The sequence below is a fragment of the Mesorhizobium sp. W067 genome (genome assembly GCF_054719525.1).
In genome coordinates, this window is the sequence record NZ_JBTTII010000001.1 from 3836519 (window position 1) to 3949689 (window position 113171).

109 protein-coding genes (2 of these 109 running past the window's edge) are annotated in these 113171 nt (G+C 63.4%); 51 read left to right on the plus strand and 58 right to left on the minus strand.

Features of this window, described 5'->3' with window-relative positions; genetic code table 11:
• On the plus strand, positions 1 to 633 hold the 3' portion of the coding sequence (gene lhpI, locus ACYG97_RS18685) for a bifunctional Delta(1)-pyrroline-2-carboxylate/Delta(1)-piperideine-2-carboxylate reductase (protein WP_023691966.1). It extends 333 nt beyond the left edge of the window; 633 of the gene's 966 nt are visible here — the last part of the coding sequence; the start codon falls outside the window, past its left edge; the stop codon is at positions 631 to 633.
• Here the strand turns inward: lhpI and ACYG97_RS18690 are convergent.
• From ACYG97_RS18690 to ACYG97_RS18705, 4 genes are all read right to left on the minus strand, one after another.
• On the minus strand, positions 623 to 1045 hold the full coding sequence (locus ACYG97_RS18690) for a VOC family protein (RefSeq protein ID WP_023714120.1): 423 nt from the start codon (positions 1043 to 1045) through the stop codon (positions 623 to 625). The genes lhpI and ACYG97_RS18690 overlap by 11 nt on opposite strands.
• A 1-nt stretch (position 1046) precedes the next feature.
• Positions 1047 to 1598, minus strand: a complete 552-nt coding sequence (locus ACYG97_RS18695; protein ID WP_023733588.1) for an EVE domain-containing protein — start codon at positions 1596 to 1598, stop codon at positions 1047 to 1049.
• A complete protein-coding gene (locus ACYG97_RS18700; RefSeq protein WP_023683064.1) occupies positions 1595 to 2005 on the minus strand; it encodes a VOC family protein in 411 nt (136 codons plus the stop codon). Before ACYG97_RS18700 ends, ACYG97_RS18695 begins: the two co-directional genes overlap by 4 nt.
• Before the next feature lie 91 nt (positions 2006 to 2096).
• Positions 2097 to 2795 carry a helix-turn-helix transcriptional regulator gene (locus ACYG97_RS18705; RefSeq protein WP_023683063.1) on the minus strand — a complete coding sequence of 233 codons (699 nt, stop codon included), beginning with the start codon at positions 2793 to 2795 and terminating at the stop codon, positions 2097 to 2099.
• A gap of 127 nt (positions 2796 to 2922) precedes the next feature.
• Between ACYG97_RS18705 and ACYG97_RS18710 the strand changes: the two genes are divergently transcribed.
• From ACYG97_RS18710 to olsB, 6 genes are all read left to right on the plus strand, one after another.
• The gene (locus tag ACYG97_RS18710) at positions 2923 to 4005 is read left to right on the plus strand and encodes a class I SAM-dependent rRNA methyltransferase (protein ID WP_023733589.1); all 1083 of its coding nucleotides are present in this window, start codon (positions 2923 to 2925) and stop codon (positions 4003 to 4005) included.
• Positions 4006 to 4039: 34 nt separating this feature from the next.
• Positions 4040 to 4897, plus strand: coding sequence for a TrmH family RNA methyltransferase (locus ACYG97_RS18715; RefSeq protein WP_023733590.1), 858 nt, complete (start codon positions 4040 to 4042; stop codon positions 4895 to 4897).
• A complete protein-coding gene (gene lspA / locus ACYG97_RS18720; RefSeq protein ID WP_023669760.1) occupies positions 4894 to 5382 on the plus strand; it encodes a signal peptidase II in 489 nt (162 codons plus the stop codon). Before ACYG97_RS18715 ends, lspA begins: the two co-directional genes overlap by 4 nt.
• A gap of 105 nt (positions 5383 to 5487) precedes the next feature.
• Positions 5488 to 6477 (plus strand): acrylyl-CoA reductase (NADPH), encoded by a 990-nt coding sequence (acuI, locus tag ACYG97_RS18725; RefSeq protein ID WP_023686577.1) that lies wholly within the window; start codon positions 5488 to 5490, stop codon positions 6475 to 6477.
• Between the two features lie 142 nt (positions 6478 to 6619).
• Positions 6620 to 8908 (plus strand): response regulator, encoded by a 2289-nt coding sequence (locus tag ACYG97_RS18730; protein WP_023733591.1) that lies wholly within the window; start codon positions 6620 to 6622, stop codon positions 8906 to 8908.
• Between the two features lie 174 nt (positions 8909 to 9082).
• On the plus strand, positions 9083 to 9958 hold the full coding sequence (gene olsB / locus ACYG97_RS18735; protein ID WP_023683057.1) for a l-ornithine N(alpha)-acyltransferase: 876 nt from the start codon (positions 9083 to 9085) through the stop codon (positions 9956 to 9958).
• A gap of 107 nt (positions 9959 to 10065) precedes the next feature.
• Here the strand turns inward: olsB and ACYG97_RS18740 are convergent, their stop codons facing one another.
• Positions 10066 to 10698 carry a trimeric intracellular cation channel family protein gene (locus ACYG97_RS18740; protein ID WP_023683056.1) on the minus strand — a complete coding sequence of 211 codons (633 nt, stop codon included), beginning with the start codon at positions 10696 to 10698 and terminating at the stop codon, positions 10066 to 10068.
• Positions 10699 to 10810: 112 nt separating this feature from the next.
• Complete coding sequence (grpE, locus tag ACYG97_RS18745) at positions 10811 to 11440, minus strand: nucleotide exchange factor GrpE (protein ID WP_023691975.1); 630 nt, start codon at positions 11438 to 11440, stop codon at positions 10811 to 10813.
• Positions 11441 to 11699: 259 nt separating this feature from the next.
• Between grpE and ACYG97_RS18750 the strand changes: the two genes are divergently transcribed.
• A complete protein-coding gene (locus ACYG97_RS18750; protein WP_023669766.1) occupies positions 11700 to 11900 on the plus strand; it encodes a hypothetical protein in 201 nt (66 codons plus the stop codon).
• Between the two features lie 84 nt (positions 11901 to 11984).
• Positions 11985 to 13007: a fatty acid desaturase gene (locus ACYG97_RS18755; RefSeq protein ID WP_023669767.1), complete on the plus strand. Its 1023-nt coding sequence runs from the start codon at positions 11985 to 11987 to the stop codon at positions 13005 to 13007.
• A gap of 319 nt (positions 13008 to 13326) precedes the next feature.
• On the opposite strand, the gene ACYG97_RS18760 is transcribed toward ACYG97_RS18755, so the two are convergent.
• The 5 genes from ACYG97_RS18760 to cysG all read right to left on the minus strand — a co-directional run bounded on the left by ACYG97_RS18760 (position 13327) and on the right by cysG (position 18168).
• On the minus strand, positions 13327 to 13860 hold the full coding sequence (locus ACYG97_RS18760; RefSeq protein WP_023726456.1) for a DUF934 domain-containing protein: 534 nt from the start codon (positions 13858 to 13860) through the stop codon (positions 13327 to 13329).
• A 121-nt stretch (positions 13861 to 13981) separates the two neighbouring features.
• Complete coding sequence (locus ACYG97_RS18765; protein WP_023700114.1) at positions 13982 to 14746, minus strand: phosphoadenylyl-sulfate reductase; 765 nt, start codon at positions 14744 to 14746, stop codon at positions 13982 to 13984.
• Positions 14721 to 16391 (minus strand): nitrite/sulfite reductase, encoded by a 1671-nt coding sequence (locus ACYG97_RS18770; protein WP_023726455.1) that lies wholly within the window; start codon positions 16389 to 16391, stop codon positions 14721 to 14723. The genes ACYG97_RS18765 and ACYG97_RS18770 overlap by 26 nt, the downstream gene beginning before the upstream one ends.
• 35 nt (positions 16392 to 16426) lie before the next feature.
• Positions 16427 to 16720 carry a DUF2849 domain-containing protein gene (locus tag ACYG97_RS18775; protein ID WP_023691980.1) on the minus strand — a complete coding sequence of 98 codons (294 nt, stop codon included), beginning with the start codon at positions 16718 to 16720 and terminating at the stop codon, positions 16427 to 16429.
• Positions 16717 to 18168 carry a siroheme synthase CysG gene (gene cysG, locus ACYG97_RS18780; RefSeq protein WP_023726454.1) on the minus strand — a complete coding sequence of 484 codons (1452 nt, stop codon included), beginning with the start codon at positions 18166 to 18168 and terminating at the stop codon, positions 16717 to 16719. Before cysG ends, ACYG97_RS18775 begins: the two co-directional genes overlap by 4 nt.
• Here cysG and ACYG97_RS18785 point away from each other — a divergent pair.
• The 3 genes from ACYG97_RS18785 (at position 18167) to ACYG97_RS18795 (ending at position 21012) form a co-directional block, all read left to right on the plus strand.
• A complete protein-coding gene (locus tag ACYG97_RS18785) occupies positions 18167 to 18421 on the plus strand; it encodes a hypothetical protein (protein WP_156933432.1) in 255 nt (84 codons plus the stop codon). The genes cysG and ACYG97_RS18785 overlap by 2 nt on opposite strands.
• A gap of 165 nt (positions 18422 to 18586) precedes the next feature.
• Positions 18587 to 19036 (plus strand): baeRF12 domain-containing protein, encoded by a 450-nt coding sequence (locus tag ACYG97_RS18790; protein WP_023669773.1) that lies wholly within the window; start codon positions 18587 to 18589, stop codon positions 19034 to 19036.
• 185 nt (positions 19037 to 19221) lie between these two features.
• Positions 19222 to 21012 carry a cation:proton antiporter domain-containing protein gene (locus ACYG97_RS18795; protein WP_023733592.1) on the plus strand — a complete coding sequence of 597 codons (1791 nt, stop codon included), beginning with the start codon at positions 19222 to 19224 and terminating at the stop codon, positions 21010 to 21012.
• 22 nt (positions 21013 to 21034) lie between these two features.
• On the opposite strand, the gene ACYG97_RS18800 is transcribed toward ACYG97_RS18795, so the two are convergent.
• Positions 21035 to 21844 carry an AraC family transcriptional regulator gene (locus ACYG97_RS18800; RefSeq protein ID WP_023733593.1) on the minus strand — a complete coding sequence of 270 codons (810 nt, stop codon included), beginning with the start codon at positions 21842 to 21844 and terminating at the stop codon, positions 21035 to 21037.
• A gap of 111 nt (positions 21845 to 21955) precedes the next feature.
• On the opposite strand from ACYG97_RS18800, the gene ACYG97_RS18805 reads away from it, so the two are divergent.
• Positions 21956 to 22876 (plus strand): zinc-binding dehydrogenase, encoded by a 921-nt coding sequence (locus tag ACYG97_RS18805; protein ID WP_023733594.1) that lies wholly within the window; start codon positions 21956 to 21958, stop codon positions 22874 to 22876.
• Positions 22877 to 22891: 15 nt separating this feature from the next.
• On the opposite strand, the gene ACYG97_RS18810 is transcribed toward ACYG97_RS18805, so the two are convergent.
• From ACYG97_RS18810 to ACYG97_RS18850, 9 genes are all read right to left on the minus strand, one after another.
• Positions 22892 to 23644, minus strand: coding sequence for an SDR family NAD(P)-dependent oxidoreductase (locus ACYG97_RS18810; protein WP_023733595.1), 753 nt, complete (start codon positions 23642 to 23644; stop codon positions 22892 to 22894).
• A 130-nt stretch (positions 23645 to 23774) separates the two neighbouring features.
• Positions 23775 to 26051, minus strand: a complete 2277-nt coding sequence (locus ACYG97_RS18815; protein ID WP_023733596.1) for a transglycosylase domain-containing protein — start codon at positions 26049 to 26051, stop codon at positions 23775 to 23777.
• 183 nt (positions 26052 to 26234) lie between these two features.
• Positions 26235 to 26645, minus strand: coding sequence for a type II toxin-antitoxin system HicB family antitoxin (locus ACYG97_RS18820; protein WP_023733597.1), 411 nt, complete (start codon positions 26643 to 26645; stop codon positions 26235 to 26237).
• Positions 26646 to 26681: 36 nt separating this feature from the next.
• Entirely contained in the window at positions 26682 to 26864 is a 183-nt protein-coding gene (locus ACYG97_RS18825; RefSeq protein ID WP_023733598.1) for a hypothetical protein, read from the minus strand.
• Between the two features lie 141 nt (positions 26865 to 27005).
• Positions 27006 to 27152 (minus strand): hypothetical protein, encoded by a 147-nt coding sequence (locus ACYG97_RS18830; protein WP_023686592.1) that lies wholly within the window; start codon positions 27150 to 27152, stop codon positions 27006 to 27008.
• Between the two features lie 77 nt (positions 27153 to 27229).
• On the minus strand, positions 27230 to 27484 hold the full coding sequence (locus ACYG97_RS18835; protein ID WP_023733599.1) for a GlsB/YeaQ/YmgE family stress response membrane protein: 255 nt from the start codon (positions 27482 to 27484) through the stop codon (positions 27230 to 27232).
• Positions 27485 to 27589: 105 nt separating this feature from the next.
• Positions 27590 to 27796: a hypothetical protein gene (locus ACYG97_RS18840; RefSeq protein WP_023683046.1), complete on the minus strand. Its 207-nt coding sequence runs from the start codon at positions 27794 to 27796 to the stop codon at positions 27590 to 27592.
• Positions 27797 to 27876: 80 nt separating this feature from the next.
• The gene (locus tag ACYG97_RS18845; RefSeq protein WP_031262143.1) at positions 27877 to 28497 is read right to left on the minus strand and encodes a ribonuclease D; all 621 of its coding nucleotides are present in this window, start codon (positions 28495 to 28497) and stop codon (positions 27877 to 27879) included.
• A 77-nt stretch (positions 28498 to 28574) separates the two neighbouring features.
• On the minus strand, positions 28575 to 29960 hold the full coding sequence (locus tag ACYG97_RS18850) for a M20/M25/M40 family metallo-hydrolase (RefSeq protein WP_023733601.1): 1386 nt from the start codon (positions 29958 to 29960) through the stop codon (positions 28575 to 28577).
• A 444-nt stretch (positions 29961 to 30404) separates the two neighbouring features.
• Here ACYG97_RS18850 and polA point away from each other — a divergent pair, with 444 nt between their 5' ends.
• A complete protein-coding gene (gene polA / locus ACYG97_RS18855; protein WP_023733602.1) occupies positions 30405 to 33332 on the plus strand; it encodes a DNA polymerase I in 2928 nt (975 codons plus the stop codon).
• Between the two features lie 7 nt (positions 33333 to 33339).
• Complete coding sequence (locus ACYG97_RS18860; protein WP_023691986.1) at positions 33340 to 33828, plus strand: macro domain-containing protein; 489 nt, start codon at positions 33340 to 33342, stop codon at positions 33826 to 33828.
• Positions 33829 to 33836: 8 nt separating this feature from the next.
• Here ACYG97_RS18860 and ACYG97_RS18865 read toward each other — a convergent pair whose 3' ends face one another.
• A complete protein-coding gene (locus ACYG97_RS18865) occupies positions 33837 to 34241 on the minus strand; it encodes a Fur family transcriptional regulator (protein WP_023669789.1) in 405 nt (134 codons plus the stop codon).
• Positions 34242 to 34536: 295 nt separating this feature from the next.
• Between ACYG97_RS18865 and ACYG97_RS18870 the strand changes: the two genes are divergently transcribed.
• The 5 genes from ACYG97_RS18870 to amrB all read left to right on the plus strand — a co-directional run bounded on the left by ACYG97_RS18870 (position 34537) and on the right by amrB (position 42852).
• The gene (locus ACYG97_RS18870; RefSeq protein WP_023733603.1) at positions 34537 to 36756 is read left to right on the plus strand and encodes a caspase family protein; all 2220 of its coding nucleotides are present in this window, start codon (positions 34537 to 34539) and stop codon (positions 36754 to 36756) included.
• 89 nt (positions 36757 to 36845) lie between these two features.
• On the plus strand, positions 36846 to 37238 hold the full coding sequence (locus ACYG97_RS18875; RefSeq protein ID WP_027049727.1) for a hypothetical protein: 393 nt from the start codon (positions 36846 to 36848) through the stop codon (positions 37236 to 37238).
• Complete coding sequence (locus ACYG97_RS18880) at positions 37235 to 37948, plus strand: DUF4760 domain-containing protein (RefSeq protein ID WP_023733604.1); 714 nt, start codon at positions 37235 to 37237, stop codon at positions 37946 to 37948. The genes ACYG97_RS18875 and ACYG97_RS18880 overlap by 4 nt, the downstream gene beginning before the upstream one ends.
• Before the next feature lie 57 nt (positions 37949 to 38005).
• Positions 38006 to 40984 carry a caspase family protein gene (locus ACYG97_RS18885; protein ID WP_050590374.1) on the plus strand — a complete coding sequence of 993 codons (2979 nt, stop codon included), beginning with the start codon at positions 38006 to 38008 and terminating at the stop codon, positions 40982 to 40984.
• Positions 40985 to 41133: 149 nt separating this feature from the next.
• Positions 41134 to 42852: an AmmeMemoRadiSam system protein B gene (gene amrB / locus ACYG97_RS18890; RefSeq protein WP_023733606.1), complete on the plus strand. Its 1719-nt coding sequence runs from the start codon at positions 41134 to 41136 to the stop codon at positions 42850 to 42852.
• Between the two features lie 29 nt (positions 42853 to 42881).
• Here amrB and ACYG97_RS18895 read toward each other — a convergent pair whose 3' ends face one another.
• A complete protein-coding gene (locus tag ACYG97_RS18895; protein WP_245260787.1) occupies positions 42882 to 44684 on the minus strand; it encodes an MORN repeat-containing protein in 1803 nt (600 codons plus the stop codon).
• Positions 44685 to 44872: 188 nt separating this feature from the next.
• A complete protein-coding gene (locus ACYG97_RS18900; RefSeq protein ID WP_023733608.1) occupies positions 44873 to 45952 on the minus strand; it encodes a trypsin-like serine peptidase in 1080 nt (359 codons plus the stop codon).
• A 402-nt stretch (positions 45953 to 46354) separates the two neighbouring features.
• On the opposite strand from ACYG97_RS18900, the gene ACYG97_RS18905 reads away from it, so the two are divergent.
• Positions 46355 to 47446, plus strand: a complete 1092-nt coding sequence (locus ACYG97_RS18905; RefSeq protein WP_023733609.1) for a S1 family serine peptidase — start codon at positions 46355 to 46357, stop codon at positions 47444 to 47446.
• A gap of 80 nt (positions 47447 to 47526) precedes the next feature.
• Here the strand turns inward: ACYG97_RS18905 and mgrA are convergent, their stop codons facing one another.
• From mgrA to ACYG97_RS18940, 7 genes are all read right to left on the minus strand, one after another.
• Positions 47527 to 48573 (minus strand): L-glyceraldehyde 3-phosphate reductase, encoded by a 1047-nt coding sequence (mgrA, locus tag ACYG97_RS18910; protein ID WP_023683033.1) that lies wholly within the window; start codon positions 48571 to 48573, stop codon positions 47527 to 47529.
• Positions 48574 to 48630: 57 nt separating this feature from the next.
• Positions 48631 to 49773: a Gfo/Idh/MocA family protein gene (locus tag ACYG97_RS18915; RefSeq protein ID WP_023714132.1), complete on the minus strand. Its 1143-nt coding sequence runs from the start codon at positions 49771 to 49773 to the stop codon at positions 48631 to 48633.
• 11 nt (positions 49774 to 49784) lie between these two features.
• Complete coding sequence (locus tag ACYG97_RS18920; protein ID WP_023714133.1) at positions 49785 to 50531, minus strand: sugar phosphate isomerase/epimerase family protein; 747 nt, start codon at positions 50529 to 50531, stop codon at positions 49785 to 49787.
• Positions 50532 to 50648: 117 nt separating this feature from the next.
• Positions 50649 to 51749, minus strand: a complete 1101-nt coding sequence (locus tag ACYG97_RS18925) for an ABC transporter ATP-binding protein (RefSeq protein ID WP_023728557.1) — start codon at positions 51747 to 51749, stop codon at positions 50649 to 50651.
• A gap of 5 nt (positions 51750 to 51754) precedes the next feature.
• Positions 51755 to 52690 carry a carbohydrate ABC transporter permease gene (locus tag ACYG97_RS18930; RefSeq protein ID WP_023733610.1) on the minus strand — a complete coding sequence of 312 codons (936 nt, stop codon included), beginning with the start codon at positions 52688 to 52690 and terminating at the stop codon, positions 51755 to 51757.
• Positions 52683 to 53576 (minus strand): carbohydrate ABC transporter permease, encoded by an 894-nt coding sequence (locus ACYG97_RS18935; RefSeq protein WP_023733611.1) that lies wholly within the window; start codon positions 53574 to 53576, stop codon positions 52683 to 52685. Before ACYG97_RS18935 ends, ACYG97_RS18930 begins: the two co-directional genes overlap by 8 nt.
• Positions 53577 to 53657: 81 nt before the next feature.
• A complete protein-coding gene (locus tag ACYG97_RS18940; protein ID WP_023733612.1) occupies positions 53658 to 54896 on the minus strand; it encodes an ABC transporter substrate-binding protein in 1239 nt (412 codons plus the stop codon).
• A 392-nt stretch (positions 54897 to 55288) separates the two neighbouring features.
• Between ACYG97_RS18940 and ACYG97_RS18945 the strand changes: the two genes are divergently transcribed.
• On the plus strand, positions 55289 to 56332 hold the full coding sequence (locus ACYG97_RS18945; RefSeq protein WP_023733613.1) for a LacI family transcriptional regulator: 1044 nt from the start codon (positions 55289 to 55291) through the stop codon (positions 56330 to 56332).
• Between the two features lie 33 nt (positions 56333 to 56365).
• On the opposite strand, the gene gndA is transcribed toward ACYG97_RS18945, so the two are convergent.
• Positions 56366 to 57793 (minus strand): NADP-dependent phosphogluconate dehydrogenase, encoded by a 1428-nt coding sequence (gene gndA / locus ACYG97_RS18950; protein ID WP_023733614.1) that lies wholly within the window; start codon positions 57791 to 57793, stop codon positions 56366 to 56368.
• A gap of 206 nt (positions 57794 to 57999) precedes the next feature.
• Between gndA and ACYG97_RS18955 the strand changes: the two genes are divergently transcribed.
• A complete protein-coding gene (locus tag ACYG97_RS18955) occupies positions 58000 to 58437 on the plus strand; it encodes a VOC family protein (RefSeq protein WP_023733615.1) in 438 nt (145 codons plus the stop codon).
• A 25-nt stretch (positions 58438 to 58462) separates the two neighbouring features.
• Here ACYG97_RS18955 and ACYG97_RS18960 read toward each other — a convergent pair whose 3' ends face one another.
• From ACYG97_RS18960 to ACYG97_RS18980, 5 genes are all read right to left on the minus strand, one after another.
• Positions 58463 to 60088, minus strand: a complete 1626-nt coding sequence (locus ACYG97_RS18960; protein WP_023733616.1) for a copper resistance CopC/CopD family protein — start codon at positions 60086 to 60088, stop codon at positions 58463 to 58465.
• A gap of 53 nt (positions 60089 to 60141) precedes the next feature.
• Positions 60142 to 60660 (minus strand): YcnI family copper-binding membrane protein, encoded by a 519-nt coding sequence (locus ACYG97_RS18965; RefSeq protein WP_023700138.1) that lies wholly within the window; start codon positions 60658 to 60660, stop codon positions 60142 to 60144.
• A 40-nt stretch (positions 60661 to 60700) separates the two neighbouring features.
• Entirely contained in the window at positions 60701 to 61240 is a 540-nt protein-coding gene (locus ACYG97_RS18970; protein WP_023733617.1) for a copper chaperone PCu(A)C, read from the minus strand.
• A 105-nt stretch (positions 61241 to 61345) separates the two neighbouring features.
• Positions 61346 to 61702 carry a DUF2946 family protein gene (locus tag ACYG97_RS18975; protein WP_023733618.1) on the minus strand — a complete coding sequence of 119 codons (357 nt, stop codon included), beginning with the start codon at positions 61700 to 61702 and terminating at the stop codon, positions 61346 to 61348.
• 210 nt (positions 61703 to 61912) lie between these two features.
• A complete protein-coding gene (locus ACYG97_RS18980; RefSeq protein WP_023700141.1) occupies positions 61913 to 62815 on the minus strand; it encodes a GntR family transcriptional regulator in 903 nt (300 codons plus the stop codon).
• Between the two features lie 257 nt (positions 62816 to 63072).
• Here ACYG97_RS18980 and ACYG97_RS18985 point away from each other — a divergent pair, with 257 nt between their 5' ends.
• From ACYG97_RS18985 to ACYG97_RS19015, 7 genes are all read left to right on the plus strand, one after another.
• Complete coding sequence (locus tag ACYG97_RS18985; protein WP_023728563.1) at positions 63073 to 64578, plus strand: UxaA family hydrolase; 1506 nt, start codon at positions 63073 to 63075, stop codon at positions 64576 to 64578.
• Positions 64579 to 64630: 52 nt separating this feature from the next.
• Entirely contained in the window at positions 64631 to 65629 is a 999-nt protein-coding gene (locus ACYG97_RS18990) for an aldo/keto reductase (RefSeq protein WP_023733619.1), read from the plus strand.
• Between the two features lie 73 nt (positions 65630 to 65702).
• Entirely contained in the window at positions 65703 to 65918 is a 216-nt protein-coding gene (locus ACYG97_RS18995; RefSeq protein ID WP_023733620.1) for a hypothetical protein, read from the plus strand.
• A gap of 12 nt (positions 65919 to 65930) precedes the next feature.
• The gene (locus ACYG97_RS19000) at positions 65931 to 66923 is read left to right on the plus strand and encodes an ABC transporter substrate-binding protein (protein ID WP_023728566.1); all 993 of its coding nucleotides are present in this window, start codon (positions 65931 to 65933) and stop codon (positions 66921 to 66923) included.
• Between the two features lie 147 nt (positions 66924 to 67070).
• Entirely contained in the window at positions 67071 to 68594 is a 1524-nt protein-coding gene (locus ACYG97_RS19005; protein WP_023700145.1) for a sugar ABC transporter ATP-binding protein, read from the plus strand.
• A 23-nt stretch (positions 68595 to 68617) separates the two neighbouring features.
• Complete coding sequence (locus tag ACYG97_RS19010; RefSeq protein ID WP_023692012.1) at positions 68618 to 69583, plus strand: ABC transporter permease; 966 nt, start codon at positions 68618 to 68620, stop codon at positions 69581 to 69583.
• 70 nt (positions 69584 to 69653) lie between these two features.
• A complete protein-coding gene (locus tag ACYG97_RS19015; protein ID WP_023733621.1) occupies positions 69654 to 70670 on the plus strand; it encodes a zinc-binding alcohol dehydrogenase family protein in 1017 nt (338 codons plus the stop codon).
• Between the two features lie 288 nt (positions 70671 to 70958).
• Here the strand turns inward: ACYG97_RS19015 and ACYG97_RS19020 are convergent, their stop codons facing one another.
• The 3 genes from ACYG97_RS19020 to ACYG97_RS19030 all read right to left on the minus strand — a co-directional run bounded on the left by ACYG97_RS19020 (position 70959) and on the right by ACYG97_RS19030 (position 74195).
• The gene (locus ACYG97_RS19020; RefSeq protein ID WP_023733622.1) at positions 70959 to 71810 is read right to left on the minus strand and encodes a sugar phosphate isomerase/epimerase family protein; all 852 of its coding nucleotides are present in this window, start codon (positions 71808 to 71810) and stop codon (positions 70959 to 70961) included.
• Between the two features lie 123 nt (positions 71811 to 71933).
• On the minus strand, positions 71934 to 73121 hold the full coding sequence (locus tag ACYG97_RS19025; RefSeq protein ID WP_023733623.1) for a Gfo/Idh/MocA family protein: 1188 nt from the start codon (positions 73119 to 73121) through the stop codon (positions 71934 to 71936).
• Between the two features lie 18 nt (positions 73122 to 73139).
• Positions 73140 to 74195, minus strand: coding sequence for a sugar phosphate isomerase/epimerase family protein (locus tag ACYG97_RS19030; RefSeq protein ID WP_023733624.1), 1056 nt, complete (start codon positions 74193 to 74195; stop codon positions 73140 to 73142).
• A gap of 399 nt (positions 74196 to 74594) precedes the next feature.
• On the opposite strand from ACYG97_RS19030, the gene ACYG97_RS19035 reads away from it, so the two are divergent.
• The 5 genes from ACYG97_RS19035 to ACYG97_RS19055 all read left to right on the plus strand — a co-directional run bounded on the left by ACYG97_RS19035 (position 74595) and on the right by ACYG97_RS19055 (position 78828).
• Entirely contained in the window at positions 74595 to 75482 is an 888-nt protein-coding gene (locus tag ACYG97_RS19035; protein ID WP_023669836.1) for a sugar phosphate isomerase/epimerase family protein, read from the plus strand.
• A gap of 9 nt (positions 75483 to 75491) precedes the next feature.
• Complete coding sequence (locus tag ACYG97_RS19040; RefSeq protein WP_023733625.1) at positions 75492 to 76661, plus strand: mandelate racemase/muconate lactonizing enzyme family protein; 1170 nt, start codon at positions 75492 to 75494, stop codon at positions 76659 to 76661.
• 2 nt (positions 76662 to 76663) lie between these two features.
• Positions 76664 to 77380, plus strand: coding sequence for a FadR/GntR family transcriptional regulator (locus tag ACYG97_RS19045; RefSeq protein ID WP_023683008.1), 717 nt, complete (start codon positions 76664 to 76666; stop codon positions 77378 to 77380).
• A gap of 86 nt (positions 77381 to 77466) precedes the next feature.
• Positions 77467 to 78447, plus strand: a complete 981-nt coding sequence (locus tag ACYG97_RS19050; protein ID WP_023733626.1) for an NAD(P)-dependent oxidoreductase — start codon at positions 77467 to 77469, stop codon at positions 78445 to 78447.
• A gap of 3 nt (positions 78448 to 78450) precedes the next feature.
• A complete protein-coding gene (locus ACYG97_RS19055; RefSeq protein WP_023712296.1) occupies positions 78451 to 78828 on the plus strand; it encodes a hypothetical protein in 378 nt (125 codons plus the stop codon).
• A 22-nt stretch (positions 78829 to 78850) separates the two neighbouring features.
• Here ACYG97_RS19055 and ACYG97_RS19060 read toward each other — a convergent pair whose 3' ends face one another.
• Positions 78851 to 80146: an amidase gene (locus tag ACYG97_RS19060; RefSeq protein WP_023733627.1), complete on the minus strand. Its 1296-nt coding sequence runs from the start codon at positions 80144 to 80146 to the stop codon at positions 78851 to 78853.
• Between the two features lie 116 nt (positions 80147 to 80262).
• Here ACYG97_RS19060 and ACYG97_RS19065 point away from each other — a divergent pair, with 116 nt between their 5' ends.
• Entirely contained in the window at positions 80263 to 80610 is a 348-nt protein-coding gene (locus ACYG97_RS19065; RefSeq protein ID WP_023669842.1) for a GFA family protein, read from the plus strand.
• Positions 80611 to 80827: 217 nt separating this feature from the next.
• On the plus strand, positions 80828 to 81238 hold the full coding sequence (locus tag ACYG97_RS19070; protein ID WP_031262146.1) for a DUF4437 domain-containing protein: 411 nt from the start codon (positions 80828 to 80830) through the stop codon (positions 81236 to 81238).
• A 27-nt stretch (positions 81239 to 81265) separates the two neighbouring features.
• Here ACYG97_RS19070 and ACYG97_RS19075 read toward each other — a convergent pair whose 3' ends face one another.
• The 8 genes from ACYG97_RS19075 to ACYG97_RS19110 form a co-directional block, all read right to left on the minus strand.
• Positions 81266 to 82084: an ABC transporter ATP-binding protein gene (locus tag ACYG97_RS19075; protein WP_084023725.1), complete on the minus strand. Its 819-nt coding sequence runs from the start codon at positions 82082 to 82084 to the stop codon at positions 81266 to 81268.
• Positions 82085 to 82137: 53 nt separating this feature from the next.
• Positions 82138 to 82578 (minus strand): hypothetical protein, encoded by a 441-nt coding sequence (locus tag ACYG97_RS19080; RefSeq protein WP_023728570.1) that lies wholly within the window; start codon positions 82576 to 82578, stop codon positions 82138 to 82140.
• Positions 82575 to 83663: an ABC transporter ATP-binding protein gene (locus ACYG97_RS19085; RefSeq protein ID WP_023733630.1), complete on the minus strand. Its 1089-nt coding sequence runs from the start codon at positions 83661 to 83663 to the stop codon at positions 82575 to 82577. Before ACYG97_RS19085 ends, ACYG97_RS19080 begins: the two co-directional genes overlap by 4 nt.
• Position 83664: 1 nt before the next feature.
• On the minus strand, positions 83665 to 84603 hold the full coding sequence (locus tag ACYG97_RS19090; RefSeq protein WP_023728572.1) for a carbohydrate ABC transporter permease: 939 nt from the start codon (positions 84601 to 84603) through the stop codon (positions 83665 to 83667).
• A 3-nt stretch (positions 84604 to 84606) separates the two neighbouring features.
• Complete coding sequence (locus ACYG97_RS19095; protein ID WP_023835039.1) at positions 84607 to 85668, minus strand: carbohydrate ABC transporter permease; 1062 nt, start codon at positions 85666 to 85668, stop codon at positions 84607 to 84609.
• Between the two features lie 80 nt (positions 85669 to 85748).
• Entirely contained in the window at positions 85749 to 87182 is a 1434-nt protein-coding gene (locus ACYG97_RS19100; RefSeq protein WP_023728574.1) for an ABC transporter substrate-binding protein, read from the minus strand.
• A gap of 46 nt (positions 87183 to 87228) precedes the next feature.
• Positions 87229 to 88341, minus strand: a complete 1113-nt coding sequence (locus ACYG97_RS19105) for an ABC transporter ATP-binding protein (RefSeq protein WP_031237758.1) — start codon at positions 88339 to 88341, stop codon at positions 87229 to 87231.
• Positions 88342 to 88643: 302 nt separating this feature from the next.
• The gene (locus ACYG97_RS19110) at positions 88644 to 89327 is read right to left on the minus strand and encodes a TetR/AcrR family transcriptional regulator (protein WP_023704248.1); all 684 of its coding nucleotides are present in this window, start codon (positions 89325 to 89327) and stop codon (positions 88644 to 88646) included.
• A gap of 111 nt (positions 89328 to 89438) precedes the next feature.
• Here ACYG97_RS19110 and ACYG97_RS19115 point away from each other — a divergent pair, with 111 nt between their 5' ends.
• From ACYG97_RS19115 to ACYG97_RS19125, 3 genes are read left to right on the plus strand one after another with little or no spacing between them, the layout of a single operon-like run.
• On the plus strand, positions 89439 to 90632 hold the full coding sequence (locus ACYG97_RS19115) for a Tm-1-like ATP-binding domain-containing protein (protein WP_023728576.1): 1194 nt from the start codon (positions 89439 to 89441) through the stop codon (positions 90630 to 90632).
• 13 nt (positions 90633 to 90645) lie between these two features.
• Positions 90646 to 91500, plus strand: coding sequence for a phosphoenolpyruvate hydrolase family protein (locus ACYG97_RS19120; protein WP_023733631.1), 855 nt, complete (start codon positions 90646 to 90648; stop codon positions 91498 to 91500).
• Between the two features lie 4 nt (positions 91501 to 91504).
• Positions 91505 to 91921: a cupin domain-containing protein gene (locus ACYG97_RS19125; protein ID WP_023669853.1), complete on the plus strand. Its 417-nt coding sequence runs from the start codon at positions 91505 to 91507 to the stop codon at positions 91919 to 91921.
• Positions 91922 to 92092: 171 nt separating this feature from the next.
• On the opposite strand, the gene ACYG97_RS19130 is transcribed toward ACYG97_RS19125, so the two are convergent.
• Positions 92093 to 93283, minus strand: a complete 1191-nt coding sequence (locus ACYG97_RS19130; protein WP_023733632.1) for a M24 family metallopeptidase — start codon at positions 93281 to 93283, stop codon at positions 92093 to 92095.
• Positions 93284 to 93646: 363 nt separating this feature from the next.
• Here ACYG97_RS19130 and ACYG97_RS19135 point away from each other — a divergent pair, with 363 nt between their 5' ends.
• From ACYG97_RS19135 to ACYG97_RS19160, 6 genes are all read left to right on the plus strand, one after another.
• Positions 93647 to 95251, plus strand: coding sequence for an ABC transporter substrate-binding protein (locus tag ACYG97_RS19135; RefSeq protein ID WP_023733633.1), 1605 nt, complete (start codon positions 93647 to 93649; stop codon positions 95249 to 95251).
• A gap of 249 nt (positions 95252 to 95500) precedes the next feature.
• Complete coding sequence (locus tag ACYG97_RS19140) at positions 95501 to 96487, plus strand: ABC transporter permease (RefSeq protein ID WP_023733634.1); 987 nt, start codon at positions 95501 to 95503, stop codon at positions 96485 to 96487.
• Positions 96484 to 97314, plus strand: coding sequence for an ABC transporter permease (locus tag ACYG97_RS19145; RefSeq protein WP_023712286.1), 831 nt, complete (start codon positions 96484 to 96486; stop codon positions 97312 to 97314). Before ACYG97_RS19140 ends, ACYG97_RS19145 begins: the two co-directional genes overlap by 4 nt.
• Positions 97311 to 98312 (plus strand): ABC transporter ATP-binding protein, encoded by a 1002-nt coding sequence (locus ACYG97_RS19150; protein WP_023733635.1) that lies wholly within the window; start codon positions 97311 to 97313, stop codon positions 98310 to 98312. The genes ACYG97_RS19145 and ACYG97_RS19150 overlap by 4 nt, the downstream gene beginning before the upstream one ends.
• A complete protein-coding gene (locus ACYG97_RS19155) occupies positions 98309 to 99094 on the plus strand; it encodes an ATP-binding cassette domain-containing protein (RefSeq protein ID WP_023733636.1) in 786 nt (261 codons plus the stop codon). Before ACYG97_RS19150 ends, ACYG97_RS19155 begins: the two co-directional genes overlap by 4 nt.
• Positions 99091 to 99600 (plus strand): L-2-amino-thiazoline-4-carboxylic acid hydrolase, encoded by a 510-nt coding sequence (locus ACYG97_RS19160; protein ID WP_023712283.1) that lies wholly within the window; start codon positions 99091 to 99093, stop codon positions 99598 to 99600. Before ACYG97_RS19155 ends, ACYG97_RS19160 begins: the two co-directional genes overlap by 4 nt.
• 10 nt (positions 99601 to 99610) lie before the next feature.
• On the opposite strand, the gene ACYG97_RS19165 is transcribed toward ACYG97_RS19160, so the two are convergent.
• Genes ACYG97_RS19165 through ACYG97_RS19185 form a run of 5 tightly spaced genes read right to left on the minus strand, consistent with a single transcriptional unit; the run spans position 99611 to position 104648 of the window.
• Positions 99611 to 100393, minus strand: a complete 783-nt coding sequence (locus ACYG97_RS19165; protein WP_023712282.1) for a DeoR/GlpR family DNA-binding transcription regulator — start codon at positions 100391 to 100393, stop codon at positions 99611 to 99613.
• A 2-nt stretch (positions 100394 to 100395) separates the two neighbouring features.
• Complete coding sequence (locus tag ACYG97_RS19170; RefSeq protein ID WP_031262149.1) at positions 100396 to 101202, minus strand: HAD-IIB family hydrolase; 807 nt, start codon at positions 101200 to 101202, stop codon at positions 100396 to 100398.
• A 4-nt stretch (positions 101203 to 101206) separates the two neighbouring features.
• A complete protein-coding gene (locus ACYG97_RS19175; protein ID WP_084023726.1) occupies positions 101207 to 102499 on the minus strand; it encodes an iron-containing alcohol dehydrogenase in 1293 nt (430 codons plus the stop codon).
• 14 nt (positions 102500 to 102513) lie between these two features.
• Positions 102514 to 103971 (minus strand): xylulokinase, encoded by a 1458-nt coding sequence (locus ACYG97_RS19180; protein ID WP_023733638.1) that lies wholly within the window; start codon positions 103969 to 103971, stop codon positions 102514 to 102516.
• On the minus strand, positions 103971 to 104648 hold the full coding sequence (locus ACYG97_RS19185) for a beta/alpha barrel domain-containing protein (protein WP_023733639.1): 678 nt from the start codon (positions 104646 to 104648) through the stop codon (positions 103971 to 103973). Before ACYG97_RS19185 ends, ACYG97_RS19180 begins: the two co-directional genes overlap by 1 nt.
• 237 nt (positions 104649 to 104885) lie before the next feature.
• Between ACYG97_RS19185 and ACYG97_RS19190 the strand changes: the two genes are divergently transcribed.
• From ACYG97_RS19190 to ACYG97_RS19210, 5 genes are all read left to right on the plus strand, one after another.
• Positions 104886 to 106199, plus strand: a complete 1314-nt coding sequence (locus tag ACYG97_RS19190; protein ID WP_023733640.1) for an ABC transporter substrate-binding protein — start codon at positions 104886 to 104888, stop codon at positions 106197 to 106199.
• Positions 106200 to 106266: 67 nt separating this feature from the next.
• Positions 106267 to 107196 carry a carbohydrate ABC transporter permease gene (locus ACYG97_RS19195; protein ID WP_156937182.1) on the plus strand — a complete coding sequence of 310 codons (930 nt, stop codon included), beginning with the start codon at positions 106267 to 106269 and terminating at the stop codon, positions 107194 to 107196.
• An 11-nt stretch (positions 107197 to 107207) separates the two neighbouring features.
• Complete coding sequence (locus tag ACYG97_RS19200) at positions 107208 to 108041, plus strand: carbohydrate ABC transporter permease (RefSeq protein ID WP_023733642.1); 834 nt, start codon at positions 107208 to 107210, stop codon at positions 108039 to 108041.
• Between the two features lie 12 nt (positions 108042 to 108053).
• Complete coding sequence (locus ACYG97_RS19205; protein WP_023733643.1) at positions 108054 to 109109, plus strand: ABC transporter ATP-binding protein; 1056 nt, start codon at positions 108054 to 108056, stop codon at positions 109107 to 109109.
• Positions 109106 to 109270 (plus strand): hypothetical protein, encoded by a 165-nt coding sequence (locus tag ACYG97_RS19210; protein ID WP_023726413.1) that lies wholly within the window; start codon positions 109106 to 109108, stop codon positions 109268 to 109270. Before ACYG97_RS19205 ends, ACYG97_RS19210 begins: the two co-directional genes overlap by 4 nt.
• A 23-nt stretch (positions 109271 to 109293) precedes the next feature.
• Here ACYG97_RS19210 and ggt read toward each other — a convergent pair whose 3' ends face one another.
• The 3 genes in view from ggt to ACYG97_RS19225 are tightly spaced (at most 41 nt apart) and all read right to left on the minus strand, a layout consistent with a single transcriptional unit that may run on beyond the window.
• Positions 109294 to 110880, minus strand: a complete 1587-nt coding sequence (gene ggt, locus ACYG97_RS19215) for a gamma-glutamyltransferase (protein ID WP_023733644.1) — start codon at positions 110878 to 110880, stop codon at positions 109294 to 109296.
• Positions 110881 to 110921: 41 nt separating this feature from the next.
• Entirely contained in the window at positions 110922 to 112223 is a 1302-nt protein-coding gene (locus ACYG97_RS19220; protein ID WP_031199555.1) for an NAD(P)/FAD-dependent oxidoreductase, read from the minus strand.
• A gap of 2 nt (positions 112224 to 112225) precedes the next feature.
• Positions 112226 to 113171 carry the 3' portion of a glutamine synthetase family protein gene (locus ACYG97_RS19225; RefSeq protein ID WP_023733645.1) on the minus strand. It continues 437 nt past the right edge of the window, so 946 of the gene's 1383 nt are visible here — the last part of the coding sequence; its start codon lies off the right edge, out of view; its stop codon occupies positions 112226 to 112228.

Below are 113171 nucleotides of genomic sequence, written 5' to 3' on the forward strand. Positions count from 1 at the left end.
CTGACACAGTGGCGCACCGCTTGCGCCTCGGCGCTGGCCGTCTCCTATCTCGCCCGCGAGGACGCATCGCAGCTTCTGGTGGTCGGCGCCGGCGCGCTGTCGCCGTTCCTCGCCAAGGCGCACTCCGCGGTGCGGCCGATCAAGACCATCCGCATTTGGAACCGCACGCCCGCCAATGCCGAAAAGGTCGCGGCTGATTTGCGCGCGGACGGTTTCAACGCCGAGGCCGCAAGCGATCTCGACGCCGAACTCGCCGAGGCCGACATCGTCTCATCGGCGACGATCACGACGACGCCGCTGGTCAAGGGTGCGCTGCTCAAGCCGGGCGCGCATGTCGATCTGGTCGGCGGCTTCACGCCGACCATGCGCGAGAGCGACGACGACGCGATCGCGCGCGCCCGCGTCTATGTCGACACCCGCGCCGGCGCCACCAAGGAAGCCGGCGACATCGTCCAGCCGCTCGCCTCCGGCGTGCTGAAGCCGGAAGCCATCGTCGCCGATCTGCATGAGCTGGCGCGCGGGGAAAAACAGGGCCGGCAGAGCCCCACTGAGGTCACGCTGTTCAAGTCGGTCGGCGCCGCGCTTGAGGACCTTGCCGCCGGCATTGCCGTCTACAACGCGCTCAAGCAGTAGCGTCTGCGCCGGTTCTGCGATCGAACTTCCTGATCGCTTCCGCGCTGACCGGGGTGAAGAAGTTCACCAGATTGCCATCGGGATCGCGCAGCAGCAGCGACCGGTTACCCCATGGCATCGTCGTCGGCGTCTGTACGAAATCGCCGATAATTTTCGCCAGCCTGCTGTACTCAGCATCAACATCGGCGACGCGAAACTCGATGATCGCTGAGCGATTGGCGGCCGGCTGCGCCACATCAGTTCCGAACAGGGCCAGCGTGCGGGTGCTGCCGATCGCCAGTGTGCAGGACGGCGTTGCCAGTTCGGCGAAATCGTCTGTGAACCAGGTTGCGGTAAGCCCGGTGATCGTGTCGTAGAATGCCACCAAGGGCTTGATCTGATCGGTAATGATGCGGATCGAGACGAAGTCCATCTTATTCTCCTGGGGCAAGCGCGACGCTATCTGAAGACAATCGCTTGTCGCACAAGGCTGCTGACAACTTGGTGTCAGCAGCCTTGTCACGGTGCCTTGCCGATCCGGCGGCTGGATGCTTCCAGCCTGCCTTCATGGCAGCGCCCATCGCCTCGGCGATCAGCGCGAAATCATGCGCCGTAATTTCGAACAGGCCAAAGCGCAGTTGATAACCCCAGTTCGATTTGCCCGCGGTGAAGTCGAGCTGCTCGAGCAGCGGCTTGATCGGCGCCTCCTCGGCCTTGGCCCATTCGACATCCCTGCGGAACGGCGTGAAGCCACCGCCCATGTCGCCCTGATAAGGCTCGCCTTCGCGCACGGTGCCGACTGCCGTGAAGGCCTGCAGGCCGTCCTTCTCGCGCAGAATTGTGGTCGGCGAGTAGTAGATGATGCCGTCGCCGGGCTTGATGCGGCGCAAAGGTGCCGCCTTGCCGTGGTTGACCTGCATGAAGCCGGCCTCGCGGCCGCGCCGGACATGTTCGGCGGAAGCGACCGCGATCCAGTGCGCACTCATTTCTGTTCTCCATTGGCCTGTTCCCCATTGGCCTGTTCTCCGTCGTTCAGCCAGTAGACGCGCAGCCGGTGCTTGTCGGGATCGAGCGCAACGAAGGTGCGGCCGAAGTCCATGTCGGTCGGCGTCTGCAGAACGGTCAAGCCGCGTCCTGCCCAGTCCGTGTAGGCGGCGTCCACCGCATCAGGCCGGTCCAACGCGAAGACGAGCTCCGCACCGCCGCCCGCGGCCGCGGCCGACGGCTCCACCGTGTGGCGCGACCACAGGCCGAGCTTGAAGCCATTGTCGAGCACGAACAGCACGAAGGTCGGCGACGTCTCCACCGGCTGGCGTCCCAGCAGCGCACCGTAGAAGGCGCCGCTCCGCTCCGGACTGTCGACATAAAGGATGACGAAATTGGGGGTGTTCATGTCTGCTCTCCAGGGTTTCGATTGGAGGAGCATAGGTGACCCCACTGTCAGATTCTGGCAGCAGCGTCTTGTGGGCGCGTGGAAAGGAGCATTAAGCGCCAGGCTGGCGCTTCGGTGCGTCCAGCGTCGCGCGCCATTCCTTCAGCAGCGCCTGCCGACGACGCGGATAGCGGATATACGTGGTGTTGAGCCCCGACATCCGGTCGGCGCGAAAATGTCTGAAATCCTGCCGCGTCTCGCACCAGGCCACCACCACCCGCACCTTGTCGAAAAAGCCGAGCGCGAATGGCCAGATCAAGCGCTCGGAGGCGGCGCCGCCGGCGTCGCGGTAAAGAAAGCCGAGTTTTCTCTCGTTGCGGATCGCCTGGCGCACCAGGCCAAGGTCGATGCTTTCGACAGCATCGCCGTGCGGCCCGACCAAAAGCGCGGTCGCATCGAGGTCCTCGCGCAGATCATCCGGCAGCACAGCGGCGATCTTGGCCAGCGCGTCGGTGGCGGCGGCCGACAGCCGCTTGTCCGGTTGTCTGGCAACCCAACGCGATCCCAGAACGATGGCCTCGATCTCCTCGTCGGTGAACATCAGCGGCGGCAGCATGAAGCCGGGTTTCAGCACATAGCCCAGCCCAGCCTCGCCCTCGATCGGCGCGCCTTGCCCCTGCAGCGTGGCAATGTCGCGGTAGAGCGTTCGGATCGAAACGTCCATCTCGCCGGCAAGCGTGCGACCGCTCACCGGCCGGCGATGCCGGCGCAGGATCTGGATCAAGTCGAGCAGGCGTTCGGAACGGGACATGATTCCAGATTTGCCTGTTTCCTCAGCGAGGTCCACCACCTCAGACATTCGCACGCTGGACCATTTTGTTTGCGCAGCCGGTGACCCTATGTCAAAAGCGGCCTGCCGCCTCCGGAGACGCTCCTGCTTGAAGTCTTTTCGCGACAAACGCCGCGACAACCGTCCGCCCGCAAAGGGCAGGACCGAACACGCGCGGCCGCAGCCGGGCACCGTACCAGTCCGACCCGAAGCCAGACAGCCACGCCACGAAACAAAACCGGACGACCGGTCTGATCCGAAGCCCGCCCCCCGTATCCTGGCGCGTCGCGAAGGCGTCCTGCCCACTGAGCGCCTGCCGGTGATCCTCGAAGTTGCGCCAAATCAGGATTATGCACTGCTCGACAGCGGCGCCGGCGAAAAGCTCGAACAATACGGCCCCTACCGCATCGTGCGGCCCGAGGGACAGGCGATCTGGCAAAAGGCCTTGCCCGCCAGGGACTGGGACCGAGCCGACGCCATCTTCACCGGCGATACCGACGAAGAAGGCATCGGCCGCTGGCGTTTTCCGAAGGTGCCGCTGGGCGAGACCTGGCCGATGAGGCATGACGGCATCGACTATCTCGGCCGCTTCACCTCGTTTCGCCATGTCGGCGTCTTCCCCGAGCAGGCTTCGCACTGGGACCATATGGCCAGCCAGATCGTGGCGGCCAAGCGCCCGGTCAAGGTGCTGAACCTGTTCGGCTATACCGGGCTCGCGTCTCTGGTGGCCGCCCGTGCCGGCGCCGAGGTCACCCATGTCGATGCCTCCAAGAAGGCGGTCGGCTGGGCGCGCGAAAACCAGGAAATGGCCGGTCTCGGCAGCAAGCCGATCCGCTGGATCGTCGACGATGCTGTGAAATTCGCCGAGCGCGAAGAGCGCCGCGGCAGCCGCTACGACATCATCCTGTTCGACCCGCCCGCCTATGGCCGCGGCCCCAAGGGCGAGGTCTGGCAATTGTTCGAGGACCTGCCCGGCCTGACCGATCTTTGCCGCGCGATCCTGACGCCGAAACCGCTCACCGTGGTGCTGACCGCCTATTCCATCCGCGCCTCCTTCTTCGCCATCCATGCCTTGATGCGCGACACCTTTGCCGGCATGGGCGGCACGGTTGAATCAGGCGAACTGATCATCCGCGAGCAGTCCGCCGGGCGGGCGCTGTCGACATCGCTGTTTTCGCGCTGGGTGGCCTGAATGCCCCGGAGACCTGAATGCCCGGGAGTCCCGAATGAATGAGCGGCACATCGGCGCGCCCGGGCAGGTCAAGGAAGTCACCAGCCTTGCCAATCCGCTGATCAAGGACATCAAGGCGCTCGCCCAGAAGAAATTCCGCGACCAGCAGAACGCCTTCATGGCCGAAGGGCTGAAGCTGGTCATCGACGCCCTCGACCTCGGCTGGTCGATCAGGACGCTGGTTTTCGCCAAGGCCGGACGCGGCAATGCGGCGGTCGAAAAGGTGGCGGCGCGCACGGTTGCCGCCGGCGGCACCGTGCTCGAAGTGTCCGAAAAAGTGCTTGTCGCCATCACCCGCCGTGACAATCCGCAAATGGTGGTCGGCGTCTTCCGGCAAAAACTGCTGCCGCTAAGAGACATCCGCGCTCACGACGGCGACGTCTGGGTGGCGCTCGACCGGGTGCGCGATCCCGGCAATCTCGGCACCGTCATCCGCACCGTCGATGCCGTCGGCGCCAAGGGCGTCATCCTGGTCGGCGAGACTACCGATCCTTTTTCTGTCGAGACCGTGCGCGCCACCATGGGCTCGATCTTCGCCGTGCCGGTGACCAAGGCGACGCCGGAAGCATTTCTGGCTTGGCGAAACAGCTTCTCGGGCCTGGTGGTCGGCACCCATCTGAAGGGTGCGGTCGACTACCGCTCGGTCGATTTCTCACGAGGACCGGTGCTCTTGATGATGGGCAATGAGCAGCAGGGCCTGCCCGACAATCTGGCGGAAAGCTGCGACCGGCTGCTGCGGATTCCGCAGGCCGGCCGCGCCGATTCACTCAATTTGGCGGTCGCCACCGGAATCATGCTGTTCGAGATCCGGCGCGGCGCGCTGAAACTTGCCCCCGAGGACGCCACATCGTGAAATCATGGTCTCCCTATGCGCTGCTGGTGGTGGTGGCAATCGCGCTCGACCAGTGGATAAAGCATCTGATCGAGACCGGCCTCGTCTTCCAGGAAAAGCTCGACCTGGTGCCATTCCTGGCGCTGTTTCGCACCTACAATACCGGCATCGCCTTCTCGATGTTCTCGTCCTTCGGCGACACCGGCCTGGTCGTCATCGCGGTCGTGGTCGTTGCCTTCGTGCTTTATCTGGCGACGCGCACGCCCTCCGGCCATGTGCTGGCCCGCATCGGCTTTGCCCTGATCATCGGCGGCGCGATCGGCAATCTGATCGACCGCGCCGTCTACGGCCACGTCATCGACTATATATTGTTCCACACGCCGGTATGGTCCTTCGCCGTCTTCAACCTTGCCGATGCCTTCATTTCGGTCGGCGCGGCGCTGGTCGTCTTCGACGAGTTCATCGGCTGGCGGCGCGAGGCCAAGCCGCAAGGCCCAGAAGCCTGACGGCCCGACTCTTTTGACCAATTGACCTCGCCGGACGGTCGCCGCACAGTTCGGCCAGAGCCAGCCAATGCCGACCGCCAGCCTTTGCGAAGCCGAGGAGAAGAGATGCCTGAAACCTTCAAAGCCATCCTCGTTTCGCGCGACGCCGAAAAGAAGCAATCGGTCGAGATCGTCGATTTCGGCGAAGCCGATCTGATGGAAGGCGACGTAACTGTCGCGGTCGAGGCGACGACGGTCAACTACAAGGACGGGCTGGCCATCACTGGGAAAGCGCCAGTGATCCGCCGCTGGCCGCTGGTGCCGGGCATTGATTTCGCCGGAACCGTCCTCTCCTCATCGCATGCCGACTGGCGCAAGGGCGACAAGGTCATCCTCAATGGCTGGGGCGTCGGCGAGACGCATTTCGGCGCCTATGCCGGGCGCGCGCGCGTCAACGGCGACTGGCTGGTGCCGTTGCCCGACGGCATCAGCGCGCACGATGCGATGGCGGTCGGCACCGCCGGCTATACGGCCATGCTCAGCGTCATGGCGCTGGAGCGGCACGGCATCCTGCCGGATCGCGGCCCGGTGGTAGTGACGGGTGCGGCCGGCGGCGTTGGGTCGGTCGCGGTCTCGATCCTGTCCAGCCTTGGCTATCACGTCATCGCCTCGACCGGCCGCAACGCCGAAAGCTCCTATCTGATCGACCTCGGTGCCGCCGAAGTGATTTCGCGCGAGGAACTCTCCCAGCCGGCCAAGCCGCTGGCCAAGGAGCGCTGGGCCGGCGGCATCGATGCCGTCGGCAGCCACACGCTGGCCAATGTGCTGTCGATGACCGCCTATGGCGGCGCGGTCGCCGCCTGCGGCCTGGCGGGTGGCATGGATCTGCCGTCGAGCGTCGCCCCGTTCATCCTGCGCGGCGTCTCGCTGCTCGGCATCGATTCAGTGATGGCGCCAAAGGCTGTGCGGCTGGAAGCCTGGCGCCGCATCGGCAGCGATCTTGATCTCAAGAAGCTCCCCGGCCTGTCGACGACCATCGGCTTCGACGGCATCATCACCGCCGCCCATGACATCGTCGAGGGCAAGATCAGGGGCCGCGTGGTTGTCGATATGTGAGGCTCCCGAAGCATGATCCCGAAAGGGAATCAGGTTTCGGAAAAGATCAGGCGATGCGGAAAACCGCCAAAAATGCATGACCGCTAAAATTCGAACGATCCGCCGCGCTTTTCCATAATCTCTATCTGGCAAGGAGTTCCGCATGATCGCGGAGTCCGCCAGGAAAGAGAAGAGCCGCGCCGAAAGCATCGACGGGCCGAACCCGGCGACGCCCAAGCGGCAGCATGTTGCCGCGCCGCCGCTGGCGCCGGATTTGCAGCGCGCCACGCACGAGGGCCTGCTGTTCCTGACGGTCGTCGCCAGCGTCGTGCTGGCGGGCCTGTCTCACCTCACCGGCGCGCCGATCTTCATCACCCTCGGTCTGCTGGCGACCGGCCTTGCCGGCGTCGCCATGCACCTGCGCAACCGCCGCACCGTCCACCGCGCGACGGCCTTGCTCGACGAAACCGCCGCCCGCAGCCGCGCCGAGATCGAGACGCTGGCCGACCGCATGTGGGAGATGCAGGAGAGCGAGGAGCGTTTTCGCGGGCTGATCGATGCGCTCGGCGATCTCGTCGTCCACCGCGACCGCGACGGCCACATCGTCTATGCCAACATGGTTTTCGCCGGCCTTGTCGGAACCGATCAGCGCGACCTTGCCGGCAGGACTCTGGCCGACCTCGGCATCGATGTCGGTATCGTTCCCGACGCCGCCTTTTCGGATCACGAATGCCTGAGTTCCACCGACGTCTCCATCCGCACGCCGAACGGTCCGCGCTGGTTCTCGTGGATCGAACTGTCGGTGCGCGACAAGGATAGCGGCGCCGTCTCGCACCGGGCGATTGCCCGTGACATCACCGCCCGCAAGCGCGCCGAATCCTCGTTGATCACCGCGCGCGAGCGCGCCGAATATGCCAGCCAGGCCAAGTCGCGCTTCCTCGCCACCGTCAGCCATGAGATCCGCACGCCGATGAACGGCATCATGGGCATGGCCAAGCTTCTGGCTGACACCAATCTGTCGCCCGAGCAGCGCACCTATGTCGGCGCTGTCTCGACCTCGGCCAGCGCCCTTTTGGCGCTCATCGAGGATTTGCTCGACTATTCCAAGATAGAGGCCGGCCGTTTCGACCCGGAGCCGCAGCCGACATCGCTGCGCGAAATCGCCGACAACATCATCGAACTGATGGCGGCGAAAGCCTTCGCCAAGAACATCGGCCTCGGCTGTCATGTCGAGCCCGACGTGCCACAGATGATCATGGCCGATCCGGGAAGAGTCAGGCAGGTGCTGCTCAACCTGATCGGCAATGCGATCAAGTTCACCGACACCGGCGGCGTGCTGGTTTCGGTTGCACGGGCCCGCACCGAGACCAGCGACCGCATCTGCTTCACCGTCGCCGACACCGGCCCTGGCCTGCGCGAAGAGGATATGGAGCGCATCTTCGAGGAGTTCGAACAGTCCGACGGCACCTCGACCCGCACCCATGGGGGCGCCGGCCTCGGTCTGGCCATATCGAGGCGCCTGGTCGCCGCCATGGGCGGTGCCATTTCGGTGTCGAGCCGGCTTGGCGAGGGATCGGAATTCGTCTTCGAGATCCCGGCCGCAGGAGCAACCGAAGCACCGCAGAACCGGCAGAACATCCTGGCCGGCCGGCGCGCCGTGATCGTGTCGAAGAACGCCGTCGAGGCGGACGCCATCGCCCGCACCATCCGCGCCCATGGCGGCGCCGTCGACGTCGCCGCAACCGCTTCCCAGGCGACGCCCTTCGCCGAACATTGCGATGTGCTGTTGATCGACGCGGCCCTGGAGGACGGCGACGGCAGACTGCTCAAGCGCCTGCGCCAGAGTGGCTTTGCCGATTGCGAGGCGATCACGCTGATCGCGCCGACCGACCGCGGCATGCTTGGCGAATTCCGCACCAGCGGCTACGCCACCTTCTTGGCGAGGCCGGTGCGCGGCGAAACCCTGCTGCGCGTGCTGCTGACCAGTCATGCCCCTGCCTTGCCGCCGCCCAAGCCGGAAAAGACCGGCGCGTCCTCGCTTCGTGCCCATGGCGGGCGCCAGCAAGGTTTGTCCGTGCTGATCGCCGAAGACAACGACATCAACGCCATGCTTGCCCGCGCCACGCTTTTGAAGGCGGGACATCGCGTGAAAGTGGTCGGCAATGGCAAGGCCGCGGTCGAGGCGGTGACCGAAGCCGGGCTGAAAAATCGCTTCGATGTGGTGCTGATGGATTTGCACATGCCGGTGATGGACGGGCTGGACGCGATCGCCGCCATCCGCCGCCACGAAGAGGAAATGGCTGTGCCGCCGGTGCCAATCATGGTGCTTTCGGCCGACAGCCAGGAAAAGACCCGCCACGCCGTGCTCGCCCATGGCGCCAGCGGCTTCGTCACCAAGCCGCTCGATCCCGACGCGCTGGTCCATGCCGTCGAGGGCCAGGTGGCCGCCTGAAGCGACGCTGGATAAATCCTCGCGTCACGTAGGTAGCCGAATGAGGGTTTTCGCCAGCCGACGAAGTATTGCCCGTCGCGCCGTATCACGGTACTGTCACAATCCTGTTGCACCTACACCGTATCCCCGTGCCAAGAGGGATGGCTCGAAGGAGAATCACTCGTGCATACAGTTATGCCGGAATGTGACACTCGGCCCAGCGCAGGCGGCGCTTTGCTCGCCGCGCGGAACGCCGATGCCGTCGCAACAGGCGCACCGCTGGGCCGTATCGGCAATCTCGAAGTGCGGCTTGCCCGCAATGAGGCCGAGATCGCCGCCGCGCAGGAAGTGCGCTACCGGGTGTTTTATGACGAGCTTGGCGCCAGGAAGGACCTGTTCCAGGCGCAGGACCGGCGCGACGCCGACCGCTTCGACCCGCTGTGCGACCATCTCCTCGTGCTGGACACTTCGATCTCCGGCCCCGAGCATCGCCGCATCGTCGGCACTTACCGCCTGCTGCGGCAAGAGATTGCCGCGACCGCCGGCGGCTTCTATTCCGAAGGCGAGTTCGAACTGACCAAGCTGATCGCCCGCCATCCCGGCCAGCGCTTCCTTGAGCTCGGCCGCTCCTGCGTGCTGCCGGAATACCGCTCGAAGCGCACCATCGAGGCGCTGTGGCAAGGCATCTGGGCCTACATCAACCACTATGAGATCGGCGTGATGACCGGTTGTGCCTCGTTCCCTGGCACGGTGCCGGCTGCGCATGCCGAGGCGCTCACCTACCTTGCCCATCACTGCCGGACCAACTCCGCCTGGGATGTGCGGGCGGTCTCCGGCCGCTATTGCTCGATGGATCTGATGCCGATCGAGGCAGTCAACGCCAAGGCGGCGATCGCGGCCATGCCGCCGCTGGTCAAGGGCTATCTGCGCGTCGGCGCCCGCATCGGCGACGGCTGCGTCATCGACCGTGAGTTCTCCACCGTCGATGTGTTCGTGGTGATGCCGGTCAAGGAAATCGGCGCCCGCTACGTCAACTATTATGGCGGGGAAGCGCAGCGCTTTGCGGCGTGAGGCAGTAGGCAGTAGGCAGTAGGCAGTAGTGAAGGCTGCCGCGAATTGCTGACTACCGACTATTCTCTATTCCCTATTCCCTATTCCCTATTCCCTATTCCCTCTCCCTACGGAATATCCTCCGGTCGCCGTCCCGGGCGGCTCTTGTAGGACGGAAAGGTCCAGCCGAATTTCAGCGCGCCGCCGCGCACCAGGAAAGCCGCGACGAAGCCGGCAATATCCGAGGCGAGCGGCGGCAGGCCGGCAAGATCGCCAAGTGTGTAGAGGCCGGCGCCCGCGAGTGCGGCGGTGACGTAGATTTCGGGCCTGAGCAGCACCGATGGCTCGCCGGCCAGCAGATCGCGCAGGATGCCGCCAAATGTGGCGGTCAACACGCCCATAACAACGGAGACGACCGGCGAGCCGGTGATGGCCAGCCCCTTGGCCGCGCCCATTACGGAAAAGGCCGCCAATCCGATGGCGTCGAGCCAGAGCAGCCATTTCCAGCGGGATTCGACGCGGTGGGCGATGAAGAAGACCAGCACCGCAACCGCCGCGCAAACCAGCACATAGCCGGAGTTGGCGACCCAAAAGACGGGCAGGTTGAGGATGACGTCGCGAAGCGTGCCGCCGCCAATGCCGGTGACGCTGGCCAGAAACAGGAAGCCGATAATGTCGAGCTGCTTGCGCGAAGCCGCCAACGCCCCGGTCGCGGCAAAGACGGCGACGCCGGCATAGTCGAGGAGGTCGATGGGTGTCAGGGACATGAGGTAGTAGGGATTGGGAATTAGGGAAAGTATGAATAACACGAAGCCGCGCGATTGATACGCCTGCCCCTATTCCCTATTCCCTATTCCCTACTGCCTACCCTACTCACGCATCCTTCTCGGCCTGCTCGTTCACCGGCCCCGGCTCGACCGGCGCTTCGGTGGCCGCGATCTTGGGGCCGCCCTTGGCGACCCCGACCATGGCCGGCCGCAGCACGCGCTCGCCGATCGAATAGCCCGGCTGCACGACCTGGACGACGGTGTTGGCCGGCACATCGGGATTGGGCACTTCGAACATCGCCTGGTGGAAATTCGGGTCGAACTTCTCACCTTCCGGTTCGAGCTTCTTCACCCCATGCCGTTCCAGCGTCGACAGCATGGCGCGCTCGGTGATCTCGACGCCGTCGATCAGCGCCTTGAAGCCGGCATCTCCGGCCGCTTTCGCCTCGGCGGGGATAGCATCGAGCGCGCGGCGCAGATTGTCCGACACCGACAGCATGTCGCGGGCGAAATTGGCCACCGCATAGGCGCGCGCATCATGCACGTCGCGGGCGGTGCGGCGGCGCAGATTCTCCATCTCGGCTGCGACGCGCAGCGCGCGGTCCTTCAGCTCCTCGTTTTCCTTCAGCAGCCGCACCAGCGCTTCATAGTCGCCGTCGATGCCGCCTTGCGTGCGCTCGGCCTCGGCCGTTTCGATATCCTCGGGCGCGCGTTCGTCTTTTGTCTGGTCGCTCATCGCCATTTCCCGTCATTCGAATGGTTTGGATTTGCGCCCGATATCGAGGTTTGGCGGCCAAAAATCAAGGGGCAAGCCCAGGAGGACGCCCCACAGCAGGCAATGTTGCGGGCTGCCCGTCGGACTTGGTGCGGGGCGCAAGGACGTTCAAAATTAATTCAAACTTTACCGTAACGGCAGCCTTTGCTTGCCAATACCCCGCTATGGGGAACCATTCAAAGCTTGGAGGAGTTTTGAAACCGACACAGGATTTGAGACAATGGACCGCAATACTGGCAACAGAAGCGAAGAGCTCGCCGCCGACATCAGGCGCCAGTTCGGCACCGAGGCGACGACGCGCTTCTTGCGCACCTTGCCGGCCTTCCGCACCGAGGCCGACATTCCCGCCCGTTTCCGGGATCTGCTCGACCGGCTGGACGGCATAGAAGCCAGCATGGCCGGCGGCCAACGCCGTCAATAGCGATGCTATCGCGCGACAATTACGCGCAGTAATTTTGCGTGAGCTTTTCCTTGCGGCAGCGGGACGCCCCGCCTATGCTTCCTGATGAACATGATTTCCCCCGAGACGGCCGCCAACAGCAAGCGCGCCTGGTTGAAGATCCTGGCGCGCTACAAGAAGCCCGACCGGCGACGCAGCACTCTTGAACTCGCCATCACCCTTATTCCTTTCGTTACGCTGTGGGCGCTGTCTTCGGCAGCCTATTCCTATGGCCACTGGTGGGGCTTGATCCTGATCCTTCCCGCCGCCGGTTTTCTGGTGCGGATCTTCATGATCCAGCACGATTGCGGCCACGGCTCCTTCTTCGCCAACCGCACTGCCGACGACTGGATCGGCCGCGCGCTCGGCGTGCTGACGCTGACCCCTTACGATTGCTGGCGGCGCGCGCACGCCACCCATCACGCCAGCGCCGGCAATCTTGACGAGCGCGGCATGGGCGATATCAGGACGTTGACGGTTGCTGAATACCGGCAGCTGTCTTGGCGGGGACGCCTTGCCTATCGTCTCTACCGCCATCCCCTGGTGATGTTCGGCCTTGGCCCGATCTGGCTGTTCATCTTCGAGCAGAGGCTGCCGGTCGGCATGATGCGCGGCGGCCTGACGCCCTGGGTGTCGTCGATGACCACCAATCTCGGCATCGCGGTCGCGGCAGCGCTGCTTATCTGGCTGGTCGGCCCCGGCGCTTTCCTGATCGTCCATTTGCCGATCGTGATCCTGGCCGGATCGGCCGGAATCTGGCTGTTCTACGTCCAGCACCAGTTCGAGGAGACGGAATGGGCGAAGGACGAAGAGTGGGAATTCCAGCGTGCCGCCCTGCACGGCTCGTCCTATTATGATTTGCCGCCGGTGCTGAACTGGTTCACCGGCAATATCGGCGTCCATCACGTGCACCATCTCTCGGCCAAGGTGCCGGGCTACCGGCTGCAGGAAGTGCTGCGCGACTATCCCGAACTGCGCGGCATCGGCCGCGTCACGCTCCTCGACAGCCTGCGCTGCGTCAAGCTTGCGTTGTGGGACGAGAACCGCCGCAAGCTGGTCTCGTTTCGCGAAGCGCGGGCCTTGGCCTAAAAGCAATTCCAGCAAAGTGTGAGGCGGTTTTCCGGGCTTTCGCTTGGGAATTCCGTAAGACAAAGAAAAAAACCGCCGCACCGAAGGCGCGGCGGCATCTCCCAAAAACCGGCTCAGGCAGCCTTGCGCTCCTCGCGCATCCAGACCTTGCAGCCCTGATCATGTCAGGCGCCTTTTCGGCGATCATGATGGACGGTGCATTGGTGTTGCCGCCGATGAGCGCCGATTCCTCCCTCGCGCCCGGCGGATATTTCCGTCCGGACAGCCAGGAGAAGGCCCGATCACAGTCTTTGTAAAGACAGGCGGAATTACCGTCGCGTCAGCTGTTGCGAACGCGCCGCCAGGAGTATTTCGGCCCCTTCGGCTCCGACGCTTCGGTCGGCTGATAGTAAAGGCCCAGCCCGCCTGTGCGGCCTTCTTCGAGGCGCTTCAGCAGAACCGGGTTGGAGATTTCGAACTCGTCGAAGCCGAGGCGCAGCATATGCGGCAGCTGGTCGACGAGCACCTGGCCAGTGGCGCGGACCGCGCCCTCGAAATGGTAGCGGCTGCGCAGCAATTCGCCCTTGGAAAACGAGCGGCCATCGCTGAAGGCCGGGAAGGCCAGCGCCACCAGCGACAGCTGGTCGAGCAGATCCACAATCTTTTCCAGCTGGTCGCCGGGCTGCAGCGCGACGCCAAGCCGCTCCTTGGCCGAGCGCCGCACTTCGGCATCGAGGCCGAGAAATGCCTGCAACGGCAGGATGAAGCGGCCATTGCCCGTCAGCGCGTCTGCGCTTTCGGCATGGCTCCACTCGTCTTCGCGAAAACCCGTCGGGGTCCAGAGGCGGGTCTCCGCTGTGGTCTGTTCAGTCATCGAAAATTCCTAAAGCCCCAAAAAATCGAAAGTCCGCGAAAGCCGGTCCACACGAAACCGGCGGCCTCCGGGTGGAAGCCGCCGTTTGCACAGGCCGTTCTCACCTGAATATCAGTATATCCTATAGCGATGCGTCGGTCAGCGACACTTCCAGTCCCGACAGATGGATGCCGCACTCGGTCTTGGCATGACCGGCCCAGCGGCCGCTGCGCGCATCCTCTCCCGGCTGCACCGGCTGCGTGCACGGGAAACAGCCGATCGACAGATAGCCGTACGCAACCAGCGGATTTTCGCGCAGCGCATGCGCGCGCATGTAGTCGGCCTGGTCGGATGTCGTCCAGTGCGCCAGCGGATTGATGCGTACGCGCGGGCCGACCGCCTCGAACACCGGCAGCGCGGCTCGCGTCGCCGCCTGGAAGCGCTTCCGGCCGGTCAGCCAGGCCCGGAAGGGGGCGACGCCGCGCGCCAGCGGCTCGACCTTGCGCACGTCGCAGCAGGCATCGGTATTGCTCTGGTGCAGATTGCCGGTCGGATCGACCCGCTCGAGCGCCGCGTCTTCGGGCTTGATCACCCTGATGTTGGTCAGCCCGAAATCGGCGACCAGCGCATCGCGATAGCCCAGCGTCTCTTCGAAATGCTTGCCGGTGTCCAGGAAGATGACCGGCAGCGTGCGGTCGACCTTGGCGATCATATGCAGCAGGACGGCGGAATCCGCGCCGAAGGACGACACGGCGGCGATCTCGTCATGAAACAATTCGCTCGCCGCGCGTTCGATGATGTCGAGCGGGCTCAGATGTCCATACAGCGCGTCGAAGCCCGCCGCTTTGGCGGCGATGCTGTCGTCGACGTCGACGATGCGGTCAAGCGGCCTTGGTTTCGCCAGCATAGAGCGCCTCCTTGAACGGCGCGGGACCGACACGGCGGTAGGCGTCGATAAAACGTTCACTGGGACCGAGCCGAAGGCCGAGATAGGTGTCGACGATCTGCTCGATGGCGTCCGTGATCTCTTCCGAAGAGAAGCCGCGGCCGATGATTTCGCCAACCGAGGTGTTCTCGTCGGCCGATCCGCCAAGCGTCACCTGGTACAGTTCGGAGCCTTTCTTCTCGACGCCGAGGATACCGATATGGCCGACATGGTGATGGCCGCAGGCATTGATGCAGCCGGAAATCTTGAGCTTCAATTCGCCGATCTCGCGCTGCCGCTCGAGCGAGGCGAAGCGAAGCGAAATCTCCTGCGCGATCGGGATCGAGCGCGCCGTCGCCAGCGCGCAATAGTCGAGGCCAGGGCACGCGATAATATCGCTGATCAGGTTGGAATTGGCCGTCGCGAGGCCAATGTCGACCAAAGCGTCGTAGACCGCTTTCAAATCGGCGCGCGCCACATGCGGCAGGATCAGGTTCTGCTCATGGCTGACGCGCAATTCGTCGAAAGCGTATTTCTCGGCGATGTCGGCGACCGCTTCCATCTGGCTGTCGGTGGCATCGCCCGGCACTTCGCCGATACCTTTCAGCGAAATCGTCACCGCGGCATAGTCGGGATGGCGATGCGTCACGACATTCTGGTCGAGCCAATCCGAGAAGCTTTTGGAATCGAGCCGCGCCAGCTTGATCGCCGCGTCGCCTTCCGGCCGGGCGGTCAGTGCCGGCGGCGCGAAATAGGCGTCGATGGCACGGATGTCGGCTTCCGGCAGCTTCAGCTCGGCGTCCTTCAGCTCCTGCCATTCGGCCTCGACCTGGCGGGTGATTTCCTCGACGCCGGTCTCGTGGACGAGGATCTTGATGCGCGCCTTGTACTTGTTGTCGCGGCGGCCATAGAGGTTGTACACGCGCAGGATCGCGGTGCAGTAGGACAGCAGGTCGGCTTCCGGCAGGAAGTCGCGGATCTTGCGCGCCACCATCGGCGTGCGGCCCTGGCCGCCACCGACATAGACGGCAAAGCCGAGCTCGCCGGCGGCGTCCTTCTTCAGATGCAGACCGATATCATGCGTCTGGATGGCGGCGCGGTCGCGCTCGGCCCCGGTCACCGCGATCTTGAACTTGCGCGGCAGGAACGAGAATTCCGGATGCACAGACGACCATTGCCGCAGGATCTCGGCATAGGGGCGCGGATCAGCGACCTCGTCGGCGGCGGCGCCGGCAAAATGATCGGCGGTGACGTTGCGGATGCAATTGCCGCTGGTCTGGATGGCATGCATCTCGACGCTGGCGAGATCGGCCAGGATCGCCGGAATGTCGGACAGCGCCGGCCAGTTGAACTGGATGTTCTGGCGCGTGGTGAAGTGGCCGTAGCCCTTGTCGTATTTGCGCGCGATGTGGCCGAGCATGCGCAGTTGCGCGCTGTTCAGCGTGCCATAGGGCACCGCGATGCGCAGCATGTAGGCGTGCAGCTGCAGGTAGACGCCGTTCATCAGCCGCAGCGGCCGGAACTGATCCTCGGTGATCTCGCCGGACAGCCGGCGTTCGACCTGGTCGCTGAACTCGGCGACGCGGGCCTGGACAAAATCGTGGTCGAACTCATCGTAGCGGTACATGTTTCGTCTTTCAGGGCGCGTCCGCCCGTATTTTGTTACGCTGCCCGCGCAGCCTGCTTGCCCAGATCTTCCCGGATGGTCGGGCCGGCGGCGCGGATCTTTTCGCGCAGCCGCACCGGCACGACGATGCCATTGACGACTTCAGCGTCGATCAGATTGACGTCGACAACCTGATTGTTGGCGTTGGCCTTGGCGCCGATTGCTTCCAGCCTGTCCTCTGCCGCTTGGTCATGGGCAAGGTCGGCATGGTCGACCGTCTCGGCCCAGCCGCCGTCGGCGTACCAGACGGCGATGCCGTCGGAGAGGCGGTTTGCGGTCAGTATCTTCATGGCTCGACCTCTGCGCCGGCCGCGTTGGCGGCGCCCTCATAGTTATGTGCCGCGAGCGGCTCGGAACGTTCAAAGTTGGCGCCGGCAACCGCGTCGCCGATGATGGTCATCACCGGACCGGCCAGATCGGCGCGCGCTTCCAGCGACGGCAAATCGGCCAGCGTGCCGTGGAAACGGCGGCGGTTCTGCAAGCTGGCATTCTCGACCACGGCAACCGCCGTGTCCGGCGACAGGCCGGCCTCGATCAGCCGCCCGGCGACTTCGGCGGCGACCGAGCGGCCCATATAGACGGCGACGGTGGCGCCGGAAATGGCGAGCTTGGCCCAATCCGGCAGCGAATTGCCCTTCAGATCATGGCCGGTGGTGAACACCATCGACGAGGAGACGCCGCGCAGCGTCAGCGGCAGCTCGAAGTCGGCGGCGGCGGCAAAGGCGGCGGTGACGCCGGGGACGACATCATAGGCGATGCCGGCATCGCGCAGTGCGGCCATCTCCTCGCCGGCGCGGCCGAACACCAGCGGGTCGCCCGACTTCAGCCGCACGACGCGCTTGCCCTGCCTGCCAAGCTCGACCAGCAGCGCATTGATCTCGGCCTGGCTCTTGGTGTGGCATCCCTTGCGTTTTCCGACCGGCAGCCGCTCGGCGTCGCGGCGGCCCATGGCGACGATCGCCTCCGGCACCAACGCGTCATAGACGATGACGTCGGCTTCCATCAAAAGCCGATGCGCGCGCAGCGTCAGAAGATCCTCAGCACCTGGCCCGGCGCCGACCAGGGCGATATGGCCCGAAGCCGGAGCCTTCGACAGCAACAGATCGGCGGCGGCGTCATGCGCCTGCGAAAGCTCGCCGGCTTCGACGGCGCGCGCCGGTGCACCCTGGAAAAAACTGCTCCAGAACTGGCGGCGGGCGTTGCCTTTCGGCAGCAGCTTTTCGGCGGCACCCCGGAACGAGGCGGCAAGCGCTGCCAGCGGCCCGAGCGACGGCGACAGCATGCGGTCGATGCGGCTGCGCAGCATCTGCGCCAGCACCGGACCCGCGCCTTCCGTGCCGATGGCGATGGCGACCGGGGCGCGGTTGACCAGCGCCGGGGTGAAGAAATCGCACAGCTCCGGCCGGTCGACGGCATTGACCGGAATGCCAAGGCGGCGCGCATCGTCGGCGACGCGGCGGTCGAGCCTCTCGTCGCCGCTGGCGGCAAACACCAAGACCGAGCCTTCGAGATGCGCGGCGTCGTAGGGGGCGTCGATACGGATGGCGCCGGTCGCGGCGATGAAGCTCAGCAATTCGGCATCGGCAACATCGGCGATGATGCGAAGCACAGCACTTGACTGATCGAGCAGCCGCGCCTTGGCCAATGCTTCGCCTCCGCCGCCGACGATGGCCACGGCTTCGCCTTCGACCCGCATGAAGACCGGGAACGCGGTGAGCTTGGGATTGGTGTGCGGCATGACGAACAGATTCCGGAACAATTCGGCAGTTTTAGGCGCGGACGCGAAAAAGCTGAAGGAACCCACTCGCGCATCCCCTGACGGGAGGCAATCGGTTTTCCGCAAGCCAAAGGGCCAAGAGAAAAATATTCCACATCCGCATATCAGGCGGATTCAAGCTGCTGCCGCAGGCTTTGTTCTGCGGCTCTTTTATCCGGGAGCCGGCCAAGCTGCAAAATTATTTTTTCTAAATTCTACCAATCTAGTAGATTAAAGCCGTCACCTCGGACATTGCTCCGATAGACGATAGATCGGGCTTGATATGGCTGCGTGCGATCTCGGCGAACGAAGTGGAACGTTCCCGCTTCGCCACGCGTTCTGCCCCTGCCGTAACAGACAATCGTCGGCTGGATTTGAACCTTCAAACAGGAGCCCGCAAATGAGCAAGATCAACCTGAAACATGGCCTTTTGGTCATGGTGGCCGATGGCGAAAAAGCGCTGTTCCTGAAGAACGAGGGCGACAATCTCTATCCGAACCTGCAGCTCTTCCAGGAGATGAAACAGGACAATCCGGCGACGCGCGAGCAAGGCAGCGACAGTCCCGGCCGCTACAATGACGGCCCCTCCGTGCATCGCAGCGCGGTTGAGGAAACCGACTGGCACCGGCAGGGCAAGGAACGCTTTGCCGAAGAGATCGCAGACCGGCTCTACAAGCTCGCCCATCACGGCATCTTCGACGACATCGTGCTGGTCGCGCCACCGCTGGTGCTCGGCACCATGCGCAAGAAACTGCACAAGGAAGTCACCGACAAGGTGCAGGCGGAGATCCCAAAGACCCTGACCAACCGCCCGCTGATCGATATCGAGGCCATGCTGCAGGCGGCGTGACGCATCGATCGTTCGGTATTGGCGCGCGCAGCGGTTTTGCTGCGCGCGCCTTTCGTTTTCGGTGCCTCTGGCCACCAATTTACGTCTTGCGGGTTGCGTCGCCCGCACCCCCTCCACCATATTGAAAAAGGCGGCGGCTTCGGGCGGCGCACACCCGACATTTCCCGAAAGGCGCTCCATAGACAATGCCGCATGACACGCCCCTTATCGCCACCATCGTCGCCGGTCTGGGGCTGGCATTCATCTTCGGGGCGCTCGCCAACCGTTTTCGCATCCCGCCGCTGGTCGGCTACCTCGTCGCCGGCGTACTGGTCGGACCGAACACGCCGGGTTTCGTCGCCGATGCCGGTCTTGCCAATGAGTTGGCCGAAATCGGCGTCATCCTGCTCATGTTCGGCGTCGGCCTGCATTTCTCGCTGAAGGATCTTCTCTCCGTCCGCGCCATCGCCGTACCCGGCGCCATCGTCCAGATCGGCTTTGCCACCGCGCTGGGCGCCGGCCTTGCCTGGATGCTCGGCTGGTCGATGGGCGCAGGGCTCGTCTTCGGTCTGGCGCTTTCCGTCGCGTCCACAGTGGTGCTGTTGCGCGCGTTGCAGGAGCGACGGCTGATCGAGACCGAGCGCGGCCGCATCGCCGTCGGCTGGCTGATCGTCGAGGACCTCGCCATGGTGCTGGCGCTGGTGCTTTTGCCGGCGTTGGCCGGCGTGCTCGGCGGCCAGCCGCAGGTCGATGACCATGCGAGCCTTTTGTCGCTGCCGGCCAGCTACGGCATCTGGGGCGTCGTCGGCCTCACGCTCGCCAAGGTCGCCGCCTTCGTCATCGTCATGCTGGTGGTCGGCCGCCGGGTCATTCCGTGGATCCTGCATTACGTCGCCCATACCGGCTCGCGCGAACTGTTCCGGCTGGCGGTGCTGGCGATCGCGCTCGGCGTCGCATTCGGCGCCGCCAAACTGTTCGGCGTCTCGCTGGCGCTCGGTGCCTTCTTCGCCGGCATGATCATGAGCGAATCCGAGCTCAGCCACCGCGCGGCGGAGGAATCACTGCCGCTGCGCGACGCCTTCTCGGTGCTGTTCTTCGTCTCGGTCGGCATGCTGTTCGATCCGTTCAGCCTGATGAGCAATGGCTGGCCGATCCTGGCGACGCTGGCCATCATCGTCATCGGCAAGTCGCTGGCCGCCTTCGTTATCGTCATCGCCTTCCGCTATCCGCTGGGAACCGCCTTGATGATCTCGGCCAGCCTCGCGCAGATCGGCGAATTCTCCTTCATCCTGGCCGAGCTCGGCGTCGGGCTGAAGCTGTTGCCCGAACAGGGACGCGACCTGATCCTGGCAGGCGCCATCCTGTCGATCCTGGTCAATCCGCTGATGTTCCTCGCCCTCGACTGGATGAAGCCATGGCTGGACGCGCGCGCCGCCAAGGCAGCACCACCGGAAGAGGCCAAGCCGGTCGGCCCGGCGACGCAGCCCGGACAAGTGGCCTCGGTGGCCGCCGCGGCAAAAGAGAATGGCCCACCGCCACGCACAACGCTTTCGGGCCACACCATCCTGATCGGCTACGGCCGCGTCGGCAGCCTGGTCGGCGCGGCGCTGAAACAGGCATCGCTGCCCTTCCTGGTCATCGAGGACGCCGACAAGACGCTGGCGAGGCTCAGAGACGACGGCGTCGAAATCGTCTCCGGCAATGCGGCCAATGGGGGCGTGTTTGCCGCCGCCAATCCGCAGGGGGCCAAACGCTTGATCCTTGCCATCCCCAACGCGTTCGAGGCCGGGCAGATCGTGCTCAGGGCACGCGCCGCGAATCCCGGCATCAACGTCATAGCGAGGGCCCATTCCGATGCCGAGGTCGAGCATCTCAAAGGCCTCGGCGCCGACACCGTCATCATGGGCGAACGCGAGATCGCCCGCGGCATCGTGCAAGAAGTGCTGGAGCAAAAGCCGATGCCGCGTCCCGAAGCCATTGAGCCCTCCCCGGCCTGAGGCTTGCCCACAGGCGCGTTGATCACGCCACGAAGGCGGAGCCGCCATTATGCGCGACGCTGGCGAGATACTTTGCCGGCGGCTTGCCGAGCGCTTTCTTGAACATGGTGATGAAGGCGGTGACGGAGGCGTAGCCGAGATCGCCCGAAACCTGCTGCACGCTGGCACCCGAGGCCAGCTCCCGTATGGCCACGATCAGGTGCAATTGCTGGCGCCAGCGGCCGAAGCTCAGGCCGGTCTCCTTCACAATGAGACGGGCGAGGCTGCTTTCTGAGAGCGCGACGCGGTTGGCCCACTCGGCAAGCGTGCTGCGGTCGGCGGGGTCCTGCGCCAATGCTTCGGCGATCCGCCGTAAGCGCGGCTCGGCGGAGATCGGCAGATGCAGTTGCTGGACAGGCATGCGCGGCAGTTCGGAGAGCAGCATCCCAGTCAAAAGCGCGTCCTTCCCGTCGTCTTCCTCCATGCGGTCGGCCAGCTCGATGATCAATTCGCGCAGCAGCGGCGAGATCGACAGCGTGCAGCACCGGTCCGGCAGATCGGCGGCTCCCGGCTCGATATAGACGAAGAAAATCCGCGCATTGGCGGTCGCGATATTGCTGTGTCCCATGCCGCCGGGAATCCACACCCCGCAATGTGGCGGCACCATCCACAGGCCGCTCGGGACGCGGCATGTGACGCCACCGCCGAGCGCGAAGACGAGTTGGCCCTTGCGGTGCCAATGGGTCGCCACTTCCGCTTTGGTTTCGGTGACATCGACGCGAACCGCAATTGCAGGAGCGATCACATCATCGACGTCGAAATTGACCCAGGGGTAGCGGAGAGGCTGTCTCATGATTGACGGCTTTTAGCGACTATTCGCCATGATAGCTAAATTCTTTGATCCGGGAAGTCGATAGGCTCTGGTTCTTGGCTGGCATTTCACAAACCGGCAGGAAGGCTTCCCATGCGCGCCCTGGTCATCTCTCCCGACAGCCCCGCCGGACTGACGTTTGCCGAGGCCAACGAACCTCAACCCCTCGCCAACGAAGCGCTTGTCTGCGTCCACGCAACCTCGTTGAACCGCGGCGAACTGCGCCTGCTCACCATACGCCCAAAAGGCTGGATACCCGGCCAGGACATCGCAGGGATTGTCGAACGGGCGGCAGCCGATGGCTCCGGGCCTGCCGTCGGCGCCCGGGTTGTGGCTTTGGTCGACGAGGCCGGCTGGGCGCAACGGGTCGCCGTTCCGACCGACCGCTTCGCCGTCATCCCGGATGAGGTCAGCTTCGTTTCCGCCGCCACGCTTCCCGTGGCGGGCACGACGGCCCTAAGGGTCTTGCGCCATGGCGGCGACCTCGCGGGACAGCAGGTCCTGATCACCGGCGCGAGCGGTGCGGTCGGCCGTTTCCAGATCCAGCTCGCCCGCGAGCAAGGCGCCGCGGTGACCGCAATCGCCGCTGCCCGGCATGCCGAGGATCTGCGCAGCCTTGGTGCCAAACAGGTTGTCGAGTCGATCGAACTGGCTGAAGGACCATTCTCGCTGATCACCGAGTCGGTCGGCGGCCAAAGCCTAGCACTCGCTATCGAGCGCGTCGCGCCGGGCGGTACCATCGTCATGTTCGGTTCGAGCAGCGGCGAACTCACACCGGTTGGCTTCAGGCAGTTCGTTCCCGGCCACGAGGGTGCGAGGCTTCAGACCTTCGCCTACTACACATCCGGTCCAGCCATTGGCGTGGACATCGCCTCGCTGCTCGCTCTGGTCGCGGCTGGCCGGCTGGAAACCCGCGTGTCCATGACCGTGCCGTGGACAGACATCGCCCAGGCTCTGGACGCCCTGCGACAGCGCAGCTTCAGCGGCAAGGCTGTTCTCACCATCGCCGAATGAGCAGTCTGTCAGTGCTCAGACGTGCTGGCCGCCATTGATGTGGATTTCCGAGCCCGTCACATAGGACGCCTGCTGCGAGCACAGGAAGAAGATGATGTCGGCGACCTCAGCCGTGGCGCCGAGGCGCCTGAGAGGGATCGTCTCGACGATCTTGTCGGTGCCCGGCGACAGGATCGCGGTGTCGATCTCGCCCGGCGCGATCGCATTGACGCGGATGCCGTGCGGGCCGAAATCATGCGCCATCTCGCGCGTCAGCGAACCGAGCGCCGCCTTCGATGTCGCATATGCGGTACCGGCGAAGGGATGCACGCGGGTGCCGGCGATCGAGGTGACGTTGACGATCGAGCCCTTCGCCGCCGCCAATTCCTTGAACAGGCCCCGCGCGAGCATGATCGGCGCGAAGAAATTGACCTGGAACACATCGCGCCAGACATGCATCGGCGTGTCGATCGAATCCATGCGGCTGTTGCCGTCCTTGAGCTTTGGCGAAATGCCGGCATTGTTGACCAGAGCGTGCAATTGCCCGCCATGCGCTTCCAGCCGGTGACGGATCTCCGAGACGGCGATGCCGACATCCTCCTGGTCGGCGAGATCGACCTTGATGTGGTCCTCTGGGCCGGCTGGCCACGGGCAATCCTCGGCAAAAGCCTGGCGCGAACAGGTGATGACCCGCCAGCCCTCACGGGAAAAGCGCTTGACCGTGGCATGGCCGATGCCGCGGCTGGCTCCGGTCAGCACGATGGTTTTTCTGGTGTCGGTCTCAGCCATGTCTGTCACTCCGGCCGGAGATGTAGCCGAATGCCGCGGAGGTGGCGAGAGGCCGAATTGTCACCGCAGCTCTCATATGAGGAACGGATTGCCAGCTAGCCATTGGTTTGAAGCCAGAATGACGAGCCGCTCAGCCGCCGCCGAGAATATCCAGGATTGAGGTTTTCCGCTTCTTGGCCGGGCCGCCGACGCTGCCCGGCGGTACCGGGTGCTTGATCGAGGCCGTGGTGCCGCCGTCGCCCGGCATGTCGAAACCGTCGGCATCGACGGTTTCGGCCGGACGGCGGACCGGTGCTTGTGCGGGTACAGCAGCAGGTGCCGGCGCGGCAGCAGGCTCAGAACGGCTGACGGCCACGGCAGGCAACGGCGCCGCCTGATTGTTATCGACTGACGGAATATCGTCGGGCACGATGGTGTCGGGCGGCGTCGACTTCCAGGTGCCGGGCAGCGGCCGGACCGGCACACCTTCATGCGCGGCCACCATGAACTCGTGCCAGGCCTGTGCCGGCAGCGCGCCACCGGTGACCTTCTTCATCGGCGTGCCGTCATCATTGCCGAACCACACGCCGGTGGTGAGGTTTGCGGTGTAGCCGACGAACCAGGCGTCGCGCGAATTCTGGCTGGTTCCGGTCTTGCCGGCCGACGGCCAGGCGAAGGCCGCCTTCCTGGCCGTGCCGATCTCGACCGTGCCGGTCATCATCGAGTTCATCATGCCGACAATGTTCTGCTTGACGACGCGCGGCGCGCTGCCGCCATTGTCGTCATAGAGCACCTTGCCTTCGGTCGTGGTGATGCGGCGGATGAAATGGATGTCGGGCTTGTAGCCGCCATTGGCGAACGGCACATAGGCCGATGTCAGCTCCAGCGGCGTCACTTCCGAAGTGCCGAGCGCGATCGAGGTGTTGGCGATCAGATCGGATTGGATGCCCATGCGGTGCGCCGCCTCGACCACCGCGTCGGGGCCGACCTCCATGGTCAGCTGCGCCGCGACGGAATTCAGCGACTTCGCCAAAGCGGTCGCCAACGTCACCTTGCCGAAATACTTGCCGCCGTAATTGTCCGGTGTCCACTTGCCGATCTTGATCGGTGCGTCGTTGCGCACGCTGTCGGGCGTGCGGCCGGCTTCCAGCGCGGCCATATAGACGAACGGCTTGAACGCCGAGCCCGGCTGGCGGCGTGCTTCGGAGGCGCGGTCGAACTGGCTGGTCGAATAGTCGTAGCCGCCGACCATGGCGCGCACGGCGCCGGAATTGTCGATCGAGACCAGCGCGCCTTGGCTGACATTGAGCTTCTTGCCGCTCTCGTCGATCAGCCGGCGGATCGACTGTTCGGCGAGCTTCTGCAGGTTGAGGTCGACGGTGGTGTCGACGACGATGTCGCTGCGCACGTCACCAATCAAATCGGGCAATTCTTCCATGATGGTGTCGGCGACATAGTTTTCCGAGCCGGTCCAATAGGATGGCGCGCGCGTTGCCGGCGCGCTCATCGCCGAGGCCAGTTCCTTGGCGCTGATCTTGCCTTCGTCGCGCATGGCGGCCAGCACCAGTTGCGAGCGCTCCTCCGCCGCCTTCGGATCCCGCGCCGGCGACAGTCGCGACGGCGCCTTCAAGAGGCCGGCGAGAAGGGCCGCCTCCGACAGAGTGACATCGCGCGCGCTCTTGCCGAAATAGCGACGCGAGGCCGCCTCGACGCCATAGGCGCCGGAGCCGAAATAAACCCGGTTGAGGTACATTTCGAGGATCTGGTCCTTGGTATGCTTGTGCTCCAGCCAGAGCGACAGCAGCACTTCCTGCACCTTGCGCTCCAGCGTGCGGTCGGGCTTCAGGAACAGGTTCTTGGCCAGCTGCTGGGTCAGCGTCGAGCCGCCCTGCGAGAAACGCCGGCCCAGAACGTTGGTCACCATGGCGCGCGATAGGCCGATCGGGTCGATGCCGAAATGCGAATAAAAGCGGCGATCCTCGATGGCGATGACGGCTTCCGGAATGTAGGGCGACATTTCGTGCAGGCCGACCGCCTCCCCGCCGCTCATGCCGCGGTTGGCAAGCAGTTGCCCGTCGACCGAGACGATCTTGATGTTGGGCGCGCGGTCGGGGATCGACCAGGTGGTGGCCGCCGGCATCTTGGCGCCGTAATAGACGACAATGCCGGCCACGGCGATGCCGCCCCAGATGCAGAGCACGAAGCACCAGTAGAACATCCGCGCCATCACGCCGAACAGCCCGCGCCGGGGTTTGCCGCGCTTGCCGCGTGACGATGATTTTGCCTTGGAGGTTTTGCGCGCCGAAGATGATTTGCGATTGGCCGGCACGACCCGATCCTCCTCGTTCACCGAAAAACCGGCCGCGGATTTCGCCTTTGGCGATCCCTCGAAGCTGGGTTCGATGCGACTGTCTCTGCGGTTCGCCATGCGTTGCGCTGTCTTCCCGGTGTCAATGGCGCTCGGGTTGGAGGGTAGATGCGGCGGTTTAAGGGCGCGTTAAAGCAGGGTTTATGCACCCTTCTGAAATTCCTCAAGAATTTCTAAAATCCGCTGCCGCTGGCTAACAGGCGTCGGCAACGCGGTACTTTGGCGGGTGCCCGAGATCACTGTTCAAACAGTTTGACGGATCTTGTCTCGCAACGCGGCGGCGACAAAGGCCGATCGGGTGACCCCCAACCGATTGGCTGTTTCGTCAGCCTCGGCGAGCAAACCGGCATCCAACGAGATATTGGCCCGGGCCGGACGGCCGGCATCTCGGATCAAGGGCACGGACATCAAGATAGCGCCAGCGGCGAGCGCTGCTCGAACCTCAGCATCTTCTAAAAGCGCCTCGACTTTGCGAGGAGTGGGGATTTTACGGCCGTCCGCGATTTCTTCAGCCACCCATTCGGCCAACGCAGCCATAGCGTCTTTTATAGCCTCGTCCCGGCTTTCCGACTGCGCGACGCAGCCAGGAGCATCGGGAAACGAGACGCCGACAAAGCCGTCGGCAGCATCCACGAGTGCGACATAGCGAGACATATCAAAGAACTTTCCTTATTCCGATTTTGCAAGCCGTTAGGCCCAACCTGCCGCCTGGGCGATAGACCGAGCTACCAACGGCGTCAGAGTCCTGTGGCGAGGAACCATGATCGTCGGCATTCCGTCCTTTTTGTACTTGTCATGCTTCGTGCCGCCGACGTTCTTCCAGCCTTCCCTCTCGAGCCGGCCCTTGACTTTGGCGGTGTTGGTTTCGTTCATTTCTCGGCTCAACTATGTGCAAATCTTTGCACATAGTGGAAACGGAAGTCAATCTCGTGTGCAAATATTTGCACAAGGCAACTCCCAAATCGCCATAAAATGCTTGGGCGACAAATCAGCGCCGTCTGCAGGCCGACATCATCAATTCTGCTGGATCGAAATGCCCTTGTCGTCGATCTTCAGTTCGACGCCCTTGGGCTTGGTCTGTTCGTGATAGACATATGCACCGAGCGCGATGACCACGACAACGAGCGCGCCGACAAGGAGATAGAGAGTGTTCTGTTTCACGGCGCGCTCCTTTGGCAGCAATTCCAGGAAAGCACAGGCTTTCTTCTGAGGAATTGCGTTGAATGAAACTTAGAGCGTCAAGCTCGCTTCAGAACCTTGACCAGCACCAGCAGGATGACGGCGCCGATCGTGGCGTTGATGATGGCAGCCAGAATGCCGCCGCCGATAGAGAAACCGAGCCTTGGAAATAGCCAGCCGGCGATCAGGGCGCCGATAATGCCGACGATGATGTTGCCGATGAGGCCGAAGCCGAAGCCCGAGACGATGAGGCCGGCGAGCCAGCCGGCAATGGCGCCGATTATGATGAAGATGAGAAGGCTTTCGATGCCCATGACGCGTTCCTCCAGGAAGAGAGGCTACGGAGCGGAAGGCCCCGAATCGGCCTCGATATCAACGACTTCAGGCTATGCGAAAGCAGTTGCACCCGCCAGCGGCGCTCATTGATCGTCGTCATCGTCGCTGGAGACTGGCCGCCAGCTGGTCGGGTCGACCTTTTTCTGGGTATCGCTGTCGGTGTAGACCCACCAGGCGCCGTCGCGATATTGCCCGACGGATTCGCTGACGACGCCGGCGCCGTCCTTCCACAGAACAGTGACCTTGGATCCATCCGTCGGGGCGGTCGCTATCGGTTTGCGGTCTGCCACGTCATCCCCCTCATTGAGTCGACAGAACGCCACGACGCGTGTCTGGTTGCAAGGCTGCCGGAAGCGTTATCCGAAGGCCATCAGCTGTGGGCAAAAATATCCTCTTCGTCCCAACCCATCAAATCGAGCTTGGCACGCGTCGGCAGGAAGCGGAAGCAGGCGTCGGCTTCCTTGGTGCGCCCGTCCCGCGCCAGGCGTCCAGCCAGCACCTCGCGCAGACGGTGCAGATAGAGAACGTCGGAAGCGGCATATTCGAGCTGTTCGGGCGACAGGGTCTCGGCCGCCCAGTCCGACGATTGCTGCGCCTTCGACAGGCCGACGCCAAGCAGTTCGAAGCAGATGTCCTTCAAGCCGTGCCGGTCGGTATAGGTGCGGGTCAGCCGCGAGGCGATCTTGGTGCAGAACACCGGCTCCGGCATGACGCCGAAGGCGTTGTAGAGCACGGCGAGGTCGAAACGGCCGTAGTGGAACAGTTTCGATATGCCGCGGTTGCGGAGCAGGCTGACGAGGTTCGGCGCTTTCTTCTGGCCGGGCGCGATCTGGATCACGTCGGCCGAGCCATTGCCGGGCGAGATCTGCACCACGCACAGCCGGTCGCGGTGCGGGTTCAACCCCAGCGTCTCGGTATCGATGGCCACCGCGTCGACATTGTAGTGGGCGAGGTCGGGCAGATCGTTCTTGTGGAAGCGGATGTCGGGCATGGTTTTCTCCGGATCGCGGCGTAACTCGTCCTCGCCGCGATCCGCTGAAAAATCAACAAGAAAACTTCCCAGCCTCCTCAGCGCGTCAGCGCATCGAGAATGCGCGCCCAGGAGCGCTGGCCCTTGTGGAAGGAGGTCAGCTCGTATTTCTCGTTGGGCGAGTGGATGCGGTCGTCGTCGAGGCCGAACCCGACCAGCAGCGATTCCATGCCGAGATAGGTCTGGAAGTCGCCGACCACCGGTATCGAGCCGCCGCTGCCCGTCGTCACCGCTGGCTTCGGCCATTCATCCGACAGCGCAGTCTTGGCCTTGGCCAGGAATGGCGAGTCGTAGGAAAGCTGAATTGCCGGCCCGCCGCCATGCGGGTGGAATTCGACCGAACAGTCCCCGGGAATGCGCGCCTTGACGAATTTCCGGAAAGCCGCGCGGATCTTCTCGGGGTCCTGCTTGTGGACGAGGCGGAAGGAGATTTTGGACGACGCTTCCGCCGCGATCACCGTCTTGAACCCCTTGCCGGTATAGCCGCCGATGATGCCGTTGAACTCGGCCGTCGGCCGCGCCCAGGTCAGTTCCATCACCGAGCGGCCTTTTTCGCCCGACGGGATCGACAGGCCGATCGGTCCGAGGAAGATCTCGGCTGTCTCGCCCAATGTCTCCCAGGATTTCAGGATCTGCGACGGCGTCTCCTCGACCCCGTCATAGAAGCCGGGAATGGTGATGTGGCCGTTCTCGTCATGGATGTCGGCGAGGATTTTCGCCAGGATGCGGATCGGGTTGGCGGCGGCGCCGCCATAGAGGCCCGAATGCAGGTCGCGATCGGCGGCCTTGACGGTGACCTCCTCGCCGACCATTCCGCGCAGCGAAACGCAGATCGACGGCGTCTCGCGGTCCCACATGCCGGTGTCGCAGACCAGCGCGAAATCGGCCTTCAGCTCATCGGCATTGGCCTCGAGGAACGGCTTCAGCGACGGCGAACCGGACTCCTCCTCGCCCTCGAACAGGATGGTGATGCGGCAGGGCAGATTGCCATGCACCTGCTTCCAGGCGCGGCAGGCCTCGACGAAGGTCATCAGCTGCCCCTTGTCGTCGGCCGAGCCGCGGCCGGTGATTACCTTGTGACCGGGCTCGATCTCATTGACCGCCGGCGCAAACGGGTCGTTCTCCCAAAGCTCGATCGGATCGACCGGCTGCACGTCGTAATGGCCGTAAAACAGCACATGCGGCGAACCGGCGGGGCCTTCATGGTGCGCAACCACCATCGGGTGTCCCGGCGTGTCGCGCACCGAAGCGTCGAAGCCGATCAGCTTGAGGTCCGCCACCAGCCATTCGGCGGCCTTGCGGCAGTCGGCGGCATAGTCTGAATCAGTGGAGATCGACTTGATGCGGAGCAGGCCGAACAGGCGCTCCAGGCTCTGGTCGAGATTTTTGTCGAGACGGTCGAGGACGGAGGAAATGGTGGACATTACTGCGGGCCTTTCTTTTCGGTGCCGGGACCGTAAAGGCAGCGCATCAAAACGAAAAGCCCGCGATCGTTGGACCACGGACCGTAAACACCTGTCAGAAGGCAAAAAAGAACCGCCGTGGTGGAGGGGAACCACGGCGGTCTTTTACTCGAAACGATGCGGCAGCCCGGAGAGGGGGGATAGGCTGCCGCAATTGTCCGGGATAGGCGGGGGACGGGCCTTGCTCCGGACTCGGCGAAAACTGCCGATAACCTTTATTTGTGTCTCGGATCGTGGCGTTTCAAGGGCACAAAAATTACACTTTTGTAACATAGCCGTGAGCGCCGAGGCAAACAGCAGCAGGACCTATCGGCAGGCAGGCTCTGTCAGCATGTCGCCGCAACACCTGTTGGAAGCCCGCCTTTGCCATGGACCGCGCCGTCCTGCCGCGCTATCCCTGCCGGCATGAAAAAAGGCGACCATCTCTTCCTTATCGACGGCTCCGGCTACATCTTTCGCGCCTATCATGCGCTGCCGCCGCTGACCCGCAAATCCGATGGGCTGCCGGTCGGCGCGGTCTCCGGCTTCTGCAACATGTTGTGGAAGCTGATGCAGGACGCCCGCAACACCGATGTAGGCATCGTGCCGACGCATTTAGCGGTCATTTTCGATTATTCGTCGAAAACCTTCCGCAATGATCTTTACCCGGAATACAAGGCCAACCGCAACGCACCGCCCGAAGACCTGATCCCGCAATTCGGTCTGATCCGCCAGGCAACCGTGGCCTTCAACCTGCCTTGCATCGAGATCGAAGGCTACGAGGCCGACGACCTCATCGCCACTTATGCCAGGCTGGCGTGCGAGGCCGGCGGCGACACCACTATCATCTCCTCTGACAAGGATCTGATGCAGCTGGTCGGACCCACGGTCGGCATGTACGACCCGATGAAGGACCGCCAGATCGGCATCCCCGAAGTCATCGAGAAATGGGGCGTGCCGCCGGAAAAGATGATAGACCTGCAGGCGCTGACCGGCGACTCCGTCGACAATGTGCCGGGCGTACCCGGCATCGGGCCGAAAACGGCGGCGCAGCTTCTGGAACAGTTCGGCGACCTTGACGGGCTGCTCGCCCGGGCCAGCGAGATCAAGCAGGACAAGAGGCGCGAATCCATCATCGCCAATGCCGACAAGGCGCGCATATCGCGCCAGCTGGTGACGCTGAAGAACGACGTGCCGGTGACAGACGGGCTCGACGATTTCGTGCTGCATGCGCCGGATGGGCCGAAGCTGATCGGCTTTCTCAAAACCATGGAATTCACCTCGCTGACCCGGCGCGTTGCTGAAGCGACCAGCACCGAAGCCGGCGATGTGCAGGCTGTCGCCGTCACCGTCGAGCGCGCCGACACCGCGCACGGCCCCGATGTCGGTTCCGGCATAGCGGCGCCTGCGGCAACACAGGATGAAGCCAAAACCGAAACCGCCAGGGCCGGCGACGCCCCTTCGCTGCTTGCCGCACTTCGCCTGGAAACGGCCGCTGCGGCCAAAATCGATCCCGCCGCCTATGTCGCCATCCGCGACACGGCGACGCTCAAGACCTGGCTGGCCCAAGCCAAGGAGACCGGAACCGTCGCCTTCGACACCGAAACCACGTCTTCCGATCCGATGCTGGCCGACCTCATCGGTTTCTCCCTCGCGATCGGCCCCGGCCGCGCCGCCTATGTGCCGCTCGCCCACAAGAGCGGCGCCGGCGACCTGCTCGGCGGCGGCACGCTGGAGAACCAGATTCCGGTCCGCGAGGCGCTGGCGCTGCTGAAGCCGTTGCTGGAAGACAAATCGGTGCTCAAAATCGCCCAGGACGCCAAATACGACATCGTCGTCATGAGCCGCCACGGCATCGATATCGCACCCTTCGACGACACGATGTTGATTTCCTATGTGCTCGACGCCGGCACCGGCCACCACACTTTGTCCTCGCTTGCCGACAAATGGCTCGGCCATGCCACGACGCCGCTCAAGGATCTCGCCGGTTCCGGCAGAAGCTCGGTCGGGTTCGAGCAGGTCGACATCGACCGGGCGACCGCCTACGCCGCCGGCCATGCCGACGTAGCGTTGCGGCTATGGCAGGTGCTGAAGCCGCGACTTGCCGCCAAGGGCCTGGTTTCGGTCTATGAGCGGCTGGAACGGCCGCTGGTGCCGGTGCTGGCGCGGATGGAACAGCGCGGCATCTCAGTCGACCGCCAGATCCTGTCGCGGCTCTCCGGCGAGCTGGCGCAAGGCGCCGCACGGTTGGAAGAGGAAATCTACGGCCTTGTCGGCGAGCGCATCAACATCGGGTCGCCAAAGCAACTCGGCGACATCCTGTTCGGCCGCATGGGCCTGCCCGGCGGCTCCAAGACCAAGACCGGGCAATGGTCGACCTCCGCGCAGCTTCTGGAAGACCTCGCCGCCGAAGGCCACGAACTGCCGCGCAAGATCGTCGACTGGCGTCAGCTGACCAAGCTGAAATCGACCTACACCGACGCGCTGCCCGGCTTCATCCATCCCGACACCAGGCGCGTGCACACATCGTATGCGCTGGCCGCAACGACGACGGGCCGGCTGTCCTCCTCCGATCCCAATCTGCAGAACATCCCGGTGCGCACCGCGGAGGGACGCAAGATCAGGACGGCCTTCATCGCCGACAAGGGCCAGAAACTGGTCTCGGCCGACTACAGCCAGATCGAACTGCGCGTGCTTGCCCACGTCGCCGAGATCCCGCAGTTGAAGCAGGCCTTCGCCGATGGCGCCGACATCCACGCCATCACCGCCTCGGAAATGTTCAACGTGCCGGTCGAAGGCATGCCTTCCGAAGTGCGCCGCCGCGCCAAGGCAATCAATTTCGGCATCATCTACGGCATCTCGGCCTTTGGGCTGGCCAACCAGCTGTCGATCCCGCGCGAGGAGGCCGGCGCCTACATCAAGAAATACTTCGAGCGTTTCCCCGGCATCCGCGACTATATCGAGGCAACAAAAGCCTATGCCCGCGAGCATGGCTTCGTCGAAACCATCTTCGGCCGCCGCATCCACTATCCTGAGATCCGGTCGTCAAACCCGTCGATCCGTGCCTTCAACGAGCGCGCCTCGATCAACGCCAGGCTGCAAGGCACCGCTGCCGATATCATCCGCCGCGCCATGGTGCATATGGACGAGGCGCTGGAAAAGGCCGGCCTGTCCGCCCGCATGCTCTTGCAGGTGCATGACGAATTGATCTTCGAGACGGTTGAAGCGGAAGTCGAGGCGACGATCCCCGTGGTGCGCAGGGTGATGGAGAACGCGCCGATGCCGGCCATCTCGATGTCGGTGCCGCTGCATGTCGATGCCCGCGCAGCGAACAACTGGGACGAGGCGCATTGAAGGTGCGATGATTGTCTTTGTCACCGGAGACCTGCTGGCCGCCCAGGAAAGCTATATCGCTCAAGGCGTGGCAGAGGGCAATCAAGAGGGCCTTGGCACCGGACTTGCGCTGAAGATTTCGAAAAAGTGGCCGAATGTGCAGGCTGCCTTCAAGAAATATGCTCGGACCGGCAGGTTTATTGGCGGTCATATCTGGACATTGGAGCCAGACGGCAATCAGCCGGGCTTCATTTATCTGGCAACCCAGCCAGATATGTATCACGCCACGCTTCCCTATTTACGGAAAGCAGTTCGCGGGCTTGTGAAATGGGCCGACAAAAACCGGGTAGAATCCATCGCCTTGCCAAAAATCGGGTCTGGCCTTGGCAAATTATCTTGGCTCGACGAGGTGAAACCCCTGCTTATGGAGCAGCTAACACCTGGGCCTACGCGGTACGTCGTCTATGAGACATTCTTGAACGAATTCGAGAATAGCGCACCGCCTCGGCTCAAGTAGGAAGCAAGCTAAGCCGCCTCAGCCAGGCACTTGGCACACGTCCCTCGAAACTCGATCACCGCCTTCTTGGCGGCAAACCCGGTCGAGCGCACCCATTCGTCCAGCCGATGGTCGACGTCATGGTCGGACATCTCCATCACCTGCCCGCATGTGTCGCAGATAGCGAAGGCTGTCATCGAATGCGTATGGTCGTGCGGTTCGGCGCAGGCGACGAAGGAGTTGAGGCTTTCCAACCGGTGCACGAAGCCTGACTTCACCAGGCTGTCGAGCGCCCGGTAAACCTGTAGCGGCGCGCGGAAACCGCGCTCGCGCAGCTGGTCGAGAAGCGTATAGGCGCTGAGCGGTCCGCTGGCGGCCTCGAGCTTTTCGAGCACGCTCAGCTGATTCTTCGTCAGCACATCCCTTGCCGCCATGATCCCGTTTTCCGATCGTTTAGAGCATGATGCCGAAAAGTGTGGAGCGGTTCTCGGACGACATCATGTTCTACCTGTTTGATCCAGCGCCGCTCGCAAATCATTTCTGCCATGCGACGGTCTCAATTCCCTTGAGATAGCGATGAAGCAGGCTTTTTGCCACTGTTTCCGTTATCGCCATCGACACCATGACCACCACCGCCGATTGACGGCACCGACCACATTCAAAATACTGACAAAATTCGCGACGAAAGGTGCCGCACTTGCAAATTCGATCGGGCTTGGGGAAGCAATTATGATCAAACTGACACGACGGACGCTGCTCGTCGGCACGTCGGCGCTTGTGGTTGCCGGTACGGTTTCGTTCCGTGCCCTCGCCGCCTCGCGCACCTATCACGCGCTGCTGGTTGCCTGCACCGACTATCCGAACCTGCCGCAGAAGAACTGGCTGATCGGGCCGAAGAACGATGCCGGCCTGGTGCACGACTATCTCCTGAAGAACACGCCCGATCCGGTGAAGTTCTCGGCCGAGAACGTGATCCTGCTCGCCAAGGACGTCGAAGGCGCCAACGGCCCGCCGACGCATGCGGCGATCAAGGCCGCTCTTGCCGACCTCGCCGGCAAGGTGCAACGCGACGATTTCGTCTATCTGCATCTGTCGGGCCACGGCGCCCAGCAGCCGCAAGCCAAGGCCGGTGACGAGACCGACGGCCTCGACGAGATTTTCCTGCCGTCCGATATCGACAAATGGATCAACCGCGAAGAGGGCGTGCCGAACGCGCTGGTCGACAACGAGGTCGGCGCCGCACTCGACGCCATCCGCGACAAAGGCGCCTTTGTCTGGGTGGTGTTCGACTGCTGCCATTCCGGCACCGCGACGCGCGCCGCGGAAGTCGATGACGAACTGGAGCGCAAGGTCGAGTTCGCCGACCTCGTCGGCGGCGACGACGCGGCGAGAGCAGCCGCGGTGAAGGCCTATGACGACATCTCGGCAAGCGCATCGCGCGGTTTCGACGAGAATGGCGGCCGCAAGCCGGCCTTCAACCTGACGCCGACCGGCGCAGAGCCGATCGCCAGGGGCAAGCTGGTCGCCTTCTATGCCGCGCAAACGGTCGAGACGACGCCGGAAATGCCGCTGCCCAAGGGCACGCCCGACGCGCCGCGCTTCGGCCTGTTCACCTTCACGATCCTGTCGAAATTGGCCGAGAACCCCAACGTCACCTATCGCCAGCTCGGCCAGGCCGTGCTGCAGCAATATTCGGCCGACGGCCGCACAAGGCCGACGCCCCTGTTCGAGGGCGAACTGGACGCCCGCGTGTTCGGCACCGACAAGACCGACGCCGTCATGCAATGGCCGATTGCCGTCAAGGACGGCGATGCCGCGATCGGCGCCGGGCTGCTGCAGGGTCTGACCCCCGGCAGCAAGCTCGCCATTTTGCCTTCGGCGCTGTCGAAGCTCTCCGACGCCGTCGGCTATCTCGAAGTGAAATCGGCAAAAAACCTCGAAAGCCAGCTCGCACCCGTCGAATTCGACGGCAAGCCGGCGCTTGCGCCGACGGCGGTGCCCGCCGGCGCCTATGCGCGCGTTGCCGAACTCGCAGTCGACTACAAGCTGCTGGTGGCAAAGCCGGCGCCGACCGCAGGGCTCGAAAAAGAAACCGAGCTGGTCAATTCGGTTCTGGACGAATTGGTGGCGAAGCCGAAGTCCGGCTTTCACATCGCGCTGGTCGAGCCCGGCAAGAGCGCCGATCTGCGGCTTGCGGTGCTGCGCGAAAAATCCATGGACGGCGCTGCCGCCAACGCCAGCGACGAACCGGCGCTGTGGTTCCTGCCGGCGTCCGGCGACATCAGCTTGAAGGACGGCAGCAAGCCGCCGCGCATCGTCATCCATCAGGATGGCCGCGACAAGCTTGCGGAAAACACAGCCAAGAACCTGACCACGATCTTCCGCGCCACCGGCCTGTCGCGGCTCGCCGCGGCGTCCGACTACCGGCCGGACGAGGTCAGCGTCCAGTTCCTGATCAAGCGCCAGGACAGCGATGTGCTGGAGCCGATCGAATCCTCGACGGTGCCGCGCGTTTCGCCGGGCGATCAGGTACACATTGCGGCCAAGAACGAGTCCGACGAGTTCGTCGACATCAACGTGCTCTACATCGGCAGCGACTATTCGATCACCCATATCGTCGCCGAGCGGCTGGCGCCGATCAACGAGCAGGCCGATCAGGGCCTGAAGGAAGGGCTGCTCGCCTTCACCGACACCAGCTTCGGCATGGAGCGCATGATTGCCGTGCTGACCGAGGCGCCGCCGCAGAGCGAGAAAGAGGATCTGAGCTTTCTTGCCCAGGAAGGCGTGCGCGCCGTGACGCGTGCCGCATCGGGAACGCCTGGTTTTTCCGACATGCTGGCCGACATCGGCATGGCGCCGGCGACGCGCTCGGTGATGCGGCTTGCCGACAAGAGCGGTCCCAAAGGCGCGGTGATGATCTTCCCGATGGAGACGGTGCCCCGCGCCTGACCTGACATCGCTTCGCCGGCTCTTGCCGGCGTGATATAGGAACATTCCCGGCTCGCGACACTTCTATGCGCCGCGGCTGGATGCAACAGATGAGGACATCAGTGACTATCCCCGTGCTCTCCTGGCGTGCAGCGACGGTCGGCCTTGCCGGCAGCCTGTTGCTGGTTGCCAGCGCCTCGGCGGACGAGAATTGCGGCCTGTGCGCCAAGCAGATCGTCACCAATTCCGAGCTCGCCACCTGCTTTCTCGACCAGTACGACCAGATCGCCAAGACCGGCAACACGGCCGTTGTCGTCGATCTCTCCAGCTGCGCCTCGCGCGGCGTGGTCGAGCCCTTGCCGTCACCCAGCAAGGCGGCTGCCGAACCGGACGTGCAGTTCATGATTTCGCGCACGCAGCTCGATTGCCTGAAAAAGAAGCTAGAGACACCCGGCATCGTGCTCGATCCCACCGCCATCATCCAACTGGACAGCTGCGGATGAAAAAGCCGGGGGGCACTGCAACGCAGAAATCGCCGGTCACATCGGCGCCTCCGCCGGCCAAGAAGCCGGCGACCTTGCCCGAAACCACCGAAGGCTTTCCGTGGCCGAGCAGTCACGAGATCAAGAAGGAAGCCAACCCGTTCACCGACCGCGACTGGCGCATGCTGATCTATGCCTGGTCGGGTCTCGCCGTGCGCCTGGCGATCGTCTTCACCCTGGCCTTCTCGGTCTTCCAGTTTCTCGCAAACCAGGAACAGAAGCGCGTCGAGCAGACGATGTCGCTGGTCGAGCTTTGGGAAAGCAAGGATTTTCAGCAGGCGCAGCGCGCGCTCAAGGAGCGCCTGTCGTCGCTCAACGCCAAATACGACAATCTGCTCAGCGCCACGCCGTCGCCGACCGAGGAACAGGTCTTCCGGCAACGCATTGGCATCGAGGCGATGACTGCCGGCGGCGGCACCATGCCGATCGCCGATTTCAACGACAATTTTGATCGCATCGTCTATTTCCTCAATCGTCTCTCCATCTGCGTTGAGGGCAAGCTCTGTTCGCGCGATGTCGCCGATGCCTATTTCCGCGACTATGCGGTGTCGTTCTGGAGCTATTTTGCCGGCTACATCGAAAAAGAACGCAAGGCCGGTTCCGCCAATTATGCCCAGGCGATCGAGAATTATGTGCGTCACGGGTCGCCGCCGTCCGCCGACTCCAAATAGCGGCGCAACAAGGTGCCGGTCAGCTCCCATGCCCTGCGTGCTTTCCGGTGGCTGGTCATGCTCGGTCTTCTGGCGCTGGCGTCGGTCGCCCGTGCCGAGGACCTCGATTTCCATCTCGATCTCAACACCGGCGGCCACAGCGCCAGGGTCACCGACCTTGCCTTCACGCCGGACGGCGAGGAACTGGTCTCCGCATCTGACGACAAGACCATCCGCATCTGGGACTGGCAGAGCGGGGTGACGCTCCGCACCATCCGCGGCTATCTTGGCAATGGCAATGACGGCAAGGTCTTTGCGATTGCCGTGTCGCCGGATGGCGAGACGATCGCCGCCGGCGGTTATTTCGGCGCCGGCATCGGCGACGAGCCCCCTTATGGCGATGTCAGGCTGTTCGATTTCACCACCGGCAAGATCAAAACCGTGCTCAAGGCCGCTGACTATGCCATCTATGATGTCGCCTTTTCACCCGACGGAAACACGCTCGCCGCCGGCGGTGGCGATGGTTTCGTCTACCTCTGGCGGGCGGACGACAAATCCGCGTCGGGCTGGACGCTGGCGGAAAAACTCGATGCCGATTCCTGGCGTGTGGAAAAGCTCGCCTTCGCCGCTGCGGGAACCCGGCTGGCGGCAGCGACCACCGACAATGGCATAAGGCTCTGGGATGTGGCCAAGGCTGAGGAAATCGCCTTGCCGGCCGAGGCCGAACCGCTGCGGGATGTCGGCGTCGCCGCACTCGCCGTGTCATTGGATGGCAGCCTGTTTGCCACTGGCAGCAAGGACGGTGACGTCCAGCTCTGGCGGGCCAGCGACGGCAAATTCGTCCGCGCCATGCCGAAGCAGGATTTCCAGATCGGCGCTCTGAGCTTCGCGACGGGTTCGGGGCTTGTGGCGTCATGCAGCTATCGCTGCGCCGACAAGCATCGCTCGGTGGTCTGGAATACCGACAGCGGCGAGCAACTGCTCGACTATAACGGCCATGACGGCACGGTCTTTGCTGGCGCCGGCAATGCCGACGGCTCGCTGGTGGCGACAGCCGGCGGCACCCGCAACGCCATCCAGGTCTGGAACCCCATGACCGGCGAGCGCAATGCGCTGCTGCAAGGGGTCGGCGAACCGGTGACGGCGATCGGGATCGATGCGGCGAGCAGCTCCATCGCTTGGGGCAACACCAACCCCTGCCCTGAACGCGTGTCCTGTCCCGAGCTGCAGGGCACGCTGGACAAGGTGCTGGCGCTACCGACGGCCGAGCGGTTCTTCGAGGACCCGGTGGCGTTTGCGGAACAGGGCGCCTATGCCCGCGCGGCACTCGCAGAGGGTGAGTGGTCGCTCCGTGCTGCCCCCGGCGGCAAGGACGGCCTGGAGAATGCCGTGCTCGAAATCGCGAGCGGCGGAAAGGTGATGCACAGCATCGAGAATTCCGCCACCAATGGCTTCGTCCATTCGGCTTACACGCTGATCGGCAATGGGCTTGGCCTGATCACCAGCGGCAGCGACGGCACGCTGTTGGAATACAAAACCGCGACCGCCGAGGTATCGGGTGAATTCACCGGCCACACCGGCGAGATCAACGCCATGGTTGCCGCCGAGAAGGAAGGGCTGTTGGTCACCGGCAGCGCTGACCAGACCGTGCGGCTGTGGAATTTGAAGACACACAAACTGATCGTGTCGATGTTCTTCGCCGGCTCCGAATGGATCGCCTGGATGCCGCAGGGCTACTATTATTCCTCCGCCGATGGCGACAAGTTGATCGGCTGGCACGTCAATCAGGGCCGCGACCACGAAGGGCGTTTCATCAGCGCCGGCCAGCTGAAGAAATATCTCTGGAGCCCGGAAATGGTGCGCCGGGCCATCATCCTGCGCAGCGCCGAACAGGCGGTCCAGGAAATGCGCCCCGGCGTCGACCGCCAGCTGGAAAAGCTGCTCGAGCGCAAACCGCCGGAATTCGGCATCAAGCTTGCCGCCGACCAGAGCAACGTCCGCGAGGGCTATGTCGCCGTCGAGATTTCGGGCGCGCAGGAAGCCGGCGCCGATGTCGCCGGATTTTCGATCCTGTCGAACAGCCGCAATGTCGGCAATGTCACGGCGCGCTCGGCCGATGGCGGCAAGAGCACCATCGTCGAAGTGCCGGTCGAGAATGGCGAAAATACCATTCGCATCACCGGCACCAACGAGTTCGGCTATCTGACCGAGCGCAGTGTCACAGCACTTGGCAGGAAAACCGAAAAGCCCGCCAACAAGGGCAAGCTCTACGTCGCCGTGATCGGCGTCGACAAATATCCTTTCCTCACCGATGCATGCGCCGGCCACGCCTGCGATCTGCGCTATCCCGTCGATGACGCCACCGAATTCCTCAAGGTGATCTCGCAGAAATCCGCGCCCTTGTTTTCGGCGATGGAGACGCTGGTTCTGGTCAACCGCGAAGCGCTGGATGAGGCGCCCGATTCCGGCAAGGACGTGTTCAAGGTCGCCAGCGCCGACACCATCCTGGAACCGGATTCCGACACCATCGACGACCAGCTCGCCGACTTCCTCGACAAACCCGGCGAGAACGACACCACCATCATTTTCGTCGCCGGTCACGGCATCAACATCGACGAAGACTATTATTTCATCCCCACGGACGGCCGCAAACAGGATCCCGACCGCTGGAAGCGCTCCTCGCTGGTCGACTGGGGCGACATCCAGAAATCGGTTGAGCGGGCCAAGGGCATGCGCTTCATGCTGCTCGACACCTGCCACGCCGCCAACGCCTTCAACCCGCGCCTGGAAAAAGACGCGCAGGACGCACGCATCGTCGTCTTCTCGGCCACCGCTGCCAACAACACCGCCGCCGAACTGCCCGAGCTCGGCCATGGCGTCTTCACCTATTCGATCCTCGAAGGCCTGCGCGGCCGGGCCAAGACCTCCGACGGCGGCGTGACGCTGTTCGGCCTCGCCGACTACATTTCGCGCGAAGTGCTGCGGCTGACCGCGTCCAAGCAGAAGCCGTTCTACTATGTCGGCGGCGTGGAGAACATTGTGCTGGCTGAGCCGTGAGAGGTCGGCACCCAGGCACCCACCTCTGGCCTGCCGGCCATCTCCCCCGCAAGGGGGGAGATCAGTCTCTTCATTGCTGGAGATCTATTTTCAAGGTTGATGATTGGCGAAAGTCGAGGCGACATCCAATCTCCCCCCTTGCGGGGGAGATGTCCGGCAGGACAGCGGGGGGTGCCTGGGCACGGACCAGCATTCTGGTCTTTGCCACCGCCTTGCTTATCCTCTCAGTGCTTCAAGCGTCTGCCGCCCCCATCACCTGCCCGCCCGGCGACACAAACTTCCCGTCCTTCTACTCCGACCCCACACTCTTCACCGACGCCATCGCCGCCGTCGCCAGAATCGAGCCGTCCAACCAACGCCTCACCGGCATCACAGTCCCCCACCACCTGCTCGTCGCAGATCTCGTCGCACTCGGTTTCCACGCCGCGTCCGGCTTCCGCTACAAGCGCATCGTCATCCTGTCGCCGGACCATTTCCACGAGACGCAGAAACTCTTCGCCACGACGCCGCGCGGTTTTGAAACAGTGCTCGGTCCAGTCCAGGCCGACACGGAAGCCGTGCACCTTCTGGAAGCGAACCGCGACATGGTCGAAGACTCCTGCCTGTTCGCCAGGGAGCATGGCGTGCAGGCGATGCTGCCTTTCCTGCATCACTATTTCCCCGAAGCTGAAATCGTGCCGGTGGCGATGTCGGTCAAAGCCAAGCGAGCCGACTGGGACCGGCTGGCGCAGGCGCTGAAAGCGATCGTCGACAAGGACACGCTGATCGTCGAATCCACCGATTTCTCCCACTATCTGCCGCAGCACGAAGCCAGGCGTTTCGACCAGCAGACGCTGAACATGCTCGCCGCCGGGTCGCTCGACGGCATCGCGGCGCTGCGCCAGCCGGATCACGCCGATTCGGTCGGTGCGCTCTATATCCAGACCAGGCTGCAGCGCGAACTGTTCGGTGCTGCGCCGCTGGTCGTCGCCAACGAGAACTCGCAGGCGCATTCAAGCGACTATGTCGAGCGCACCACCAGCTATGTCGTGGCGCTGTTCGGCGCCTTCGGCCCCGGCTTCAACAATCCTGCCCGTCCCGACGACAAGCTCTACTATTTCGCGGGCGACGTGAATTTCGCCCGCGCCATGAAGAAGATCCTGGTCCGCGACGGTGTTGCCGAGAAGATCGTCGAAAGCGTGCTGGCCCTGACCCGCTCGCGGCCGCTGATCGTCAATCTCGAAGGCGTGATCCTGCCCAACGTCCCTGAGGCGATCGACGACATGACGCTGGCCATGCCCGCAGACCTCGCCATCGACATGCTCAAGAAATTGCATGTCGCCGCTGTCAGCCTCGCCAACAATCACGCCTACGACCTCGGCCCGTCAGGCTATGCCGAGACGCTGGCCGCACACGATGCGGCCGGCATCGCCCATTTCGGGCAGGGCGAGACGCTGGCGCTTGCCGATCTCGACCTGGTCGGGCTGACCGACATCGATACCAACGGCTCCAGGAACACCGACCTTCTGACGCCTGCTTTGCTCGACCGGCTGCTGCACGACAATGCCGAGCGGCCGGTGATTGCCTTCGTCCATTGGGGCCGCGAGTACAAGACGGAGCCGTCGCCGCGCGAGGAGATGCTTGCCGACCAGATGCGGCTGCGCGGCGTCACGGCAATCGTCGGCGGTCATCCACATGTATCGAGCGAGGCGATCCTGCCGCTCGGCGGCGGCGATGTTGCGGAGATCTATTCGCTCGGCAATTTCCTGTTCGACCAGAAAGCCGAACGATCGTCCGGGTCGATGCTAGAACTCAGGGTGTTCAGCCAAGGCACGATCTTTGCCCGGCTGATCCCGCTGCCCAATTTTTTCGAGATGGGCTCGAAATGACGCGATTCCCGAAAGGACGTGACAGGACCTCAACAGCCTTGCAGATCTTCCGGCAGATAGCAGACCGCCGGCTTGGTGCTGGTTTCGAACAGCGACTGCTTCGGCCTGAAATAGAAGAACGTGGCCGGCTTGCTCTCGCGTGTGCTGCCATCGGCGAAATGGGCGGCGATGCTGAAGCGATGGATCGACGACATTGACGACCACATTTTCAGCCGTGCCGTGTAGGCGCTGAGATTCTTGTTGCCGCGCACCGGCATGGGGATGCTGTAATCGGTCTTGCCGATCGGAAATTCGATGTTCTGGTAGCGCAGCGCTTCGGGCGACGCGCCGCCGCCATCGCCGCATTCGGCGAGCGATTCTGGGACCTCGATGCTGACCAGCGAGACGATGACGCGAAACGGCTCGCTCTGCTGGTAGACAGCGCCCTGATCGTCCGCCCAGGAATAATCGAGCTTGCCAATCCCGGTCACGCTCATTTTCTCGACGCTGCCGCTGATGTAATCGGCAACGTCGCCGAACTTGACCTTGTTGGCCACCTGGGCGCGGCAGACATCCAGGCTGTCCCTTGACGGGCAGGTGAAGCGCTCGGTCTCGAGCGTGGTTGTGTCGACGCCGGCTTCAGTCAGCACGTCCTTGATCGAGACGTCGACGCCATCGCCGAAAGTGCCGATGTCCTTCGTGAACATGCGGCTCGGCTCGCCGGTCGCGTTGTCCTCCTCGTCGGTCCTGGTGAACTGGATCGACATCTTCATGTCTTTCACGTCGCCCCAGCCATTGTTGACGATCGAGAAGTCGGGGCGGAAGCCGACGCAGCCATAGTGCTCGCTGATCGACAGCATCGGCTTGCGGTAGGCCTCGCTCGCGGCCACCTTCATTTCCAGGCTGTCGATCTTGACCCTCGACCGGTCGGTGGTCTTGAGGTCGACTTCGGCGAAGGCCGGCGCCGTCTCCCAGTCCATGCCTTCATAGACATTGCCGGTACGAATCTCTCCGGTGCCGTTCCAGGCATCGTTGTACTGGTCCGACACCGGATAGATCGCGATGTCTTCGTCGCGCACCAGATGCTGGTACTGCATGTCGGCCTGCTGCGTCATGCGCTGGTCGACGGCAATGCCGATCTCGACCTTGTCGGCGGAACCGCCGCCGGTCTGCGCCTTGAGCAACCCGCCCACTCTGGCATCGGCCAGCACGTCGGGGCGCGCACCGCCGATCTCCTTGCCCATCGCCCATTGCGACCAGTAGACGGTGCCGCCGGACAGCCGGGTGCGGCCCTTGCCGTCCTTCAGCCCATCGGCAAAAGAGCCGACGAATATCTCGCCTGTCTTCGTCTCCAGCCTGCCCTCGCCATTCGGCACACCGGCCCTGAATTGCCCTTCATAGCGATTGCCGTCGGCATCGACATGGATCGCATGGCCGTAGAGCTGGCCGGCGACCCAACGGCCGTCGAGAATCTCGCCTGAACGCAGCTCCAGCCGGCCTTGTCCTTCGGGGCGGCCATTCCTGATCTCGCCGAAATAGCTGGAATAGATCGTCTTGGGGTCATAGCTCGCCGAGCCGCGTACGCGCCAGACCAGCCTGCCCTTGCCGTTGACGGTGCCGTCGGCTGCGACGGTGCGGTCCGGCGACACGCCGGCTGCCGGCTCCCAGGTGAAATCAAGACCCAATTCCGGGTGGGAATCCCAGACCCGTACATTCTTGCGCAGCACCGAACGTGTTTCGCTTTTATAGAGGATTTGCACCCGCTCGGCCCAGGCGCCATCGGGTGTGGCACCGCCTTGATCGGCCATAGCGGAAAAGCATGTCAGTGCGGCCAGCATGGATGCAGCCGCCATCGCTTTGACTCCGAAGATCATTCTTGCCCGCGCCATCTTACCCAACCCCTTGGATCGCCTAGCGTAAGCACCGCTGTAACACAGTGCAAGAGAGGTGTTCCGATACAAAAAAACCGGCGGCAGGAACGTCCCGCCGCCGGTTTGCTAATGCTGTTTCTCGCCGCTGTTTGCCGGCGAAAGATCGGGCCTTATTTGTACAGGCTGTTGATCCACGCCACGTTGGCAGCGTTCAGGCGCACCGCTGTGTTGGCGTTGGGGCTTTCGGCCACGTTCACGCCGGTGACGACGCGCTGCTTGGCGCCATTGTCATAGGCGTAGACCGAGCTGCCGCTCGACCCCGGATAGGTGTCGCAGTCGTACTGGAAATACTCCGCGCCGATGTTTTCGGCTTTCACTTCGCAGGTCGCCTTCCACATCGTACCCATCGGCTTGTCGCCGGGGTAGCCAACGATGTTGGCGGTGAAATCGCCGAGGTTCTCATAGTTGGCATAACCCAGCCAGCCGAGATTGGTGCCGACATCCTGCTTCAGCGTAATGATGCCGAGGTCCCACGGAATGACCGAGCCGTAGTAACCCTGATAATTGTCGATGAAGCCCTGCAGGATATAGACGCTCTCGTAGCTGAAAGCGCCAAACGGTGCATCGTCGGCGGTGTTGCCGTTGAGCGACGGCACGAAGATGACGTCGTCGAGCCAAGCCTTGTCTTCATTGCTGTAGAGGCAATGCGCGGCGGTGAGCACCGTGCGCGGACCGATCAGGGTTCCCGAGCAGCTGCCATAACCGCTCTTGGCTTTGCCTTCGATATACCCGATCGCGGTGAACGGGTAGGTCTTGGTGTTCTTGATCTGCTCGCGATCGTCGGCCCCGAACACCTGGCGGCCGGCTTCGTCGCCGCCCGTCAATCCGGTCTTGTCGGCGTTCGGTGTGTTGGCGGGCGCGTTCAATTCCTTGATGACAAGGTCCTTCAGCGTCTCGCCTGCATCGATCTTGATGTCCTTGCCATCGGCGGAACGTCCGACGATGCCATAGGATTTGACCGCCGTGCCCTCGTCGGTCAGCGGCGCTGCCCGGCTGGCTTCATCTTCGGTCAGTTTCGGCGGCGCGATCGGCTTTGCACGGCCGGGCTGGTAGTCGCCCGTTCCGAGATCGCGCATGCTTTCGCCATTGCCGGCATTCGCTGAGCCGGGATCGGCGGCGAAGGCAGGCATCGTCCACAGTGCGGTGGATAGCAGTGCGGACGCAATGATAGTGCTTGTCAGTTTCGTCATGGTGAGACTCTCCCAAAAGTCAGCAAGGAGTGGAGCAAAATACAGAAATATTGTCGAGATCGTGGTGGAGTTAAAAAATTAGTTTGGTTACCCGCCCGTATCGGATCATCGGTCCGGGCGGCCTCGTTAAAGCCCTCCGCCAAACGCACCCGCGTCGATATACTGCCTAAAATAATCCAACATTGGCAATGACAAATCGCTTCCACGTAGCCCGTGGGGGGCTATAGGGTTTGGGTGGGCTCTGCCCGATGGGGCACGATTAGCAAAAGTCGTATTTCGGTTTTATGACCGCGCGGATGTCGTTCGTTCTGGCAGAAGGCGATCGAGGTACCGGTACCGCTTCTGTTGGTTATGCGTCATGGCGGCATGGCTCGGCATTTTTCATCTCAGGAGGGTTTCAAGGTGAACATTATCCATCGGTTCAGGCCGCTTGCCGCTGCATCGCTGCTGGGCATCGCGGCCGCTTTCCCCGCCGTCAACGCGCTCTATGCAGCCGACGACGCCGCCAGGCCGGAAGCGGCGGTCTCGCCGATGCAGCGCGTCGCCGAATCCCGGGACAAGGCCAAGGCCGAGAATCCCGACGGGGCCGACCGCGTCTATGGCGGCAAGGAAGCCGACAAAGGGGCCTATCCGTTCCAGGTGGCGCTGCTGACCAGCGCCCGGCTGGACCCCAGCCCGGCCTCGCAGCCGAACGCGCAATTCTGCGGCGGCAGCCTGATTGCTCCGCAATGGGTGCTGACGGCGGCGCACTGCCTCAACGACAAGGGCCGGCCGATTTCGCCCGACACGGTGACCGTGCTGACCGGCGCCACCGATCTTACCGAAGGCAAGCGCTACAAGGTGGTCGAGGTTATCGTCAACGAGGGCTACAGCGAACAGACGCTGGACAATGATCTCGGCCTGCTCCGGCTGGCGGAGCCCGCCGACGCGCCGGTCATCAAGATCACCAATGAGCCGACGCCAGACAGCGGCAAGACCACGGTCATCGGCTGGGGCAAGATGCAGGACGGCACCTTCCCGACCGCGCTGATGGTGGCCGATCTCGATCTCGAGCCGAGCGCTGCCTGCAACAGCGGCATCAAGTCGATCTATGCGCATGACCTGAAGGCGGCACTTGGAGATCTCTCCCACCGGATGCGTTATTCGGAAAAGGGCATCGATGCCGCCGCCAATGCGATCGCCGCCGATATGTCGGATCCGCTGACCAAGAACATGATCTGCGCCGGCACCGACAGCGGCGAACGCGACGCCTGCAACGGCGACAGCGGCGGTCCGCTGTTCATGACCGGCGCCAGCGGTCCGGTCCAGGTCGGCGTCGTCTCCTGGGGCGAAGGTCCGTCCGACGGCACCGCCGCTTGCGGCCACAAGAATGCCTATGGCATCTACACGCGATTGGCCAACTATACCGGTTGGATCGAAGCCAAGATGAAGACCCCGGCTCCGGCAGCCGCGGCGGCCCCCAAGGCCGGTCTCGGCACGGCCAAGAAGCCCTGAACGAGCCCGAAGCTTGATTAACGCAAAACGGCGGGATCTTTCCCGCCGTTTTGATTCATGTCCGGTGCCGGCTGTTCCGCTTACTTCCGTGGCGGTCCCTTGCGCTCGGCCGACGCCGCCCACAGATTGATGTCGGACTCGCGTGCGTAAGTGTCGATTTCGGCGAGCTCGGCATCGCTGAACTCGAGCACCTTGAGCGCGCCGACGCAGTCCTCGACCTGTTCGGGCCGGCTGGCGCCGATCAGCGCCGAGGTCACCCGGCCCTTGCGCAGCACCCAGGCTAGCGCCATCTGCGCCAGCGTCTGGCCACGCTTGCCGGCGATCGCGTTCAGCGCCTGGATGTTGGCGATGGTCTTTTCGTTGATGAAGGCGGGCCGCAGCGACTTCCCTTGGCTGGCGCGGCTACCCTCGGGGATGCCGCCGAGATATTTGTCGGTCAGCATGCCTTGCGCCAGCGGCGAGAACACGATCGATCCGACACCGAGCCCTTCCAGCGTATCGAGCAGTCCGTCCTCTTCGACCCAGCGGTTGAGCATCGAATAGCTCGGCTGATGGATGATGCAGGGCGTACCGAGCTGCTTCAATATGTCGGCCGCCTCGCGCGTGCGCTGCGAATTGTAGGACGAGATGCCGGCATAGAGCGCCTTGCCGGAACGCACCGCATGGTCGAGCGCGCCCATCGTTTCCTCAAGCGGCGTATCCGGATCGAAGCGGTGCGAATAGAAGATGTCGACATAGTCGAGCCCCATCCGCTTCAGGCTCTGGTCGAGGCTCGCCAGCACATATTTGCGGCTGCCCCATTCGCCGTAAGGCCCTGCCCACATCTCATAGCCGGCCTTGGTCGAGATGATCAGCTCGTCGCGATAGCTGGCGAAGTCGGTGCGCAATATCTCGCCGAAGGCGATCTCGGCCGAGCCCGGCGGCGGACCGTAATTGTTGGCGAGATCGAAATGGGTGATGCCGAGATCGAAGGCCTTGCGCGCGATCGCCTGCTTGGTCTTGTGCGGCGTGTCGTTGCCGAAATTGTGCCACAGGCCGAGCGAGATCGCCGGCAGTTTCAGGCCGGATCGCCCACATCTGTTGTAGAGCATTTTCTCATAGCGGTGTTCAGCCGGCTGCCAGCGCATGGGTACAGATCCTGGATTGTATGGGTGTCGGCGCGAGCGCGCCGACACCCTTCTACCTCATTTCTGCTTCGCCAACAGTTCTTTTGCGTCCTTGACGCCGAGTGCAGCCGGCCGCTCGCAGCTGGTCTGCATGGCGACGAACTTGCCGGTCTCGCCCGACCGCAACAGGCCGGTCATGACGTCGACGGCATGCAGCGCCAGTTCCATCGAGCAACGATGCGGCCGGCCCTCGGCGATCGCCAGCGCCATGTCGGCAAGGCCTGCGGTGCGGTAGTTGGCCATCATGCCCTGGCCGTGCATTTCGTTGGGCACGCCGAACGGATGCTGCCATTTCGGCAGTTTCTTCACCGGTTTTGCCGCCTTGGTTATGCGCACGTCGCCACCGAAGAAATTCGGATCCGGCACGAACACCGTGCCCGTCTCGCCATAGAGTTCCATCGGCGCGTGACCATGCGCCCAGACGTCCCAGCTGGTGTTGAGCGTGATCACGGCGCCGTTCTCGAACTCCAGCAGGCCGTGGATCGTCGTCGGCGTGTTGACCGGGATTTTTTCGCCCGCGCGCGGTTTCGACGAGATCGTGCGTTCCTTGGCAGGCGTCGTCGCGAAGGCCGCCACCTGCTTCACCGGCCCGATCAGCTGGATCAGGTTGGTGATGTAGTAAGGCCCGATGTCGAGCACCGGCCCGGCGCCCGGCTGGAAGAAGAAATCGGGATTGGGGTGCCAGTGCTCCATGCCGTGGCCCATCACATGACAGGTGCCGCTGGTGATCTTGCCGAGCGCGCCGGTGTCGATGAGGTTGCGCACCAGCTGGTGCGCCCCGCCCAGGAACGTGTCCGGAGCCGAACCGATGCGCAGCCCTTTCTTCTCGGCCCGGCCCTTGAGGTCGAGCCCTTCCTTGACCGACAGCACGAACGGCTTTTCCGAATAGACGTGCTTGCCGGCATCGAGGATCTGCTTCGACACCCCGTAGTGCACCGCCGGGATGGTGAGGTTGACGATGATGTCGATCTCGTCATCCTTGAGCAGTTCTTCGACGGTCTCGGCGCGCAGCTTGAACTCCTTCGCCCGTGCCTTGGCCGCGTCCATGTTGATGTCGGCGCAGGCGCGCATCTCGATGCCGCGAAACAGCGGCGCCAGCGAGAAATACGCTTTCGAGATGTTGCCGCAGCCGATGACGCCGATACCCAGTTTCTTTGCCATGATGATTGTTCCTAGTAAGCCTTGACGGATGCGAGCGAGCGGCTGGCGAAGCGCTCGATGTCGTTGGGGTTGTCCTGTTCCATGACGTAATATTTGGCCGCGCTCTTCGCCCGAAGTGTCTTGATCAGGCCGGCCCAGTCGATGGTGCCGTGGCCGACATCCGCCCAGCCGTCCTCGTCAAGGCCTTCGCCTGACTTGGCCATGTCCTTGACATGGACGGCGCTGATGCGCTTGCCGTGCTTTTCGATCCACGGCAGCGGATCAACGCCGCCGCGGACTACCCAGGCGACGTCCATCTCCCAGCCGATGTCGGGCGCAGCCGACAGGATGTGATCCTGCGGCACCGAGCCGTCGGCGAGTGTCTTGAACTCGAAATCATGGTTGTGCCAGGCAAAGCCGTAGCCGGCTTTTTTTGCGGTCTCGCCGACCTTGGCCAGACGCTCGCCAAAGCCGCGCCAGCCGGCAGCGTCGGCCGGCCGCTGCTCGGCCAGCAGATAGGGACAGATGACGAGCGTGATGCCGAGTGCGTCGGCTGTTTTGCGTACGCCGTCGAAATCATTCTCCAGCGCATCGATCGAGAAATGTCCGGTCGGCATCGCAAGCCCGTTCTTGTCGAGTTCGGCGCGGAACGCCTTGGGGTCGTCATAGACGCCGCCGAAACCTTCGACTTCCTTGTAGCCGAGCTTACCAAGCATTTTCAGGATGCCGTCCCACGGCTGGAAATTGCGGGCGCTGTAGAGTTGGAATGACCAGTTCATCGTCTCTGTCCGTTTCTTGGGTGGTTAAGGCTTGGGGATGTTTCGGGGGATCGTTTTCGCGAGATCGTTTTAGGGGGATCGTTCTTGGGAGGATGGTTTGCGGATGATTCTAGAGGGTCACAGGCGATTGCCGGTCGCAGCGTCGAACAGCGAGGCGCGCGCCGGATCGAAACCGAACTGGATCGGATCGCCGCTGCGCAGCGTCCGTTCCGCCTCGACGCGGAAGGAGAGGTTGCGGCCGGCAAGCTTCGTCCACACCAGCGTGTCGGAACCCATCGGCTCCACGATCTCGACCGAACCGCCGGCGGAAAACGGCATCGACTTCGCCGCGTCACCGAAAGCGATATGTTCAGGCCGGATGCCCAGCACGCAAGCGCCGGCCGGGCGCTCCGTGCCGTCAAAGGTATAGCGATCGAGCGGCACCGAAACACCGTCGGTCCTGAACACTGGAGCAGCACTGGCCTCCAGCTCCCCTTCGAGGAAATTCATCGCCGGCGAGCCGAGGAAGCCGGCGACAAACCGGTTGACCGGCCGGTTATAGATCGTCTGCGGCGCGTCAAGCTGCTGGATGACGCCGCCGCGCATGACCGCGATACGGTCGGCCAGCGTCATCGCCTCGATCTGGTCGTGGGTGACGTAGATCATGGTGTTCTGCAGCTTGCGATGCAGAAGCTTGATTTCGACGCGCAGTTCCGAGCGCAGCTTGGCGTCGAGATTGGATAGTGGCTCGTCGAACAGGAAGACGTCGACGTCGCGCACCAGCGCCCGCCCGATCGCCACGCGCTGGCGTTGGCCGCCGGACAAGGCCGCGGGCTTGCGCTGCAAAAGCGGCTCGATCTGCAGGATCTCGGCGGCGCGGGCGATGCGCTTGGCGATCTCGTCCCTGGGCACGCCGGCAACGCGCAGGCCGAACGACAGGTTCTTCTCCACCGTCATTTGCGGATAAAGCGCATAGGACTGGAACACCATGCCGATGCCGCGATCCTTGGGCTCTTCCCAGGTGACGTTCTTGCCCTTGATGAAGATGCGGCCTTCGGAAATATCGAGCAGCCCGGCGATGCAGTTGAGCAAGGTCGACTTGCCGCAGCCCGAGGGACCGAGCAGCACGATGAACTCGCCCTCTGCGACCTCGAGATTGAGGGTCTGCAGCACCGATACAGAGCCGAAGTTCAGGGACAGGTCCTGGATCGAAACGCTGGTGCCGTTGGCTGCCGTCATCGCCATCACCCTTTCACCGCACCGGCGGCGATGCCGCGCACGAAAAGCTTGCCGGAAATGAAGTAGACGATGAGTGGCACAAGGCCGGTCAGGATGGTGGCGGCCATGTTGACGTTGTACTCCTTCACGCCTTGCACCGAATTGACGATGTTGTTGAGCTGCACCGTCATCGGATAGGTGTCGGGGCGGGTGTAGACGACGCCGAACAGGAAGTCGTTCCAGATGCCGGTCACCTGCAGGATGATGGCGACGACGAAGATCGGCAGCGACATCGGCGCCATGATCCGCAGGAAGATGCCCCAGAAGCCGGCGCCGTCGACCCGTGCCGCCCTGAACAGCTCTTCCGGCATCGAGGCAAAATAGTTGCGGAACAAAAGCGTGAGGATCGGCATGCCGAAGATGGAATGGACGATCACCAGGCCGCTGAGGCTGCCGTAGAGGCCGATCTCGCGCAGGATGATGACGATCGGATAGATCATCACCTGATAGGGGATGAAGGCGCCGACGATCAGGATGACGAAGAATGTGTCGGCGCCCTTGAAGCGCCAGTTGGCGAGCGCATAGCCGTTCACCGAGGCGATCGCGATCGACAGCAGCACCGACGGCACGGTGATGCGCACCGAATTCCAGAAGCCGCGCGAAAGCCCGTCGCAATTGAGGCCGGTGCAGGCGGTCGCCCACGCCTTCACCCACGGTTCGAACGTGATTTCGAGCGGCGGCGAGAAGATATTGCCCATCCGTATCTCGGGCATGCCCTTGAGCGAGGTTACGACCATCACGTAGAGCGGCAGCAGATAGTAGACCGCCACCACGAGCAGCGTGCCATAGAGGAAGATATTGCGGCGCGAGAAGACATGCCGCGGCTTCGGCCCGCGCGGCCCGGAGGCTTCGCGCTCGGCGGCACCCGCGCTGGCGGGCAAAGGGACGGCCGGGTCAGCCACGCTTCCTGCCTCCAAATTCAAGGTAGGCCCACGGCACGACGACGATCACCACCGAGAGCAGCATCATGGTCGAGGCGGCAAAGCCCTGGCCAAGATTCTGTGCGAAGAACATGTAGTCATAGACATATTTGGCCGGCACTTCGGAGGCGATTCCGGGGCCGCCGCTGGTCTGGGCGACAACGAGGTCGTAGACCTTGACGATGCCCGACGCGATGATGACCAGCGTGGTGATGAAAACCGGCCGCATCATCGGGATGACGATGAACAGATAGGTCTTCCACATCGGGATCCCGTCTACCCGCGCTGCCTTCCAGATGTCCTCGTCGATGCCGCGCAGGCCGGCCAGCATCAGGCACATGATGAGCCCGGTGCCTTGCCACAGCGCCGCAATCGAAATGCCGTAGATGACGATGTTGGAATTGTAGAGCGGGTCGAAGTTGAAGCTCGTCCAGCCGAGGTCCCGCACCACATGCTGGATGCCGAAATCCGGATTGAGCAGCCACTGCCAGACCAGGCCGGTGACGATGAAGGAAAGCGCGAACGGATAGAGGAAGATGGTGCGGAACGTGTCCTCGAAACGGATCTTCTGGTCGAGAAGCGCTGCAAGCAGGAAGCCGATGACCAGTGAGAACACGAGCGAGATCGCGCCGTAGATCAAAAGGTTCTCGATCGAGATCAGCCAGCGCGGCGTCGCCCACAGCCGGTAATACTGGTCGAGCCCGGCGAAATTCAGCCGTGGCAGCAGCTTCGAATTGGTAAAGGAATAGAACACCGTCCAGACGGTGCCGCCGACGAAAACCACCGACGCGGTGAGGATCATCGGGATCGAGGCGACCTTCGCATTGATGTTGCGGAACAGCGGGTTGGGGCGTTCGCTCTTGCTCATCTCGTCAGCCGGCTGGGTAAGGGCGGTGCGATCCCGGCCCTGCTTTCGCAAGGCCGGGAGCGAGGTGTATTGCCTCCAACGTCAGTCTGCCGAAGCGATGAGGTCGGCGAAGCGCTTCTGCGCGTCTTCGATGGTCAGGTCCGGCTTGGCGAAGAATTCGGCGAAGAGATCTTCCTTCTGCTTCTGGGTATCCTGCGAAAGCAGTTGGTCCGTCCACGGGATGACGGCGCCCTTGGCGAGGATCGCCAGACCCTTCTTCATGCAGTCGTTCGCCGCATTGAGATCGACGTCACCGCGCACCGGCAGCGAGCCCTTCTTGAGATTGAAGGCGACCTGAGTCTTAGGGTCGAGCAGCGTCTCTGCCAACACCTCCTGCGCCTTGGACTTGTCGGCATCCTTGAGCAGCGGGAAATAGAAGGCGTCGCCGCCGGTGGCGATAACTTCGTTCAGACCGAGGCCCGGCAGGCAGGCATAGTCCTTGCCGGCGACCTTGCCGGCAACCTGGAACTCGCCTTGCGCCCAGTCACCCATGATCTGGCCGCCGGCCTTGCCGGTGATGACCAGATTGGTCGCCTGGTTCCAGTCCTGCACATTGGTGTTCTTCGCCATCTTGCGGGCATCGTCGGCGGCCTTGAAGACCTTGGCGATCTCGGGCCCAGCGGCGAACTTGGCGTCCTTGTCCTTGTAGACCTTGAGGAATGCATCGGTGCCGCCGACCGCCGCCAGCAGCACATCGAAGGCGCCGGAAGATTGCCAGGCCTGTCCGCCGACAGCGAGCGGGATGATGCCCGCCTTTTCCAGGGCGGGCGCTGCCGCCACGAATTCATTCCAGTCCTTCGGCAGCGGCACGCCGGCCTTCTCGAAGGCTTCGTTCGACAGCCACAACCACTGCCAGGAGTGGATATTGACCGGCACGCAGTAGATCTTGCCGTCTATGGTGCAACTGTCGAGCAGGCTCTTCGGCCGCACGATTTCCGTCCACTTGCCCTTGGTGGCGACCTCGGTGAGGTCGCGCATCAGGCCGGCCTGCACCAGTTCTTCGGCCTGCCGGCCGTGATTGAACTGGGTGGCGCCCATCGGATCGCCGCCGGTGATGCGGCTGATCATGATCGGCCGTGCCGTGCCGCCGGATCCGGCAATGGCGCCGTCGACCCAGTGATTGCCGGTCGCGTCAAAAGCCTTCGCGAATTCCGCAACCGCCGCCGCCTCGCCGCCGGACGTCCACCAATGGGTCACTTCCAGGTCGGTGGCGGCCGCCGGTCCGGCAAGCTGAAGCGCGGCCGTCGCGGCAAGGGCAGCGGTCAAAAGTCTATAGCGCATTTCGGTTCCTCCCAGAATCTGAAACGTTACAGATTTTCGATACGGCAATTATGCGGTGCGTGCAACCCCTGAGATAAACGCGCTCGAATGTTTTTTCGAGGCGCGAACAAATTCGTTGCGTGCAAACCGGCAAACTCCGCGCAAAACCGGGTGCTGCGCTGCAAAATCATGCTGCAGCGCCAGAAAACCGTCTCGAACCTGATTCTCGCGCAACGTTTATGGCCGCCAAAACCCTGCCAAAACCATGGCTTGAGAGACCGACTCGCTGCGATGTTGGAAATCTGTAACGTTTCAGTATATTGAGGCCTGACGGCGAAGAACCGTGCCACATCGTCATCGAAGCGATTGTCGGCTGGTCCGGCGGCTGCTATGCGCCTGACGGGGCGGGACGAATGGACAGGGACCAGACGGACAAGGACGACGAGGCGTCGGTGCATGAGCGGCCGACGCTGAAGACGCTTGCCTTCATGACCGGGCTCGGCGTCACCACCGTCTCGCGCGCGCTCAAGGATGCACCCGAGATCGGCGCCGAGACCAGGCGGCGGGTTCAACTCGTCGCCAGGCAGATCGGCTACCGGCCGAACCGCGCCGGCGTGCGCCTGCGGACTGGCAAGACCAATGTTATCAGCCTCGTGCTCAATACCGAGCGCGAGATCATGAGCTTTGTCTCGGACATCATCTACGGCGTCTCGGAGGTCATTGCCGACACACCCTATCACCTGATCGTCACGCCCTACTCGCGCTCGCAGGATCCGCTGGACCCGGTAAAGTATCTGGTCGAGTCCGGCTCGGCCGATGGCGTCATCATCTCACGCACGCAGCCCAACGATCCGCGCGCCCGCTACATGCTGGAGCGTGGCATACCCTTTGCCACGCATGGCCGCACCGATATGGGGCTTGTCCACCCCTATCACGACTTCGACAATTACGCCTTCGCCGCCGAAGCGGTGCGCCATCTGGCCAGCGTCGGCCGGCGCCGGCTGGCGCTGGTAGCGCCGCCGGTCGGGCTCACCTATTACGACCACACGGTCAATGGCTTTGCCGACGCACTGAGCGAGGTCGACGCCAGCGAAGTGCCGTTCAACGCCGTTTCGATCGACCAGTCGATCGATCAGATCAGGACGCGGACCGCGCAGTTGATGCGCCGCGACGTCAGGCCGGACGGTTTCGTCAGCAGCGCCGCCGCAGCAACGCTGGCCATCGTCGCCGGCATCGAGGATGCCGGCCTGAAACTCGGCCGCGACGTCGATGTCGTGTCCAAGCAATCGTCGGAACTGCTGCATCTGTTCCGCCGGGAGTTGCTGATCGTCAACGAAGACTTCCGCCTCGCCGGCACCGAGCTTGCCCGCGCCGTGCTGGGCTGGATAGGCGGCGCGGCACCTGGCTCTTTGCAGACTGTGGTCAAGCCAGGCGACGTCGTCGCGTATCAGGGCTGACTGGCACGACCGGAGAGGCCGCCTCACCTGACCCTAGGCGGCAGCGCCGCTGCCCCATGGGCCATGGAAAGCCCCCTGCTCGCCGATGCGCTCGAAACCATGCGCGCCGAAGAAATCGCGCTGCGCCTGGATCAGGTTCGAGGTGCCGCGGCCCTGGCGGTAGCTGTCGAAATAGGCAAGCGCCGACGCCAGCGCCGGCACGGGCGAACCGGCCTCCGACGCTCTTGCGACGATGCGCCGGAGCGACGGATGCGCCTCCTGCATCATGGTGGTGAAAGCCGGCGCCATCAAAAGGTTGGTGGACGCGCCGCCCGAGCCGAAGGCTTCCGCCATGGTGTCGAGCATCTGCGAGCGGATGATACAGCCGGCACGCCAGATCTTGGCGATGGTCGGCATCGGCAAGTTCCAGTTGAACTCCTTCGAGGCGGCGCTCATCACCGCGAAACCTTGTGCATAGGCGGCGATCTTGCCGGCGAGCAGCGCCAGCTCCAGGTCTTTCAGAAGTGCCGCCTTGTCGCCGGAGATCTTGGTGACGCCGATATTGCCATAGGCTTTTTCGGCCGCCTGCCGCTCATCCTTGATCGAGGACAGCACGCGGGCCGCCACCGCCGCCTCGATGGCCGTCGCCGGAATGCCGAGCTGCTGCGCCTCGATGACAGACCATTTGCCGGTGCCCTTCTGGCCGGCACGGTCGAGGATGATGTCGACCACCGGCTTGCCGGTCTTTGCATCGTCGGCGGCCAGCACCTTGGCGGTGATCTCGATCAGATACGAATCGAGCCGGCCCTTGTTCCAGTCCTCGAAGACCTTGCCGATCTCCTTCGGCCCCATGCCGAGACCGTCACGCAGGATGCCGTAGATCTCGGCGATCATCTGCATGTCGGCATATTCGATGCCGTTGTGGATGGTTTTCACGAAATGCCCGGCGCCGTCTGTGCCAAGCCAGGCAGCGCACGGTTCATCCTTGAACTTGGCCGAGATCGCGGTCAGCACGCGTTCGACGCGCTTCCAGGAGTCTTCGGTGCCGCCGACCATGATCGACGGTCCATGGCGCGCGCCTTCCTCGCCGCCGGATACGCCCATGCCGATGAAGGTGAGACCTGAGCCCGACAGTTCCGAAAAGCGCCGCATCGTATCGCGGAAATTGGCGTTGCCGGCATCGATGACGATATCGTTGTCAGACAACACGCCGCGCAGCGCTTCGATCTGTTCGTCGACCGGCTTGCCGGCCAGCACCATGATGATGACCGGGCGTGGCGGCTTGATCGCAGCTGCCAGTTCCTCCAGGCTGTAGCAGGGCACCACCATGTCCCTGAGCGAACCGGCGCCTTCGAGGAAGGCATCGGTGCGCGCCTTGGTGCGGTTGAAGACGGCGATGCGGTGCCCGTGCTCGGCAATGTTGAGCGCGAGGTTGGAGCCCATTGTGCCAAGGCCGATCAGGCCTATTTCGGCTTTTTCCATCGTTTCTTCCCTGCTTTCGGATTTTGTTGAGGCCGCGTTTTTCGGGATGCCCACTTTTCGGCGAGATGATTGACGGGCCTTTCGCGCCACGTCAACCGCCTCGCCGAATTGTGTTGCGTCTGCGTTGTGTCAGACCGAGTCAGGAAGGGTCAGTTGGTGACCAGGCGACGCCTTGCCGATCGAACATATGGCGATAGGTTGGACATATGGCAGTCAAACGGATGGACAATGTCGGAATCGTCGTCGAGGACCTCGACGAGACGGTTGCTTTCTTTCGCGAGCTCGGCCTCGAACTGGAAGGGCGGGCGACGATCGAAGGCGAGTGGGCCGGACGTGTCACCGGGCTCGGCGATCAGCACGTCGAGATTGCCATGATGCGCACACCGGACGGTCATAGCCGGCTCGAGCTCTCCCGCTTCCTCACGCCGCCTGTCGTTGCCGATCACCGCAACGCCCCGGTCAATGCCTTGGGCTACCTGCGCGTCATGTTTACCGTGGACGACATCGACGACACGCTTGAAAGGCTCCGCAAGCGTGGCGCGCAGCTGGTCGGTGAAGTCGTCCGTTACGAGGACGTGTATCGGCTCTGCTACATCCGCGGGCCGGAAGGGCATCTCATCGGGTTAGCCCAGGAACTCGGCTGAGCGTCCTTCGCGGGCGGGCTGAATATCACTCGGCGCGGATATCGATCGGCGCTTCGATCTTTATCACTTCGAAATCCGAAACCAGAATATCGAGCCGCGCCGTCCAGCGGCCTGGAATCGGAATGACGAGATTATCGACCCGCCAGGTGCCGTCGCCTGGCTTGGTCGCCGGACGCTTGATCGGCTCGATGCCCGAATCGGGCTTGGACAGCACCAGCGTCACTTCCTTGGCGTCGAGCGGGCCGAAATCGCCATCCATGATGACGATGGAGGCGGTGACCTCCCCGGTATGGCCGGGCGTGATGTCGATGTCGGCCATCGCCTTCATAGTGTGGATATGGGTCGACGTCGGTTGTGCCGCGGCGATTGCCAGCGCCCGTGGCGGCGGCGTGAAGCGCCAGCCGGCGGCAACGCCGAAGATCAGGAGCACGATCAGCATTTCGACTGAGATCGAGCGGCTAAGCCGTCGCCGCACTTCCGTCGCTCCGGCCTCGGCCAAGGCGGTGAGCCGCCATCGATTGACCGCCGCCAGCGTGAACAGAAACACCAGCAGCGCCAGCTTGATCAGCAGCAGCCGGCCATAGGCGGTGTTGACCAGTGCCGCCGGTGTCTGCACCTGGATGATGGCGAGCACCACACCGGCGGCGGCAAGCACTACCACCACGGGCATGATCGCGCGCGAAAACCGCCGCAGGAACGCCCCGGCTTCCACCGATTGGCTGCTCAACGCCAGGCCGAGCGGCAGCAATGCTCCAGCCCAGAAAGCGATGCCGGCGCCATGCAGGAACACCATAGGCCGCGTCAGCCATTGCGGTTCGGCTGCACTGGCATGGCCGCTGGCGGCAAGGGCTGCACCCACACCGGCCAGCCCGGCGAGCGCCAACGGCCTGGCGCCAGCACGCGATCCGACCAACGACAGCAGGCCAAGCCCGAGCGCCGCCAGCGAAATCAGCACCGTCCAGCCGAAGCTGGTGCCAAGCGCCGTCCGCCAGACCACCGGTTGCGCCAGCCGGGCGAGTGGCGCGCCCAGCGCGTCCAGCCCCTGGAACCCGAGCGACAGGGGTGCTGCGACCAGCCCGCACAGGATGGCGGCAATGACGAAGCGCTGGCCTGAGCGCTGGCCTTGCGCCAGCCATGTCAGCGCGAAGGCGCCGCCAATGCCGAGGAAAAGCCCCATGTAGAGAAGAACCTTGCCGGTCCAGATCGCTGACCGCAAATCTATATCGACAGCTTCCCCCACCGCCGGCGCCGCACTTGGCGCGCCAACGGAAAACAGCACCGAGCCGCCGACCGGATGGCCATCGGCGGAAATCACCCGCCAGCTCAAGACATGGGTGCCCGGCCCGAGCTTTTGTGGATTGTCGATCTCAACCGTTTGGTCGCTCAACCGAAACGAGGTCAAAGCGACAGGCGTACCGTCGGGCCGCACCAAGGTCAGCACCAGCGGCGACACAGGCTCGCTGAAGGTCAGCGAAAATTGCGTCGGCGCTCGCTCCAGAACCGCGCCGTCGGCAGGCTCGGCCTTGATCAGCGCCGCATGGGCAAAGGCCTGGTTTGGCGTGGCAAGGACGGCAAGCAGCAGGATCGCGGCCAGCAGGCCGAAGCACCTGCCGGCTGTCCGTTCTATCCGCTGAAAACAGGCCACGTTCATGCCATCCACCAAAACAGCGGCGCGCCGCTTCGAAGCAGCGCGCCGCCAATGCATCATTTCTTCGGCAGCAGGTTGAGGCCGGGCGCCGGATCTTCCAGCGCATCCTCATCCTGACCAGCCGCCGGAATCTCTATCCAACGCGTGGTGGCGCCATCGCATTCCTGCACCACCGGAAAATAGAGTTTTTGCCCGGCCGGCAGATCGGCGGCCAACGTGCCGCGGAAGACGAACTCGTCATAAAATTCATCCGGCAGGCTGCCGCCGCTCCAGTCGACTTCCTTGACGCCCGAGGTCACCGCCTCGCCATAGAGCTGGTAGGATTTCTCGTACTTGCCTTTCTTGACCTGCAGCGTCCAGCCGGGCTTGGGCATCGGCTTCACCCCGATCACCCCTTCCGGGATCTGCACGCGCACGGCAATCGTCGCCTTGCCTTCGCAGCCATGCGGCACGCGCAGCACGGCCTTGTAGGTCGAACCGACCGCAACCTCCTGTGTTTCGAGCGTGATATGGGCGAAGGCGGCACTTGTCCCCAGGACGAGGAATGCAGCGGCCGGCAAATGATGCTTGTTCATGATGGGTCCCTCTCGAAAAAAATTGATTGGCAATAATTGGTCAGTCGTTGTCTTCCAGGGGTGGCGCGCTGCCTATGGCTTGCACGGCAAACTCGACGGTCACGGTTCCGGCCCTCTCGAAAGTCAGCGTAGCGGCAAACATCTGGCCTTCTTTAGGGGGCTGCTTCAGATCCATGAACATCACGTGATAGGCGCCGGGACCCAGCGTGACCTTGCCGCCCGCCGGGATATCCAGGCCACCACTGACCGGGCGCATGGTCATGACGCCATCCTTCACCCCCATTTCATGCAGTTCGGCCTTGCCCGAAATGTCGGAGGAAATCGATAGCAGCCGGTCTGGCGCGCTGCCCTTGTTGACGATGGTGAAATAGCCGCCGGCAACCTTGGCGCCGGCTGGCGTGGCACGGGACCAGGGATGCTCGATCTCGATGTCACCGGCCTTGAACTCATGCGCAAGGACGGAATGGGCGCCGACGAACAACAGTGCAAAGGCAAAGAGGGCGCTGCCGAGACGATGCTCGATAGTGGTGAAGATAGGGGTGCTGCGGCGCAACGCGCCGGCATGACGAAAACGGGACATGGGTAGGCTCCATGAATATGAGGTCGCGCCTTTGTCCGGCTGCGAACGAGTTTATCATTGGATGATTATCGCCCGCGCGGGTTACGCCAAGCGAGCGGCGGTTTTTCAGCCCGCAAGCGGCGGGGCGCGCGGATTGGCCGGAGAGCGCTCACGCGTAACGTCGGGATGCCTGACTGCCGGCGGAAGAAACGCGACTGTTTCAAAAGACAGGCTCACCGGCGCCACGCCGACGCCTGCTGGCGGCGCATAGGCGACGGAGGCCATGCTGCAGCCGAGCATGCAGCATGCCGGCATGTGCCGCTGGTGCGGATCGCCGCCGGGAAGCTGGACCGCCCCCTTATGTGTACAGATGACGTTGCCGAAAACGTCGAGTTGCGAGGCATCCGGCGCAATGCCGAAAGCAAACACGCCGAGCGTCGACTGGAGCAGCAGCACACAGGCCGCGACAAAGGCGGCCATCATGCTCCATCTCTTACGCCGGAAGTCCAAAGACCTGCCTCTTCACGCAGCAACGCTTGGATATCTAGCACGCGGCATGTCGGCGGAAAATCGCCAAATCATCGCTGCGGCAACGCGGCGCGTTCGATCCATGTCGCACAAAAGTGCGCAGCGGTTTGGGATAACGCATGAGGCAGAGATCTTGTGCGCATAACGTCCCTTCGGACGTCGCGCTCAGGAAGCCGGGCGGCCGCCGATTTCCGGGATCGACGTCAACAGCGTGTGGCGTGCCGACTTCAGATGCTTGCGGCAGGCGGCGTCGACCTTGCCGAGATCGCGCGATTTCAGCGCCGCGATGTAGGCGAGATGCTCGCCAACCGCGACTTCGTTGCGCTCGCGCTCCTGCGCCTTGTTCCACTGGTAGTGGTAGTGAAAGATCATGGCGATGACGTCGTAGAAATCGACGATGAAGCGGTTGTGCGACGCCCGGTGGATCAGCCGGTGGAAGCGCTCGTCTAGCTCCGAGAATTCGTTGAAGCGGATGGCGATTTCGCTGGCCAGAAGCCGGTGCTCGTCTTCCAGCCGGTCGAGATCCGCCCAGACCGGACTATCCCCAGGCAAGGCGGCAAAGGCCGCCGCCGAGCGTATCTCGAACATTTCGCGGATTTCAGTGAGTTCGAGCGCAAAGGCACGGGTAAATCCTTTCAGCACCCAGTGGCTGTTGCGCCGCTTCTCGATCAGGCCGAAGCGGGAGAAGCGGATCAGGAACTCGCGCACGCTGGTGGTGCCGACGCCGATCTCGCGCGCCAGTTCGAGCTCGTTGATCTGCATGCCGGCCTCTGCACCGCCGGCCAGCAACCTGCGCATAAACGACCGCTCGATGATCTGGGCCAGTGTGTCTGTCTCCTCCTCGGGGAAGAAATCATCCGGCTTCGGCGTCCTGAGCACTGTCTTGCTGCGTTTGTTCCACGCGATCAGCCCGGTCTCTTCCATGCGCGCCAGAATGGTGCGCACGGTGGTACGGCTGACGCCAAGCAAAGTGCCCAGCTCCGGCTCCGACGGCAGGCTCTGCGTCTCATCGAGCAGCCGCAGACCCCTATTGTAAGCGTCCTTGTAGACGTTGTTGCTCTTCGACATCCCTGCCCCGTTGCGCGCCGGCGCTTGCTGTGGCTGGCTTGAAGCGCGATATCACATATGTCCTGGCGCTCACCCGGCAAAGCAAAACGCTCTGCGTGTCAGACGCCGCTCCCCACAAGCCAAGCGTCCATCGGACGCATGGTCTCCTCCTGAAAAAACAATTGACGCACAAATGTTTTTTCACGATAAAAGACATTATATGTAAACAGACGCGTGTCAATCCGCGCATCCCCAGGAACAGACCCAGGAAACTGCCCGTGAACGCCTCGAACAGCATTCTTCTGTCCCCCGCCGACAATGTCGCGGTCGCCAATGGCCGCATCGAGATCGGCACCCCTCTGCCCGGCGGCGCCGTCGCCACGGCCTTGATCGAGCCCGGCCACAAGGTGGCGATCAAGCCTATCGCCGCCGGCGAGGCGGTGGTCAAGTATGCCCAGGCCATCGGCCGCGCCACCCAGGACATCGCGCCCGGCGACCACGTCCATTCGCACAATCTGGTCTTCGAGTCCGGCCGTCTGCCGGTCGTGCCGCCGAGCGAAGCGGAGCATGCCACCGAAGCTGACCGCGCCCGGACATTCATGGGCTATCGTCGCGCCGATGGCCGTGCCGGCACGCGCAACTTCATCGGCATCATCGCCAGCGTCAATTGCTCGGCCACCGTCTGCCACGCCATTGCCGACGAGGCCAACCGCGTGCTGTTGCCGAAATATCCGGGGATCGACGGCTTCGTCCCGATCGTCCATGGCCAGGGCTGCGGCATGAGCGGCACCGGCGACGGCATGATGGTGCTACACCGCACGCTCGCCGGTTACACCCGCCATCCGAATTTCGGCGGCGCGTTGATGGTCGGCCTCGGCTGCGAGGTCAACCAGCTCACCCTTTACGGCCAGAAGGGTGCGGCGGCGGGAAAACGCCATTTCAACATCCAGGACGCCGGCGGTTCGCGCAAATCGGTCGCAAAGGCGATGGGCGTGCTCGCCGAAATCGCCGAGGAAGTCGGCCAGTATCAGCGCGAGCCGATCCCGGTCTCGGAGATCGTGGTCGGCCTGCAATGCGGCGGTTCCGACGGTATGTCGGGCATCACCGCCAATCCCGCGCTGGGAGCAGCGGTCGACATCCTGGCCGGCGTCGGCGGCATCGGCATCCTGTCGGAGACGACGGAGATCTATGGCGCCGAACATCTGCTCGCCTATCGCGCGGCAACGCCGGAGATCGCCAAGAAGCTCGACGGTTTCGTCAAATGGTGGGAGGACCATGTCGCCAAGCACGGCGCCTCGATCGACAACAACCCCTCGCCCGGCAACAAGCGCGGTGGCCTGACCACCATCCTGGAAAAGTCGCTGGGCGCCGTGGCCAAAGGCGGCCAGACTCCGCTCAACGGCGTCTTCGGTTATGCGGAAAAGGTCACCGGCAGTGGCCTGGTGTTCATGGACACGCCCGGTTACGACCCGGTCTCGGCGACCGGTCAGGTGGCGGGCGGCGCCAACATCATCGTCTTCACCACCGGCCGCGGCTCCTGCTTCGGCTGCCGGCCCACGCCGTCGATCAAGGTCGCCACCAACTCGACCATGTACCACCAGATGGAAGAGGACATGGACGTCAATTGCGGCGTCATCGCTTCGGGTGAGAAGACCATCGCCGGCATGGGCCGGGAACTCTTCGAACTCATCGTCGAGACGGCATCGGGCCGCAAGACCAAGAGCGAGGCGTTCGGCTACGGCGACAACGAGTTCGTGCCGTGGCACCTCGGCGCGACGCTCTAACCACCGACGAAAAAAGCGGGCTGCAAAGACGGCTCACAAGGGGAGGCTGTGGATGGACAAACGCCGCATCGGCACGACTGCGCTCGAGGTCACTGAGATAAGCTTCGGCGGGGCGGCGATCGGCGGGCTCTACCGGGCCTGTCCGCGCGAAGCGGCGATGGAGACGCTGCAGACAGCCTGGGATGCCGGCCTGCGCTATTTCGACACCGCGCCCTTCTATGGCTTCGGCCTGTCGGAGCGGCGGACCGGCGACTTCCTGCGCTACAAGCCGCGGGATTCCTATGTGCTGTCGACCAAGGTCGGCCGCCTGTTCCGCCCGGTGCCGGAAGACCAGGTTCCCGATCATTCCTATGTCGACCCGCTGCCTTTCGCGCTCGACTACGACTACTCCTATGACGGCATCATGCGCTCGGTCGAGTTCTCCTATGCGCGGCTCGGGCTGAACCGGATAGACATCCTGTTTGTGCACGACATCGGCACCTACACACATGGCGTCGAGAAGACGAAGCTGCACTTTCGCCAGCTGATGGACGGCGGCTTGAAGGCGCTGGACGAGCTTAAAACGTCGGGTGTAATTTCCGCCTATGGGCTCGGCGTCAACGAGGTGCAGATCTGCCTCGACGTGCTGCGCGAAGCACCGCTCGACTGCATCCTGCTGGCCAGCCGCTATTCGCTGCTCGACCGCTCGGCTGAAGCCGAGTTGCTGCCGCTGTGTCGTGAGCGACAGACTTCGCTGATCATCGGCGGCGTCTTCAACTCCGGCATCCTGGCGACCGGACCGGTGCACGGTGCGCATTTCGACTATCTGCCGGCGACGCAGGACATACTCGAGCGTGTCGGCGCGATGGAGAAAATCGCTGATGAGGGCGGATATCCGCTGGCGGCGGCTGCATTGCAGTTTCCGCTGCAGGAGCCTTTCGTGGCCAGCGTGCTGACCGGAACGGCCAAGCCTGCCAACCTGACGCGCAACCTCGACCTGTTCGACGTCCAGGTGCCGCAAGCGGAATTCGCCCGCTACGCTCCCTACACCATCGTGCAGGAGCTCGGCTGACGAAACGCCACGATCACGGTTCTCAAGAAGGAATAAATATTCCATATTGACTCAACGGTGGAATTAATATTCCATGATGATCAAGGAGGATCGGGAGCGTCTGGACGTGGCACTGAGGATCGGCAGGGAGGTTTCCCCGCCAAGCCATGCGCAGGCCGATATGAAACACCGCTTGCGTCGGCCGGACCGATGCACTATCAAAAAGCGGCAACTGTTTTTTATTGATAAAGTTCTGTTTGGGCAGCGCCTATCCAAATGGAGCTTCCGTAACCTTCACCGGGCGATCTAGGGAGGATTCCTAATGAAATTCGTGACCAGCATTCTCAACCGCCGTTCCCTGGTGGCACTTGCTGCCGCCTCGATGCTTGCAGGCACGCTGCACACGGCGCCGGCTTCGGCGGCGGACGTGACCATTCCGATCATCGTCAAGGACACCACGTCCTTCTACTGGCAGATCGTCCTGGCCGGCGCCCGCAAGGCCGGCAAGGATCTCGGCGTCAACGTACCCGAACTCGGCGCCCAGGCTGAAACCGACGTCAACGGCCAGGTTTCGATCCTCGAGAATGCCGTCGCCGGCAACCCGGCCGCGATCGTCATCGCGCCGACCGAATTCAAGGCGCTCGGCAAGCCGATCGATGAAGCGGCCAGCAAGGTCAAGGTCATCGGCATCGACTCCGGCGCCGACTCCAAGGCGTTCACCTCGTTCCTGACCACCGACAATGTGCAGGGCGGACGCGTAGCCGCTGACGGTCTTGCAGCAGCCATCGGCGAAGCCAATGGCGGCAAGATCGAGGGCGACGTCGCCCTGATCACCAACGCGCCGGGCGCCGGTTCGCTGGAGCAGCGCAAGCAGGGCTTCACCGAGCAGCTGGCCGCGAAATATCCGGGGCTGAAGCTCGTCGCCGACAAATATGCCGACGGCCAGGCAACGACCGGTCTCAACATCGCCACCGACCTGATCACCGCCAACCCGAACCTCAAGGGCATCTTCGCGTCCAACCTGATCATGGCGCAGGGCGTCGGTCAGGCAGTCGCCGAGAACAACCTTGGCGGCAAGCTGGCGCTGGTCGGCTTCGACAGCGACGAGAAGCTGATCAAGTTCCTCAATGACGGCGTCATTTCCGCGCTCGTCGTCCAGGATCCGTACCGGATGGGCTATGACGGCATCAAGACCGCGCTCGCCGCCTCGAAGGGCGAGAAGGTCGAGGCCAATGTCGACACAGGCGCCAACCTGGTGACCAAGGCAAACATGAAAGACCCCAAGATCGACGCCCTGCTCAACCCGAAGCTCTGAGCCCGTCGACCAAAAATCCTTTCCGGGGCCTCGCGCCCCGGAAACACCGGATACAAGCTTGAATATCCACCGGCTTGAATCACCTCGACGATGCGGCTTGACTGCATTGCGACGTGCCAATCGTAAGGCCAATCTGGGAGGATTGTCATGACGCCCATGGCGCAGGAACTGCACCCGGCCCCAACGCTAGCGCCCGGCAGGACGATCCTCGAACTGCACGGGCTGGAAAAGCGCTATCCCGGCACGCATGCGCTGAAGCCCGTTCACCTTGCCTTCAAGGCAGGTGAGATCCACGCCATCGTCGGCGAGAACGGCGCCGGCAAATCCACCTTGATCAAGCTTCTGACCGGCGTCATGCCGCGCACCTCCGGCGATGTCATCTGGGAGGGCAAGCCGGCAGCGCTGGCAACCCCGCACGAGGCAATGGCGCTGGGCATCAACGCCGTGCATCAGGAGGTCGTGCTCTGTCGCCATCTCACCGTCGCCGCCAACATGTTCCTCGGCGAGGAGAATTCGCGCTTCGGCATCCTGCAGCAGCGCGCCATGGTCAAGGAAGCGCAGAAGATCATCGACGGTCTCGGCTTCGACCTGCCGGCGCATGTCATGCTGGGTGACCTCACCATCGGCCAGCAGCAGCTGATCGCCGCCGCCCGCGCCACCGTGCGCGGCACCAAATTCCTGATCTTCGACGAGCCGACCGCCTATCTCACCCGCAAGGAAGCCGACCAGCTGTTCACGCTGATCCGCAGGCTCAAGGGCGAAGGCGTCACCATCATCTACATCAGCCATCGCATGGAAGAGGTGTTCGAACTCGCCGATCGCGTCTCGGTGCTGCGCGACGGCACGCTGGTCGGCACCCGCAACATTGCCGAGACCAATGACGCCGAGCTGGTCAAGATGATGATCAACCGCTCGATCGAGCAAGTCTACCATAAGGAGCATTTCACCCCCGGTGCCGTGATCGTTGAAGCGAAAAACCTGTCGGGCAAGGGTTTCGAAGACGTCTCGATGACGGTGCGCGCCGGCGAGATCGTCGGGCTCTATGGCCTGATCGGCGCCGGGCGGAGCGAGTTCGTCACCACGCTCTATGGCCGCCACAAGAAGTCGGCCGGACAGGTCCTTTGGCAAGGCAAGCCGGTCCACATCAATTCCGAGCACGACGCGATCAAGCTCGGCATGGCGCTGGCGCCGGAAAGCCGCCGCGACCAGGGCCTGTGCCTGAACCTGCCGGTCGGCCTCAACCTCAACCTGCCGATCTACAAGCGCATCTCCAACAACCTGCTGATTTCGAACACGAAGGAAAAGGCTGAAGCCGATCGCCAGATCGCCGGCCTCCGCATCAAGACGCCGACACGCGGCGCACTGGCCTCCAGCCTGTCCGGCGGCAACCAGCAGAAGATCGTCATCGGCAAATGGCTGGCGCACGGCGCCAAGCTGTTCATCTTCGATGAGCCGACCGTCGGCGTCGATGTCGGCACCAAGGCCGAGATCTACCGCCTGTTCGGGGAACTGTTGTCCAAGGGCGCCGGCATCATCCTGATCTCGTCCTATCTGCCCGAGGTTTATGAACTCGCCGATACGCTGCACGTGTTCCGGCGCGGCAAACTGGTCGCCAGCCATGGCTTTCGCGCCGCCAGCCACGAAGACGTGCTGACACAGGCGATCGGCTGACAAAACAAGAAACGGGAGGAACCATGAGCATCGAAACCATCGCGATCGAAAAACCGAAACGGAACTACAACGTCCTGTTTGGGCTGACGCTTCTGGCGTTGCTGGTTCTGCTCTGGATCGTGCTGTCGGTGGCGACGCCGAGCTTCGCCTCCTCCAACAACATCGCCAATCTTTTGCGGCAGGGCTCGATGATCGCCATCATGGCGGTCGGCCAGACCTTCGTCATCATCACCGGCGGCATCGACCTCTCGGTCGGCGCCGTGGTCGGCTTCGCCACCGTCATTGTCGCCATGATGATCAATGCCGGCTTCCCGATCTGGGTCGCCATTCTGGTGACGCTGCTGGTCGGCGTTGCCATCGGCCTGTTCCATGGCTTCGGCATCGTCAAGATGGGCCTGCCGCCCTTCATCATCACGCTGGCGACGCTGACCTCGTTGCGCGGCATCGGCCTGTTGATGACCAACGGCAACTCGATCAACATCAACAGCGACAGCTTCACCGCGTTCTCGCGCAGTTCCTTTGTCGGCATCCCCAATCTGTTCTGGATGGTGATCCTGGTCGGCATCCCGGCCTACATCTTCCTGCACCACAGCCGCTGGGGCCGCTATCTCTTCTCTGTGGGATCCAATGCCGAGGCCTCGCGCCTCTCGGGCGTCAATGTCCAGCGCACCATCTACATGGCCTACACGCTGTCGGGCCTATGCGCGGCCTTCGTCGGCGTGCTGCTGGCGGCGCGCATCGGCATCGGCAACCCGACCCAGGCCGAAGGTTGGGAGTTGCAGGCGATCGCCTCATCGGTGATCGGCGGCACTTCGCTATTCGGCGCCGTCGGCTCGGTGCATGGCCCGCTGCTCGGCGCCTTCATCCTGGCCACCATCAACAACGGTGCCAATCTGCTCAACGTCAACTCGTTCTGGCAGCGCATCATCACCGGCGCGTTGATCATCATCATCGTCTATTTCGACGGGCTGCGCCGTCGCGGCAAGTAATCCTCCCTGACCTTCCGTGTCGGTCCGCTCAACAACGGACCGGCGCCTTTTTGAACACTGGAATTGCCGAATGAAAGCTGTTGTCTGCCGCTCGCCCGGCGAGCTTGTCCTGGAAGACCGGCCGGCGCCAGGAGCGCCGCCTGCCGGCTGGGCGCTGGTCGCCGTCAGCCATGTCGGCATCTGCGGCACCGACTACCACATCTTCGAAGGCAAGCACCCGTTCCTTGCCTATCCCCGCATCATGGGCCATGAAGTGTCGGGCACCGTCGTCGAGACCGGCGAAGATGTCGACCTTGCCGTGGGCGAGCCCGTCATCATCAATCCCTATCTCGCTTGCGGAAAATGCATCGCCTGCCGGCACGGCAAGCCGAATTGCTGCGTCAGGATCGAAGTGCTTGGCGTACATCGCGACGGCGCCATGGCCGAGCAGATCCTGGTGCCGGCACGGAATCTTTATCCGGCAAACGGCTTATCGCTGGCCGATGCGGCGGCCGTGGAATTCCTCGCCATCGGCGCGCATGCCGTGCGGCGTGCCCGCGCCGAACCAGGCGCCCGCACGTTGGTCATCGGCGCCGGGCCGATCGGCCTTGGCGCAGCGCTGTTTGCCCGCATCGCCGGGCTCGATGTCAGCCTGCTCGACATGAGCACGGAGCGGCTGGATTTTGCAAAAGGCGAACTCGGCTTCGCCACGCTCGACGGTTCACAAAAAGCGGCAGCCGAACTGGTGCGCGAGGCAACCGGCGGCGAAGGGTTCGACGTCGTCTTCGACGCCACCGGCAACACCGCCTCGGTGCAGTCGGCCTTCGCCCATGTCGCGCATGGCGGCACGCTCGTGCTGGTCAGCGTCGTCAAGGATGACATCGTCTTTTCCGATCCGGAATTCCACAAGCGCGAAATGACATTGATCGGCAGCCGCAACGCGCTGAAAGTCGATTTCGACCACGTCGCCGCCTCGATACGCAACGGCGCCGTGCCTCTGGCAAAACTCGTCACCCACCGCACCACGCTGGCCGGCACGCCGGACGATCTCGCCCGCTGGGCGCATGAGAAATCGGGGTTGATCAAGGCTGTGATCGAGGTGGGGTAAGACATCCGAAAAAATCTGGTAGAGCGAAAGTGCCGAGTTAAGGCAGATCGCATACTGCGGCGATTTGCGAAAAGGCCCGTCGCTTCCTCATCCATGGGCGGAGCAAGGAGCGAAGCGACGCGGCGCAGACCCGAGGATTCATTCGGTGACGTCTGCGCTAGAATCCAGCGGTGCAAAAAGAGGCGTCCATTCGCATCTCCTACCTGCACCGCTGCGGCGCGCGACAGTCGCGGCATGGGTCCTCGAGTCTCCGCGTCCGCTGCGCCCGTGGATGAGGGAAGTGAGCGGCTAAGCCGCCCGCTTCCACCCATCCCTGATATGCCTGTATCCCTCGCGATAAACTGCCTCCGGCGTCTCGGAAAAATCCCGCCACACCTTGGTCGCCGCCGCCAGATCCTTCAGCGACCTGCCAAACGCCTCGATCGTCAGCCAGTCGTCATAGCCGCTCTTGCGGATGGCCGCGAAAGTCTCTTTCCACGGAATGTTCCCGCGTCCCGGCACGCCGCGATCGTTCTCCGAAATGTGGATGTGCACGACATTCCTGCGGTGCTTCGTATAGGCGCCGATCGGGTCGGCTTCCTCGATATTGGCGTGGAAGGTGTCGTACATCGCCTTGATGTGCGGCCGGTCGATGGCATCGACGTGCTCGGACAGATCGGCCATCGTGTTCAGCAGATAGCACTCGAAACGGTTGAGCGCCTCCAACCCGATGGTAACGTTCCGCTTGCCGGCATGATCGCCAATGGCGCGCTGCGACGCGATCGAGCGCTTCTTTTCCGCAGCGGTCGGCCCGCTGCCGGAGAAGGCGCCGAGCGTCGAATGCAGCGGCCCGCTCAGCGTACTCGCGCCGAGCGCCTGGGCGCAATCGATCGCCCATTTCATGTAGTCGATGCCGGCCTTGCGGGTCGCGGCATCCGGCGAGATCAGACTCATCGCCGGGTCGCCCATCGCCGTGACAGCCGTGCGCTCCAACCCGATGCGGTCGAGCAGATCGCCAAGCTTCTTGTAGTCCTCTGGCGCGCCTGAGAAGATCGGTATCTCGACGCCGTCGAAGCCGGTCGCCTTGATGTCGCGCAGCAACGCCTCATGTTTCTTAGACACGGAAGTCGTCCACAAAAACATGCACATGCCGATTTTCATCGACAGCCCCTCCCCATTTGACGGCGCGCTGGTTTCTTTCGCACCTCGCACCATGCGCCCTCATTCGGCCGCTTCGCGGCCACCTTCTCCCCGAAGGGAGAAGAGACTTGGCGCCGGCGCTCCCTAAAGTTTCGTCCACGTCCCGTTCTTCTTCGATGACTTCACGCAGGCCTCGATGAACGCCATACCTTCGACGCCGTCCTGGATGGTCGGGAACACCACGTCCTTGCCCGGCTTGCCGCCCTTCTTGCGTGCCGCGCGGATCGCCCGCGCCGCCTCCTGGTAGATGTTGGCGAAGCCTTCGAGATAGCCTTCCGGATGGCCAGACGGAACGCGGCTGACGCGTCCCGCAACCGGCAGCGCGCCGGCGCCGTTGCGGGTGAGCAACTGCTTGGGCTGGCCGAACGGCGTGTACCAGAGATAGTTCGGATCGGCCTGCACCCATTCCAGCCCGCCCTTCGAGCCGTAGATGCGCAGCTTCAGCCCGTTCTCGTGGCCCGGCGCCACCTGGCTCGCCCAAATCATGCCCTTGGCCGGATGCACCTTGCCGACCGGCTTGAAGCGCAGCATGACATTGACATTGTCATCGAGCAGCCTACCCGGGACGAAAGCGTCGAGATCGGCCGACAGGGAATCGAGCTCCAGCCCGGAGACGAAGCGCGCCAGATTGTAGGCGTGCGTGCCGATGTCGCCGAGCGCGCCGCCCGCGCCCGCCTGCTTGGGGTCAGAGCGCCACGCCGCCTGCTTCTGGCCGGTGGCGGCAAGATCTTCGGTCAGCCAGTCCTGCGGGTACTCGGACTGCACGATGCGGATGTCGCCAAGCTGGCCCTTGGCCACCATCTCGCGCGCCTGCCGGATCATCGGATAGGCAGTGTAATTGTGCGTCAGCACGAACACCTTGCCGGTCTTTTCAACCACGGCCGCGAGCTTCTTGGCCTCGGCCAAAGTCGTCGCCAGCGGCTTGTCGCAGATGACGTGGATGCCGGCCTCGAGAAACGCTTTGGCCGCCGGCACGTGCACATTGTTGGGGGTGACGATCGCCACCGCCTCGATGCCGTCCGGGCGCGTGGCCTCGGCCTTGGCCATCTCGGCATAGGAGGCGTAGCTGCGCGCCGGGTCGAGACCGAGTTCGGCGGCGGAAGCCTTGGCGCGCTCGGGATTGGCCGACAGGGCGCCGGCCACCAGCACGAAGTCATTGTCCATGCGCGCCGCGATCCGGTGCACCGCGCCGATGAAGGCGCCTTGGCCGCCGCCGACCATGCCATAGCGGATCGGGCCGCCTCCCGCTTCCGACTTCGATGCGCCGACCATGTCTTTCTCCTGCTTGTCTCAAATACCCATCATGGCGCGCAGCATCTTCTTGTCGGTGGTGCCGCCGGCGAAATCATCAAAGGCCTTTTCCGTCACCCGGATAATGTGGTGCTGGATGAAGGGCGCGCCTTCGGCCGCGCCGTCCTCCGGATGCTTGAGGCAACACTCCCACTCGAGCACCGCCCAGGAATCGTAGCCATACTGGGTAAGCTTGGAGAAGATGCCGCCGAAATCGACCTGCCCGTCGCCAAGCGAGCGGAAGCGGCCGGCGCGATTAGTCCAGCTCTGGTAGCCGGAATAGACGCCTTGCCGCCCCGTCGGATTGAACTCGGCATCCTTGGCATGGAAGGCCTTGATCCGCTCGTGATAGATGTCGATGAATTCGAGATAGTCGAGCTGCTGCAAAAGGAAATGCGACGGGTCGTAGTTGATGTTGCAGCGCTTGTGGCCGCCAACCGCATCGAGGAACATTTCGAAGGTGGCGCCGTCGAAGATGTCCTCGCCGGGATGGATCTCATAGCCGACGTCGACGCCGTTCTCGTCATAGACATCGAGGATCGGCTTCCAGCGCTTGCCGAGTTCGGCAAAGGCCTCCTCGATCAGCCCGGCCGGCCGCTGTGGCCAGGGATAGAGATACGGGAAGGCCAGAGCGCCGGAAAACGTCACCGAGGTTTTCAGGCCAAGATTCTTCGAGGCCTTGGCGCCGAACTCCATCTGTTCGACCGCCCATTTCTGCCTGGCCTTGGGGTTGTTGTGCACCGCAGGCGGTGCAAAGCCGTCGAACTGGGCATCATAGGCCGGGTGCACCGCCACCAGCTGCCCTTGAAGATGCGTCGACAGTTCGGTGATCTCGACGCCGGCATCCGCGCAGATGCCTTTCACCTCGTCGCAATAGGTCTTGGAAGATGCCGCCTTCTTGAGGTCGAACAGGCGTGCATCCCAGGTCGGGATCTGCACGCCCTTGTAACCGAGACCGGCCGCCCATTTGGTGATCGAGGCCAGCGAATTGAACGGCGCGGTATCCCCCGCGAACTGCGCCAGAAACAGCCCCGGACCCTTCATTGTCGACGGCATCGGCATCCTCCCAATTCATTTTTCCAAGGACCAAGCATAGCGTCTGATGAAAGCAGGGCCAGCCTCTTTGGTCTCTCGTGATGTGCATTCTCGTATCGGCATTCTGGTATTACCAAATACCGAAAATGGGTCAAGCCATTTGACTCACGCGCAAAGCTGCCAGGGCATTCCATTTTTGGCGATATATACCAGCATAATCAATACGGTACACAGATGTCGATATCGCATGGCGGCGGTTCTTGCCGCGCGACAAAAATTGCTGTAGACCTCCATTAGGGCCCAATTGGTCGAACCAGTTGCGCAAAAACGCTGGAGCGCCTTGGGGAGGAAACACGCGACGCGCCTTGTGGGGCGCGTCGCAGGCGAACTGGCACAGACGAATTCTGGGAAGGATAGACCATGCATCTTTCGACGCACAACTGGATGCGCGCGGAACCGTTGGAGGTGACGCTGAAGCGCATCAAGAAATTCGGCTACGAGTCGATCGAGATTTCCGGCGAGCCCGAGCAATACAAGACCAAGGAGACCCGCGCGCTGCTGAAAGAATACGGCATCCGCTGCTGGGGGTCGGTGACGCTGATGCTGGGCGAACGCAACCTTGCCGCCAGGGACCAGGGCCAGCGCGAACGCTCGGTGCAGTACGTCAAGGACGTGCTGACCATGGTCAGCGAACTTGATGGCGAGATCATAACGCTGGTGCCCGCGACCGTCGGCAAAGTGGTACCGGACGGCACCGAGGAAGAGGAATGGAAGTGGGTGGTCGACGCCACCCGCGAATGCTTCACCCATGCCAAGAAGGTCGGCGTCAAGATCGCGGTCGAGCCGCTCAACCGCTTCGAGACCTATTTGTTCAACCGCGGCGCGCAGGCGTTGGCCCTGGCCGATGCGGTGAGCCCCGAATGCGGCGTCTGCCTCGACGCCTATCACATCCATATGGAAGAATTTAACGTCCATGACGCGATCCGTCAGGTCGGCAAACGGTTGTTCGACTTCCACGTCGCCGACAACAACCGCTTTGCCGCCGGCCTTGGCCAGATCGATTGGCCACGGATCGTGCAGACGCTGAAGGAAGTCGGCTATGACGGCGCGCTGACCAACGAATTCGTCGCGCCCGTCGACCGCACACCCGCCGCGCCCTATCCCGACATGGTCGACCGGAATCCGGTCGACATTTCTCCCGAACAGCTGAAGTTCATCCAGGATCACGGCTCCAGCGTGCTGACGGAGAAATTCTACACCGACCAGATGCGCATCACGGCCGAAACGCTGCTGCCGCTGATCAAGTAGCCGATCGGGATGCGCATCAAAACGGTCCAGGCGTGGTGGGTCCGCGTGCCGATTGAGGCCGCGAAGCAGCATCGCAGCGACTTTGGCCAGGTGACGACGTTCGACGCCGCCATCCTGCGCATTGAGACTGACGACGGGCTGATCGGTTGGGGCGAGGGCAAGAACGCCGCCGGCAGCGCCGGCAGCTATGGTGCGCTGGTCTACATGCTGAATCACGAGGTCGGGCAGCAGCTGATCGGCCGCGACCCCGCCGACATCGGCATGATCTGGGAGATGCTCTACAACGGCGTGCGCCATGACAGTGCCGCGCGCGCCGGCCATGCCATGCCGCAACTGGCGCGGCGCGGCATGAGCATTGCGGCAATCAGCGCCGTCGATATCGCGCTCTGGGATATTCTGGGCAAGTCGTTGGGACAGCCGGTGTGGCGGCTCATCGGCGGCCGCAAGCTCGACCGCATGCCGGCCTACGCCTCCGGCGGCTGGGCTGCCGCCGACGCTATCGGCGAGCAGCTCAAATCCTACATCGCCAAAGGCGGCTTCAAGGCGCTGAAGATGCGCGTCGGCGCCATGGACGGCGCCCCGCACATTTCCGCCGCCCGCGTCCGCGCCGCACGGCAGGCGCTCGGTCCTGACGTCGAGTTGATGGTCGACGCGCACGGCACCTATACGGTGGCCGAGGCCAAGCGCTTCATCAGCCTGGCCAGCGATCTCGACCTCGCCTGGTTCGAGGAGCCTGTTATCGCCGACGACAAGGCTGGTATGGCCGAGGTGCGCGCCTCGGGCTCGATCCCGATCGCCACCGGCGAAAGCGAAGCGACGCGCTACGCCTTCCGCGATCTCGCGGTGCTGAAATCCGCCGACATCTTCCAGCCGGATCCGGCCTTTTGCGGCGGTATCAGCGAGGCGATGAAGATCGGCACCATCGCCAGTGCCTTCAATCTGCGCTTTGCCCCGCATCTGTGGGCCGGCGCGCCATGCTTTTTCGCCGGCCTGCATGTTTGTGCGGCCTCGCCTGCCAGTTTTACCGTTGAATATTCGCTCGGCGCCAACCCCATGATCCACGATCTTATCGAAGAGACTGTCGAAGCAAGGGACGGTATGATAGCGATCCCTGAAAAGCCGGGTCTGGGATTCACCATTTCGGAGCGGTTCCTGGAGGCGCACGCGCAACGCGGTTGACGATGAAAGAAAAGAACCTTCTCGCCGAACTCGCCGCCTATCTGTTCGCCCATTCGGACAAGGAGAGCGGCCGCACGCCCTCGGAGCGCGAGCTGGCGGAGCATTTCGGTGTCAGCCGCGGCCAGATCCGCGAGGCGCTGGCCATTCTGGAGGCCATGCGCATCGTCGAGCGCCGCGCCAAATCCGGCATCTATGTCGACACCAGGCAGGCCAGTGTAGAAGCCTTGGCTCTTTTCGCCCGCGCGGGCCTGCCGCTCGATCCGGTGCAGATCTACGAGACCGTCGAACTGCGCAAGATCCACGAGATCAAGGCCGCCGAACTTGCCTGTTCGCGTGCCACCGAAGAGAATTTCGAACGCCTGCGGGAGATCCTGAAAGCCTCGGAGGAGTGCATCGCCGCCGGCGAAGGCCTCGCCAAGGAAGACCGCGAATTCCACCTCGAAATCGTGCGGGCGACCAAGAACGGCGTCTTCCACAATATCTGCAGCGTCTATTACCTGATGGGCGAGCAGCGGCTGCCGATCTACTTCAACGATCCCGAGCGCTCAGTGCGCTCGCATGCCGAGCATATCCAGATCTACGAGGCGCTGCTGCGTCGCGACGGCAATCTCGCCCAGGCGCTGATGAGCGCCCACCTGCAAGGCGCGGAAAGCTACTGGAAGGGGATCATCGAGGGCCGCGAGGCGCAAGCGCAAAGCCTGGCATTTGAGAAAGCCTAGAGCAATTCCAGGAAAAGTGTGAAACGGTTTTCCCGGGAAAGCGCGCAGCGCTTTCCCTTGGGAATTGCGACAAACACGAGAGCCCCATGCCCAGAATCCTGTCGACGCACACGCTGCATCCGCGTGCCTCCGCAATGCTGGCGGGCGCCGGTGAACTCGTCGTGGCCTCAGCGCTCGATGCGGCAACGCTGACCGCCGAGGCGAAGCATGCCGACGTCATCATCGTTCGCGCACCGCTGCCGCCGTCGCTGTTCGAAAACGCCACGAAACTCAGAGCCGCGGTCCGCCACGGCGCCGGGCTCGACATGGTGCCGATGGAGGCCGCGGCCGCGGCCGGCGTGCTGGTCGCCAACGTGCCGGCGGTCAATGCGCGTTCGGTCGCTGAATATGTGATGTTCGCGGCCCTTGCCCTGCTTCGGCGCTTCCGTTCGGTCGACCGCGACTTGCGCGCCAAGGGCTGGAATGCCGGCCGCGACCACGCCAGCCATGCCAGCGAGCTTGCCGGCAAGACCATCGGCATCATCGGCTTCGGCGCCATCGGTCAGGCAGTCGCCCATATCGCCGCGCACGGCTTTGGCCTCGACGTCGTGGCGACGACCCGCAGCATGCAGCCGGCACCCGACAGGATCGGCTTCCTGTCGATCGATGCGCTGGTCGAACAGAGCGACATCATCGTGCTCTGCTGCCCGCTGACGGAAGAGACGCGCGGCTTGATCAGCCGCGAACGCATTGCCCGCATGAAGCCCGATACGCTTTTGATCAACATTTCGCGCGGACCGGTGATCGATGACGAGGCGCTGATCGAGGCCTTGCGCCAAGACCGGATCGGCGGCGCCGCACTCGACGTCTTTGCCACGCAGCCGCTGCCGGCAAACCATCCCTATTTCGGTTTCGACAATGTTATCGTCACCCCGCATATGGCGGGGATTACCGAGCAATCGATGATGCGCATGGGCGTGGGCGCGGCCGGCGAGACCTTGCTGGTGCTGGCCAACCGGCTGCCTGTCAATCTGCGCAATCCCGACGTGGTCGAGCATTACCGCAGACGGTTCCCGGCGGACGCGTGAACCATGTCCGGTTTTCGCTTCGCATCTCTGGTTCTGGCAGTGTCGTCGATCGTGGCCTTACCTTCGCTCGCGGCGGCACAAAGCAGCGATTATGTCTATTGCAGCAATGGGATCGTCTGCATGATGGCGCCCTGCCCGTCAGGCAATGCGCTGGATCTGACCACCGGCAATGTCGTTAAAGGCGTGGAGCTCAACACTACGGAATTGCCGCCGCTGGACAGATCGGCACCTGACCTCTCCGACAAGCTTTATGCTGGAAAACTCGTCGTCGGAGGATCGATCCAGCATCGCGGCCAGCCGAACGATCCGCCGATGCTGGTCGTTACCAAAATCGAACGCTCCTCCAAGAAAAGCGAGCGCAAGCGCTGCGCGGCACGTTGACTGCCGACCTACGGCTCGCTGCCTATCGGAGCAGCCGCTCGATTTCAGCCGCGATGCGCAGCAGATGGTGGTCATGGCCATTGCGCGCCACCAGCATCAGCCCGGCCGGCAGCGTCATGCCGGGCATCGGTAGCGAGATCGCGCAGAGGTCGAACTGGTTGGCGACCTGGGTGTTGCGCAGCAGCAGACCTTCAGTGCGTTCACGCAGAGCCGTATCCTCGGCCATCGAAACGATAGTCGGCGCTGTCACCGGCGTGGTCGGCAGAGCCAGCACATCGACCGAACCCAACCGCTCGTCCATGGCTATGCACAGTGCCGCGCGACGACGCATTGCCCTGATATAAACCGGCGTCGGTATGGCCGCCGCCCGCGACAGCGGCCCGCTGACATGGGGATCGACCGGCACCGATGCGCCCGTCGCCAGCCAGTCGGCATGGATTTCAGAACCTTCCATGGCCGCGATCGAGCCGCGTTTGGTGGCCAGGCGCAGATCGGCAATGAGGTCGTCGATCGAAATGTCCGTGAGCCACGCGCCTGCCTGCTCGATCCCGGCAAGGCTGCGATCGAACGCGGCGGCAATCTCCGTTTCCGTGTCTTCGAAAAGCAGGCCGCGCGGAATGCCGACACGAAGCCCGGCAAGCGCTAACGGCAGGTGCAGTTGCGGCATCTGCTCGCCCGTCATCGCGGCGTCAGCCAGGGCACACGCAGCAACACTCAGCGCCAGCGGCCCGATCGAATCCAGCGTCGCGGAAAGGGGATAGGCACCAGTCAGCGGCACGCGCCGCGCCGTCGGCTTGAAACCGACGACGCCGTTCAGCGATGCCGGGATGCGCACCGAACCGCCGGTGTCGGAGCCGATGGAAATGTCGCTCGTCCCCTCGCCAACGGACACGGCGGCGCCCGACGACGAACCGCCTGGAATGCGGCTGGTGTCGGCGGCATTGCCCGGTGTGCCGTAGTGCATGTTGTCGCCGATAGCGGTGAAGGCGAATTCGGTCATGTTGGTCTTGCCGATGATGACGGCGCCGGCCTGGCGCAGACGCCTGACGACCGCAGCGTCGTGCCGACGGGGCGCGGTGTCCCTCAGCATCAGCGACCCGGCCGTGGTCGGCTCGCCGGCGACATCGAACAGATCCTTGATCGACACGATGGTGCCGTCGAGCGGCCCGAGCGATACGCCGGCCTTCTTGCGCGCATCGGTGGCCTCGGCCGCTGCGCGCGCCGCCTCGGCATAGAGTTTGGTGAACACCTTCTCGCCTGCCGCGCAACTGGCAAGACGTGACAGGATGATCTCGAGACGATCGCGGATTGATTGCATGTCGATGTCGGATTCCGTCAAGGTGGAGCGTCTTTAAGGCATATGGGCCGCTAGGTCAGCGGAAGGAATAGCCCGGACAGCGTGCCTTTGCACCTGCCAGCGATAGGAAGGGACTGATGCTGTACAAAGGCAGCTGCCACTGCGGCAAGGTTGCGTTCGAATTCAAGGCGCAGCTGACCGGCGCCGTGCGGTGCAATTGTTCGATCTGCTCGCGCAAGGGCGCGCTGTTGGCCGCCATCCCGCATGACAGCCTGACGGTGCTGGCGTGGGGCGACGATCTCGGCACCTACACATTCGGCAATCATGCAATGGCGCATCGCTTCTGCCGCACCTGCGGCATCCATCCCTTTGCCGAGGATGTCAGTCAGGGCAGCGAACGCAGCGCCTACATCAACCTCAACTGCGTCGCCGATTTCGATCCCACCGGCCTGCCGGTCTTCGACTTCGACGGCCGCGCGGTCTGACCCTACGGTGGCCTCTCACCACAAAAGCAACGCCCCGAAAACCTTGATAGTTCTCGGGCCCGCTGCTTCAGCCAAGGATGGCTATCGGCTATTCGACGCGCTTAGGGCCGCGCGCGAACACAACGATCGCCGCCAGCAAGGTCGCAGCGCCACAATAGGCGAAGGCGCTGGCCACACCGGCATTGTCGACCACCAGGCCGCCGAAGACGGCGCGTTTCTGGCGCTCGCCGTTTCTTGCGTCTTTCCCGCTCGCGCCTTTGCCCTCGAGGACAGCTATCTCCCGGCCGACAAGATCCCCTATGTCGCCGAAGTGCCAGACCAGCCGCATCGCCTTGGCCCGTTGTGGCGTGACCGGGCCAAAGGCCCGGCGGGCACCTTGCTGAAAGTTCCCGGCAACTGGCGCGCGCCGGTTCATGCGCACACCGCCGACTATCGCGCGGTGGTCATCAAGGGACTGTGGGCGCATTGGCAAATGGACGGCGGCGAAGCGACGAAGGTCGAATTGCCGCCGGGATCCTACTGGACCCAGAAGGCCAACGAGATGCACGACGACGCCTGCCTCTCAGAGACGGAGTGCGTGATCCTGCTGATCAACGATACGCCTTACGAGACCTACTTCCAGAAATAGTCAGGCGGCGCCGTCGTTCGACCGCAACTAGCTGGCGTGCCGCAAGCTCACGCCGCTGCCCTTGTCGAACAGCACCACCTTGTCCTGATTCCAGGCAAAGCGCACCGGCTGCTCGATCTGGACATCGGTTCTGGCCGGCACCGTGGCGCGCAGCGTCGTGTCGCCGACCCGCAGAGTCAGGATCTTTTCCACGCCATGGTTCTCGACATCGTGGACGCGTGCCTCGACCGGCGCACCGCTTTCAAGATACACATCCTCAGGTCGAATACCGAAGACGAGCGGGCGACCGTCGGTCGCACCGCCCGCCTTGGCACCCCCAGAGAAAGGCAGTTCGAAATTCAGCGGCGCCATCACCGCGCGGCCGTTGACCAGCTTGCCATCGATCAGGTTCATCGGCGGCGAGCCGACGAAGCTGGCCACATAGGTATCGCGCGGATTGTTGTAGATCTCGTGCGGCGTGCCGGTCTGGATGATGCGGCCATGGTTGAGCACGCCCACCTTGTCGCCCATCGACATCGCCTCGATCTGGTCGTGAGTGACGAACAGAAAGGTGGCGCCGAGCTGGATCTGCAGGTTCTTCAGTTCCGTGCGCAGCGCCTCGCGCAGCTTGGCGTCGAGCGCCGACAGCGGTTCGTCCATCAGGAACACGCGCGGCTTGCGCACGATGGCGCGCCCGATAGAGACGCGCTGCATTTCGCCGCCTGAAAGGCGGTCGGTCTTGCGGTCGAGCAGATGTTCGATCCTGAGTGTTTTGGCGGCGCGGTCGACACGATCCTTGATCTCGGCGTCGGGTCCTCCGGTCAAGCCGGAGGATGACGGCGTGAGAGTTGAGAGGGCGACGCACACCGACCGTCGCGGACGGGCGCGAGCGCGACCTGCCGGATAGCGTCAGCTGCTGATCATCGCGCTGTCTTGTTGAGAGCGGTGACGATCAGCGCGAGAATCACCGCCGCGGCGGCGATTTCCCACACGAAAGCCTGCTTGTAGAAAGGCGGCGTGGCGAGCTGCGCCTTGCCGGCGAGAGTGTTGGGGTCCGGTGGATTGAGGAAGAAGACGCCGTAGAGATGCGCCGCCGTGATCGATACCAGCAGCGCAATGCAGAAGACCAGCGCCACGACCAGCGCTACGGTCACCACACTGCGCACCTTGACGCCCGGCTGGGCCAACGGCAGCAGGTTGTTGATGAGCCCGGCAAGCACCACGAGACCGCTGCCGACCGCGTACAGGCCGATGGAAAAGGGTTGAAAGATCAGCACCAGCGCCAAGACGCCGAGGCCAATGATGAAGAGCTCGAGGCGGAACGCGCCGGCGCGGCTCATGCCGGAAGAACTGTCGCTCATGACCGCACCGCCTTTCCGGCGCCATCGAAGACATGGGTTTGCCTGGGATCGGGGCGTAGATTCAGCGCCTCGCCGACCTTGACCCACTGGCTTCTCGTCACCACGACGCGGATGTCGGCGCCTGCCGCCGTGCGGGCATGAATAAGGGTTTCGGCGCCCATGGGCTCGATGAGCTCGGCTCTGGCGGAGATGGTGCCACGGTCCCCCGTATCGGTCACGGTGAAAGCACGGGGGCGGACACCGATCGTCACCTTGCCGGGCTGCAGGCGCGCGACCGCCGCGTCCGTGCGGATCGCCAGACTAATGCCGGCCACGGTCATGTCCGCCGTGCCATCGGCGAAGGCCTTGAGGTCGGCCTCGAGAAGATTCATCTGCGGCGTGCCGATGAAGCTCGCCACGAAAGCATTGGCGGGCTTGGCAAATACCTCGTGCGGTGACCCGACTTGCTCGATCAGGCCGTCCTTCATGATGGCGATGCGGTTGGCCATGGTGAGCGCTTCGAGCTGGTCATGGGTCACGATCACGGTCGCTTTGGAGAGGCCCTGCAGCACTTCCTTGATCTGGCCACGCATGGTTTGGCGCAGTTCGACATCGAGACGCGACAAGGGCTCGTCGAAGAGGAAGCAATTGGGGTCGCGGACGATGGCGCGGGCCATGGCGGCGCGCTGCTTTTCGCCCTCGGATATCTGGTTCGGCAGCCGGTCGAGAACGTGCTCCAAGTGAAGGATCGCGGCGACGCGGTTGACGCGGGCAGTCCGCTCAGCCCCGGAAATGCCGTCATGATAGAGCGGGAAGGCGATGTTCTCGGCGATCGATGCCGACGGGTAGAGCGCGTAGAACTGGAACACCATGGCGATGTCGCGCTTTTCGGGCGGCAGTTTGTTCATCACCTTGCCGGCGACGACGACCTCGCCGTCAGTGACGCTTTCCAGCCCGGCGATGACGCGTAAGGTCGTCGTCTTGCCACAGCCGGACGGGCCGAGAAGGCAGACGACCTCACCGGCGGCCACCGACAGGTCAACGTCCTTGACCGCGGTGAAGGAGCCGAAGCGCTTGGTGACTTTGCGGAGTTCGATGGTTGACATCTCAGCGCTTCACCGTGCCGAAGGTAACACCGCGCAACAGATGGTTTTGCAAGAAGAAGGTGACCAGGAAGACTGGGACGAGGAACAGGGTTTCGATGGCGGCAAGCAAAGTCCAGTCGGTGCCGCGTCCACCCGACGACACGGCCTGGTTCATGGCGACCGGGACCGTCCTCGTGTCGGGCCCCGAGAGCAAGAGGGCGAAGAGGAACTCGTTCCAGGTGAGGATCAGGCCGAACACGAACGTGGCGGCGAGCCCGGCAATGACCTGGGGCAGGCAAATCTTGAAGAACACCCGCATTCCGGACGATCCGTCGAGGCGGGCGGCATCCTCGACGTCTGGCGACAATTCATCGAAGAAGCTCTTCATCATCCAGATGGTGAAGGCCAGGTTGAAGGCGGTGTAGAGCATGATGATGCCGAGATACGAGCCCGACAGGCCCACTACGCGGAACATCAGGATCACCGGAATGATCACCACAATCGCCGGCAGCATGCGCGTGGTCAGGATGATGAACAGGTAGGTGTCATTGCCTTTCAGCGGATAGCGCGAGAAGCCGAAGGCCGCCAGGGTGCCGATGACCAGCGCCAGCAGCACCGAAGCCGAGGCGATGAAGATCGAGTTGAAGAAATAACGGTCGAATCCTGTCGCTTCCGGGGCACCGCCCGACGTCATCGAGCGAGAAAAGACGGACCCAAAATTTTCGAGCGTGGGCTTGAACACAAAATGATCCGGAATCAAGCCGAACAGCGACGTGGGCGACAGCGTCGGAGGCACCAGAAGCGCGTCGCCCTGCGGTTTGAAGGCGGTGAATATGATGAACAGCACCGGCAGAAAATAGATAAAGGCGACGACGGCCACGGCGAGCGTCCGCCCCCAGCCGGCCTCGTCTACTCCGCTGGCCCTGCGGAAGCCGAGCTTTCCCAATATCGATTCGGTCACGGGTTAGGCTCCCTGCGTACGGCGGTTTGCGAGGTACAGGTAGAGGTTGGTGAGAACGATCACCATGAACAGCATCAGATAGGAGATCGACGCGCCCTCACTCGTCTTGTTCTGCTCGTTGGCGATGCGGATCAAGTGATAGGAGATCGTCAGCGTGTCGTTGCCGCCCTTGGTGAGGAGGATGACGAGATCCGCCAGCTTGAATGCCTCGATGGTGCGGAAGAGAAGGGCCAACATCAGAAGGCCGCGGATGTAGGGGAAGGTGATCATCCAGAATTGCCGCCAGCTGGAAATACGGTCGATGGCAGCGGCCTCGTAAAGGTATTTCGGCACCGAGACGAGGCCCGCCAGCACAAGGAGCATGACGAAGGGCGACCACATCCATGCGTCGGCGAAAACGATTCCCGCCACGGCACCGACTTTGTTGCTCATCAGGATGAACTGGTTGCCGGAGATGGAATTGATGACGTAGCTGAGAATCCCGAATGTCGGGTCATAGTAGTAGGTGAAGAACACGCCAGAGGCGACAACCGAAAGCATCATCGGTGTCAGCACCAGGATCAACAAATACTTGCGCAGCGGAAATTGCTTGGCGAACAGGATGGCCAGCAGAAAGCCGACGATCATCTGCGCGGAGACGGTGAACACGACGAACATGGCGGTATTGATCAGCGCGCCCCAAGTCGCGTGAGCAGCGAGATCGTTGGTAAGGATCCGGATGTAGTTCCCGAGTCCGACGAAGCGGATCGTCTGCTGGTTTGCCTGGTAGGCGAAGAACGAAAGGCCCAGCGACCACAGCAGGGGGAAGATATTCATCACAAACAGAACGGCGATTGCCGGAGCGACCAGCAAGGCGCCGAAGTAGTGGCGGCGATACGCGTTGACGGTAAATGCGGCCGCGACCAACGCCACCGCGGCGCCCACCACCCAGAAGGAGACAGCCGCAGGCAAGCCCGCCATTGATATGGCCGACACGACGACAGCGACAGCGATGGCGAGTTTCCAGTTGTGGGCAACAACCGCGGTAAGGCGTGGTGTCAGCAGCGTGCTTGAAACAGCGGTCATGGGAGTCCGAAATATGGAGCGCTTGAAGTGGCAATGACGGGGAGCGGCTTTTGCCCGCTCCCCGCAGCTATGTCGGAAGGTTACTGGATAAGACCATCGTTCTTCAGGAGGTCCTCCTGGAACTTGGCGATGTTATCCAAGGTGGTCTTGGCGTCCTGCTTGCCAGTGATGGCTAGGTCGTACTGGTCCTGCTGCTGGGTGAGCAGTTCGAAGAACTGCGGCACGTGCCACATGTCCTTCTGCCAGTCGAGCGAGTTCGCCCAGGCGCGGTCCCACGGACGATAGGTCACATACTTCGGATCGCTGTAGACCGACTTGATCGCGGACTGGCCGCCGCCGGCGGCGAACTGGTGCTGGATATCAGGCGAGAGCCACCACTTCACGAAGCCAACCGCTTCCTTGATTTGCTCAGGCGTCGTCCAGGTGGTGAGAACGAAAGGCTGTCCGCCGATCTGTGACGTACGATTCACCTTGCCGTCGGCACCGCGCAGGCCTGGCGCCAATCCGAACACCAGCTTGTCGGCAACCTTCGACGTCTTGGGATCGAGCGAGGCTTCGGCGAGACCGATCCAGTCGATGTTCATGGCCACCTTGCCTTCACGGAACAACTGGTCCGAGACGAAGATGTCCATGGTGCCGGTCTTGACCACCGGCGGCATGAACTTCAGCAATTTGAGGAAATGCTCCATGCCCTCGATGGACTTCGGGGAGTTTACGACGCCTTCGGCATGTCCGGTCGGGGCCTTGGTTTCATCCCAGATGCCGCCGCCATGCTCCCAGACGAACGTGTGGACCGAGCTCGTCGAGAAGTCGTAGCCTTTGCCTGCCTGATAGGCGATGCCATAGAAATCGTCATCCAGCACCTGGCCGGCGAGCTTGTCGCCCTTCTTGCGCTGGAAGAATTCGCCAACATGCTCGAACGTGTTCCAGTCCATGGCGTCGATTTCTTCGCCGGTGCAGGGCAGCTTCTCATTGTACTTCGCCTTGTAGGCGGCCTGCTCGTCGTTGTTGCAGAGCACGTCCTTGCGGCCGTAGGTGACCAGCACGTCCGGGAACTGCGGGAAGCCGTAGTAGTTCGGCGTGCTGTTGGGATAGGTCGAGTAGGCGTTGAGCACGGCGGGATGCATCGACTCCATCGTCGCCTTGAGTTCCGGGTCGGCATCGATGAGATCGTTGATCTTGCGGAAGTAGCCGCCTTCGACGAAGGCGCCCAGCCACTGCGAGTCCGACACGATGAAGTTGTACTTCTTTTCGCCCGAGGTCAACGAGGCGTTGACGCGGGTGTAGAAATCCGGCCACGGAATGAAGTCCACATCGAGCTTCACAGTATTGCCAGACTTCGGCTTGTACTGCTCGTCGAAGAACTTCTTCATAATGCGGGTCGGGGGCCAATCCGGCACCGCCATCGTCAACGTCACTTCTTCGGCAGAGGCATAGGTCACGCCTCCCACCAGTAGTGTGGCAGCGAAGCTTGCGGCTGTCGCTAGCCCTTTCAGTTTGGTCATCGCCGTCATTCGCGTTTCCTCCCTTGGTTAACCGGATTGCTTCTCGCCGTTCGAGTCAGGTCATTGCCTGGCCGCTCGCGGCGCGGAAGACGTGGATTTTCCTGTTATCGATGGCGATCGATGCCGAATCGCCGGTCCTGATGCTGGCGGCGATCGCTTCCGGCAGCACCATGCGCAACATCTCGCCGCCGGCCTCGACCGAGACGATCGTTATGTCGCCGAGCGGTTCGACCAGATGCACCTTCGAGGCAACCCCGGCTTCGCCCTTGGCGGCGAGCCGAATGTCGCTCGGGCGAATGCCGATCAGCGCGGCCTCGTTGGCATCGGCAGTCTTTGGCGCCGTCGCCGGAACCAGAGTCCCGAGCGGCGTGTCGAAAGATCTGGTGTCGGCGCGCACCGAGGCCGTGAACAGATTCATGTGCGGCGAGCCGATCTTGCTGGCGACATAGGTATTGATCGGCTGCTCGTAAAGCTCGTCTGGCGTGCCGATCTGGACGATGCCCCCATCGCGCATGACGGCGATCGTCTCGCCCATCGAGAGAGCCTCGAGCTCGTCGGGCGTGGCATAGATCACGGTCATGCCGAACTGGCGGTGCAGCCGCTTCAGCTCGGCGCGCGTCTCGTGCCGAAGCTTGGCGTCGAGATTGGTGAGCGGCTCATCGAGCAGAAGAATCTTTGGCCGGCGGATCAGGGAGCGGCCGAGCGCGACGCGCTGCTGCTCTCCGCCGGACAGGGTTGCCGGCTTGGCCTTCAGGCGGTGTGTCAGCTTCAGGATCTCGGCGGTCTCTTTCACCCGCTTGTCAATCTCGGCGCGCGCGGCTTTCTCCTCGCGCAGCGGGTAGGCGAGATTGTCATAGACCGTGAGGTGGGGGTAAAGCGCGAAAGACTGGAAGACCATCGAAATGCCTCGGCCGGCGATCGGCGCATGGGCCATGTCGCGGCCGCCGATCTCAAGCGTGCCGGAGTCGGCCTGGACGAGGCCGGCGATAGTGCGCAGCGTCGTCGTCTTGCCAACGGAGCTCGGCCCGAAGAGTACGAAGAAGCGGCCTTCGTCGACGGCGAAGCTCAGGTCGTTGATGGCGCGCACGGATCCATAGGCCTTGCTGAGCCCATCGAGGCGCAGCGCAATCCCCTTGCCGTCACTGGCGCGAGGCGACGTCTGCGTCACGATGCGCCACCTCGTGCGGACGGAACACGCGCCATCCGTATGATTCTCCTCGCCCTGCCGAAATGGACTGCGGCTGTCATTCTCGATCCGCCTTTTCTTTCCTGATCTGGTATTACCAATTTTGGATAGCCGTCAAGCTCTTTCTTGGATCACCACCGGACCTTGTATAACCGGATTTTTCATGTATCCGACTGTTTTCCCTGAATTTTCCTACTCGTTCATATAGGAGAGCCTTGTTTCGGCACTGCCATCCCGGTTAACATCAATAGTGGACATCCAAATCTGGTCGAACCAGATTGGCGCTATTTCGCCAATGCCGCTGTCGGGGCCGCATCGATTTCAGCCGTTGATTCCGCCACCGCGGCGCGCACAAGGGCGCCCGCCGCCCATTGCGCGACCGACCGCATGCCGCGGCTATCGAGCCCCCATATATCCTTCAGCACGATCAGCACTTCGACGCCGAACATCATCGACAGCGCCTGCGCCAGGCGCTTGAACTCGCGCGGCGGCAGCCGGCCCTTGAGCGGTGCGATGGCATCCTTCAGCAGCTGGACGCGATGTCCGCGCGTGAATTGCGGCTCGCCGCCCAGCGTGCCCGCCTGCCGCTGCGCCCATTGGTCGAGCGACAGTTTCAGCGCTGCCTTGAAAGTTGCCTCGAAAGCTTCGATGCGCGGCATGGCGGTATCGAACAATTCGGCAACGCGGCGCCCGGCATCGGTGGACGTCGATTGCCAGGTCAGGATCGGCCCAAGCCCCTCGTCGACCACCGCCTGCACCAGGGCTGCCTGGCTGGGGAAATAGCGATAGGCGGTGGCGCGCGACACTTGCGCCGCCTCCGCGACTTCGCTGACCGACGGGGTGACGCCCGCCTGCATCAGCCGCGTCGCCGTCTTCAGCATCAGCCGTTTTGTGCGGGCCCGTGGGCCGCGTTCTGCAGCCTCGTTGGCGTCGTCGTTCCCAGCGGCTTGTTGACGTGAGACTTCCATGTCAATACGATACGCGCGTCTCAAAAAATTGCAATGACCTTTGCCTACCGAAAGGCCGGCAAAGGGCGACAGGCGACCCGGCGCCGGTCGGCCGGTGACGGGAGAAACGCGATGAAGCGCATCTACGTGGTGGGCACAGCCGACACCAAGGGCGAGGAACTTGCCTTCCTGGCCGATGCTATTGCCGCCACCGGCAGTTCGGTTGCCCGTGTCGACATCGGAACGCGCGGCGCCACCGTGCCGGTCGATATCCCGGCCAGCGAGGTCGCGGCGCATCATCCGGATGGAGCCAGTGGCGTGCTCGGCATCGATGATCGCGGCACGGCAGTGGCCGGCATGGGCGCCGCCTTCACCAGTTTCATTCAGTCGCGCGACGACATATCAGGCGTGATCGGCATTGGCGGCGGCGGCGGCACGTCGATCATCACTGCCGGCATGCGCGCGCTGCCGCTTGGGCTGCCCAAGATCATGGTCTCGACGCTCGCCTCCGGCGACACCGCGCCCTATGTCGACGTCTCCGACATCATCATGATGCCATCGGTCACCGATATGGCGGGACTGAACCGGCTCTCCCGCACGGTGCTACACAACGCGGCGCAAGCGATCGCCGGCATGGCCACAAAGCCGGCGCCGACTGCCACCGGCAAGCCGGCACTCGGGCTCACCATGTTCGGCGTCACCACGCCTTGCGTGACCGCCATCGCGGATCAGTTGCGCGCCAACTATGACTGCATGGTTTTCCACGCCACCGGCACCGGCGGCCGCTCGATGGAGAAGCTCGCGGACTCGGGCCTGCTCGCCGGCGTCATCGACATCACCACGACGGAAGTCTGCGACCTGCTGCTCGGCGGCGTGCTGCCTGCGACGGAGGACCGCTTCGGCGCCATCGCCCGCACCAAGCTGCCCTATGTAGGCTCGGTCGGCGCGCTGGACATGGTCAATTTCTGGGCGCCGCCGACCATTCCCGAGAAGTTTAGGGGCCGGCTGTTCTACGAGCACAATCCCAACGTCACACTGATGCGCACCACGGTGGATGAATGCCGCGGTATAGGCGAGTGGATCGGCACCAGGCTCGCTCGCTGCGAGGGCCCTGTGCATTTCCTGATCCCCGAAAAAGGCGTCTCGGCACTCGACATCGAGGGCGGCGCCTTCTTCGACCCCGAAGCCGACGCCGTGCTGTTCGATGCCGTCGAGCGCACCATCAAGCCGAACGCCGCGCGCCGGGTCTCACGCCTGCCGTTGCACATCAACGATCCGGAATTTGCCAAAGCCGCAACCGCGGCCTTCCTCGACATCGCCAGATAGTGAGAGTCAACAAATGCCCGCAATACCGCGCAAGGACATATTGAAGAAGTTCAAGGCGATGATCACCGACGGCGTGCCCATCGTCGGCGGCGGCGCCGGCACCGGCTTGTCGGCGAAGGCCGAGGAAGCCGGCGGCATCGACCTCATCATCATCTACAATTCCGGCCGCTACCGCATGGCCGGGCGCGGCTCGGCTGCCGGCCTGCTCGCCTATGGCAACGCCAACGAGATCGTCAAGGAAATGGCCTACGAGGTGCTGCCGGTGGTCAAAAAGACGCCGGTGCTGGCCGGTGTCAACGGCACCGATCCCTTCGTCATCATGCCGCTGCTGCTTGCCGAGCTGAAGACGATGGGCTTTTCCGGCGTGCAGAATTTCCCGACCATCGGCCTGTTCGATGGCAGCATGCGCCAGAGTTTTGAGGAAACCGGCATGGGCTTCGGGCTGGAGGTCGACATGATCGCCGAGGCGCACAAGCTCGATCTTCTGACCACGCCCTATGTCTTCAACCCCGACGAGGCGCGCGCCATGACAAAAGCCGGCGCCGACATCGTCGTTGCCCATATGGGGGTGACGACCGGCGGCTCGATCGGAGCCACGTCGGCCAAGTCGCTCGACGACTGCGTGGTCGAGATCGACGCCATCGCCAACGCGGCGCGCTCGGTGCGCAAGGATGTCATCCTGCTTTGCCATGGCGGGCCGATCTCGATGCCGGATGATGCCCGCTACATCCTCGACCGCTGCAAGGGCCTGCACGGCTTTTATGGCGCGAGTTCGATGGAACGGCTGCCGGCTGAAGCCGCGATCGCCAGGCAGACGGCGGATTTCAAGGCCGTCACGCCGCACGACCAGAAGAAAAAGAAGGGATGAGATCATGACCGACAAGAGCAAGGTGTTCGTATACCCGAAGGACGTGAGCGCCTTCGGCTTTGACTGGGGCAAGCTGTCGCTGACGGTGGCGCCTGAAGTGAATGGCGCTGAGCGCTTTTCCGGCGGTGTCGTCGACCTGCCCTCAGGCAAGGGCCATACGCGCCACAACCATCCCGGCGCGGAAGAGATCATCTTCGTCATCTCAGGCAATGGCGAGCAGATGGTCGAGGACGAGGAGGGCAATCCGGTCGTCGCCAAGGTCGGCCCCGGCTGCACCATCTATGTGCCGGAAAGCCGTTTCCATTCGACACTGAACACGGGCGATGGGCCGATGCAGCTCTTCGTCGTCTATTCGCCGGCCGGACCCGAACTGGTGCTGCGGGAGTTGCCGGATTTCAGGTTGATCCCGGCGGGGAAGTAATCGCGAAAGGCCCCCTTCATCCGGCCGCTTCGCGGCCACTTTCTCCCCGAGGGGGAGAAGAGGCAGAAGCCAGCGCCGGCGCAAACTCCTCTCCCCTCGGGGAGAGGTCGGATAGCCCCGAATTGCCCTTCGCAATTCGGATGGCAATCCGGGTGAGGGGGTAGCGCCGAGCTAGGCTATCCCACCTCTATTCCACCCCCGTGCCCGATCCCCAAACATCACATACCCCGCATCCGTCACCGCCAGCGTATCCTCCAGCTTGATGAACCCCCGCGTCGGGTGAAGCATGGTCGTCTCCACCGACAGCACCATGTTCGTCTCCAGCGGCTTGGCCGAATAAGTGCCTTCATAGGTGACCGGGTGGTTGGTCATCAGGAACGGCGCTTCATGGGTGATCAGGCCCATGCCATGGGCGAAGAAATCCGTATAGGGCGCGACCTTCGACGCCTTCAGCACGCCCTCCGCGTGCGAAATCATATCGCCGCCGATGGTGCCTGCCCTCACCTTCGAGAACGCCGCCTGCTGCACCGTCTCGACCTCGGCCAACAGATCTTCCAGCTCGGCATCCGGTTCGCCCAGAATGCCCATGCGGCAGAGATCGCCGATATAGCCGTGATAATTGCCGCCGGAATCGATCGACAGCACCTCGCCCTTTTTCCAAGCCTGCGGTGACGCCGCACGGTTGTGGCTGGAGCCCAGCGTCAGCAGGCAATATTCGAAATGCGCGCCGCGATTGGTCTCCTCGCGCCTGAGCTGCTCGATCATCTCGGCCTTGGTCGTGCCTTCGCGCGCCCACTGGATAGTCGCCAACATGGAATCGGTGATCAACTCGGAGGCGATGCGCAGCTTCTCCAGCTCGGCGTCTGTCTTGATGGCGCGCATGCGCTCCAGCATGTCGGTCGCGTCGATCAGCTTCGCGTCCGGCAACGCCTTGCGGATCAGCGCATAGGCATCGGACGGCAGGAAGGCCGGCTCGATGCCGATGCGGGCGCCTGCCTTGCCGATCTTGCTGACATGCTCGACCGCAAGATTGGCGGCGTCGAGCGTACCCCAGCAGGCGGCATGCAGCGTCGGCGTCCAGAACGGGTTGTTCTGGTGCTCGGCGCCTTCCATGCGGTTGCCGATATAGGCGGCATGATCCGGCCCGCCCTTCTCATAGACGACGACAGGCAGATAGCGGCTGTGGCCAATCGCATCCATGGCGGCGAAGAAGATGAATTTGTAGCCACCGAGCAGATATTGCGTGTTGTGCCTGGACGTCGCCAGCAGCACATCGATGCCGGCTTCCTCCATCAGCCGGTCGACCCTTGCCTGGTCGAACGGGATATTGCTGACGGCATTCTTGCCCGGGGCAATGTTCATTGTTCTCTCCCTGATTTCCGTGGGATCGCCGGCCGCGCTGCGCCCGATTCCCTTGGCTGTCGTCAAATCTGCATCATTGTCCACTCTGGTCCAGCCAGAAATAGGGTCAAATTGCTTCAGCGGGCGGTCGCCAAGTCGTCTTTGCTGAATATCAAGGCAATCTGGTCCTACCAGAATATCAGAATAAAAGGGCCACCTCTAAACTGGTCCAGCGGACGAAAATTTCAAAGCCAAGCAAGGATGCGCCAATTCCGTCTCTGGCGAAACCCTTGGCAAGGGCCATAATCGCCGCGAGGATGCTGGCGGGTGCCGCCAGCTTCGAGGGGTGCGCCCATCTGGTCGCGGAGAGGACGGAGTTCGGTCATGTCAGATATTTCCAGACGCACGCTGCTTGGCGGCTCAGCTTTGCTGCTGGCCTCCACCGCCATGCCCACATTCAGCTGGGCGCAGACGCCGAAGAAGGGCGGCCGCCTCGTGCTTGCCGCCGATTCCGAGCCGCGCAACCTCAATCCGGCCATCGTCGCCTCCAACGGCGTCTTCTTCATCTCCAGCAAGATCGTCGAAACGCTGGCCGAAGCCTCGTTCGAAGGCAAGGACGGACTGGAACCCCGCCTTGCGCTCTCCTGGGAAGGTGCTGCCGATGGGCTGTCGGTGACCTTCAAACTGCGCGAGGGCGTCAAATGGCATGACGGCGAGCCGTTCACCTCGGCCGACGTCGCCTTCTCGGCGCTGCAGATCTGGAAACCGCTGCAAAATCTCGGCCGCACCGTGTTCAAGGATCTGGCCAGCGTCGACACCCCTGACGATCTGACCGCCGTCTTCAAATTCGCCAAGCCAACGCCGTTCCAGCTGATCCGCAACGCGCTGCCGGCGCTGTCAAGCGTGGTTCCGAAGCACATCTACGAGGTCGGCAAGATCGAGGAAAACCCGGCCAACAATGCACCCATCGGCACCGGGCCGTTCAAGTTCGGCGAATACAAGGCCGGCCAGTATTACAAGCTGACCAGGAATGCGGATTACTGGGCCAAGGACGAGCCGTATCTCGACGAGATCATCTACCAGGTGCTACCCGACCGCACGTCGGCTGCAGCGGCGCTCGAGGCCGAAGAGATCCAGCTCGCCGCCTTCTCCGCCGTGCCGCTGGCCGACCTCGACCGCATCTCCAAGGTGCCGGGCCTGAAGGTGATCTCCAAGGGCTATGAGGGGCTGACCTATCAGCTCGTCGTCGAGATCAACCATCGCCGCAAGGAACTGGCCGACGTGAAGGTCCGCCAGGCGATCGCGCATGCCATCGACAAGGACTTCGTCGTCAAGACGGTGTTCCTCGGCTATGCCGCCACCGCCACCGGCCCGGTGCCGAAGAACGATCCGCAATTCTACACTGCCGACGTGCCGATCTATCCATTCGACGTCGCCAAGGCCAACGCCTTGCTCGACGACGCGGGGTACAAGCGCGCCGATGACGGCAAGCGTTTTGCGCTGAAACTCCTGCCGGCACCCTATTTCAACGAGACCAAGCAGTTCGGCGACTATCTGCGCCAGGCGCTGGCGGCAATCGGCATCGACGCCGTGATCGTCAACAACGACTCGGCCGCGCACATCAAGGCCGTCTACACCGACCACGCCTTCGACCTCGCCGTCGGCCCGCCGGTGTTCCGCGGCGACCCGGCGATCTCGACCACCATCCTGGTGCAGAGCGGCATTCCCGACGGCGTGCCGTTCTCCAACCAGGGCGGCTACAAGAACGCCGCGCTCGACGCGCTGATCGCCAAGGCTTCGGAGACGCTGGATACGTCAGCGCGCACCGACCTCTACAAGGAATTCCAGAAACAGGTCGCGGCGGACCTGCCGCTGATCAACGTCGCCGAATGGAGCTTCATCAGCGTCGCGCGGGAGACGGTGGGGAACATCGCTAACAACCCGCGCTGGGCGGTGTCGAACTGGGCGGACACATATCTGGCTGGCTAGCGATCAGCCCGGCATGCTTGCGCATCGGTTGGACGAATGCTCATCATCAGGGATGAGAGTTCCTTCACGCCTCTGTTCTGTCCTGCCGGATAGCGCCAACCTTCACCCTCCCCCTTGTGGGGAGGGTCGGCGAGCGGTTGCTGCGCAGCGGCAGCCGCTCGACGGGGTGGGGGTAGCGCCCTACGAGAACCCCCACCCCGCTCCGCTTCGCGGATCGACCCTCCCCACAAGGGGGAGGGTAAGGCAGCCATGACCCGCGCCCTCACCCTCATCCGCCGTCGCCTCGCCGGCAGCATCTTCGTGCTGCTGATCGTCATCATCGGCACATTCCTCCTCCTGGAAGCCGCCCCCGGTGACGCGGTCGACGCCTACATCGTCTCGACCGGCGGCGACGCCGGCATGATCGAATTGCTGCGTCATCGCTGGGGCCTCGACCAGTCCGAGTTGACCCGGCTCGCGAACTATCTCTGGGCGCTGCTGCATTTCGACCTCGGCCAGTCCGTTACCTTCTCGCGGCCAATTCGCGATGTTATCCTGGAACGCCTGCCGACGACACTGCTCCTGATGGTGACCGCCACCGCGCTTTCCTTCGGGCTCGGCTCGGCGCTCGGCATCTATGCCGGCGCCAGACCCGGCAGCTTTCGCGACCGCTTCCTGTCGATCGGCTCGCTGGCGCTTTATGCCGTGCCGGGTTTCTGGCTTGGCCTGGTGCTGATCGTCGTCTTTGCCGTCGACCTGCGCTGGCTGCCGATCGGCGGCATCGAGACGCTCGCCTCGGACAAGACCGGGCTTGCCCGCGCCACCGATATCGCCGTCCACCTCGTCCTGCCGGTTTCCGCGCTCGGCTTCATCTATCTCGCGCTCTATCTGCGCATGATGCGCGCCGGCATGGCCGAGGCGTGGCGGCAGGATTTTGTGCTCGCCGCCCGCGCCAGGGGGCTGTCACGCCGCCGCATCGTGCTCGCCCATGTCGCCCGCAACGCGCTCTTGCCGCTGGTCACCATGCTCGGCCTGCAATCGGCGCAGATGCTGGGCGGCAGCGTCGTCATCGAAAGCGTCTTTGCCGTGCCCGGGCTCGGCCGGCTGGCGCAGGAAGCGGTCGCTTCGCGCGACACGCCGCTGCTGCTCGGCATCATCCTCACCAGCGCCGTCCTCGTCATTGCCGTCAACCTTGCCGTCGACATCGCCTACGCCTTCCTCGACCCGCGCGTCGGCGCCGGCGAGGCCAGCGCGTGAGCGCGCTGCCGCGGTTCCTGCGCCGGCCGGAAGCGGTCGCCGGCGCGATCATCCTGGCGCTTCTGTTCGCCATGGCGCTGTTTGCGTCGCTGCTCTTCCCCGGCGACCCGCAGGCCATTGCCGGACCAGCACTGCTGCCGCCCTTCCAGGACTGGTCGCTGCCGCTCGGCACCGACCGGCTCGGCCTTGACGTGCTGGCCGAACTGTTCCACGGCGCCCGCACCTCGCTGGCGGTCGGCCTGGCGGCGGCAGCGGCGGCACTCTTCATCGGCGCGGTCGTCGGCACGCTGGCCGGCTTTGCCGGCGGCCTTGTGGACGAGGGGCTGATGCGCATCACCGATGCCTTCCAGACCGTGCCGAGTTTTCTCCTGGCGCTGGCCTTCGTCAGCGTCGTCGGGCCGTCGCTCGGCGTCGTCGTCACGGCAATAGCGCTTGGCGCCTGGACCGGACCGGCGCGTGTAGCGCGCGCCGAAGTGCTGTCGATCCGCGAGCGCGATTACGTCGCCGGCGCTCGCGTCATCGGCATGCATCCGCTTGAGATCGCTTTTCGCGAGGTGTTGCCCAACGCGTTGCCGCCGGTGCTGGCCTTGTCCTCGGTGATCGTGGCCGCCGCGATCCTCACCGAGGCAGCGCTGTCCTTCCTCGGTCTCGGCGACCCCAATCGCGTCACTTGGGGCGGCATGATCGCCGAGGGCCGCACTGTGCTGCGCACCGCGCCCTTTCTGTCGATCGTTCCGGGCATCGCCTTGGTGCTGACCGTGCTTGGCGTCTATCTCACCGGCGAAGGCGTGGTCGAAACGACGGCGGTGCGGAGGAGCCTGTCGTGACCGCACTGGCTGAGATACGCGATCTGTCTGTGCGCTATTTCAGCGATGGCAGCGAGGTAACGGCGCTGAAGGGGGTCAGCCTGGATGTTATTGCCGGCGAGCGGCTGGCGATTATCGGCGAAAGCGGTTCGGGCAAGAGCACGCTGGCGCTGGCGGTGGCTGGACTGCTGCCGGCGAGCGCCAAGATTGAAGGGCATGTCAAGTGGCAATTTCAGGCGCCGCGATCCTTCCCACCCCCCTCTGTCCTGCCGGACATCTCCCCCGCAAGCGGGGAGATCAGCAGCTTTGCCGACGGCTTCCCTTCTGCAACGTTCGTGGTTGGCGAAGGCGGAGATGAGAGAGCAATCTCCCCCCTTGCGGGGGAGATGTCCGGCAGGACAGAGGGGGGTGTGACGGAACGCCGACCTCTCAAATTAACCGAACCCAGTACGCTCCCCCTTCCCGGTCGCGACATTGGTTTCGTCTTCCAGGACCCCTCCGCCAGCCTCGACCCCGTCATGACCGTCGGCAAACAGATCGCCGAAGTCGCCCGCACCCACCTCGGCCTCGACTGGCCACAAGCTTACGCCAAAGCCAAAACCCTGCTCCAACGTGTCCGGCTGCCCGACCCACAAACCGCCATGCGTGCTTTCCCGCACCAGCTCTCCGGCGGCCAGAAGCAGCGCGTTGCAATTGCCGCGGCCATTGCAGCCGGTCCGAAACTGCTGATCGCCGATGAGGCGACCAGCGCGCTGGACACCATTGTGCAAGCCGAAATCGTCAGCCTCATTCGGCAACTGGTGGCGGAGGACGGCATGACGCTGCTGTTCATCAGCCACGACATCGCGCTGGCCGCCGAACTCGCAGAGCGTATCGCTGTATTCCGGAACGCCGAACTGATCGAACTCGGCACGACGGAGCAAATCATAAACGCCCCGCGCCATGCCTATACGCGAACGCTGCTCGACGCCCATCTCGGCCTCGACGCCGATCCGCTGCTACGACGGGCGCCGGCATGAACTTGCTCACCGTCTCCGGTCTTACCAAGCGATACCGTCGTGGCGGCAAGGCCATCGCGGCCGTCGACGGTGTCTCCTTCGCCATCGAACCCGGCGAGACGCTGGCGCTGGCCGGGCCCTCCGGCAGCGGCAAGTCGACAATCGCGCGCCTAGTGCTCAGGCTGATCGAGCCTGATGCTGGACACATCCAGTTCGAAGGTGGCGATTTCCTGGCTTTGAACGGTGCGGCCCTGCGCACCAAGCGCGCGCGCCTGCAAATGGTGTTCCAGGATCCGCTCGCCGCGTTCAACCCGCGCGCCACGGTGGCTCGCGTGCTTGACGATCCCTTGCGCATCCATGCCATCGCTTCCCGCGCCGAGAGGCCGGCCCGCATTGCTGCCTTGCTGGATCGCGTCGGGCTGGCAGCCGATCTCGCCCCGCGCGCCATTCACGAAATCTCCGGCGGCCAGCGCCAGCGCGTCGCCATCGCCCGAGCCATCGCGACCAAACCGTCGCTGATCGTGCTCGACGAGGCGGTGTCGGCGCTCGACGTTTCGGTCCGCGGACAGATCCTTGAGTTGCTGCTCGACCTGCAAGCCAGGGAACGGATCGCCTATCTCTTCATTTCGCATGATCTCGGCGTCGTACGGGCCATCGCCCACCGCGTCGTTCTTCTCAACGCCGGGCGGATCGCCGAGAGCGGCGACGCCCGCAACGTAGTCGACGCGCCGCAATCGGCAATCGGCAAGGCGCTGGTTGCGGCGGCGCCAAGATTGGACAGAAGCAGCAGGCAAGTACCATGACCGAACCAGAAGCCAGAGCCGAAAAACTCTCGCGCGAACTCGATTCCGCCTTCCGCAACCGCGCCGATCTCTACCGTCTGTTTCTCGACGAGCTGACCGGCGAACTCGGCGCGGAAAAGGCCGAGGCGATCATGATCCGCACCATCGAGCAGCGCGGCAAGGAGGTGGCGGCGGCCGCCTTCGCCCGTTTCGGACCTAACGACGCGCCGGCCATCGGCGAGGCATTTTTGGCCGTCAGCCCGGATGGCGGCCTGATGTATCCGACCGATGTCGAGCGCGGGCCGGACCACATCGCCTTCAAGGTGAAGCGTTGTCCGCTGAAGGACGCCTGGGTCGAGGCCGGTGTCGGTGATGAAAAACTCGCCACGCTCTGCCGCATCGCCGGCGCTTTCGACCGTGGTCTGTTCGAGGCAACGGGCGTGCGCTTCGACAATGTCACCTGGACGCCGGGCCACGGCTCCGGCTGCTGCCACATCGCGCTGACCAACCGGGATGCCGCCGGATAGCCAATGCTGATCAGTCGGCGGCAAACACATGCATCTCCGTGCCCGCCTGTTCGGCAGCAGTGCGCAGGTCGGCCTTCGGTTCGCTGTCGGTGACGATATCGGCAATGTCATCGAGCCCGCAGATGCGTTCCAGACTGCTGCGGCCAAACTTGTCGTGGGTCACCACCAGCACCGTCGACAGTGAACGCGATATCATTGCGCGTTTAACGGCCGCGGCGCCCGAGATCATGTCGCTCGGACCATCGGCGCTTATCCCCGATGCGCCGATAATGGCGACGTCGGCATTGTAGCGGCGCAGGAACTCGACGGTGTCTTCGCCCAACACGCTGCCTTCCCGGCTATCATAGGTCCCGGGGCAGAGCAGCACCCGAAAGGTCGGATTGGCGCCGGCCACAGAGGCCACTCCGGTGGAATTGGTGATGATGGTCAGGTCGCGCTTCAGCTGCGAAAGGTTGCGCGCCACCTCATAGGTGGTCGAACCGCCATCGATCATCACGATCTGGCCCTTCTCGACAAGGCTTGCCGCGCCGCGGCCGATGCGGGCGCGCTCCTCGATCAGGGTCAGGCCACGCTCCGAAATCACCGGTTCTGATGTCACCAGCGAGATCGTCGCACCGCCATAGGTGCGGTTGATCAGCCCGGCATCGCCGAGTTCGATGAGATCGCGGCGGATGGTCTCGCCGGCGACGCCGATGCGCCGTGCGAGCTTGGAGATGCGTATCGACGCCGACCGGCGCACTTCCGAAAGGATAAGCGCGTGCCGCTCCTTCTTCGTCAGTCGGCCTTGGTCCATGACTATTCCATTCCCTTTGCAGCAATCAGCGCGTCGCCAAACTCGGCAAATCCCTCCGCGCCGCGCCCTCTTGTGACGAAGGCGGGAGACGCAGGAAGCTCGCCGGCGAAGTCCAGCACATTAGCGACGCCGACGCTGTTGGGGAAGAAGCCGAACATTGGTGCATCGTTTGGACTATCGCCGACGAAGACAATGCTGTCCTTGTCGTGGTCGATATCTATACCGAAACAGTCCCGCAAGAATAGCCGGCTTGTCGACAGTTTGTCGTATTTGCCGAACCAGCCATTGACGTGGATGGACGAGATTTTCGCCATCGCGCCATAGCGCTGGAAGATGCCGACGATCTTCAGAACCTCGGTTTTGGGCAGCGGCGCCACGTCCTCGCAAAAATCGATCGCCAGATCGGCCTCGCGATAGGCCTGGTCGGCCGCGACCGCCGCACCCGGAACTTCGCGCAGAACGGTTTGCTCGATCTCCTTGAGGCGCGCGGCATCGGCCTGCCGTTCGGCAGCGCTCTTGGCGTAGTGGCGAACAATCCGCTTTTTGGCGTCGTCGTAGCGGAAATAGAAGGCGCCGTTCTCGCCGATCACGCCGTCCACCGGCCATTGCCGGGCGATCAGGTCGCACCAGCCGGCAGGGCGGCCGGTAACCGGCGCGACAATGAAGCCGGCCTGCTTCAGCCGCTCGAGCGCCGCATAGGCTTTTGCCGGCAACCGCCCCTTGTCGGTCAAGGTGTCGTCTATGTCGGTCAGCACGACAGCGATGTTGCGCCGGTCCGGCGCGGTGAAGTCGGTGAGCGGACGTAGCACCCGCTCAGGCTCCCGCCGCAACCGTTTCGAGCGAGGCAGCAGCGACGTCGAGCATGGTGAACCTGTCGCGGATCAGCCGCGCATTGGCGACCGCCTCGTCGTAGAAGCCAGCCGGTATGGCGACCTCTTGCGGCGTGGTTGGGGCGCCGGCGGCACGCAGTGCTGCCGCGATCTCGCGCGCCGGGCGTGCCACCCGCAGCAGCCTTTCGCGATGCGAGCGCCACTGCCTGGCCAGCATGGTGTTGACAGCGTCCGCCCGTTCGCGGTCCAGCAGCTTGGGCTTGAATGCCGCCCAGCAGGAACGTCCGAGCGTTTCGCCGAAGATTTCGATGAAGCGGTCTGGCGTATCGGCGGAGGGCGCGAGCTGCAATTCCCGCAGCGCCAGCACGCGTTCCTGCAGCCGCGCCATCGTCAACGTCGTCACCGCTATGTGCTCGCCGTGGTGCGCTTCGGGCAATCCCTGGCCCCGCATGTCGATATAGTGGGCGATCAGATGTTCGCCCTGACTGGCCGGATAGGAGCCGCCGCACAAAGTCATGCCAAGGCCCGACATGACCAGCGTGCGCACCAGCACTTCCATCGCCTCAATGTCGCCGGTCCCGAGTTCGCCGGCTTTGGCGATAAGCGCCTCCTCGTCCTCCGCCAGAAGCATGAACGGCGCCTCCCGGTAGGGCGTGCCGAGCAAAAGATGCGCCATCAGCCAATCGGTCTGCGCGGTCGGCCGTGCCATCGAATCGCCGAAGCCGGCAGCGATCAGCCGGTGCGGCGCTCGCGCCATGACATCGAGATCGAGGAAGACACCGACCGGCAGGCTCGCCGTCAGCGATTTCTTCAGGCCGTCCTCTGTGATTGCCGCAGACACCGAGGTGTAGCCGTTCATCGACGGCGCGGTGCCGAACACCGCATAGGGCTTTTGGGTCAGATGGGCGGCATATTTGGTGATGTCATTGATCGAGCCGGATCCGACCGCGACCAGACCGCTGGCGTCTTTCGTGCGGGCGATCACCGATCGCACGGCGTCCATGTCGGGATGCGGATGGCGCGGCAGGATGATCTTGTCGACATCGATCGAGCCGCGCAGCGCAATGGACACTCTCTCGCCGAGAGCCAGCCTTGTGTCGGGATCCATGACAACGGCGAGCCTGCGGCCGAGCGGCAGCGGCTTGACCAGCGCATCGGCTTCGTCGCCGAGACCGCGCCCTATGACGATGGTCTTCAGCGGCACCGACAGCATTCCCTGGCTATCCGGGTCAGGCAGCGTGCCGGCAATAAGGCGATCGAGCATTTGTCTGGACATAGGATGCAGTCCGGTCAGTCAGCATGAAGCGGGGTCAGGGCATCGAACAAGGTGCGATACCGGCGGTAACTTCTGTCGTAGGCGGCCTTGGCGGAAGGATCAGGGTCGATCGTCTCGATGTGGCCGGCCAGCCTTTCAGCCGCCTGCCGCACTGAGGAGGTAAGGCCGATGGCTGCGGCGGCAAGGATTGCCGCACCGATCGGCGAGGCATCGGCCGCACCCGCGATCTCGACCGGCCTGCCGCTGACATCGGCCCGGATTTGCCCCCACACCCGGCTGCGCGCGCCACCGCCTGAGAGCCGGATGCGCCCGGTTGTTATGCCGAGCTCGTCCAGCCGGTCGACAACGTCGCGCATGGCGAAGGCGCAGCCTTCCAGCACTGCGCGAGCGCAGGCCGCTTTGCCGTGGAAGGATGTCAGGCCGTAGAAAGCGGCACGCGCTTCGGCGATCCAGCGCGGCGCCATGGCACCGGACAACGCGGGCAAGAACAGCAAATCGTCGCTGCCGGCAACCACCGTCGCCGCCAGTTCCGACATCGCTGCCGGCGAATCGACGCCGAAGGTTGTTAGAAACCACGTCACCGCGCCGCCCGAGAGCCATCCGGGGTTGGAGATGAAATAGCCGTCGCCGAGAAAGCCATGGGTCTCGACCAGGCCGCCGGGGTCGAGGCGAAGCGTGCCGGACACCGCGCCGACCACCTCGGCCGTGCCGAGATTGCAGGCGACGACACCGGGCACGACGACCCCGGCGCCTATGGCGGCCGAAAAATCATCGCCGGTGCCGACCGCCAGCGGCGTGCCCACAGGCAAACCGGTGAGCTCGGCGCCGGCGTGCGTCAAGGCGCCGGCGATCTCAGATGCATCGTCGATGCCGGGCAATTTATCTGCATCGATGTCGAAGGCCGCCAGCAGATCGCCGGCATAGTTGTGCTCCTTCAGTCCATAGAGCATGGTTGTCGAGGCCAGCGCGTGATCGATGACGGCACGACCGCACAGCGCCGCGACCACGAACGATACCGGTTGATGCCAGAGCGCCACCCGGCGCGCTTCGGGCAGGTTGCGCGCTGCCCAGCGGATTTTCGCCGCCATATGCGTGGCATCGAGGACAAGACCGGTGCGCTCGCGGATGAAGTCCGGATCGATGCCGGCGATCTCTCCTGCCGCCCGCCGGTCCATCCAGATGATGCACGGAGCCAGCGCCTCACCATTGCCATCGACCGCGACGCAGCCGTCGAGCTGGCCGGCAATGGCAATACCCTTGATGTCGGACGGCGCAAGCCCAGCCTTGTCGAGCGCGCCGGCAATGGCCGGCTTGAGCGCCGCCAGCCACAGCGCCGGGTTCTGTTCGGCCCAGCCGGGCGCCGGGAAGGCCGGCTGGTACAGCACAGCGGCCTCGCCACGCAGCCGCAATTCGTCGTCGACAACGATCGCCTTCAGGCTTTGTGTGCCGAGATCGATGCCGATGACTGGCATTAGACACGCTCGCAATCCGCCAGGACATCCCGCAGTTGCGAGAGGATAGAACCTTTCGTCGGCGAATAGGAGCCATCGAAAACCGCTGTGCCAATGGTAAAAGCGTTGGCGCCGGCCAGCTTGATTGCCTTGATCCGATCGGCTGATGCCACAGCACCGGCGACGATCAGATGCCGCGACGGACCAAGCCCGCGCCGGGCTGCGCGCACCAGTTCGGCCGGGTCGGCCTCGGTGGCGCGATAGGCGAGGATGTCGCATCCCGCACAACCCTTCTCGGCGAAGGCGCGGCAGTCGGCCTCGACATCCTCGGCCGAACCGCCGAGCTTGGTCGGATGGCCGACCGGCCGCCCGGGAAAAGGGTAGTATTCGGTGCCGCTCCCCTCCAGCAACGCCATGATCTCGTCGATCTGAGTACCACCGAGCAGGCGCTGGATGCCGAGATCCCTGGCGATGCGCGCGGAATTAAGGCAGGCCTCAGCCGTCGTCGAGACAACTTCCATGTAAGTGGTGGCGCCTGTCCGGCCAATGGCGACAGCGAGCTTGCGCAGCACATCCGGCGCGACGCCAATATCCTTGAAGCCGACATGCTTCAGGCCGACCGGCTCAATCAAATCGACCAGGTCGAGACAGTCCTCGACCGTGCGATCGTGGCGCGTCAGCATGAAGATGAAGTCCATCCGAAAGGTCCCTCGCCTGGTCGGGAAAGCCGGTTTGCTGCCGGTCTGTTAACACCTCCCAACCATTTGTTGCAAGGTGCCACATTTTGATTTGCAGTACCACACATTTTATGACAGAACGGGCGCCGGCCCGCCAGGCACGACGTCTAGGGAGAGGGAAGAATGCTCAAGCCGCTGAGACGTACCGCGTCCAGACTGCTCGTCGCAGCCGTATTTGTGTGGCCCCTGACGTGGCAAGTGACACAAGCGGCCGCGTGGGATCTGAAAGAGGCGTCGAAACCCTATAGCGGCCAGACCATCCGCATGGTCGGCGAGGCGCTGCCGCCGCTCGAAGCGCTGAAGAAGATGGCGCCGGAGTTTGAAAAACAGACCGGCATCCATGTCGAAGTCGAGATGTACGAGCACTCGGAAGCCGTCAACAAGGTGCAGCTCGATCTCAACTCGCACCGCGGCCGCTACGACGTCATCATCCAGCCGCATCGCGAACTCGGCAAGTTCGCCACCAACAACCATCTGGTCGAAATCGCCAAGATGATGGCCGACCCGGCTTTGCGCGATCCGAGCTTCGAGCCGGAGAAGCAGCTCTACCAGACTGCCTGGCACGAAATCTCCTGGTATGACGGCAAGGAGTACGGTTTCCCCTTCACCGTGCTCAACATGTTCATGTGGTATCGGTCGGACCTGCTCGCCGATCCCAAGGAGCAGGCAGGCTTCAAGGCCAAGTATGGCTACGACCTCGCTCCCGCCAAGGACTGGAAGCAGTATCGCGATATCGCCGAATGGTTCTATCGCCCCGACCAGGGCTTTTACGGCACCGCCCTGCAGGGCAAGCGCCACGAGGCGCTGTGGTATGAGTGGCTCAACTTCCTTTATTCCTTCGGCGGCGACGTGCTCGACGTGAAGAGCGGCTCGGCCTGCGGCCCGGTCATCGTCAACAGCCCCAAGGCCGTCGCCTCGCTCGAATATTACAAGAGCCTGCTGCAATTCTCGCCGCCGGACAGCCTCAACTATTTCTGGGACGACGTCATGGCGCTGATGCAGCAAGCCAAGGTCGCCGAGCTGATCATGTGGAACGACGCCACCTATGCCGTGTCGGTCGACACAACCGCCTCCACCGTCGTCGGCAAGGTCGGCTTCGATCTCGTGCCGCAAGGCGAAGGCGGCAAGATCGGCCAGGTCGAAGGCTGGACCTATCTCATCCCTATCTATTCGAAGAACCCACAGGCCGCCTTCCTCTTCGTCCAGTGGATGATGGGCTATGACCGCCAGCTCGAGCAGCATCTCAATGGCGGCGCCTCGGGCCGGCCCGATGTCTATGCCTCGGCGGAGGTGCAGAAACTGCCCTACGCCAAGGCCTCGATGGAGGCCAACGAGCATGCGGTGCCGAAGGCGACGCTGCCGCAATCGGCCGAGATGACCGACATACTAGTGCGCGAACTGTCATCCTACCTCGCCGGCGAAAAGGAGGCGCAGGCCGCCCTCGACACCGCCGCCACCGACATCTCGACACTGCTCGGTTCTTGCGCACCCATGACCTATCCGGCACGATAGGCCTTGAGATGTCGCGCAGAGGCTACCCGCACAAGCGGGTAGCCGTTCTTGTCCGCAGGAAACGCCCGTGACGAACCGCACTCCATCGCTGCGCGGAATGCCGCTTCTCGACCGTGGGGTGGGACCGCTCTTGATGCTGCCCGCGACGCTGCTCGTCGTCGTCTTCCTGGTCGGCCCGTTCTACTACATGGTCTACACCGCGCTGACCGACCTCAGCTTCGCCGACGCCAGCCATGCGGGCGCCTTCGTCGGTTTCGACAATTTCCGCAAGCTGATGCGCAACGACCCATTCTTCTGGGCATCGTTCCTGCTGACGCTGAAATTCGTCATCATCGCCGTCGGCCTCGAATTCCTGCTCGGCTTTGCGCTGGCCTTCCTGATCTTCCGCTTCGTCGCCAGCCAGCGGCTTCTCACCACACTGCTGCTCATCCCGATGATGATCGCGCCGGTCGCCGTCGGGCTGATCTGGCGGCTGCTGTTGCAGGGCGATTTCGGCATGCTCACCTTCTACATGCGCAAGGTCGGCCTGCTGGCGCAGAATTCGGCGGTGCTTTCGGCACCCGACCTGGTGTTTCCGACCATCGTCGCCATCGATGTCTGGCAGTGGACGCCTTTCGTCACCCTGATCATGCTCGCCGGGATGATGAGCCTGCCGCGCGCGCCGTTCGAGGCGGCGATGATGGATGGCGCCAAACCGTTCCATATTTTCCGAGACGTCATGCTGCCGCTGCTGCGGCCGGTCATCGCGCTCGTGCTGCTGCTGCGCGGCATCGACGCCTTCAAGGAGTTCGACAAGGTTTTCCTGATGACCGGCGGCGGACCGGGAACGCTGACCGAGCTGGTCTCGATCTATGCCTACCGCGTCAATTTCCGCAACTGGGACCTCGGCTACGGCGCCGCGGTCGCCTTCATGATCTATCTCGTCGTGCTGATCCTGTGCTCGGTCTTCTACAAGGCCGTCTACTGGTCGAGCCGCAAGCAGGTGGGGGCGTTTTGAGGGACGCTGCGATGATCGATCAATCCACCAACCGCGCCTGGAAAAGCTTTGCCTGGGCGGTGTTGCTCGTCGCCGTCGTGGTGGCGCTGACGCCTTATGTCTGGATGGTGCTGGCGTCGTTCAAGAACCGCGTCGATCTTCTGTCTTCTGTGCCGAAATGGATTTTTTCGCCGACGCTTGCCAACTATCCCGCCGTCTTCATCGACAAGGAATACTGGCCGCTGGCAATCAACTCGGTGCTGATCTCGGTGTCGTCTACGGTGCTCTGCATCGTCATCGGCGCGCCGGCTGCCTACGGCTTTGCCCGCTCCAATTTCCCCGGCAAGGAAGACCTGTTCTTCTTCTTCCTGACCACGCGCATGGCACCGCCGATCTCGATCGCCGTGCCGCTGTTCCTGTTCTTCACCTCGCTCGGCCTGATCGACACCATCTACGCCGTGGTGATCGCCCACACCTCCTTCAACCTGTCGCTCGTCGTCTGGATGATGCGCGGCTTCTTCGCCGAAATCCCCAGGGAGATCGACGAAGCCGCGATGATGGACGGCCGCTCGCGGCTCGGCGCATTCTTCTTCGTCGTCGCGCCGCTGGCCGCACCCGGCATGGGCGCCACAGCGGTGCTCTGCTTCATCCTGTCGTGGAACGAGTTCCTCTATGCCTTCATCCTCGTCGCTTTCGACGGGCGGCCGCTGACCGTCGGCATACCGGGGCTGGTGACGCCGCATGGCACGCTATGGGGCCAAGTCGCGGCGGTCGCCATCGTGGCGACGCTGCCGATCGTGCTTTTCACTTTCCTTGTCCAGAAACAGCTCGTCCGCGGCCTCACCTTCGGCGCGGTCAAGGGTTGAAGGGATCCTTGCATGGCAATTGTTTTCGACGGCGTCACCAAGGCCTTCCCGGACGGGACGGTGGCGCTGCAGGCGCTCGATCTTGCTTTCGAGCCCGGCGAATTCCTGGTTCTGCTCGGGCCCTCTGGTTCCGGCAAGACGACAGCCTGCCGGCTGCTTGCCGGCCTTGAACGTCCCACGGCCGGGCGCATCATGGTCGAGGGCCTCGATGTCACCGACCTGCCGCCGCGCCTGCGCGGCATGGGCATGGTGTTCCAGAACTATGCGCTCTACAGCCATAAGAGCGTCTACGAGAACATCGCCTATCCCTTGCGCATCCGAAAAATGCCGGCCGCCGAGCTCGACCGCTGCGTCCGCGCCATGGCCGAGCTGCTCGAAATCACCCGCTACCTCGACCGCCGCCCTTCGCAATTGTCGGGCGGCCAAGCGCAGCGCGTCGCTGTGGCCCGCGCACTCGTCTGGCAGCCGAGCCTCTGTCTGATGGACGAGCCGCTGTCCAATCTCGACGCCTTGTTGCGGCTCCACATGCGCACCGAGCTGAAGCGTCTGCATCGCGAGCTGAAAAAGACCTTCGTCTTCGTCACACACGACCAGGAAGAGGCGATGACGCTGGCGACCAGGGTCGCGGTGTTGCGCGAAGGCGCACTGATCCAGTACGACGACCCGCGCGAGATCTATCGGCGGCCTGCCAATCGCTTCATCGCCGAATTCATCGGCCGTCCAGCGATGAACACGTTCGATGGTGACGTCCGCGCCGGCGTCTTCCACGCCAGCGGTTTCACTTGCCCGCTTCCGGGAAAGCCTGATGGCCCGATCGTGCTCGGCATTCGCCCGGAACAGATCCAGCTGGTCGACGCCTCCGCAAGCGATGCCATCCAGTTTGCCGTCGACGTCGTCGAACCGGTCGAGCCGGACGTGCTGATCTTCGCCAAGAGCGAGGCGAATGCGCTGATCGTCAGGACAGTGAATGTCGATCGCGCTTTCGATCCCGGCCAGCCGCTTTATCTACACTTTCCGCCGGCGGCGCTGCACACGTTCGATGCGGTTTCGGGAGCGCGGCTGCCGTGAGCTCGCTGCTCGCTTTGGTGCCGCTCGCCGCCGCGGCACTTGTCTGGCGGCTGTTCTACAGCTTCAACCGGTCGCGGCGCTGGTTCTCGATGGGGGAACTCATCTTCTGGGACGCCATTGCACTGGTAATCCTGCAGCTTGTCTGGCTGATCTGGTTCTGAATGCAGCATTCCAGCAACGCAGATCAGTAGCCCAGCGCACAACCGTCCTTGCGCGGATCGGAGGCACCGGTGAGCGTGCCCTTTTCCCAATCGATCAGCACCAGCTGGCCGCCGCCATGCGGCTCCTCGGCGATCGAAACCTGATGGCCGCGCTGACGCAGGCCGGCGATCGCCTCAGCCGGAATCCCGCGCTCGGCCAGCACGGCATTGTCCTTGTAGAACACCCGTGGCGCATCCAGTGCCTGCTGCGGGTCCATCCCGAAATCGATCATGTTGGTCAACAGATGGACATGGCCGAACGGCTGGTAGCCGCCGCCCATCACCCCGAACGGCATCACCACCTTACCCCCTCGCGTCGCCATGCCAGGCATGATGGTGTGCATCGGTCGCTTTCCCGGCGCGATACGATTTGGATGGCCTTCCGTGAGGCGAAAACTGCTGCCGCGATTCTGCAGCACGACGCCTGTCTTGGGACCGACGACGCCGCTGCCGAAGGAACCGAAGGTCGAGTTGATGAAGCTGACTGCATTGCGGTCGCGGTCGACCACGGAGATATAGACGGTGTCGCTGCGCGGCAGCTCAAGCCGCGGCAGATGCGTCATGGCGAGGGCCGGATCGATGGCGGCGCGCAGCCGCTCCGCATAAGCTGCCGACAGCAGTTGTTCGACGGGGACCTGGACGAAATCCTGGTCGCCGATGAAAGTATCGCGGTCCTGGTAGGCAAGCCGGCCGGCTTCGATCTCGAGATGCAGCCGCTGGGCACTGTTCGGCTCCAACGAACCAAGGCTGAAGCCCGAAAGCACATTCAGCATGATCAGCGCCGTCATGCCCTGATTGTTCGGTGGCATCTGATGGATATCGTAGCCGCGATAGGACGTATTCACCGACGTGACGTAGTCGCCTTGGGTCTCGGCGAAATCCTCCAATGCATGCAGCCCGCCCAGCGCGCGAAGACGTTCCACCAGATCGTCCGCGACTTCACCTTCATAAAACCCTGCACGGCCTCGGTTGGCGATGATGCGCAAGGTGTCCGCCAAGTGCGGCTGCCGATGCACATCGCCGGCTTGCGGCGCCCTTCCCTCGGGCAGGAATATGCGCGCGGCATGTTCATCGGCTGAGAGCAGGGCGACCTCGTCGGCCCAGTCGAAGGCGACGCGATCATAAACGACATAGCCTTGTTCGGCATAGCGAATGGCTGGCGCCAGCGCGGCGTCGATGCCCTTTTTTCCGTGGTCCTCGAGTAGCCGGCACCATGCATCGATGGCGCCTGGTATGGTGACGGCATGCGGTCCGGCCGCAGGCAGTTCGCTATGCCCCCGCTCCAGATACCATTCGGCGGTTGCCGCAGCGGGCGAACGCCCCGAGCCGTTGAAAGCGAGAACATCGCCCTCGCCTTTGGGACTGTAGAGCACAAAACAGTCGCCGCCGATGCCGGTCGATTGCGGCTCGACGACGCCTTGCACCGCCGCAGCGCAGACAGCGGCATCCATGGCATTGCCGCCGGAGCGCAGCATGTCGATGGCGGCCAGCGTCGCCAGCGGATGCGATGTCGCCCCCATCGCTTCTGTCGCGCGAACCGGCGAGCGGCCGGGGAACTGAAAATCACGCATGCAATCGCCTCCAATGATTTCGCGCCCGCCGGCCGCAGCCTTCAATGCTTGATGCGGTCGCGCATCGCGTACCACAACATCCCCAGCACATAGAGCGGACCGCGTAGCGCGGTTCCACCCGGGAACGGCATCGGCGTCAGCGTCGAGAACAGATCGAGCCGTGAGGCATCACCGGTGATCGCTTCGGCGAGCAGTTTGCCCGACAGCGTCGACAGGATGACGCCCTTGCCGGAATAGCCATGCGCGAAATAGACCTCGCCATAGTGCCCGACATGCGGCAGCCGCGATGTCGTCACCGACACCAGCCCGCCCCAGGCATGGTCGATACGGCAGCCCTTCAATTGCGGGAAAGTGGCTTCCATATGCGGCCGCACGAAGCCGGCGATGTCGGCCGGCGGCGACGGCGTGTAACGCTCGCCGCCACCGAACAGCAGGCGTCCGTCCGCCGACATGCGGTAGTAGTTGACGACGAAGCGTGTGTCGGACACCGCCACATTGGCCGGGATGACATTGCGTTTACCCTCCAACGGCTCGGTGGCGACGATGTAGTTGCCGACCGGCATGATACGGCTGTTGACGCGTGGCTCCAGCCCATTGAGCAGCGCATCGCCCGCCAATACGACATGCTTGGCCCGTACCGAACCCTTCGATGTCGAGACCCGGATCGATGGTTCCAGCTCCAACTTCACCGCCACCGAATTCTCATGAATGGTGACGCCGGCGGCCACGGCTGCTCGGGCAAGCCCGAGCGTGTAGTTCAGCGGATGCATGTGGCCGCCAAGCGGCTCATACATCGCCCCACGATAGGGCGTGTCCACCTTGCCGCGCGCCTGCGCTGCCGACAGGATCTCGACGTCGCGGAACTTCATCACGCTTTCGAGGCATTTCGCCTCTTCTTCGAGGTCTCTGAGATCAGAGCCGTTGACCGCGCCGACGAGATGGCCGGTCAGCCGCAGATCGCAATCGATGGCGTGGCGCTCGATGATGTCGAGCACCAGGCCGCGCGCTTCGAAGGCAAGGTCGAACAGCACCTTCGCCCGCTCGGGACCATAGAGCTTGACCAGCCCCTTGGCGCCCTTGCGCAAGCCGGGGATCATCTGGCCGCCATTGCGGCCCGATGCCCCCCAGCCGATCTTGCCGCCTTCGAGCAGCACCACCTTCAGGCCGCGCACGGCGGCGTGTAGGGCGGCCGACAGGCCGGTGCAGCCGCCGCCCACCACCACCAAATCGGCGTCGACATCTCCCGCCAGCGCCGGATGGTCCGGCGCCGGATTGGCGGTGGCGACATAATAGGATTTGCCGATATCGAGGCCCGAATTGAAACCCGTCGAGCTGGAGGCCATGATCACACCTTCAGCAGCAAATGGTCGCGTTCCCAGCTCGTGACCACGCTCTGGAACAGGTCGAGTTCGACGCTCTTGACGCGCAGATAGGTCTGGAAGAAATCCTCGCCCAGCAGTGCCCGCACCGGCTCGCAAGCGGTGAAACGATCAAGCGCCTCCTCCATGGTTTTCGGCAGCGTGCTTTTGATCTTGTAGGCATTGCCAGATGCCTCGGCCGAGCGCGCCAGCTTCTGCTCGACGCCGAGATAGCCGGCAAGCAGCGAACCGGCGATCGCCAGATAGGGATTGCAATCCGCTCCCGGCAAGCGGTTCTCTACCCGCCGGGCGGCGCGGCCACCTGCCGGCACGCGCAGGCCGCAAGAGCGGTTGTCATGCGACCATTCGATGTTGGCCGGTGCGCTGTGGTTCGGCCGGATGCGGCGGAACGAGTTCACGTTGGGTGCGAACAGCGGCATGATCTCGGGCACATATCTCTGCAGGCCGCCGATGAAATGGCCGAACATTTCGGTGTCTGCATCATCTCTGTCGGCAAACAGCGCGGCGCCTGTCGTTTCATCGACGACAGACATGTGCAGATGCATCGAGCTGCCGGCCTGCGCCGCGATCGGCTTGGCCATGAAGGTGGCGTGCATGCCGCTCTGCTGCGCCGCTTGGCGGGTCAGCCGCTTGAACAGCAGCACCTGGTCGGCGAGTGGCACCGCGTCGCCGTGCAGCAGATTGATCTCCAGCTGCGCGGTGCCCGATTCATGGATCAGCGTGTCGAGCGGCAGGCCGGCGGCTGAGGCATAATCATAGACGCGCCTTATCACCGGCTCGAATTCTTCCAGCGCCACCATGTCATAGGGATGCTGCGAGCCCTCGGCGCGGCCATTGGCGCCAACCGGTGCCGTCAGCGGCTGGTCGGGATTCGTATTGGGCGCGGTCAGATAGAATTCGACTTCCGGCGCC

Bases quoted from the DNA above. Each gene is read 5' to 3' on its own strand.
- ACYG97_RS18690 (WP_023714120.1), bottom strand. From the start codon at position 1,045: ATGGACTTCGTCTCGATCCGCATCATTACCGATCAGATCAAGCCCTTG.
- ACYG97_RS18695 (WP_023733588.1), bottom strand. From the start codon at position 1,598: ATGAGTGCGCACTGGATCGCGGTCGCTTCCGCCGAACATGTCCGGCGC.
- ACYG97_RS18700 (WP_023683064.1), bottom strand. From the start codon at position 2,005: ATGAACACCCCCAATTTCGTCATCCTTTATGTCGACAGTCCGGAGCGG.
- ACYG97_RS18705 (WP_023683063.1), bottom strand. From the start codon at position 2,795: ATGTCCCGTTCCGAACGCCTGCTCGACTTGATCCAGATCCTGCGCCGG.
- ACYG97_RS18715 (WP_023733590.1), top strand. From the start codon at position 4,040: ATGAATGAGCGGCACATCGGCGCGCCCGGGCAGGTCAAGGAAGTCACC.
- acuI (WP_023686577.1), top strand. From the start codon at position 5,488: ATGCCTGAAACCTTCAAAGCCATCCTCGTTTCGCGCGACGCCGAAAAG.
- ACYG97_RS18730 (WP_023733591.1), top strand. From the start codon at position 6,620: ATGATCGCGGAGTCCGCCAGGAAAGAGAAGAGCCGCGCCGAAAGCATC.
- olsB (WP_023683057.1), top strand. From the start codon at position 9,083: ATGCCGGAATGTGACACTCGGCCCAGCGCAGGCGGCGCTTTGCTCGCC.
- grpE (WP_023691975.1), bottom strand. From the start codon at position 11,440: ATGAGCGACCAGACAAAAGACGAACGCGCGCCCGAGGATATCGAAACG.
- ACYG97_RS18750 (WP_023669766.1), top strand. From the start codon at position 11,700: ATGGACCGCAATACTGGCAACAGAAGCGAAGAGCTCGCCGCCGACATC.
- ACYG97_RS18755 (WP_023669767.1), top strand. From the start codon at position 11,985: ATGAACATGATTTCCCCCGAGACGGCCGCCAACAGCAAGCGCGCCTGG.
- ACYG97_RS18760 (WP_023726456.1), bottom strand. From the start codon at position 13,860: ATGACTGAACAGACCACAGCGGAGACCCGCCTCTGGACCCCGACGGGT.
- ACYG97_RS18765 (WP_023700114.1), bottom strand. From the start codon at position 14,746: ATGCTGGCGAAACCAAGGCCGCTTGACCGCATCGTCGACGTCGACGAC.
- ACYG97_RS18770 (WP_023726455.1), bottom strand. From the start codon at position 16,391: ATGTACCGCTACGATGAGTTCGACCACGATTTTGTCCAGGCCCGCGTC.
- ACYG97_RS18775 (WP_023691980.1), bottom strand. From the start codon at position 16,720: ATGAAGATACTGACCGCAAACCGCCTCTCCGACGGCATCGCCGTCTGG.
- ACYG97_RS18785 (WP_156933432.1), top strand. From the start codon at position 18,167: ATGACGAACAGATTCCGGAACAATTCGGCAGTTTTAGGCGCGGACGCG.
- cysG (WP_023726454.1), bottom strand. From the start codon at position 18,168: ATGCCGCACACCAATCCCAAGCTCACCGCGTTCCCGGTCTTCATGCGG.
- ACYG97_RS18790 (WP_023669773.1), top strand. From the start codon at position 18,587: ATGAGCAAGATCAACCTGAAACATGGCCTTTTGGTCATGGTGGCCGAT.
- ACYG97_RS18795 (WP_023733592.1), top strand. From the start codon at position 19,222: ATGCCGCATGACACGCCCCTTATCGCCACCATCGTCGCCGGTCTGGGG.
- ACYG97_RS18800 (WP_023733593.1), bottom strand. From the start codon at position 21,844: ATGAGACAGCCTCTCCGCTACCCCTGGGTCAATTTCGACGTCGATGAT.
- ACYG97_RS18805 (WP_023733594.1), top strand. From the start codon at position 21,956: ATGCGCGCCCTGGTCATCTCTCCCGACAGCCCCGCCGGACTGACGTTT.
- ACYG97_RS18810 (WP_023733595.1), bottom strand. From the start codon at position 23,644: ATGGCTGAGACCGACACCAGAAAAACCATCGTGCTGACCGGAGCCAGC.
- ACYG97_RS18815 (WP_023733596.1), bottom strand. From the start codon at position 26,051: ATGGCGAACCGCAGAGACAGTCGCATCGAACCCAGCTTCGAGGGATCG.
- ACYG97_RS18820 (WP_023733597.1), bottom strand. From the start codon at position 26,645: ATGTCTCGCTATGTCGCACTCGTGGATGCTGCCGACGGCTTTGTCGGC.
- ACYG97_RS18825 (WP_023733598.1), bottom strand. From the start codon at position 26,864: ATGAACGAAACCAACACCGCCAAAGTCAAGGGCCGGCTCGAGAGGGAA.
- ACYG97_RS18835 (WP_023733599.1), bottom strand. From the start codon at position 27,484: ATGGGCATCGAAAGCCTTCTCATCTTCATCATAATCGGCGCCATTGCC.
- ACYG97_RS18845 (WP_031262143.1), bottom strand. From the start codon at position 28,497: ATGCCCGACATCCGCTTCCACAAGAACGATCTGCCCGACCTCGCCCAC.
- ACYG97_RS18850 (WP_023733601.1), bottom strand. From the start codon at position 29,960: ATGTCCACCATTTCCTCCGTCCTCGACCGTCTCGACAAAAATCTCGAC.
- polA (WP_023733602.1), top strand. From the start codon at position 30,405: ATGAAAAAAGGCGACCATCTCTTCCTTATCGACGGCTCCGGCTACATC.
- ACYG97_RS18860 (WP_023691986.1), top strand. From the start codon at position 33,340: ATGATTGTCTTTGTCACCGGAGACCTGCTGGCCGCCCAGGAAAGCTAT.
- ACYG97_RS18865 (WP_023669789.1), bottom strand. From the start codon at position 34,241: ATGGCGGCAAGGGATGTGCTGACGAAGAATCAGCTGAGCGTGCTCGAA.
- ACYG97_RS18870 (WP_023733603.1), top strand. From the start codon at position 34,537: ATGATCAAACTGACACGACGGACGCTGCTCGTCGGCACGTCGGCGCTT.
- ACYG97_RS18875 (WP_027049727.1), top strand. From the start codon at position 36,846: ATGAGGACATCAGTGACTATCCCCGTGCTCTCCTGGCGTGCAGCGACG.
- ACYG97_RS18880 (WP_023733604.1), top strand. From the start codon at position 37,235: ATGAAAAAGCCGGGGGGCACTGCAACGCAGAAATCGCCGGTCACATCG.
- ACYG97_RS18885 (WP_050590374.1), top strand. From the start codon at position 38,006: ATGCTCGGTCTTCTGGCGCTGGCGTCGGTCGCCCGTGCCGAGGACCTC.
- amrB (WP_023733606.1), top strand. From the start codon at position 41,134: ATGTCCGGCAGGACAGCGGGGGGTGCCTGGGCACGGACCAGCATTCTG.
- ACYG97_RS18895 (WP_245260787.1), bottom strand. From the start codon at position 44,684: ATGGCGGCTGCATCCATGCTGGCCGCACTGACATGCTTTTCCGCTATG.
- ACYG97_RS18900 (WP_023733608.1), bottom strand. From the start codon at position 45,952: ATGACGAAACTGACAAGCACTATCATTGCGTCCGCACTGCTATCCACC.
- mgrA (WP_023683033.1), bottom strand. From the start codon at position 48,573: ATGCGCTGGCAGCCGGCTGAACACCGCTATGAGAAAATGCTCTACAAC.
- ACYG97_RS18915 (WP_023714132.1), bottom strand. From the start codon at position 49,773: ATGGCAAAGAAACTGGGTATCGGCGTCATCGGCTGCGGCAACATCTCG.
- ACYG97_RS18920 (WP_023714133.1), bottom strand. From the start codon at position 50,531: ATGAACTGGTCATTCCAACTCTACAGCGCCCGCAATTTCCAGCCGTGG.
- ACYG97_RS18925 (WP_023728557.1), bottom strand. From the start codon at position 51,749: ATGACGGCAGCCAACGGCACCAGCGTTTCGATCCAGGACCTGTCCCTG.
- ACYG97_RS18935 (WP_023733611.1), bottom strand. From the start codon at position 53,576: ATGAGCAAGAGCGAACGCCCCAACCCGCTGTTCCGCAACATCAATGCG.
- ACYG97_RS18940 (WP_023733612.1), bottom strand. From the start codon at position 54,896: ATGCGCTATAGACTTTTGACCGCTGCCCTTGCCGCGACGGCCGCGCTT.
- ACYG97_RS18945 (WP_023733613.1), top strand. From the start codon at position 55,289: ATGGACAGGGACCAGACGGACAAGGACGACGAGGCGTCGGTGCATGAG.
- gndA (WP_023733614.1), bottom strand. From the start codon at position 57,793: ATGGAAAAAGCCGAAATAGGCCTGATCGGCCTTGGCACAATGGGCTCC.
- ACYG97_RS18955 (WP_023733615.1), top strand. From the start codon at position 58,000: ATGGCAGTCAAACGGATGGACAATGTCGGAATCGTCGTCGAGGACCTC.
- ACYG97_RS18960 (WP_023733616.1), bottom strand. From the start codon at position 60,088: ATGAACGTGGCCTGTTTTCAGCGGATAGAACGGACAGCCGGCAGGTGC.
- ACYG97_RS18965 (WP_023700138.1), bottom strand. From the start codon at position 60,660: ATGAACAAGCATCATTTGCCGGCCGCTGCATTCCTCGTCCTGGGGACA.
- ACYG97_RS18970 (WP_023733617.1), bottom strand. From the start codon at position 61,240: ATGTCCCGTTTTCGTCATGCCGGCGCGTTGCGCCGCAGCACCCCTATC.
- ACYG97_RS18975 (WP_023733618.1), bottom strand. From the start codon at position 61,702: ATGATGGCCGCCTTTGTCGCGGCCTGTGTGCTGCTGCTCCAGTCGACG.
- ACYG97_RS18980 (WP_023700141.1), bottom strand. From the start codon at position 62,815: ATGTCGAAGAGCAACAACGTCTACAAGGACGCTTACAATAGGGGTCTG.
- ACYG97_RS18990 (WP_023733619.1), top strand. From the start codon at position 64,631: ATGGACAAACGCCGCATCGGCACGACTGCGCTCGAGGTCACTGAGATA.
- ACYG97_RS18995 (WP_023733620.1), top strand. From the start codon at position 65,703: ATGATGATCAAGGAGGATCGGGAGCGTCTGGACGTGGCACTGAGGATC.
- ACYG97_RS19000 (WP_023728566.1), top strand. From the start codon at position 65,931: ATGAAATTCGTGACCAGCATTCTCAACCGCCGTTCCCTGGTGGCACTT.
- ACYG97_RS19005 (WP_023700145.1), top strand. From the start codon at position 67,071: ATGACGCCCATGGCGCAGGAACTGCACCCGGCCCCAACGCTAGCGCCC.
- ACYG97_RS19010 (WP_023692012.1), top strand. From the start codon at position 68,618: ATGAGCATCGAAACCATCGCGATCGAAAAACCGAAACGGAACTACAAC.
- ACYG97_RS19015 (WP_023733621.1), top strand. From the start codon at position 69,654: ATGAAAGCTGTTGTCTGCCGCTCGCCCGGCGAGCTTGTCCTGGAAGAC.
- ACYG97_RS19020 (WP_023733622.1), bottom strand. From the start codon at position 71,810: ATGAAAATCGGCATGTGCATGTTTTTGTGGACGACTTCCGTGTCTAAG.
- ACYG97_RS19025 (WP_023733623.1), bottom strand. From the start codon at position 73,121: ATGGTCGGCGCATCGAAGTCGGAAGCGGGAGGCGGCCCGATCCGCTAT.
- ACYG97_RS19030 (WP_023733624.1), bottom strand. From the start codon at position 74,195: ATGCCGTCGACAATGAAGGGTCCGGGGCTGTTTCTGGCGCAGTTCGCG.
- ACYG97_RS19035 (WP_023669836.1), top strand. From the start codon at position 74,595: ATGCATCTTTCGACGCACAACTGGATGCGCGCGGAACCGTTGGAGGTG.
- ACYG97_RS19040 (WP_023733625.1), top strand. From the start codon at position 75,492: ATGCGCATCAAAACGGTCCAGGCGTGGTGGGTCCGCGTGCCGATTGAG.
- ACYG97_RS19045 (WP_023683008.1), top strand. From the start codon at position 76,664: ATGAAAGAAAAGAACCTTCTCGCCGAACTCGCCGCCTATCTGTTCGCC.
- ACYG97_RS19050 (WP_023733626.1), top strand. From the start codon at position 77,467: ATGCCCAGAATCCTGTCGACGCACACGCTGCATCCGCGTGCCTCCGCA.
- ACYG97_RS19055 (WP_023712296.1), top strand. From the start codon at position 78,451: ATGTCCGGTTTTCGCTTCGCATCTCTGGTTCTGGCAGTGTCGTCGATC.
- ACYG97_RS19060 (WP_023733627.1), bottom strand. From the start codon at position 80,146: ATGCAATCAATCCGCGATCGTCTCGAGATCATCCTGTCACGTCTTGCC.
- ACYG97_RS19065 (WP_023669842.1), top strand. From the start codon at position 80,263: ATGCTGTACAAAGGCAGCTGCCACTGCGGCAAGGTTGCGTTCGAATTC.
- ACYG97_RS19080 (WP_023728570.1), bottom strand. From the start codon at position 82,578: ATGAGCGACAGTTCTTCCGGCATGAGCCGCGCCGGCGCGTTCCGCCTC.
- ACYG97_RS19085 (WP_023733630.1), bottom strand. From the start codon at position 83,663: ATGTCAACCATCGAACTCCGCAAAGTCACCAAGCGCTTCGGCTCCTTC.
- ACYG97_RS19095 (WP_023835039.1), bottom strand. From the start codon at position 85,668: ATGACCGCTGTTTCAAGCACGCTGCTGACACCACGCCTTACCGCGGTT.
- ACYG97_RS19100 (WP_023728574.1), bottom strand. From the start codon at position 87,182: ATGACGGCGATGACCAAACTGAAAGGGCTAGCGACAGCCGCAAGCTTC.
- ACYG97_RS19110 (WP_023704248.1), bottom strand. From the start codon at position 89,327: ATGGAAGTCTCACGTCAACAAGCCGCTGGGAACGACGACGCCAACGAG.
- ACYG97_RS19115 (WP_023728576.1), top strand. From the start codon at position 89,439: ATGAAGCGCATCTACGTGGTGGGCACAGCCGACACCAAGGGCGAGGAA.
- ACYG97_RS19120 (WP_023733631.1), top strand. From the start codon at position 90,646: ATGCCCGCAATACCGCGCAAGGACATATTGAAGAAGTTCAAGGCGATG.
- ACYG97_RS19125 (WP_023669853.1), top strand. From the start codon at position 91,505: ATGACCGACAAGAGCAAGGTGTTCGTATACCCGAAGGACGTGAGCGCC.
- ACYG97_RS19130 (WP_023733632.1), bottom strand. From the start codon at position 93,283: ATGAACATTGCCCCGGGCAAGAATGCCGTCAGCAATATCCCGTTCGAC.
- ACYG97_RS19135 (WP_023733633.1), top strand. From the start codon at position 93,647: ATGTCAGATATTTCCAGACGCACGCTGCTTGGCGGCTCAGCTTTGCTG.
- ACYG97_RS19140 (WP_023733634.1), top strand. From the start codon at position 95,501: ATGACCCGCGCCCTCACCCTCATCCGCCGTCGCCTCGCCGGCAGCATC.
- ACYG97_RS19155 (WP_023733636.1), top strand. From the start codon at position 98,309: ATGAACTTGCTCACCGTCTCCGGTCTTACCAAGCGATACCGTCGTGGC.
- ACYG97_RS19160 (WP_023712283.1), top strand. From the start codon at position 99,091: ATGACCGAACCAGAAGCCAGAGCCGAAAAACTCTCGCGCGAACTCGAT.
- ACYG97_RS19165 (WP_023712282.1), bottom strand. From the start codon at position 100,393: ATGGACCAAGGCCGACTGACGAAGAAGGAGCGGCACGCGCTTATCCTT.
- ACYG97_RS19175 (WP_084023726.1), bottom strand. From the start codon at position 102,499: ATGTCCAGACAAATGCTCGATCGCCTTATTGCCGGCACGCTGCCTGAC.
- ACYG97_RS19180 (WP_023733638.1), bottom strand. From the start codon at position 103,971: ATGCCAGTCATCGGCATCGATCTCGGCACACAAAGCCTGAAGGCGATC.
- ACYG97_RS19185 (WP_023733639.1), bottom strand. From the start codon at position 104,648: ATGGACTTCATCTTCATGCTGACGCGCCACGATCGCACGGTCGAGGAC.
- ACYG97_RS19200 (WP_023733642.1), top strand. From the start codon at position 107,208: ATGATCGATCAATCCACCAACCGCGCCTGGAAAAGCTTTGCCTGGGCG.
- ACYG97_RS19205 (WP_023733643.1), top strand. From the start codon at position 108,054: ATGGCAATTGTTTTCGACGGCGTCACCAAGGCCTTCCCGGACGGGACG.
- ggt (WP_023733644.1), bottom strand. From the start codon at position 110,880: ATGCGTGATTTTCAGTTCCCCGGCCGCTCGCCGGTTCGCGCGACAGAA.
- ACYG97_RS19220 (WP_031199555.1), bottom strand. From the start codon at position 112,223: ATGGCCTCCAGCTCGACGGGTTTCAATTCGGGCCTCGATATCGGCAAA.